This is a genomic window from Vibrio sp. 070316B (genome assembly GCF_013114115.1).
GTDB classification, from domain to species: Bacteria; Pseudomonadota; Gammaproteobacteria; order Enterobacterales; family Vibrionaceae; genus Vibrio; species Vibrio chagasii_B.
On sequence record NZ_VTYC01000009.1, the window covers coordinates 115343 to 230685 of the forward strand.

A 115343-nucleotide genomic window follows, 5' to 3' on the forward strand; every position below is an offset into this window, starting at 1 on the left:
TGTTGCTGAATATGTGTTGGCAGTGCGAACTTGTCTATCTCAGACTCAACAACCAGCTTAGGCGTATCTGCGACTAACGACCGCTGCATCCTTACTGAGCTTAATGTTTGGGCTTCATTCGAAGGTTGGGTTGTTAGCCATGAGTCAATGTAGCCTGGCGCAAAGTGAAAGGTCGCCATCGCAAGTGCGACACTCAAGGTAGCAGCACTCGCATATTGAACTAACTTTGGTAGCGTGCTCGCTGCACGAGGTTTTTCGACATGGTAAACCTCAGCTTGAAACGCCATGATCTGCTGGCACGCTCTGTTGACCGTGTCATTGCTCGGTGTTTGCTCTCCATCATGAAAAGCTAGCTGAAGCGCCTTATCACACACCAAGTTAATCAACCGTGGAATACCATGTGTATATTGGGCGATCAGCTTAACGGAACGATTCGAAAACAGCATCTGCTCGCCACCCGCTGTCTCTAGACGAAACGCGATGTACTTGCCGGTCTCTTGAATATTGAGAGGCAACAAATGGTAACGCCCTGTAATACGCTGAGCTAATTGACGCAGTTGCGTGGTCTGCAAATGCTGTTGTAATTCAGGTTGGCCAACCAGTAATACTTTTAATAACTTGCGACTGTCGGTTTCCAAATTCGTCAAGAGGCGTAGCTGTTCCAACACATCGGCAGCTAAGTGTTGAGCTTCATCTATCACCAATAAGGTTTGAATACCTTCCGCATGGCTATCCAGTAAGAAATAGTGAATCGCCTGACTCAGCTGCTTGAGTGATGCCTGCTGTGGATAGTCGATCTCGAACTCATCACAGATAGCTTCAAGCAAATCAGTGTTGGAAAACGTAGGGTTGAGTATAAGGCCAGCTTGAGTGTGGCTATCAAGAGAGGACAACATCGCCTTAGCGACCGTTGTTTTACCGGTTCCCACCTCACCAGTAAGCATTGCAAAGCCCCCACCCTCACCTAAACCGGCTTGTAGGTTCTGCATCGCCTCTTGGTGGCGCTGACTCAAAAACAAGTAGCGAGAATTTGGTACAATCGAAAATGGCATCTCAACGAAGCCAAAATATTCCTTATACATGTGCTGCCCTATAATTACGATTAATGGAAAGTACCATTGCTTGCCGTAAAGTCCAGCAGTGATAAAACATTTCGAGGTGATAAGTTGCAAATATACGATAGCCTACCAAAAGAGAATGGGCTACAGCGCTATCTAGTCGGTGGAGCGGTGCGCGATAAACTACTCAATATTGATAGTTATGATAAAGATTGGGTGGTGGTCGGCAGTACCCCTCAAGAGATGGAAAGCCTTGGCTTCACTGCAGTGGGTAAAGACTTCCCAGTATTCTTGCACCCAAAAACCAAGGAAGAACACGCACTGGCTCGCACTGAGAGAAAATCAGGCTCTGGTTACACAGGCTTCGAATGTTACTTCGCGCCAGATGTTAGCCTGGAAGAAGACCTCATGCGCCGCGATCTAACGATCAACGCCATCGCTCAAGATGATGCAGGCAACCTTCACGATCCTTACCACGGCCAGCAAGATCTCTCCGATCGTATTCTTCGACACGTATCCGATGCCTTTGTCGAAGATCCACTTCGAGTGCTGCGAGTGGCGCGCTTCGCTGCCAAACTTCACCATCTCGGTTTTAGCGTCGCCCCTGAAACTATGTTGATGATGAGTGAGATCGTTGAATCTGGTGAACTCGCCCATCTTACTGCAGAACGAGTATGGCAAGAGTGGCACAAATCACTCAGCACACCACACCCAGAAGTCTTTCTTTCCGTATTGAGAGAGTGCGGAGCACTAGCGGTTGTTTTGCCAGAGATTGACGCTCTGTTTGGTGTCCCTCAACCCGAGAAATGGCACCCTGAAATCGACACAGGTATCCATACTATGATGGTGGCTCAGCAAGCAGCGCTATTAAGCCCATCGCTGCCCGTACGCTTTGCCGCTCAAGTGCATGACTTAGGTAAAGGCGTGACACCACAAGCTGAATGGCCAAGCCATAAAATGCACTGCCACACAGGTGTTAAGATCATCAAGAAACTGTGTGAGCGAGTGAGAGTGCCTAATGAATTCAGAGACCTTGCACTATTAGTGTGTGAGCAACACTCAAACATTCATCGTGCAGGCGAGCTCAAGCCGACAACTTTCCTTAAAGTTCTCAACAAGTTCGATGTTTGGCGCAAACCAGATCGCCTTAACGACATCTTGCTATGCTGCCAAGCTGACCACGCTGGTCGCAAAGGGTTAGAAGATCAGCCTTACCCTCAAAAGGCTCGTTTTGAAGCAGCCTATCAGGCAGCACTTCAAGTTGAAGTAAAAGTGATCATTGCTGATGGCTTTAAAGGTAAAGATATTCGAGAAGAGCAAGAGAAGCGCAGAGCGGTGGCTATTGAAAGCGCGTTATCAGAACTCACTGATAGTTAATCTTCAACCTGTTAGTAAGCACGCATTAAAAAGCCCGCAGTTAAGCGGGCTTTTTCAATTTTACGACGAGGCTGTTATCAGCGTCTGTTATTGCATCATTAAGAAAGCAAACAGACCACAACCTAGAATTAGGCGGTAGATAACAAACGGCGTCATGCCCATACGAGAGATAAGCTTCAAGAAGAAGTGAATACAGATGTAAGCACTGATGAAAGACACCGCAACGCCGGTTAGCAGTGTACCAACGTGGATTGGATCGCCACTGGTCACAAGCTTAAGGCCTAAGTAACCACCAGCTAAAGTGATGATTGGGATAGACATTAGGAAAGAGAATCGAGCTGCCGCTTCACGAGTAAAGCCAAGGTAAAGTGCTGCTGTAATCGTAGCACCTGAGCGAGAAGTACCAGGAATAATTGCCATAGCTTGAGCAAGACCAATAAACAACGCTTTTTTCCAGCCCGCTTGGTACTCATCATCACGTAGGCTTGAGTTCTTATCCACCCACCACAACAACAAACCAAAGACGATGGTCGTTGTCGCAATTACCCATGCACTGCGCAGGTAAAGTTCAACAATGTCCTTCATCAGCAGGCCAAAGATACATGCCGGAATCGTCGCAAGGATAATCATCCACGCCAATTTCGCTTCTTTGCTGCGGTCGCCCTTAAACACTGAGCCGAAGAATGCGCTCAACAACGAAATCACTTCTTTACGGAAATAGATCACGACTGCGGCCAAAGTACCGACATGGACCGCGACATCAAAAGCCAAACCCTGATCTTCCCAGCCTAAAACCGCTGATGGAAGGATCAAGTGTGCCGAACTGGAAATAGGTAAAAACTCAGTAAAGCCTTGCACCAACGCCAATATAAACGCTTCAAAATAACTCATTACTTACCTTTAAAATTATAGTTTTATATCTACGACAGAGAGCGAGTCTAGTTGCTGCATCTTCTGCCATATTTCACTGACGGTTCTTCCGTCTTGCGGGATCACTCTCGCAGGACAAAGATCATAAAGTGGTTGTGTTACAAAAGGATATTTATAGATATCACTGCGTGGTAACTCTGGAGCAGACTCAGATATCTCATCGCCAAACAGCACAATATCAAGATCCAAATTTCGATCCTGAAGCTTGTGTGCATCTTGCGCACGCCCCCATTTGTACTCAATTTTACGAAGTTCTTGTGAAAATTCAGTCAATGAAAGTGGCGTGTCGAGCTCTATCACAAAGTTATAAAATGGATGGCTATCAAAACCGACAGGCTCACAGTGATAGATTTTAGAGCATTTAAGGTTAGTCCCTAACGATTGAAGCTCTGTCCATGCCACCCTTGCATGCTTGTCGCGGTCTATGTTCGTGCCAACACCAACATAGGCGATGGTCATGCTTGACCTCGTTCGATGATCACACCCACCGCTTTTGCTTGAGGAACCGCACCAGGCTTCGCTAGGTGAATTTTAACCCAAGGAACAGAGAACTGAGTCATAATTAGCTCTGCGACTTCTTCAGCAACACGTTCTACGAGTAGAAAACGGCCATTCGTAATGTGATCGAGTACTGCAGTGCTTACTTTCGAATAATCCAAAGCATCAACCACATCATCACTCTTGCCTGCTGGGCGGTTGTCATGAGCCATTTCAATATCAAGAACCAGTTTCTGTTTGATCTCTTGTTCCCAATCGTAAACACCGATCGTTGTAATTACTTCTAGCTGCTCAATGAAAACTTTATCCAGTGCCATGACTTGTCCTTTTAGAGGTCGGATACCCAAATTTGGGAAAAAAACGTATTATTTGCGTAATTCGAGATATGATATCAATTACTCTTGGATTGAGCATTATTTTCCCATCGTTAAGCGTATAACCGTTAAAGGACAGACATGACCCCATTGGCACTTATCATGATCATTGCTGCCTATTTGCTAGGTTCAATCTCTAGTGCGGTCTTGATATGCCGAGTCTTAAGGCTTCCAGATCCTAGAACGGTGGGCTCAAACAACCCAGGCGCAACCAATGTGTTACGTGTCGGTGGCAAAGGTGCCGCAGCAGCAGTATTACTCTGTGATATGTTAAAAGGCACCATTCCAGTCTGGCTTGGCTACTTTCTCGGTATCGACTCAATTATTTTAGGTATCGTTGCGATTGCAGCTTGTCTTGGTCATATGTATCCGATCTTCTTCCACTTTAAGGGTGGTAAAGGCGTCGCAACGGCACTGGGTGCCATCGCCCCAATTGGATTCGACCTAACCGGTATGATCATGGCAACTTGGCTCGTGGTCGCGCTTTTATTTCGTTACTCCTCTTTGGCAGCATTGGTGACAATGCTACTTGCCCCTTTCTACGCTTGGTTAGTCAAACCGCAATACACCCTGCCCGTGGCTATGCTGTGTTGCTTGATCGTGCTGCGTCACCATCAAAACATCCGCCGCCTACTGGACGGCAGTGAGCCAAAACTCGGACAAAAAAAATCGGCTTAACCTTATATTCAAGATTAAACCGATCATTTCAAACGATAGAAAGTCTACAGCAGGTGCTTACCTAAAAACTCTTTCAGCATAGTGTTTACAAATTCTGGCTGCTCTAGCGAGCTAATATGTCCTGCGCCAGGAATTACCACTAATTCACTACCAGAAATGCAATCATGCATCAGGTAAGATTCAAGTACCGGGCGTGGTTTATCTTCTTGGCCGACAGCTACCAACACAGGTAGAGCAAAGTTCTCTATCGTTTCAATCATGTCACGACGTCCAAACACCATACGACCAATTCGAGCTACTTGCTCTGCTTGCTCGCCCTGTAGTGCCGACAACTGCTGAGTAAAACCTTCTACCAAAGCTGGCGTGTTAGTTTGTGCGTCATTAGCAAAGAACAACGGCACAACCGCTTCTACAATCGGTTGAGGAACCATCTTCGTTTGAGAGATGGTGTCTAGCATGCTGAAGTATTTCGCGTGTGCAACTTCTGGCTCTAGACCGACAAAAGTGTCCATCAGTACCAAAGATTTGATACGTGCTGGTGCCAGCTCTGCAAGCTCAGTACCCCACATACCACCAACCGATAAGCCCACCACAGAAAACTCTTCAATGTTTAAATGGTCAAGCAGTGCCAGAACATGTTGAGCGTAGTCTTTTAGGTTGCCCATTCTATTCGGTGCCGCTTGAGACTCACCATGAGACCAAAGCTCAGGCACAATACAACGGTACTGAGATTTTAACGCTTCAACCTGTGGCTTCCACATCGCACTATCCCAAAGGTAGCTGTGTCCAAGTACAACAACCGGGCCTTCGCCTTCGTCTAGGTACGCCATCGATTGATTATCTACAGTGAACTTATTCATCTTCTTCCCTAATCTCTATCAGCAATTTTTTATCGACATATCGTCGGTAAGCTAAGATATAAAAACGGCCGCACTAGGCGACCGTTTATCGAAACATTTTGATGTATTACGCAATTGGCTCTAATTGGTCGATCGGCCAACGCGGTGTGGCTTGAACTGAAAGATCAGCAGTCTCACCATTTTTCAGGCGCTGCATACCGGCATAAGCGATCATCGCACCATTATCAGTACAGAACTCAGTACGCGGGTAGTAAACCTCGCCACCAATTTTCTTAGCAAGTGCTTCAAGCTCAACACGTAGTTGTTTGTTTGCACTTACACCACCAGCAATCACTATACGTTTCATGCCCGTCTGTTCCAAGGCACGCTTACACTTGATTACCAAGGTACCACAAACCGCCTCTTGGAATGCATATGCGATATCGGCACGGGTTTGCTCACTATCGTCATTGTCACGAATCGTGTTCGCTGCAAAGGTTTTTAGGCCAGAGAAGCTCATATCCAAGCCCGGACGATCCGTCATTGGACGTGGGAACTTAAAACGACCCGGTGTGCCTTTTTCTGCTAGTCGAGATAGTAATGGACCACCAGGGTAATCTAAGCCCATTAACTTAGCCGTTTTATCGAAGGCTTCACCTGCCGCATCATCAATCGATTCACCAAGGATCTTGTATTCACCAATGCCTTTCACTTCGACCATCATGGTGTGACCCCCCGAAACCAGCAGAGCAACAAATGGGAACGGAGGTGGGTTATCTTCTAACATAGGCGCAAGAAGGTGACCTTCCATATGGTGAACAGGCACAGCTGGTACACCCCAAGCGTAAGCAATACTGCGACCAATGGTTGCACCAACAAGCAGCGCACCAACAAGGCCAGGGCCAGCAGTGTAAGCGACACCGTCGATGTCTTTAGAGGTCAGGTTTGCCTCTTTTAGAGCCGCTTTAATTAGCGGAATAGTTTTCTTCACGTGATCACGTGATGCGAGCTCAGGTACCACACCACCGTAATCGGCGTGCAGTTTTACTTGGCTGTATAATTGATGAGAAAGCAGGCCCTGCTGCTCATCATAAATTGCGATTCCTGTTTCATCACAAGAGGTTTCAATACCAATAATGCGCATAATTTTCTCGGCACGCTTTCGTCTAAAATGGGAAATTAGCGCAATATTACCCTGCCTAAGCTCTTCAAACAAATATTGTACAGACTATAATCGACAAAGTGCTTTACAAAGCCACTCTGATCGGATTAAAATTCCGCACCATTTTTGATCAAGCTGGTTAGAGACCACACTTAATCGAAAGTTGTCTACGGATAATTTTTCTGATTTGGTCATCAGTAGCCAGCGATAATGAATAACCCCTGAGGTGAAAGGCATATGCCAATAGTTAAAGTACGTGAAAACGAACCGTTCGACGTTGCACTACGTCGTTTCAAGCGCTCTTGTGAAAAAGCAGGTATTCTTTCTGAAGTTCGCCGTCGCGAGCACTACGAAAAGCCAACTACAGTTCGCAAACGCGCTAAAGCAGCAGCTCAAAAGCGTCACGCTAAGAAGCTAGCTCGCGAAAACGCACGTCGCGTTCGCCTGTACTAATAACTTAATCCATAAGGACTGAGTTATGGCTCTTATTGAACAACTCAAAGAAGAGCAAAAATTAGCGATGAAAGCCAAGGACAAACCGCGCCTTGGCACTATCCGTTTAGCTCTTGCTGCTGTAAAGCAACGTGAAGTCGACGAACAGATTACTCTGAGCGATGACGACATTCTTGCTGTGCTAGTAAAAATGGTTAAACAACGTCGCGATTCTGTTGCTCAATATGAATCAGCTGGTCGTCAAGATCTTGCTGACGTGGAACAAGCAGAAATTGCTGTACTTGAAGGCTTTATGCCTCAACCGCTTACTGAAGAAGAAGTAATCGCACTACTTGATAGCGCAATTGCAGAAGCTCAACCTGCGGGCATGCAAGACATGGGTAAAGTAATGGCTATCTTGAAACCACAAATTCAAGGGCGTGCAGATATGGGTAAAGTTAGTGGTTTAGTTCGCTCTAAACTCGCTTAATCCCAAATCAAATTGCAACAAGCCGTGCAATCCTTCGGAACGCACGGCTTGTTTGTATCTGTAACCTATTCAAACTATTATTATCCACACTCTCAGTTAGTGCATTTTTCTAAGGTTTTATGGCAGGACACATCCCGCGTAGTTTCATCGATGATCTCCTAGCGCGTCTCGACATTGTCGACATTGTAGACGCACGCGTGAAACTTAAGAAAAAAGGCAAAAACTACGGTGCTTGTTGCCCATTCCACAACGAAAAGACGCCCTCTTTTAGCGTAAGCCAAGAGAAACAGTTTTATCACTGCTTTGGTTGTGGCGTGCATGGCAATGCCATCGACTTCATTATGGAGTTCGAGCGCCTCGAATTCGTTGAAGCCATTGAAGAGCTCGCCTCCTTCTTAGGGCTCGATGTTCCAAGAGAACAACGTAGCGGTGAGATCTCTACCGCACCAAGAGCCAACACTGAACAAAAACGTAACCTCTATGATTTGATGGGCGGCATCAGCCAGTTCTATCGCTCACAGCTAAAAATAGCAGCCAATAAGCCCGCGATTGAGTACCTAAAAAATCGTGGTTTATCGGGCGAGATTGTTCAGAAGTTTGGCATTGGTTATGTGGCCGATGAGTGGGACTTAGTTCGTAAGAACTTTGGCCAACAAAAAGAAGCTCAAGACATGCTGGTAACAGGCGGCATGTTGATCGAAAACGATAAGGGTAATCGATACGACCGATTCCGTGGTCGTGTTATGTTCCCGATTCGCGATCGTCGTGGTCGTGTGATTGGTTTTGGTGGACGTGTCTTAGAAGATGGCACACCAAAATACCTAAACTCACCAGAGACACCTATCTTCCATAAAGGCAAAGAGCTATATGGCCTTTATGAAGTATTACAGGCATACCGTGAACCGCCTCAAGTACTTGTGGTTGAAGGCTACATGGATGTCGTGGCTCTTGCGCAGTATGGTGTAGATTACTCGGTGGCATCACTAGGCACCTCAACAACGGGTGACCACATTCAAATGCTGTTTAGACAAACCAGCACTGTGGTTTGTTGTTATGATGGTGACCGAGCGGGTAAAGAGGCAGCATGGCGCGCTCTAGAAAATGCACTTGAGTACCTGAAAACAGGTAATACACTCAAGTTTCTGTTCTTGCCCGATGGTGAAGACCCAGATAGCTATATAAGAGAACACGGTAAGGCCGCTTTTGAGCAACTCGTCCAAAATGCGACCCCGCTGTCGACCTATTTGTTCGACAACCTGATAGAAATACACAAACTGAACTTGGGAACAACCGAAGGAAAATCGGCACTGCGTGCGCACGCAAGCGCCTTGATTAATAAAATTCCTGACAGCTATTTCCAAGAACTGCTCGAAAAATTACTGGATGAGCGAACTGGATTTGATAACCAACTGAGACGTGCTCGTGTTCATACACAAAACCCGACACCTCAGCCGCACAAAGAGCTCAAGCGAACTCCAATGCGTGAAGTTATCGCTTTGCTTATCCAAAATCCGAGCTATGCTGATATGGTACCGGATTTATCAAGTGTCAAAGGCTTACCGTTGCCTGGGCTAAGTTTATTCGTTGAAGTACTTGATAAATGCCATGCGCATCCCCATATCAACACCGGCCAGTTATTAGAGCACTGGCGAGATAATAAACATGAGGCTCTTCTGTCTCGTCTCGCGAGCTGGGAAATCCCACTCGACGAAGACAATCAAGAAGACATATTTTTAGACTCATTGGACAAAATACTTGCCCAGTGCGTTGAAAAACAAATTGAAAACCTGCAGGCCAAAGCAAGAAGTGTCGGTTTATCAGCCGAAGAAAAAAGGGAGCTACTAGCTTTAATGCTAGATCTAAAAGCGTAACCCTGTTTGATTAGTCAGCATTTAATAAATTTGTTAACATCATTGGTTTGCATTTGAGAATGCAACGTCCTTCACCAGACCTGAAGTTGGATATCATCTATGGATCAAAATCCGCAGTCACAGCTTAAATTACTTGTTATTAAAGGCAAGGAACAAGGCTATCTGACCTACGCCGAAGTAAACGACCACCTACCTGCAGAAATCGTGGATTCTGAACAGGTAGAAGACATCATTCAAATGATTAACGACATGGGCATCAAAGTAGTTGAAACTGCACCTGATGCTGATGATCTAGCGCTTAATGATGACGATGCCAATATAGATGAAGACGCAGCCGAAGCTGCAGCTGCTGCGCTTTCAAGCGTAGAAAGCGAGATTGGCCGTACTACTGACCCAGTTCGCATGTACATGCGTGAAATGGGTACGGTTGAGCTACTGACTCGTGAAGGCGAAATCGACATTGCTAAACGTATTGAAGATGGTATCAATACAGTTCAGCTATCTGTTGCTGAGTACCCAGGTACTATTCCATACATCTTGGAACAGTTTGACCGCGTACAAGCAGAAGAGATTCGCTTAACAGACCTAATTAATGGCTTTGTTGACCCAGATGACGATGGCACAGCTGCACCAACAGCGACTCACATCGGTTCAGAACTTGCTGAAACAGATCTGGATGACGAAGACGCAGAAGACGTTGATGACGATGAAGAAGAGGAAGAAGAAGATACAGGTATCGATCCTGAGCTTGCTCTTGAGAAATTCACAGCGCTTCGTACTAGCTACCAAAACCGTCAGCTAGCGATCAACGAGTACGGCCATGAAAGCCCGAAAGCAATGCTTGCAACGACAATGATGCAAGACGTATTCAAAGAGTTCCGTCTAACACCAAAACAGTTTGATTACCTAGTAAACGAACTGCGTAACTCTATGGATCGTGTACGTACTCAAGAACGCCTGATCATGCGTCAAACGGTTGAGTACGGCAAAATGCCGAAGAAATCTTTCATTGCTCTATTTACTGGCAACGAATCTAGCGAAGCATGGTTAGATGAAGTACTTGCTTCAGACAAACCATACGCAGAAAAGATCAAACGTCACGAGAACGATATCCGTCGCTCAATCCAAAAACTGGATATGATCGAGAAAGAGACCTCTCTGACTGTTCAAAGCATTAAAGACATCAGCCGTCGTATGTCTATCGGTGAAGCAAAAGCTCGTCGTGCGAAGAAAGAGATGGTTGAAGCGAACTTACGTCTAGTAATCTCGATTGCTAAGAAGTACACAAACCGTGGTCTACAATTCTTGGATCTAATCCAAGAAGGTAACATCGGTCTGATGAAAGCGGTTGATAAGTTTGAATACCGTCGTGGTTACAAGTTCTCTACTTACGCTACATGGTGGATCCGTCAAGCAATCACTCGTTCGATTGCCGACCAAGCTCGTACTATCCGTATTCCGGTTCACATGATCGAAACGATCAACAAACTAAACCGTATCTCTCGTCAAATGCTACAAGAGATGGGTCGTGAACCACTTCCGGAAGAGCTGGCTGAGCGCATGCAAATGCCTGAAGACAAGATCCGTAAAGTACTGAAAATCGCTAAAGAGCCTATCTCAATGGAGACACCAATCGGTGACGACGAAGATTCGCATCTAGGTGATTTCATCGAGGATACAACGCTAGAACTACCTCTAGACTCTGCAACGGCAACCAGCCTACGCGGTGCAACTAAAGACGTTCTTGCTGGCCTAACACCTCGTGAAGCGAAAGTACTGCGCATGCGTTTCGGTATCGACATGAACACTGACCACACTCTAGAAGAGGTTGGTAAGCAGTTCGACGTAACTCGTGAGCGTATCCGTCAGATCGAAGCAAAAGCACTACGTAAACTTCGTCACCCAAGCCGTTCAGAAACTCTGCGCAGCTTCCTAGACGAGTAATCACACACATTGATGTGATTAGCTTTTAAGCATAATTAACAAAAGGTGAGCTATGGCTCACCTTTTTTGTAGCTGTGTGATTTAAGTGGCTAAGATGTAAGCGGAATTGCCCCTTATAGTGTCTAGACACCACTGAATGCTTCCCCTATAATCTATGCCCTACGGCCCCTTAGCTCAGTGGTTAGAGCGCACGACTCATAATCGTTCGGTCCCCAGTTCAAATCTGGGAGGGGCCACCAAATTTAGAAAGGCGTAGAAGGTTAGTACCTACTACGCCTTTTTTACATCTATAGATTATAGGTGTAGTTATGGGTGCAGTTAGCGTATAGCTTAAGGCTTCCACTTAGCGCACACTAACTATCTAATTCAATTATGAAATACTGTGTTCGCATCACAAGCATAAGAATTTCATCCTAACGTCCCAAATAGACGGCTGTAACCTCTTCTCTCCCATGACCTAATTCTTCGCTAATTCGTGTCCTTATTTCTTTTACTCGTTCATACAACTTACTAGGTAACTCTCCTCTCTTTGGACCACCTTTCGCAGGACATGGAAAACCGACCAGCTCAAGATAGCGTTTTTGCGCATACGCATGCCTCAAGCCATGAGCCCTATCTATCCCCATTTTTATACAAGCTTGTTGGTAGCGTCCAAGCTGCGTGCTGTAGAGCGACTCCGGAGGGATTAATGAACCAGCACCGACCCATGCTTTCAACTCATCAAGCAACGCCCTCTGCTGTTGAGTCGTAATGGGTATATCTCTAGGGCGAGCCCCTTTGGTTTGAACTAGCCTTAGGAATTGCCCTTTATCCGCTTCTTTCAAACGAATTTTCATAGACTCCTCCCTTCTTAAACCGAAAGCAGCTTGTAATCGAAATGAAGCCTGTAAGTAAGGGTTACTAATCAAGTTCAATTGCTCTTCTTTTAGTTCTATAGATTTATCTTGGTTTGTCACATGTACACGCTTAGGAATACCCAAGCTTGTATTACTAGAAGGAAGAACTCCTGGCTTATCTATTTTCTCCAGTAACCAACGAAGGTGAGCAACTCGATTTTTAATGGTTCCAGTACTTAGGCCATTGCTCATCCACATACCAATCACCGCGTTCAAATGTTTTGAACCTAAGTTATGTAGTTGAAGCTTGTTATAGCCGAGCTCTTTCAAGTTTCGATCTACAAGCTTTAGAACCTTCTTGCGTTCAGCTTGTGTTGCGTATGAGCCATTAGGGTTTCTCTTTAATACTAGAGTGACTTTGAACATGAAGTTAGTAGCCATGGTTCTGCTTCCTTATAAAACGTTAAGGCCAAAAAAAAGCCGACACTAAGTCGGCTTTATACAGCTATATCAATTGTTCTAATTTCAGAGTGCAGTAACAAAGTTCATTGCGATTTTTGGTTAGTGTTATTGCTCCCACTTTATTCGTTAAAAGTGCCACATCAAATAGATATGATAATAGAGCGGTGCTACTGCGTGAGAAGTTCCCGAACAACTGAACTGGCCGTAAGCCATTATCAATTGGTACTTTGTATAGCCCGAGTGGGCCAGAAATTAGAATGCGCTAAAAGTATTGGGTTTTATTGCAATCATCCGGACAGCGATTGCTGTATTGAAGTGATTCAACCTGATTATTGTATGTAAGGTTGTAACAAGCAAGAAAGGAGGCGCTGAGAGCGTCTATAGCTCCGTGGTCATTCGATTAGCATTCGTAGATAAAGCTTATCAGCTTAGTATTGGCGGGCGTTGTAAGCCCTGTCACTCTTGAAGAGTGACAGGGTCAATAGATGCTATTAGACCTTTCGTTTACGCTGCAGGAGGTTCTTTTAGACATTTTTTAGCTATAGGACAGTCTCTAAGTAAAATATCTCGAGTTGTCTGAAAACTAAGAACCTGCTCACTGCCAGACCATTTTTGAAGCATAAACTTAAACTTATTGACGTCATTAGACTTTCTGAATGCCGCTTTAAGCTTTTCATAGCTATGATGGACATCCCTTCTTGCCAACTTAAGCCGTTCGCAGTTTAAATTAAACAACACCAAAGTTTCTTGTAAAAGCTCAGCGCTAGTTGCATATATATTGTCGTGAAATTGAACAGAATTAGCGTAAACGTCATTAACACTCAGCTCTCCAGATGCCAAGCAATAATGAAACATATCGCTACACAACCCAGCTTCTAATGGAGATACCACCTTGCCTTTCCAATTTTTCCCATATCCACAATTAGTTTCAAGATGCTCTTTATATGAATCGCAGGATTTATTCTCTGGCATAACAAAACGCTCACGGTTATCTCTATCGGTTCCACCAATACAGACACCTATAACGTTATACCAATCTAAATGCCAATTAGGTTGGGCTTGACCCACTTTCCATCCTGATTTTGAATTAAAATGCTCTACCCTACGATGATGTTCAAAGGTATGTTCTTTAGACAAATCAATTTCACAGTAGGCACAAATATCACCTTGCTCTTCAAAAATTTTAGCTTTTATCTCTTGGTAAGCTTTACTATTATTTCTCTGAAAAAAATCCCAATAATCATCAGGATGATTTGCTGCGTAGACTGTTAGAGCATTGGAAGTATGAGATTTATCAATCCTCCTCATACTCTTTCTCCCACCTTCTATTTTCTATGTATAAATCTAACTTAACTAACTCTTGGTACCCTGAACCAAAATGTCTAGATAGCTGTTTACGAAGATCCAGAGCTTCTTTTTCATCATATCTATCTTCATACACTAACTCCGTATATGCAGATAATTTTTTCGTAAACTCGTCTTCAGGAGGCCTTTCGTCAACTTCAAACAAGTTTTTCAATACCCATGATGAGACAGCCCCTCTTATGCCTTTGGGAGCTGCTTGTTTCTTCCCATTTTTGAGTAACCAAATCGCTGAACTATCAACGGTATGACAAACTTGAGGGCTGTGGGTCGTAACGATAAATTGCAGATTACCAAACGTTGACTCAAGCTTTTGAATGATTTGTTGCTGCCAAGATGGATGTAAGTGTAAATCGACCTCATCAATAAGGACAACACCAGAACCATCCAAAGGGGTTGAAGACTGTGGGTTAAGTAAAGTAAGCCTACGAGCAATATCAGCAACTAGAGCAAGCATGGTTTTCTCACCTTGCGATAGTTGAAGTACGCTCAACTGCACACCATTTTTTTCTAAAGTTAGGTCTAAAGGTTTTCTTTGAAATCTGAGGTTACTGAAGCCAGGTAAAAACTTATATATTGCTTCTTTGACAGTGTCCAAAGACTTTTCATCGACAGAATAGAGAGAGTTAAGTTGATCTCGATATAGCTCTAACTCTTGTCGGTGAGATTCAATGAGGTGATTAAGCTCAGGGTGTTTATCTATCAAGTCTTTTAGGATCGGACTATTGATTTCAGCTTCTTTTGCTTGAATTTTCACTCTCAACTCATCTACGAGGCTAGATGAATCATTATCGCTCTCAACAAGCTCTTTAAACCAACGAAAGAACAGCTTAAAGTCAGCTTTTCCTGATAAGCTTTTACTATAAGCCTTTGATTTATCCCAGATATGATCTTCTTTTATTTCGTCAGATTCTTCAATATCTTTCGTTGTCACATCATTGGCTCTCTCAACGGTATAAGAAGCAAATAATGGCAGAGATAACTGAGGATCTGCTTCATTAGCCTTGCGAAGTATCAAACAAATATCATTGATTTCAGTATAACTACCTTTCACTCTTTTTGAGCTCATTGCAGAACTTTGTTTTAGATCCATGCTAAATGATTGATTTTGAACTTCAAAAGCAGTGGTTATTGTAGCCGTATCCTTACCCTTCTTAATCTCAATCTCCTCAATGAGATCACCGTTTTGAGACTTTGTTGCCAAGCGAGAGTTAAGGTGAGTTAAGCTCTTTTGTATAGCTTCTAGTACTGAAGATTTACCACTACCGTTATTTCCAACCAAAACTGTTGTGCGGTTTTTATTCAAGAAGTCCAAATCAACAAGGTCAAACCCCTTGTAATCAGAAAGCTTAATTGACTTTACTCTAAAAGAATTGTCCTTTAATTGGTTAGCACAAGCCGACAAATACTGTTGAACCTTTTCTTTATCTTTTTCTACACTGAAACCTTCAGAATAAGATTGCGCCAACTGAAATGAAGCTGAAAAGTCCCCCTTATCAGAACGAGAGATTAACCTTCTAATAGTTTTACTAATTTGTTCAGACATTTTCAGTTATCACCATTATTATACTTGAATAGATCATCAAAAAGCTTGGCCCCATAGCGGCCCTTCATTTTATCAACAAAAGTAGGCTCTATATTTAACGCAAAACTAATGAGCCCTTTCAAAGCTTGTACATCATAGTCACAGAGCTCCTCACACGAAAACTTATGCAACATCGCCCTTATATATCTTTTTCTCTCTCGGCCTAATGATAACTTGTTGTTATTAGTGAGAGTAACTCCCGTCACATGGCGATTATGAGCTTTAGAAGAAAACGTAGTCTTCGAATAATTCAACTTTAGCTTACCTTGAAAAAGTTGAAAAAGGATACTTTCTATAAATTTTGGAACTTCAAATAGAATATCTTTAATCGATGTCGAGAATGTAAGATCATCGGCATAACGAGAATATGACAAGCCAGATTCAGAACAGAACTTAGAAACAGCTTCATCAAACTCATACATAATCACATTAGATAGAAAAGGAGAACTAGGTGCACCAACACTAAGTACAAGGTTTGGGCTCTTCTTCTTAGTTCTATTCCAAAATAATAATTCGTTTAAAGCTGCAACTTCACTTTCTAGAAGTGAGAGACCTTGGTACTTAAGGGCTCGCGCTAACATCGCAGGAGTTAAGCTGTTAAAAAAGTTTTCCAAATCTAATTTCAAGAGGTAATTAGAGTTGACGTGTACGATAGCATTATCTTTGATACTACAATCTTTAACGTAAGCTTTCGCCGCAGAGTGAACGTGCATGTACCCTTTAATTTCTCCAACAATTTTTCTTTGTATATTTTTCAACTGTGGAGTTGGTTGAGCTATAACCCGAAAACCAAAGCTCCGCTTTGGTATCTTATAAACCTTATAATGGGTTGATGGGCTTTCAGCCAGGTATTGGTTTAAACTGGAGTTAAAATCTTCTTGTGAGATACGACTGAGAATCGATAACTGCATGATAAGATTGCTTACTATAAGAAATGGAAGTGATACAGGTAAACCTGTATCACTATGACTCTTTACTTTAAGACGCGGAACGACATTATCGATCCGTGATCGTTGCGAAGAATGAGTAACTATCACGGATCGATAATGTCGTTCCGCAACTGTAAAATTACTCAATAAGTTAGAGTTTGGCGCAACGCCAAACTAGATTAAATCAATAAATCTAATCCAAATTACGCTAAAGAGCATTGTTAGCTTAGCTCAGCTAATTTTTCAAATCAATCATTGGTATTCATAAACTCTTCTACCAAAGCTCCCACTTAAATTGCAATATGGATTAAATCGAACAGAAATCTCATAAGCCGAAAAATTCTATCATTCCCGAACTAAACTAGCCCAAAAACACAAGAAAAAGTGGGGAAAGATCTCCCTCACTTCCTTCACTTTATCTTTCGGTTTGACTTAAACCCCAAGAAAGTGAAGGAAGTGAAGTAAATATCCAGAACAAATTTTTCTATTGCTGAGCAGACAAATGAACAAAGGGAAAAAGGTACTTGGTATAGCCATTCTGATGACGGGATTGAAGTACTCCTTCCCTTGCCAATAGTTTTAAAGCTCTTCCAACATGAGCAACATTATTACTAGGGATAGCTATCAAATCGCAGACCTGTTTAGGTGCCAACCACTCTAAATTATGAGCAGGACGATTGGCATAAAGATGGATATGCTCAGCAAGAAGTTGATACCAGTTCCCTTTATCCACGTACATTTTTGAGATGGTATCTACTTGAACTTGCTCTTCTCTAGACAATGCCCATGCCTCTCCAGCCTCATATAGGTATTTAACTTCAAGCCAAAACTGACAAAGTTTTTCTGGATACACGAGTTCAAGACGGCCTGATTTGGAATATTCCCAACCTAGGATTGTGTTCACATCATCAATCAAAATTGGGGCGGTAAGCTCAATCACCGCATAACGAGAGTTCCCCGTTTGGTCTTTCAAGAAGTCAGTCCCGTTAACCGTAGCAATAAAATGACTTTGCCTCGGCTTTTTAACGTCAATTCGGCTATAAGGAGGCCTTACCGTATCAACCTCTTTTGATATAAAAGCCTTCAAAGCTCCTTGGCTATTTTTGGTAGAACGCTCCAACTCACCAAGCTCAATGATCCATGACCGAATGCATGACAACACACTATCTTTGTTGTCAGGGTTGAGTTCAGCCCCTTCCAGAAATGAATAAGGTACAATCTTTGCCATTCTTTCTATAAAAGCAGTTTTAACGAAAGACTGCTCTCCCTGAAGCACAGGAACAAGCTTACTTTTAAAATTATCTTCATATATAGAGGCAATACAGCCGACGAGCCAACGCTTCAATATGATACTCGTAAGTTGAGAGTGCTTAGAGCGAACACAACCAACGACTGAATTTAACCTACAAGTACCGTCCCACTTTTTACTGTCCAAATACCTTTCTATCGGGTGATAAACATTTTCTTTAGCCAACACATGAAAGTGATCATCTATTCCTGCTCTTGGGTAGTCATATCTAGATGAAGCGCTTATCAGTTCGCTTCTCACGACTTCATTAGATAGCACTTTGCCACTAGCGATGACTTCAGTTTCTAAAGTCATCCTATTTAAAAATGGTTCAAAACCTAAAAAGCTCAGTAACACTTTCAAGTTATCAGATGTGTTCAGGACTTTCGTCTGAGCTCCTAGTTGCTTGCAATCAACAAATATAGGCTCTAGTCCTTTCTCAGTTTTGCTCATACTGGACCACCTTGTTGGTTTAGCCACTCAACAAAGTCAGACTCTCTCCACCCAAGACAACGGCCATTGATTTGAATTGGCTTAGGGAATGACTTGTCTTTAGCCCACCAACGCCAAATTGTTCTTGGGTTACGACCAACTGACTCAGAAACCTCTTTCAAGGACATAATTCGATTGTGTGTCATAAACTCTCCTTTGTTCTCTTTAGATGACACAACTAGTCTGAAGAAAAAAAATCCAACGAGGCTATTTGCGCAAGCACTTTAGTATTACTTTGAGTATCTGTAAAAGAGGAAAAGAGGCTTTAACCTTACATATCAATACCTTAAAAAGGCTAAGTAAAAATTAGATATAAACTAACTGAAAAATCTTTGTAAGTAAGGCGGTTTTTGCCTTACTTATCTAAGATTTGACCAAGCGAAGCGCGGTAGAAATTCGGATTCCGAATTCTGAGAAGAGTCAGATGCAGCAACTTCAAATGAGTAATTCGGATTCCGAATTCTGGGAAGAGTCAGATTCAGCACCGTTCAATGAGTGGATTCCGAATTCTGGGAAGAGTCAGATTCAGCACCGTTCAATGAGTAATTCGGATTCCGAATTCTGGGAAGAGTCAGATCCAGCACCGTTCAATGAGTAATTCGGATTCCGAATTCTGGGGAGAGTCAGGTTCAGCACCGTTCAATGAGTAATTCGGATTCCGAATTCTGGTAGTGGCGATTAGGAACTTATAGTTTTTCTTTCCCCTTACGCCATCGGTCAAACTCCTGGTGTGTCATACGTATTGTTTCTGGGTACTTTTTCCCATAGCGAGCTTTGAGTGCAAGCTTGTAACCCTGTGCTCGATTTAAGCCAATAGACTGGCATAACTCTGTAAACTTCTCTCGGTCGGCCATTCTGGCTCTATCTTTATCAAGCTGAAGACCCAACTCATATTCTCGTTGCTTAAAGAGCTTCTTTGCCTCTTCATACAACTTGTAAACTTCACTCATCATCACTTCCTAATAAAAACACACGTCTACCTTTACTATCGACGTCATAGTCAGTGTAAATAAAAACGAGCTCTATTTAATAAAACTAGGTTCTGATTTTTGTAACAGTAAATGAATTGGCCCCTAAGAAATCTGTCCTTCCAATCGTATAGTTAACGAATATTTACAATATTCAAATTCTCCACATCAACTTGATTCAGTTTACGCTCCCACAGCTCAATCACTTGACGTTTTTCGGTCAAATAATCATATCGATCATAGTGCTTAGAACTGACATCATTTAAAGCATGGTTTTGTAGCCTATCTCTTAAAGCCTTGCTAATTCCCATCTCTCCCATCAAAGTCTTGCATGTCCGACGAAAATCTCTAGGAATAAAATGCTCTATTTCAGGGTGGTCTTCTCGATAGCGTGTGATGGCCGTTCGTAATGAGTCTAGCCTCATATGGGCATCTTTCTTTTTAAAGTGTGGAAATATAAAAGAGCTATCACCTGCCACTATCTGCTGTCTCTTTAAAATCTCTAAAGTAGATGTAGTTAAAGGAATGAGATGGCTACGCTTATTTTTCGAAATTTCAGGCGGCACATGCCAAGTCCGCTCTTCCCAGTTAATAGCTTCCCATTGGCAAGCAGCTATTTCGTAAGGCCGTTGGCCACCAGTATGAAAACAAATCAGTATTAGATTCCTCATTGCCTCAGAAGCTCGAACCCCTACTAAATCGAACTCAATATCATCAATGAACTTATATAGCTCGCTAAAAGTTAAGTAACGTTCACCTACCTTCTCAGCATGCTTCTGTTTAGGTATCAATGATACAGGGTTAAAGCCCAAGCCAAACTTGTCACTTCGTAGGAAATGAGCAGGGTCATTGTCATGTGAAAGCCCATAATTGAATGCTGCGTGCAAATAACTTCTTACTCGGTTACTTTGTGTTGGTGCTCCACGTTCAATCATATGAGCGATAATTTCAACTAACTGGCCAGTGGTTACATCACACGCTTTTGTTCGCTTGTCGATAAAAGGATAAACTTCCTTCTCAAGAGCTTGCAGTACATTTGAAGCCGTACGTTTTTCATCTTTGACCATCTGACTAACATAGCTCTCAAACAGAAATTGCACAGAGCCTTTGCTCTCATCTTCTTTCCTTTTTTCCTCTCGGTTCTGCGCTTCTTTAGCCAGTTCATATTTAGGATCTAAACCTTGCTTTAACATCAACCCTAATTCCTGAACTCTTGCTCTAGCATCAACCAGACTTAAAGTTGGAAAACGCCCAAGCTGAATAAATAGTCTGCGTCCTTCCTTAAAGTACCTAAATACAAAATTCTTGTGACCACTAGCAAGTACTTTAACTCCTAACCTACCAGTACCTCTTGTTCTGTCATTATCCCAAACATAATAAGCACTACTCTTGGATTTAAGCCCTACGATTTCCTTTTGTGTTATAGCCATTCCTTTTCCTTACATAGTGCACCCACGAAAATGTGGTGTAGTTATGGGTGTAGTTAGAACGTAACTTAAAGTCAGTTTGGAAGATGAAATGAGATAAGGCAAAATTAATAACTCTTATATATCAATAAGAATAGGATTTTGAGACACATATTGAGATTTAATGAAACAAGAAAACTTACGACTCATAATCGTTCGGTCCCCAGTTCAAATCTGGGAGGGGCCACCAAATTAGAAAAGCCAGAACAGTTTATGCTGCTCTGGCTTTTTGCTTTTTTAAGCTCGCTATTTCTTTACGCCCTACTCGTATCAATACATCCCTGAATGAGTGAACTCCACAGTACACAATGCTAATAGCCTCTCTGTGACTGAACTTACTTTTCTTTTATAAAAAAATCGGCAATATGAGTGTACATAAATCGCTCAATAGTTCAGGGAAGAAACATGAAAGACGAAACACTCTCGATTCACTTCGGATACGAAACCGATCCAACCACTAAATCCGTTGCTACTCCTATCTACCAAACCGTTGCCTATGAATTTGACGATGCTCAGCATGGTGCTGATCTGTTCAACCTAGAAGTTCCAGGCAATATCTACACTCGCATAATGAACCCAACCAATGATGTGCTAGAAAAGCGCATGGCCGCCTTAGAAGGAGGTATTGCAGGCTTAGTGGTAAGTGCAGGCAGCGCGGCAATCAACTACGCGATTCAGACATTGGCACAAATCGGTGACAACATTGTCTCAACACCTCAGCTTTACGGTGGTACTTACACCTTGTTTGCTCACATGCTGCCAAACCAAGGGATTGAAGTTCGTTTTGCTAAAGACGATAAACCGGAGAGCCTAGCAGAGCTTATCGATGAAAAAACCAAAGCGGTTTACTGTGAGAGTATCGGTAACCCTGCGGGTAATATCATCGACCTAGAGCGTGTCGCCGAACTTGCCCACGCGCAAGGTGTCCCTGTGATTGTCGATAATACCGTCGCGACTCCAGTGCTGTGTAAACCCATTGAGTTTGGTGCTGACATTGTAGTCCATTCACTAACAAAGTACGTGGGTGGTCACGGTACAACCTTGGGTGGTGTGATTGTCGATTCAGGTAAATTCCCATGGGCAGAACACAAAGAGCGCTTCCCGGTATTTAATCAACCTGAGCCCTCTTATCACGGTGTGGTTTATACCGAAGCCTTTGGTGAGGCTGCATTTATTGGTCGCGCTAGAACGGTTCCACTACGCAATACAGGCGCAGCTTTGTCGCCAATGAATGCCTTCATGCTGATGCAAGGTTTAGAGACGCTGTCGTTACGTATGGAGCGCCATACAGAGAACGCGTTGAAAGTAGCTGAATACCTCAGCCAACATGAGAAAGTCAGCTGGGTAAGCTACGCAGGTCTACCAAGTTCAGAATTTTACCCGCTTGCTGAAAAGTACATGCAAGGTAAGCCATCGGCGATTTTATCTTTTGGCTTAAAGGATGGTTACGAAGCGGGTGTTCGCTTTTATGACGCGCTACAAATCTTTAAGCGCTTGGTAAATATTGGCGATGCAAAATCTCTTGCTTGTCACCCAGCGTCGACAACGCACCGTCAACTAAGCGAAGCTGAACAGAAACAAGCCGGTGTATCACCAGAGATGATTCGCCTATCAGTCGGTATTGAACACATCGAAGATATCCTTGCAGACCTAGAGCAAGCTCTTAACGCTTAACGCTTAACGACTATAAGCTGAATATAGATTTACTAAATAGCATGCACAAAAAAGCCCATCATGATGATGGGCTTTCGTCTATTTAAGGGTTTAAGTTAACTTACTCTACCGTTACCGCTTTCGCTAGGTTACGAGGTTGGTCAACGTCAGTACCTTTGATTAGTGCTACGTGGTAAGACAGTAGCTGCATTGGAACTGTGTAGTAGATAGGTGCAGTGACTTCACTCACGTGAGGCATCTTGATGATCTTCATGTTCTCATCGCTCTCAAAGCCTGCATCTTGGTCTGCGAATACATAAAGTAGACCACCACGTGCACGTACTTCTTCAACGTTTGATTTCAGTTTCTCTAGTAGGTCGTTGCTTGGTGCAATAACCACTACAGGCATATCGGCATCAATCAGAGCTAGAGGGCCGTGCTTAAGCTCACCCGCAGCGTATGCTTCAGCGTGAATGTAAGAGATCTCTTTCAGTTTTAGGGACGCTTCCATTGCGATTGGGTAGTATTCGCCACGACCTAAGAAAAGCGTGTGATGCTTGTCTGCGAAGTCTGTCGCTAGTGCTTCGATCTCTTTATCCAACGCCAGTGCTTTCTCAATGTCAGTCGGCAGTTGGTGAAGCGCTTGCACGATTTCTGCTTCTTTTTCTTCATTGATACGGCCTTGTAGACGACCAATTGAAGTCACCATCATCAGCATTGCTGCAAGTTGAGTTGTGAAAGCCTTAGTTGAAGCTACACCGATCTCGGTGCCTGCGCGAGTCATGAATGCGAAGTCAGATTCACGAACCAGTGAAGAACCCGCAACGTTACAGATTGTCATCGCTGACATGTAGCCTTTCTCTTTCGCAAGGCGAAGTGCTGCTAGTGTATCTGCCGTCTCACCAGATTGAGACAGAGTAACAAGCAGGCTGTTTGGACGAACAACGAAGTCACGGTAACGGAACTCAGAAGCGATCTCTACGTCACAGCTTACGCCAGCTAGAGACTCAAACCAGTAACGAGCAGCCATACCAGAGTTGTAAGACGTACCACATGCGATGATCTGCACGTGTTCAACCTTACTTAGGATCTCTTCGGCTTTAACACCAATCGCGTTAGTGATAACAGAAGTATCTGAGATGCGGCCTTCCATTGTGTTGATCAGCGCCGTTGGCTGTTCGAAGATCTCTTTCTGCATGAAATGACGGTACTTACCTTTGTCACCTGCATCATGCTCTGCATTTGATTCAACGATTTCACGCTCAACACGCTCACCTGCAACGTCAAATACCGTCACATCACGACGAGTTACTTCAGCAACATCACCTTCTTCTAGGTACATGAAGCGGCGAGTTACGCTTAGTAGTGCAAGTTGGTCTGATGCTAGGAAGTTTTCACCCACACCAAAACCGATAACGATAGGGCTACCAGAGCGAGCCACAACAATACGGCTAGGATCTTTACGATCAACCACAACGGTACCGTAGGCGCCGTCCAACTGTTTTGCTGTTTTCTGCAGTGCTTCAACCAAAGAAGCTGAAGTGCGAAGTTCCCACTCCACTAGATGAGCGATAACTTCAGTATCCGTTTGAGAAGAAAATACGTAGCCACGCTCTTGCAGCATTGCACGCAGTGCTTCATGGTTTTCGATAATGCCATTATGCACTACCGCAATGTCACCAGACATGTGTGGGTGCGCGTTTGCTTCAGACGGCTCGCCGTGTGTTGCCCAACGAGTGTGAGCGATACCTGTACCACCAATCACTTGTTGCTCTTCTACCGCGTCTGCTAGCTCTTGTACTTTACCTAGGCGACGTACGCGAGTTAGATTTGATTCGGTATCAACCACAGCGACACCCGCTGAGTCGTAGCCACGGTATTCTAGGCGGCGAAGGCCTTCTACTAAAATCTCGGCTACATCACGCTGTGCTACTGCACCAACAATTCCACACATAGTTTGACTCCATCAATTTCGTTTATTCCTATTGGCAGCAAGCAAAGGCCATGTCTTTATTAAGATCAATTATAGGAAGTTAAATGCATAATAGTTAAAATAAGTTGTTAAGCTGGATCCGTTAAGATCACTCGAACATCATGTGATTCAATACTTGCCTGAGATTCTTTGCTCAAGTCTGTATCTGTAATTAAGATGTCGATGTGATCCCACGCCAACTCTAGATTAGGGATCTTTCGTCCCACTTTTTCTGACTCAACCATCACGATCACTTCTCGTGACACTTCAGCCATCACTTTACTTAAGCCAACCAGTTCGTTGAACGTGGTTGTGCCTCTGTCGAGGTCGATACCATCAGCCCCGATAAATAGTTGGTCAAAATCGTACGCACGCAACACTGACTCTGCGACTTGGCCTTGAAAAGAATCCGAATGGGTATCCCAAGTGCCGCCGGTCATGAGTAGCGTTGGTTCACTTTCCAGCTCATTGAGCGCGTTAGCCACATGCAACGAGTTGGTCATGACAACCAAACCACGCTTACTGTTTAGTTGCTGAATTAGGGCACCTGTTGTGCTGCCGCTATCGATCACGATTCGATTATGGTCGCGAATTAAATCTGCAGCTGCTTTCGCTAACGAAACCTTTCGAGTCGAAACTTTTTGACCCAATTCCTCGTTCACAACCTCTTTCGGTAGCGAAATCGCACCACCATAACGGCGTAAAAGCTGACCGTTTTTCTCTAAAGACGCTAAGTCCTTTCTAATAGTGACCTCTGAGGTTTCGAACTTAGCGGACAATTCATCAACACTAACCTCCCCTTTTTCGTTCACTAGGTTAGAAATTGCATGTCTTCTGAGCTGAGTGTTTCGTTTCGACATTTAAAAAAGACCAGTAAGTTTCGATATGAAACATATTATAGTTACAACGAAACTATTTAGTCCATTTATTTTGATCCAAAAAATTAATAAATAGCGATAAAACCTTGTCCTAAGACAATTGTTAAGCAGTGATATTGAATTGATTAGGTGGTAGAATCCGCACCCGAAAAGAAAAAAAATTACAAAACTGACCGTTATTTTTTTGCAACTTTCACCTGATATATTGGTGTAAGTCACAGAAACCCGATGTTGAATCAAAATCTTTTGGTCATAAAATGACTAAAATTGATGAAAGACTTACAACTCTGAAGGACATATTGGAAGTCCCGCGATTTTACTCAACAGGCACAAAATGTTGATGTAGCGGACCAATCTTCAGAACTTAAATAAATTTCAAATTGTAACAATACTTACCGGAGAGTACCTTCCATGAAAAAGACCAAAATCGTATGTACGATTGGCCCTAAAACTGAATCTGTAGAGAAGCTAACTGAACTAGTAGATGCTGGCATGAACGTTATGCGTCTTAACTTCTCTCACGGTGATTTCGCAGAGCACGGCACTCGTATTGCGAACTTCCGCGAAGTAATGGACAAAGTAGGTAAGCAACTTGCTATCCTTCTTGATACTAAAGGCCCAGAGATCCGTACTATCAAGCTAGAAGGCGGTAACGACGTAGATCTAGTAGCTGGTCAAGAATTCACTTTCACAACTGATACTTCAGTTGTAGGTAACAAAGAGACTGTAGCGGTAACTTACGCTGGTTTCGCAGCTGACCTAAACGCTGGTAACACAATCCTAGTAGATGACGGCCTAATCGAAATGGAAGTTATCTCTACTACTGAAACTGAAGTTAAGTGTAAAGTTCTTAACAACGGCGCACTAGGCGAAAACAAAGGTGTTAACCTTCCTGGCGTTTCTGTTCAACTTCCAGCTCTTTCTGAGAAAGACAAAGCTGACCTTAAGTTTGGTTGTGAGCAAGGCGTTGATTTCGTAGCTGCATCTTTCATCCGTAAAGCATCTGATGTTAAAGAGATCCGTGAGATCCTAGACGCAAACGGCGGCAACGATATCCACATCATCTCTAAGATTGAGAACCAAGAAGGTGTAGATAACTTCGACGAAATCCTTGAGCTTTCTGACGGTATCATGGTTGCTCGTGGTGACCTAGGTGTTGAAATCCCAGCTGAAGAAGTAATCTTCGCTCAGAAAATGATGATCGAGAAGTGTAACCGTGCACGTAAGATGGTTATCACAGCAACTCAAATGCTTGATTCTATGATCAACAACCCACGTCCAACTCGTGCAGAAGCGGGTGACGTTGCGAACGCAATCATGGATGGTACTGACGCTGTAATGCTTTCTGGCGAAACGGCTAAAGGTAAATACCCAGTTGAAGCTGTTACTATCATGGCTCAAATCGCGAACCGTACTGATTCAGCTCTTAAAGCTGAGCTAGGTTCTCGTCTAGACAGCCCACGTCTACGCATCACTGAAGCAGTATGTAAAGGCGCAGTAGACACAGCTGAGAAGCTAGCTGCTCCTCTAATCATCGTTGCTACTGAAGGCGGCAAGTCTGCACGTTCAGTACGTAAGTACTTCCCAACTGCAAACATCATTGCACTGACAACTAACCAAAAGACAGCTGCTCAGCTTGTTCTTACTAAAGGTGTTCGTCCAGTTCTTGTTGAGTCTATCGACAGCACAGATGCTTTCTACAAAATGGGTAAAGAATACGCACTTGAAGCTGAGTTCGGCAGCAAAGGCGACATCGTTGTAATGGTTTCTGGTGCTCTAGTAGCTTCAGGCACTACAAACACGGCATCTGTTCACGTTCTATAAGAATGAACCGATTCGCATAAAATATAAAAGAGGGCTTCGGCCCTCTTTTTTTATGAAACAAAATCTTGCCTAACTTTTCAGTACGCTGTATTATCAATCACAATAGAACTACGTACTGTTAACTTCCAATGGACTCTTTCTAAGAGACGGATTAGCAGACTAGAAATCAAATATACATGAGGTTTGTAATGTCTAGTCCTACTCTCACTGACAAAGTATCAAAGATGATTCGCCAAGATATTCTTAATGGTGAGTTAGCCCCAGGCCAAAAGCTCGTTGTTGCTGATCTAAAGAACAGATACAACGTTGGCGCATCTCCGATTCGTGAAGCCCTAGTACAGTTATCTTGGAGCAAATACGTGAAACTCGAGCCGCAAAAAGGCTGTTGGGTATCGCCAGTGTCAAAGAAAGAGCTGAATGATCTTTATGAAAGCTTGCGTGTCGTGTCTTCAGTTCTACTGAAAAAAGCCATTTCTGCGGGGGATGAAACTTGGGAACTGGATGTACTGACTTCTTACCATAAGCTTTCTCGAGTACAGCACGTATCTGAAGAGTTTGATTGTGTGGAATGGGAAGAACGTCACCAACAATTCCACGTTGCGCTACTTGAAGGTGCGGACTCAGAGAACATGTTTAGCTTCTTTGAAGATTTGATCAATCAAGTAAAGCGGTACCGCTTCCTAGCGATGTCAGCAGAAAGTGCATCAGATGATCTGTTCAATATTGATGAGCACGAAATGATCATGAAACTCGTGCTGTCAAAAAACGTAGAACAAGCGACAGAGCTGCTTGATCAGCACCTACTTGGTTCAATGAAGCGAATTGAAGAAGTTATCGAAGCGGCTTAATGCAGCGATAAATTTTGAACAAATAAAAACGGAGCCTAGCAGCTCCGTTTTTTGTTTTTCAGCATCAAGCTGGCTACCACCCAAAAAACTCTTTGTGATGAGTATTGAGCAGTAAAACCATAGGTAAGAAATACAAAGCACTCAGCTTAAAACCAAGAATGACCAATGTACCTATGGTTAATCTCACTAAAAAATCGACAAACATACCACGCCTCTTTCAACCAGACTGTATGATCCCCAAACTCTTGCTCCAGCTAACCTAATTCTACTGCTGCTTTTCAACTCATTGAAAAAGCTAGCTAACCAGCTGAATTAAGTTAACGGTGTCATCCCTTTAATATCTGGTAAACACTCTATTTATCACACCGCTTAACACGATGTAATCTGAAGCAAGGTAGTTTACTCATTGTTCATTTTAGCTCAAATTTTCGCCAACATTAGACTTTAGTCTAACCGTATAGAATTTGTGACATAGATCGCTCAAAAATGAGATTCCTCATATATACACAGAAGAAACGGCTTCATCACTTACTGAGTTGCAAGCTATATAAAGAGTACTCGATGGGAAAGCGGGAGGATATTTAGGAGTAAATAGAGCCTGTAGCTAAGCAACATCCGCATAGCTAGGGCAGATCGAGACGGTATTTCGTCCAGAGGATTTCGATTCGTAAAGGCCGACGTCTGCGCATTTGTATGAACGGGTACTGTTACTCGTCAAATCAGTGAAACCGACGCTGACGGTTACCTTGGTGCCCGCAGATAACTCAATCTCGATTCGCAGCCGGTCCAATACACGCTTCGCTTCTGATAAAGAGGTGTGCGGCATCAACAGTGCAAACTCTTCCCCACCAACACGCGCCACAAAATCGGTACTACGGAGGCTGTCTTGTAGAAGCTTAGCTACTCTTGCAATCACACGATCGCCCTCATCATGACCAAGCTCGTCATTAATTCGCTTAAAGTTATCGATATCGACTAAAGCTAAACAAGTAGTCGCCTCATTTGGGTAACGCTCAACCAAACGAGAATAATAAGCTAACTGCTCTTCAAACTTTCGACGGTTCCAAAGGTTACTCAAAGCGTCTCGCTCACTCAGAAAACGCAGACGAACTTCGAGCTCTTTCCTTACTGATATATCCACCAGCGAAGTAATGTAGTAGCTTACTTTCCCTGAACTGTTCTTGACCGCATGGACACGCATAATAGCGGTAAAAGGGATGCGCAGTTTGTTTTTACACAGCACTTCCCCTTCCCACACTTCTTCGTTGTCTAGGTGTCGCCAGATGGATTCGCTGGTGATCTGCTGCTCTGTATTTTCCAACAGAAGTTGCAGCGCATTATGACCGATAACTTGTGCTTCGCTGTAACCGGTCATATTTTCAAACTCGTTGTTGATCATCATAGTACGATGCTGCTTATCAGTGATCATCACGGCAGACATGCCATTCAACGCTGCGCGTGCTAACTTACTCTCTAAGCTACGACGTCGATAATGCGTCACCAGATAAGCAAATGGGAACGCGAACAGCAACACAGTGAAAAGCACTATGATCTCTTCATGGGCAAGATCATTTAGATCACGTTCAGCTCTAGCGAGCAGTTGTTTTTGATTCAATTGAATCACAAGGTGCATCTTTTGATTATTAGCTAACTGAACCGTGTTAAACGCGAACAAGTTACCATCTTCAAACACAGTGCCCATTTGTTGTCGAGAGAGGGCTTCCCATGTTTGAGGTGCGATATTTTTTAGGTTGAAGCCTTTCCTTTCAGGAACAGAATCGCCAAACAATTTACTGTTGTTTGGACTCGCAATGTAATAACCCTCACCATTGACGACTTCAGCTCTAAAATCATAATCAGGTGCGAAATTAAGACGTGAAGACAACCCCCAGACATCCAGATTGATCACCAAATAACCGACTCGCTTCTCCGGAGTTTCAACAGGCGTGAAGACTCTAAACACCGGTTTATAAGGATATGCCAATTCACCATGTTCGGTTTCAAGCTCAATTCCCCAACCACCAATATCTTCATGCTCTAAGCTCTTAGCAAAATGATAGTAGCTAGAGTCAGACCTATCTTGTAATTGCTGAGGTATTGTCACAGCGCCCGTGGCAGAGGAATAATTAACTCGGACCAGCTCTTTACCCTCAACATCGATAAGATGAATTTGTGTATACCATTTTTGGTTCACTAACACAGACTGCCATACCTCTTCGAGGAGGCTTTTGGTTTGTTCAGAGGGGGAGGAAGCGAAATTAACAAGGCTTTGACTATGACTCAGTAGTTTCATCACCGAAACCAACTGAGATTTTAAGAGCTTGTAATCTCGTTCTGCGTAAACCAACTGATGAAGGGCTTGTTTCGCAGAGTAATCAAAACTTTGTTGTTTTACTTCTTGGTAACGTTGTAAATAGTAAAGACCCACTGCAGCAGACAGTGTTATCGAAATAATCAGCAATGTAATTATCGATTTACTATTTCTCATTGATAACTCGAGTAAAAGAAGGCGTGAAGCGCAGGATTATAGCACTCTATAAAATTAACAAAATAAAAGCCGCTTAAAAAAGCGGCTATAAAACTATTTTTTAAGTGCTTGTTGTTTAAGCTTTCAGCGCGCGTTCGCCACGGGCGATGCCCACAACGCCACTGCGTGCCACTTCAAGTACTTCAGTCACTTCAGACAACGCTTGAATGAAAGCATCCAGCTTTTCGCTCGTACCCGCCATTTGCACTGTATATTGAGAAGCCGTCACATCAACGATCTGACCACGGAAGATATCCGCTGTGCGTTTCACTTCTGCACGAGCAAAACCGCTCGCACGTACTTTAACCATCAAGAGCTCACGCTCGATGTGTTCAAGCTCAGACACCTCTTGCACTTTTAGTACATCGATCAGCTTGTGCAGTTGCTTTTGAATCTGTTCAAGCTGCATTTCGCTCGAGTTGGTCGTCACGTTCAAACGAGAAAGCGTTGGATCATCGGTTGGCGATACGTTCAACGACTCAATGTTGTAGCCACGTTGAGAAAACAAACCAACCACACGAGAAAGCGCACCCGGTTGGTTTTCCATTAGTAGTGAAATAATGTGTCTCATATTATGTTCTCTCCGTTTTGCTTAGCCACATGTTATCCATACCCTCGCCCTTAATCTGCATTGGGTATACGTGCTCGGTGTCATCCACACTGATATCGACAAATACCAAACGGTCTTTCATCGCCAGTGCTTTTTCCAAACCTGATTCAAGTTCATCCGGAGATGAAATGCGCATACCTACGTGACCGTAAGCCTCCGCGATTGCAGCAAAATCAGGAACAGAGTCCATATATGAGTTAGAGTGGCGACCTTGATAAACAATGTCTTGCCACTGTTTAACCATTCCTAAGAAACGGTTGTTTAGGTTAATAATCTTAACTGGGATATTGTATTGCAGCGCCGTAGACAACTCTTGGATATTCATTTGAATACTGCCGTCACCGGTTACCACTACAACTTCTTCATCTGGTTTAGCAAACTTAACGCCCATTCCAGCAGGCAGACCAAAGCCCATAGTGCCTAGACCACCAGAGTTAATCCAACGGCGCGGTTTATTAAATGGGTAATATAACGCTGCAAACATTTGGTGTTGGCCAACATCAGAAGCAACGTAAGCATCACCATTGGTTACTTTGTGCAGAGCTTCAATAACTTGCTGCGGCTTAATGCACTCAGAAGACTTTTCATACGCTAAGCAGTTGCGATCTTGCCACTGCTTGATTTCACTCCACCAGCTTTCCAGAGCTTCAGCATCATTGCTGCCGCCTTGCTCAACCAGTAGGTTAACCATGCTCTCTAGTACTTTTTCCGCAGAACCTACGATTGGCAGATCCACTTTCACGTTCTTAGAGATCGACGACGGGTCGATATCAATATGCATGATCTTTGCGTTCGGGCAGTACTTATCTAGGTTGTTGGTTGTACGATCATCAAAACGTACACCGACACCAAAAATAAGATCGGCGTTGTGCATCGCCATATTGGCTTCGTACAAACCGTGCATGCCAAGCATGCCTAGAGAGTTCTTGTGCGTGCCCGGGAAGGCACCAAGCCCCATTAAAGTGCTTACTACAGGTAAATTCAGTGCTTCAGCCAATTTGATCAGCTGTTGATCGGCCTCAGAGATAACCGCACCGCCACCGACATAAAGTACTGGCTTTTTCGCTTCAAGAAGTGCTTTTAGTGCCTTCTTAATCTGACCTTTATGACCCGTAACCGTTGGGTTGTACGAACGCATTTTGATCGTTTCTGGGTATTGATAAGGAAGCTTAATTTGCGGATTTAATACATCTTTTGGCAAGTCGATAACGACAGGACCAGGACGTCCTGTCGTTGAAATATAGAATGCTTTTTTTAGAACTTCAGGGATATCTTCCGCTTTCTTAACAAGAAAGCTGTGTTTAACGATCGGGCGAGATACACCGACGATATCACACTCTTGGAAGGCATCATTACCAATGAGATTGTTTGGTACGTTACCAGAGATAACGATCATTGGAATCGAATCCATGTACGCCGTTGCGATACCCGTTACGGTATTGGTTGCGCCAGGACCCGAACATACCAGTACTACGCCCGGTTTACCGGTAGAACGAGTGTAGCCATCTGCCATATGAGTAGCGGCTTGTTCGTGTCGTACTAATACGTGTTTGATTTCGTCTGTTTTCGCATGCAGCGCATCATAGATATCAAGTACAGAACCACCTGGGTAACCAAAGATTTGTTCTACACCCTCTTCAATAAGAGACTGCACCACCATCTCAGCGCCGGATAACATTGCTGTTTCAGGTTTTGTTGTCATATTGCTCTCCTCACCAGTTTCCAAGCACATTTGGTGAACATGTTGGGCTGGTTTTTCATAGTCTAGGGCTTATTCGTAGCCTAATTCGAAATACTTCCACTTTTTCGGCTATGGCTGTCTGTCGTGATAACAACAAACAGTAATACGAAACAACTTTAACGCTTTATTATCATCTGGTCTAACACCCGTGACCCGGCGATCATGTAAAAAAACCAACCATAAGCTTAAAACATCAAATAAACACTAGCCCAAACCAAGTAACCAGTCATAAAAACCACATTTGAACTAAAAAAAAGCACTTAATATTTATATAAATGACTAATTATCGATAAATGAAGCGCTTTTCTGTGTGCGCATTCGCACATTCTGCCAAGTCTTGAGCCATAAAAAATCCCCCTAAAAATGCAATCACATTCGTAGGGGGATTTTTAAACAACTGAAAATTTATCTCAGTAGAAAACTACTTATCTTTCGACTTTTCAGTGTACATTTCTTCGATTTCGTCTTGATACTTGTCGTTGATAACTTTACGACGCAGTTTCTGAGTTGGCGTTAATTCACCATCATCCATTGAAAACGCTTTTGGCAACAACTTGAATTTCTTCACTTGCTCAAACTTAGCAAGCTCTTGCTGCAAGTCATTCACACGCTTCTCAAGCATCTCGACGATTTGATGGTGCTTAATCAGTTCTACGCGATCGTGGTACTTGATATTCAACTCTTTTGCGTACTCTTCTAACGAGTCGTAACACGGAACAATCAGTGCAGAAACGAATTTACGCGTATCAGCAATAACGGCAATCTGTTCAATGAAGTGGTCTTTACCGATCGCGCCCTCTACTACTTGCGGTGCAATGTACTTGCCACCTGAGGTTTTCATCAGCTCTTTGATACGGTCGGTAATAAACAGGTTACCACTTTCATCAAAATGACCCGCATCTCCGGTTTTCAAGAAACCATGCTCGTCGAACGTTTTCGCTGTCTCTTCTGGCATTTTGTAGTAACCACGCATTACCATTGGGCCGCGAACAAGAATCTCATTCTGCGCACCAATTTTTACTTCAGCGCCCGGCATCGCCATACCAATCGAGTCAGGATTAAAACAGCGGTCATCCCAGCACGAAACCGTTGCGGTGGTTTCTGTCATACCGTAGCCAAGTTTCACGTTAATGCCGATAGCATGGAAGAAACGACCAATGGTTTCATCCAGCTTCGCGCCACCACATGGCATAAAGTTGATGTTACCGCCTAACAGTGCTCGCAGCTTAGATAACACAAGCTTATCGGCTAACGCATGACTCTTCTTCAGCATCAGTGATGGTGTGCGACCTTCTTGGTGACAAACCGACAGCTTCGCGCCCATATTTACTGCCCAAGTAAATAGCACTTTACGGATAAACGGCGCTTTCGAAACCTTCTCGTGAATCGCTGAGAAGATTTTCTCGTAGAAACGTGGAACCGCACACATCACGGTCGGCTTCACGTCGCTCAGCGCGTCACGCACCTGCATAGTATCTTGCAGGTAACAGTTGGTTGCGCCTTTGTAGAGCACGTAGAAAGTCCACGCACGCTCAAATACGTGAGATAGAGGTAGGAAACACAACGAGACATCGTCTTTCGTTAAGCTCAAGCGCTCATCGTGCCCTTCTAGCTGATAGCCAACATTGGTGTAATCAAGCATTACGCCCTTAGGTTGACCTGTAGTACCAGAGGTATAGATAAGGGTCAGCAAGTCATCCATGCTTGCATCTGCAAGACGAGTATCAAGTTCAGCTTGCTGAGCCTCAACACCGCGCGCCATGAAATCAGTCCAAGATACCGCAAAGCTATGGCCTTGAAGATCGATATCATCAGACATCGCGACAACCACTTCTAGCTGTTCGCACTCTTCAAATAGGCTCACGGCCGCGTCAAATTGGACTTGCTCACCAACGAATAAGATCTTCACATCCGCATTTTGGATGATGTAAGACGACTGCGCTGCTGTGTTGGTTGGATAAATCGGCACAGTCACAAGACGAGCTTGTAAAGATGCAAAATCTGCCACGGTCCATTGAGGCATATTGTTTGAATAGATACCGATCTTATCTTGAACTCTCAGTCCCTGAGCCAATAGTGCTAATGAAAGCGTATCGATTTGTTGTCCAAACTGCTGCCAGCTAATACCTTGCCATACATTATCTACTTTGTGCTTCAAAGCTGTACGGTTGCCGCCTTGGGCAATTTGGTCACGAAGTCTTTTTACGATATGAAAATCTAAATTGGCCATCTCTTTACCTTTGGCTTACACCTGTAAGCTTTTTTGAGCGCACAAGTGTACCTCTGATCATGGAAAAGGCAACTGATGAAGCTCAAAGTTATAAGTAATAGTACGTATCACGCTAAGTTTTCTATCAACAAAAATAGCAGGTACAAAAAAGCCCCAAGCCAGACTCCCAGCTTAGGGCTTATAAATCATAGAGTTTAGTGCTTAGTTAAGCGCTACTACTTCGCCACAGATCATCATCAGCTGATCTCGTAACCAAATGTGTCCCTTATCTTTTTCACTTGATTCGTGCCAGCTTAGGTAGCCAGAGATTGCCGCATTATCGAATGGGAAATCTAGAATCTGTAGGTTCTCTTTGTTTGCTGCGTGCTCTACCATCCAGCGAGGTGCAATCGTCACTAACTCTGATTGACCAACAACGTAAAGTACGTTGCTTAGGCTCGTACCTTCGTAGAAAGGCATGCAATCTAGGTCACGGTATGCTTGCTCAGAGAAGCTGCGTTGGCCGTGAATGCGAGACAGTTTAGCGTGCTTCTCGTTCAATAGCTCTTCAGCTGTCACTTCACCGTTAATGCGTGGGTGAGAAGACGAAGCAACCACAACCAATTCGTCTTGGAAGATCTCAGTACTTGAGAAACCTTGCTCATCAAAGCGAGCGTAATCGATCACGAAGTCGATTTCTTGGTAGCGCATACGCTCAGAAAGTTGACGATCAAATTCAGCATCCATGTGCAGTTTAACGCTAGGTGCTTGCTCGTTGATAGTCGACATAATCTTAGGTGCAAAACGCATGTCACAAGGGCTGCAAATCGCAAGCTTGAACAGGCGAGAAGACGACTCTGGAGAGAATACAGAGCTTGGTAATTCGTTGCGTACTAATTGTAACGCTTGGCGGATAGGACCGAACAACTGACGTGCACGTTGAGTCGGTTGAATACCACGACCCTGGCGCATAAATAGTTCATCGTTAAACATCACTTTCAAGCGAGCCACAGCGTTACTTACTGCCGGCTGAGACATACCTAAATTGTGAGCTGCACGTGTAATGTTTTGCTCTTGCATTACTGCATCAAATACAGTCAAAAGGTTTAAGTCTACTCCACGAAGTGTGCTTTCCATTCTGTAGCTAGCAATAGCACTCATTGCGTCTTTTTTATCTAACATTCAAGTTGCCTCTTGTCGGTACGACAGCGTTAAATTTGTAATGGTATGGGAATAGATAACCACTAGTTCTTATATTTATCAGACCGATGTGTTTCGGATTACCACTACTATTAACCAATACATCCCTAGCTACCAACAAGATTGATAAAGAATAATTTTATTTTACCTTAATGATTAATTAAAACTTAAAAATCATAAACTTACATAGTTATAAAAAAACATAAAATGCGCTAATTATGAGTTTCATTTCGACTTATTTAGCTGTTCTATCGTTTGGTTACATTTGTTACAAATTATTGAATCGATGAATTAATTGACCGCTCGATTCAAAAACACCACTTATGGATTAGGTGAGTGATGCATAGCTTGGAAAATCCACCTTGTCCCAAAGTTGTTTTCTTAGGTCATCTTGGTTGGACCAATTTCCGGCTAAAACCCACTCAACAAGTGCACTAGCGACGTCTGGATAAGAGACAACCTCAGCCTGTTTTTCGTTGAGCCAACCACGCAAGATTGCTGGGTCAAGGAAGCTCATCGTTTGGGCTAATCCAAGCGCCTCAAGTGTTGCCACATTACTCTGCTGCTCAAACTGCCCATCAAGTGGTTTAAGCAGTAGTTTCTTACCCAAAGTTAGAGCTTCCGATGGCAGTTCAAACCCACCATTCGCTACCACACCAGAGCACTGATTTAGGTCGAATTGAAAACCAGCATGGCTGAGTGGTTTGAAGGTAATATTTTCGACTTGGCTACGCTCAATCACATTCGGGTGATAACAGACAAAATTGTGTGAAACAAACTTCATTAATAGCTCTGAAATCGCTTCAAGGTCTTCAAACGGCAAATAGACTAATGTGAAGTCCTGGGGCGCTTTAGTCTGCTCGTGGTGAGCTAAGGTGTGAACGATAGGAGGCAATATTGGTTGCTCGAAATGATACCAATGCAAACCAATCGAGTGCTCTGTCGGCGCAAAATGTTGAATCACAGAGTGCTCAATCCAGTTCCCCCCTTCTTTAGGAACATCATAGCGAAACGCATTCTGGTGACTGATTCCGATACAAGGGACTCCCTGCCTTTTGGCTGCCCAAGCTGTTACAGGTTCAAAGTCATTGAGCACCAAGTCATAGGGTGTAAGGTCCATCTGTTTAACCTCATTAAGAAAGCGCCAGATATTATTCTTAATGAATGTCTTTCCATATTTGACCTGCCCTTGTTCACTATAAAAGGTTAAGCCGTTACGAACTTGGTAGTTGCCAAACTCTTCCATCGAAAAGTACTTGCTTGCTTCTCGGCCTGAAAAGAGAAAATCAACATCGATGTTTTGTTGACGAAACGCGACAGCCATTGCCCTTGCACGTGCAATATGACCATTTCCAGTGCCTTGTACGCCGTATAAAATTTTCATGAGACTTCCTTTCGATTCGCAGGTTTAGCGCTTGGTTATGTGGTCATTCGATAATTAAAGAATGAAGCTAATAGCAAGGCTGGTACAAGCTATGCCCAAAGCAGCACCAATGAGTACGTCCGTTAAAAAGTGCACGCCGAGTAATATTCGAGATCCAGCAATCGCTGCAGCCCAAATCAAACTAAAGAGATATAAGCTCGGATAGAAATGCCCGATTAATGTCGCCATAACAAAAGCAGCGGCGGCATGCCCAGATGGCAGGCTGTACTTATCTGATGGGACAATATGAGAGTGAAGCAAAGAGGAAAATTCAGCTGGTCTGCGGCGCTTTAGAGTATTTTTAGCAAGCCAATAGATTGGCAGCTCAATCGCGAAGGCAGTTAAGCCCACCAACAGAAAATCGCTGCCTGTTTTGCTATCGGTGAGCAATGCAATCAAAGCAATCAATATATAGAGGTGACCATCCCCCGTATGAGAGACCGCCTTGCTAACCGTAGCGTGTTGGCCACTAAAACGGTTCTTTAAACAGAAAACAGAAAATGCCACATCCCAGCGGACAATAGGTTCGATAGTACGCATACGTTCTCCTTAACAATCCTTATTCAGTTAAGGGTCAAGTTATGCCCAACAAATGACAGTTAAGTGACGTTTTGAATGAACTAAAATGAAATTTTCTACGGTTGAGAAGCCGATGATTCAACCGTATCAGAGGCTTATTCACCTCATATAAAAATAAAGCGACCCTAGGCCGCTTTATTATTCATTTCTAATTTCTGACTTAAAACTCTACAGCGAAAGGGACTCGTGCTTTTTCACTAAACCGAAGTCAGCCAAGATTGCGTAAGCCGCAGGGATCATAAACAGCACCAGCAGGGTTGAAGCAAAGATGCCAAATACGATCGAGATAACCAAAGGCTGAATAACCTGAGCCTGTAAACTGGTTTCGGTGAGCAAAGGCAATAAACCAGCTGCCGTCGTCATCGAGGTTAAGAACACGGCACGGAAACGCTCACGACTCGCTTTCACCACCGAGTCATGCACGCTATCTCCTTCATCAACGTGATGACGAATGTATTGAACGAGTAAGATAGAGTCGTTAACTACAATCCCTGCAAGCGACACAAAGCCCATCATACTTGGCATACTTAAGGAATGACCAAGCACCCAGTGACCAACTACAACTCCGATAAAGGCTAATGGAATCGCGAGCATCACAACTACAGGCTCTAAATAGCTTCTGAATTGATAACTCAGAATCGCAAACACACCAAACAGACCGAGCAAGAAGCCTTTGCCCATCGAGGCGCCCGTCTTGGCTGCATCCTTCGCTTCCCCTTCGAAATCAAAACGTAAGCCTGGGTACTTCTGAATGAGTTTAGGCGCTTCATATTTTTGGAACTGAGCCAAAATCGCGGATGAACTCGCTTTCTTATTATCAATATCACCAAAGATACTGATGGTTCTCAGCCCATCAATACGCTGAATTCGCACGTAGTTACGTTGGAAATCTAATGTCGCCAACGTTGCTAGCGGGATCTGACTGCCATCTGCGGTAATGATTGGGAAGTTAGCCAGCTGCTGTATGTCGCCCGCTTGCTCTTTATCAAGACGCACCTCAATCGAGATATTCTCAACGCCGATTTGAATCTCATCCGCCGTTTGCCCAAAGAAAGCCGCGCGCAGTTGAGAGGCAATCATCTGCCCGTTCACATTGTAGGTTTCAGCACCTGGGCGCAGCTTAACCAAGATCTCTTCTTTACCCATGCGCATGTCATCAAGCACACCGTGTACGCCATCAAACTGATTGAGGTATTCCTGAATATCCAAAGAGGCCGATTTCAATGCACTCAGGTCATCATGCTTGGCACGGATCTCAATCGCTCGTCCACCCGGCCCCATAGTTGGTTGCTTGAAAACCAATGAGATTGGGTCTGCGAGTTCACCAATATCCTCTCGCCACGCATCGATGAAATCATCAATCACCGTATTGCGGCTCTCAGCACCACGAAGGTCTAAGCGCACGGTAGCCAAGTGCGGGCCAGATTCGTTGGCATCGGCATTGGCGTTAAACTGGCTGGTGATATGTTCGACTAGCGTGTTGCCCTCTTCCACTTCTTCGCTCCACTGCTCATTCAAACGCTCAGCAGAAGCCACAATCTTATCGACCACTCTCTCAGTTTGAGACAGTGATGCCCCCGGAGGAAGAATGATACGAGCCTCTGCAATATCACCATCAAGCTCTGGGAATGGCTGGAATTTGACAACACCACCAGCAATCAAGGAGATCGATAGGAGCAGCAAGGTCAACACTCCGCCCAGAAAGGCATAGCGGAAGGTCACCACTTTCTCGACCATATTCATCAAGGTGGTATTACGAAAGTTCTCAAACTTCTCTAGCAACACAGTTTTGAAGCGCAGCGCTGGCTTATCGTTTTTCTCTTTGTGTAACGAATGCGACAAGTGATTCGGCAGAATTAAGAAAGCTTCGATCAAGCTCAACGACAGCACCAAAATCAGCACCTGAGGAACGGCCTTGAGTACCGCGCCCATTTCCCCATCGAGAAATAACAAGCTACCGAAGATACACACTGTGGTTAAGAAGGAAGACAACACGCCGGGAAGCACTTTCTTAACACCGTTGTACACCGCGTCATCGACATTTTGTCCCCGATCGAGGTGGGAGGCTATCGATTCAGCGATCACAATGGCGTCATCCATCATAATACCGATCGCCATCAACAAACCGACCAGTGACATTATGTTGATCGACAGCCCTAAATTGGCCATTAAGAACAATCCGCCAAGAAAGGCTACCGGTAGGCCTGCTGCAACCCAAAAGGAATAACGTAAGCTGAAGAATAGCCACATGGTTGCGAATACCAGCACAATACCTTGCCAGCCATTACGCACCATCATGGTCAGACGATCCCACAATACAGAAGAGAGATCATTGGTCATTTGCAGAGTCACGCCATCAGGTGCAATTGCACGCTGGTCCTCGACAAACTGAGTGACACGCTCTTTGATTCTCAGTGCGTCATCTTCTTTGTTCTTGCTGATCTTGAGCAGCGCAGAAGGTTTACCATCAAACAACACCTTCTGTTCATCCAGCTCAAAGCGGTCGGTGATCTTAGCAATATCTCGTAAACGGATCACAGAGCCATTTGGCGCCGAACCCACTACAATACTTTCCAGTTCTACGGGTGTGATACGCCTTTCATCGAAGCGAATCAGGAAGTTTTTGTCTGGCGTTTCAACGTTACCACTCGGCAGTTTCACATTCTGGCGACCAATTTGATCGGCAATATCACCGACACTCAAACCGAGTTGTCGAATCGCTTGGGTATCAAGTTCAACACGATATTGGTGATCAGAGAATCCGCTGACATCAACCAGTGAAACATCGTAATCGAGCTTCATTGTGCGTTTCAGCTCTTCAGCGTATGCCTTCAGCTCAGGCCATGAGGTGTCCGCCGTAATCGCAATATCAACGACTGGCTCATTCCAATCTAGCTCTTGTACGACAGGTGATTCAATCTCTGTAGGAAAATCGTTGATCGAGTTGATCTGAGTTTGTACATCCACCAGCATTCGACCGATATCCGCTTTCTCATTGAGCTTGAGAATTAGACGCGCGCTGCCTTCTATCGCCTCACATTGGGTTTCTTCAATGTTAGCTAAACCATCGACCGCATCCTCCATTCGCACACACAGGCTCTCTTCGACCTCCTGTGGTGAAGCCCCCGGATAAACAATCGCAGCCATAATGTAAGGCGGGTCATAAGCGGGAAAGGTTTCACGTTTGATGGTTGATAGTGAGCTTATACCCAAGATCAACAGCCCAAGCATCAGCAAGTTTGCTGCTGTTGGGTGCCGAGAGAAAAACTTGATCATGACGCACTCTCCTGAGTATCTGATTCAAGCTCAGCCTCTTCAGAGTTCGATTCTTTCAGTAACATGCCTTCAATTGCTGGCAGGACATCATTGAGAACCAGTTTATCTCCAGTTTGTAGCTCGCCACTCACAACCACTTGATTGTCTCTACGGTAAAGCACTTCAACATCGACCACTTGCAAACGCTGATTGTCATCCATCAGGTAAACCTTATCACCATGCAGTGCTCGCTCTGGAACCACCCAACTTAGATTGGCGATACCCTCAATCTCGGCTTTGACAAACATACCGTTAACCAAAGGCGTTGCGCTGTCTGGTTGCAATTGTGAGTAGTCTTGAGCGATCTCGAGAATAATCCCCGCTGTCGCTTGGTTTTCATCAACTGTTTCGCTGATTCTTGCCACCTTCGCTGGCCAACTAAGGTTCAGGTTGCCGCTGTTAAGTTGAATGCTTGCTTTGATTGGCGCTTCATAAGGGTTAGGGATTCCTGCAGCATCACGAGGGAACTGGTTAAAGCTGGAGGCTAAAGTTTGCATATCGTGAATAGAAAGTTGCGCCTCCACTTCCATGACATTAATCCCGTGAGCAATAAACATCTCCTGCTGAATGTTAACCACTTGGTTCTGTTCGATATAAACCTGAGCAATTCGCATCGCTCTTGGCAAAGTGATGGTGGTCTTATCGAGAGAGCGTTGCGCCTCTTTCACTTTAGATACGTTGACCTTAATGACTGCTTCCGCTACACGCTTTTCGTCTGGCATTAAAGCGATTTGGTTCGCGATATCCAAAACCAATTTCTGCTGAGACAATGTACTTTGTTGTTGTAGGTCGACATCAGACTGAGAAGTGAGACCTTTCTTACGCAGATCTTGTTTACGCTGTAGCTCTTTATTGCTGATCACCAAACGATTCTTTTCGATCTTAAGAGTCTGATTCAGGTTGTCTTCTTCTTGATTCAATTTCGCTAATGAGGTTTGACTTGATTTTAGATCCGCCTCTGCCTGTATTAGCTTCAATTCATAATCCAATGGATCAACCTTGAGCACGACTGTTCCCGCAGGGATCACCTGCCCTTTCTCAAGAGCCGGGTGTCGATACACGATTTGCCCTGTTACCTCGGCAATCGCTTTCCATTCGACTTTTGGCACTACTTTGCCAAAGCCAACCGCTAACGGTGCGATCAACTGCTGTTCTAGGCTCACAGTGTCAACTAAGCGAGCTCTATCACCGGCAGGTTTGGTTGGAAGATCCGGCTTCAAGTTAATCGCTGCGACAAGGCCAATAACCCCAACCGCAAGTGCTGGAAAGAAGAGTAGTTTTTTATTTATTTTCATTATCTTTGGTCCTGAACGGAAGAAGGGCTAGGTGCGTTGATAAAGCCTTCAGTCATCAGTTGAATGTTGTGTTCGATTAAACGATTAAGAAATTCTTCATTAATTTCAATACCATGGATTGCCAATAAAGGCGGCGGAGCGATGAAAGGAAACACCATCAAGCTTATATACGACACGCGACAGAGTTTGGGATCCATATCTTTTCTTAAGACACCTTGTGCTACCAACTTTTCAAAAATGACATCTTGGGCTGGCTTAGCCACATCGAAGAAAACCTTTTCGAGCAACTCTCTTTGCACTTCAGAGGGAGGCATATTCATCACTTGGGCAATCAAGCGAGGAAACTTAGGAACCTTGACCATCTCTTTGTAGTAAGTCCGCATTAAATCAAGAAAGTTCTCGTGACTACTCTCTTCAACCAATCTCTGCATCTGCAATTGCATAGGTCGTAACGTTTCACGCAACATAGCTTCAAACAACCCGGCCTTACTGCCAAAGTAATAGCGGATCATCGCAATGTTCACACCCGCACGCTCAGCAATCAGGCGCGTCGAGACCTTGTCGTATGGCTGAACGACAAACAGATCACGAGCATGCTCAATCAATAACTGTCGAACATCTAAGTTCTTTTGAGGTCGCCCCGCTTTTCGTGCCGTCATGGCAAAAATCCATCTCTATAATTAATCATCTGATTAATTATAGAGATAAACAGGCGTAACAGTAGAAGATTAATTACTCACTATTTAATCAAGTGATTAATTAATTTGGTCACGCTTGTGATTTTTTTGGTGAATCGTTCCATCAAAAAGATTTACTACAAAGTTTTAACCTACACATAAGCCAAACGATAAACTAACCGCCCAACCTAAAAACCCCAAGCAGATGATAAAACCAATAAATACAACCCTAGCAGCACAAACCAAACCAAAACGCCGCTAATGTATGCTGATATTGGATTTTCTTGTTTGACGCTCAGAATAAATTACGGTACATATGGTGTTAACAGTTTATTTACGGATATTTGTGTAATGATTTTTTCTTCTTCTCGACTGCTGAAACTTCTCCTTATCGTGAACCAATCGCGCGGGTAAGTTGTGGGTCAAGAACTACACAAATATTAAAACCCGCGCTGAGCGGGTTTTTTTGTAACTGGCACTTTTAAAAGAACATCATTCTCAATAATAATTTGGATAGCAATCGATACAATATCGATATAAGGAAGCACCCATGAACGATCAAGTGATAATTTTTGATACGACTTTACGTGACGGCGAGCAGGCTCTAGCTGCAAGCCTGACAGTAAAAGAGAAGTTACAAATTGCTTATGCACTTGAAAGACTGGGTGTGGACGTAATCGAAGCTGGCTTCCCAGTATCATCTCCGGGTGATTTTGAATCAGTACAAACTATCGCAAAGAACATTAAAGATAGCCGTATCTGTGCGCTTTCTCGTGCGGTAGCGAAAGATATCGATGCAGCAGCAGAAGCGTTAAAAGTGGCTGAGCAGTTCCGTATTCACACCTTTATTTCTACATCGACGGTTCACGTTCAAGATAAATTGCGTCGCAGCTACGATGACGTGGTAGAGATGGCAGTCAAAGCCGTTAAACACGCACGTAACTACACAGACGATGTTGAATTTTCTTGTGAAGATGCAGGTCGTACACCTATCGATAATCTATGCCGTATGGTTGAAGCTGCCATCAACGCAGGTGCAAAAACCATCAACATTCCAGACACAGTGGGCTACACGGTACCTAACGAGTTTGGCGGTATTATCAAAACGCTATTTGACCGCGTACCAAACATCGACCAAGCAATCATCTCAGTTCACTGTCACGATGACTTAGGCATGTCGGTTGCTAACTCAATCGCAGCGGTACAAGCTGGTGCTCGCCAAGTAGAAGGTACCATTAACGGCATTGGTGAACGCGCGGGTAACTGTTCTTTAGAAGAGATCGCAATGATCATCAAAACTCGTCAAGAGTTATTAGGTGTTCATACTGGCCTTGATCACCAAGAGATCCACCGCACCAGTAAATTGGTGAGCCAACTTTGCCACATGCCGATTCAAGACAACAAAGCGATCGTTGGTGCTAACGCATTCAGCCACTCTTCAGGTATCCACCAAGATGGCATGCTAAAGAACAAAAACACTTACGAGATCATGACTCCTGAGTCTATTGGCTTGAAAAACAAGGCGTTGAACTTAACCAGCCGTAGTGGTCGAGCTGCTGTTAAGAGCCATATGGACGCGATGGGTTACAAAGACAACGAGTACAGCCTAGATTCATTGTACGAAGACTTCTTGAAGCTTGCTGACCGTAAAGGCCAAGTCTTCGATTACGACTTAGAAGCATTAATGCACTTCGCGAATCTACGTGACGAAGATGACTTCTACAAACTTAACTACCTAAGCGTACAATCTGGTAGTGTAATGTCTACAACCAGCATCAAGCTGCAATGTGGTGACGAAGAGAAGTGCGAAGCCGCTGTCGGTAACGGTCCTGTTGACGCGCTATACCAGTGTATCTACCGCTTAACTGGCTACGAAATCGTACTAGATAAGTTCGACCTAACCGCGAAAGGTGAAGGTGAAGATGGTTTAGGCCAAGCTGACATCATTGCTAACTATAAAGGTCGTAAGTACCACGGCACAGGCGTTTCAACGGATATCGTTGAAGCTTCTGGTCAGGCGCTATTACACGTTATCAACAGCATTCAACGCGCTGACACCATTGCTGAAATGAAACAGCAAAAAATCGCGACAGTTTAAGAACCCAATAACAGAGCCCTAGAGCCGATGTTATTGGCTTTAGGGACAAAATTTAAAACGAGCTCATGCTCAGTAACAAGAATTAAAGGATTAACATGACTGATAAATCATACAAAATTGCCGTACTACCTGGTGATGGCATTGGCCCAGAAGTAATGCAGCAAGCACATAAGGTGCTAGACGCGATCGAAAAGAAGCACGCTATTAGCTTCTCTCGCGAAGAGTATGATGTTGGTGGTATTGCAATTGATAACCACGGTTGCCCACTACCAGAGTCTACAGTGAAAGGTTGTGAAGAGTCTGATGCAGTACTTTTCGGCTCAGTTGGTGGTCCTAAGTGGGAACACCTTCCACCAAATGACCAACCTGAGCGTGGTGCCCTACTTCCTCTACGTAAACACTTCCAACTGTTCTGTAACCTACGCCCTGCGCAAATCCATAAGGGTTTAGAGTCTTTCTCTCCACTTCGTGCTGATATCTCTGAGCGCGGTTTTGACATCGTGGTAGTACGCGAACTAACTGGCGGTATCTACTTCGGTCAACCTAAAGGTCGTGAAGGCGAAGGGGCAACTGAAAAAGCTTTTGATACTGAGGTTTACCACCGCTACGAAATCGAACGTATCGCAAAGATTGCTTTTGAATCTGCACGCCTACGTAACAAAAACATGTACTCAATCGATAAAGCGAACGTTCTACAGAGCTCTATCTTGTGGCGCGAAGTGGTCGAAGAGATCGCCAAAGATTACCCAGATGTAACGCTAAACCACATGTACATCGACAACGCGACCATGCAGCTAATCAAAGATCCTTCTCAGTTTGACGTCATGCTATGTTCAAACATCTTCGGCGACATCATTTCTGATGAGTGCGCAATGATCACAGGCTCTATGGGTATGCTTCCTTCTGCAAGCTTGAACGAAAGCAACTTTGGTCTATACGAACCTGCAGGCGGCAGTGCTCCAGATATCGCAGGCAAGAACATCGCAAACCCAGTCGCACAAATTCTTTCTGCAGCGCTAATGCTTCGTTACAGCCTAGGCGAAGAAGCGGCAGCACAAGATATTGAAACAGCGGTATCTAAAGCGCTTTCAGCAGGCGAGCTAACAGCAGATCTAGCAGGCGACAAACAAGCGCTAACCACCTCTGAAATGGGTGACAAGATTGCAGAATACATCTTAGCTTCATAAGCGTAACGCTCTAAGCAAGTACATAAGAATAATATCAAGCCAAGTCATCCAAAGTGCTGACTTGGCTAGAAACAAACACTGGGACTGATGCTCCCAAGGAAGAAAAGCTATGTCGACAAACCAGCAAGCCAAAACCTTATACGAAAAAGTTTACGACGCGCACGTTGCAGTAGCAGCGGAAGGCGAAAACCCGATTCTTTATATCGACCGTCACCTAGTCCACGAAGTAACGTCACCTCAAGCATTTGATGGTTTACGTGAAAAAGGCCGTAAAGTTCGCCAAGTCGGCAAAACTTTCGCGACCATGGATCACAACGTATCAACCCAAACCAAAGACATTAATGCTTCTGGCGAGATGGCGCGTATCCAGATGGAAACGCTATCAAAAAACTGTGAAGAGTTTGGTGTAACACTTTACGACCTAAACCACAAATACCAAGGTATTGTGCACGTAATGGGCCCTGAACTAGGTATTACTCTGCCGGGTATGACTATCGTTTGTGGTGACTCGCACACTGCAACACACGGTGCATTTGGTTCATTAGCATTCGGTATCGGCACTTCAGAAGTTGAGCACGTTCTAGCAACCCAAACGCTAAAACAGGCTCGTGCTAAAACCATGAAGATCGAAGTAAAAGGCAAGGTTGCTCCGGGCATTACAGCCAAAGACATCGTGCTAGCGATCATTGGTAAAACAACAGCGGCTGGCGGTACTGGCTACGTTGTGGAATTCTGTGGTGAGGCGATTACCGACCTTACAATGGAAGGCCGCATGACGGTATGTAACATGGCTATCGAGTTGGGCGCTAAAGCAGGCTTGATTGCACCGGATGAAACCACCTACGAATACATCAAGGGTCGTAAATTCTCTCCAGAAGGTGAAGAGTTTGACGCTGCCGTTGAATACTGGAACACACTAAAAACCGATGCTGACGCAAAGTTTGATGCTGTAGTAACTCTAGAAGCCGCAGACATCAAACCACAAGTGACTTGGGGCACTAACCCTGGTCAGGTAATTTCTGTTGATGCACCTATCCCAGCACCAGAAAGCTTCGCAGACCCTGTTGAAAAAGCATCGGCTGAAAAAGCACTGGCATACATGGGCTTAGAAGCGGGTAAATCTCTATCAGATTACAACGTAGATAAAGTGTTTGTTGGCTCTTGTACTAACTCTCGCATCGAAGACATGCGCGCAGCCGCTGCAGTAGCGAAAGGTCGCCAAGTAGCAAAACATGTGCAAGCGCTTATCGTTCCGGGCTCTGAGCAAGTAAAAGCTCAAGCTGAAGCTGAAGGCTTAGATGTTATCTTCAAAGAAGCCGGTTTTGAGTGGCGCCTACCAGGTTGTTCTATGTGTCTTGCAATGAACAACGACCGCCTTGGTCCACAAGAGCGCTGCGCTTCTACATCAAACCGTAACTTTGAAGGTCGCCAAGGCCGTGATGGTCGTACGCACCTAGTTAGCCCTGCAATGGCAGCCGCAGCCGCTATCGCAGGTCACTTCGTCGATATTCGTGAACTTTAATTAGAGGATTTAACATGTCAGGTTTTCAACAACACACCGGATTAGTCGTTCCTCTAGATACGGCCAACATTGATACTGATGCGATCATTCCAAAGCAGTTCCTACAGAAAGTGAACCGCATTGGTTTTGGTAAGCACTTATTCCATGACTGGCGCTTCCTAGACGATGCTGGCGAACAGCCAAACCCAGAATTCGTGATGAATGCTCCGCGTTACCAAGGCGCTTCAATCCTGCTTGCTCGTGAAAACTTTGGTTGTGGTTCATCTCGTGAACACGCACCTTGGGCACTTGCTGATTACGGCATCCAAGTGATGATTGCACCAAGCTTTGCAGATATCTTCTACGGTAACTCAATCAACAACCAAATGGTTCCTGTTCGATTGACTGAGCAAGAAGTAGATGAGATTTTCCAGTTCGTAGAAGCAAACGAAGGCGCAGAAGTTACCGTTGATCTAGAAGCAATGAAAGTAAGCGCAAATGGTAAAGAGTACTCGTTTGAAATTGATGAGTTCCGTCGTCATTGTCTACTGAACGGTTTAGACAACATCGGCCTAACGCTGCAGCACGCTGATAAGATTTCTGCGTATGAAGAGAAGATTCCAAGCTTCCTAAAATAAAGAAGTCTTGCAATAGAAAAGCAGTTTCAAAGTTCGAAAAGGTTGGCTTAGCGCCAACCTTTTTTATTTGGTTCAGCTTTAGCTTAAAGTACCTATCAAACTCAGATCTATTATTTAGATGAAAAGCCATGAAAGAAAACCGTAAAGCATAAGGTCTTAGTAGTTAGCTATCAGGAGAATGCCATGAAACAACTACTCATTATTATCAGCCTACTTTTTTCAACCTTAGCTTGGTCGGCACCTAAGTCTGAACTGTGGCCGTACTGGAATCAAAGTAATGAGACCAACTCAGAACAAGTTTCTCATCGAAGCTGGCAGCAATTCCTCGATAGCTACTTGGTTGAACAGGGGCAAAATACTTTAGTTCGTTATCAAGCAGTGACCGCTACAGATAAATCAAAGTTAAAGCAATACATCAAGCAATTAGAACAATTAAACCCACTCGAGCACTCAAAAGCAGAGCAATACGCGTACTGGGTCAACCTATACAATGCCGCGACTGTTGATTTGATTCTCGATGCCTACCCAGTTAAATCTATCACTAAGCTCGGCGGTCTGTTTAGTTTTGGCCCATGGGGAGATGATGTCGTATCAGTAAATGGAAAGTCACTGACACTCAACGACATTGAGCACCGAATCCTAAGACCGATATGGCAAGACCCACGTACACACTACGCTGTAAATTGTGCCAGCCTAGGGTGCCCAAACCTCCAGTCTCAAGCCTTTACGTCTGACAACACCGAAACTCTACTGGAACAAGCGGCCTCTGAGTTTGTTAATAGTGATAAAGGTGTTCTGATTAAAGGTAATAAGACCCAACTATCATCGATTTATGAGTGGTTCGCAGTGGACTTTGGTAGCCAACAGCAGCTCATTCAACACCTAAACCAATATCGAGTTGAGCCTGTAAAGAATACCGACAAAATCAGCTATGACTACGACTGGTCACTAAACCAAACAAAATAGCTTACTGCCAGTCGCTCACAGCTAAAACAAAAAAGAGGCTAGTGGTATATCACCCACTAGCCTCTTTTCATCTATTTCACTTTGTTCTAGAGCTAGAAACTTGAACCAGGCTGCTGCAAGAATTCAACCTCTTCTGGTGTTGATGCTCTTCCTAACACATCATTGCGATGTGGATAGCGACCAAAACGCTCAATGATAACCTTGTGCTTAAACTCAAAATCAAGATTATTTTCTAAGCCAGTTTGAGAAAACAACTCAACCGCCTGCTCATGAATTAACAGTGACTCACTGTGCATGTAAGGCATATACAGAAAGCTTTTCTGTTGTTGGCTAAGTTGATGGTCAAAACCACCGGCTACCGCTTCCTGCGCCAATGCTAGCGCCATGGGGTCAGCTGAAAATGCAGCAGGGCTATTTCTGCCGATGTTTCTTGAAAACTGGTCCAGTACAATAATCTCAGCTAAGCGCCCTTGTGCCGTTTGGCGCCATTCAAACAGCTCCCCCTGAGTTGCAGCTTGATGTAAATCGGAGAATCGCTCTTTAATCAAAGCATCAATGTGTTCACCGCCAGTAAACCAATCTTTTGGTGTTAACTCATCAAACCAAAAGTCCAGAACGTCTAGATAACTGATAGTCATATTTATTCCTTTAAATAAAAAAGCCGAGTAACGTCTTATCATTACTCGGCTTTATGTTCGATTACTTAAACCCTTTGACCTTCTTAATTAGGTCGTAAGCATTTTGAATTTCTTGCGATTTCTCTTTTGCAACGTTCATCATTTCTGGCGGGAGACCTTTCGCCATCAGTTTATCTGGGTGGTGCTCATTCATCAGCTTACGGTAGGCCTTTTTCACTTCCTTGCCATCCGCACTTTCACTTACACCTAGCACCTTAAATGCATCGCCAAGTTGGTTTTGTTGTGATGCTTGTTGCCAACCAGACGACTGCCCTTGGTGATGACCGCCGCCGAAGCTTCCGCCCTGCTGTTGAAAACGGAATGCCGCCTCTTGCATCTGTAAACGGCGCTCAAGTTGCTCTGCAGAAAAGCCAAGACCTTGAGCAATCTTATGAAGAACCTGACGTTCACTTGGGTGCAGGCTTCCATCAGCGAATGCTGCTGATACTTGAAGCTCTAAAAAAAACTGAAGGAGGTCAAAACGTCCACCCGATGAGATTTTTACACGCTCAAGGACGTCACTAAGCGGAAAGTCGCTCTCTTTTCCTTCGCGGAATGCATCTTGTGCCGCTCTGCGCTGTTCACCATGAAGATTCATACGCTCCATCATAGTAGAAGCCAGTTGAATCTCTTCGCGAGTCACTTGGCCTTTCGCTTTAGCAACATGCCCCATAACCGCAAATGCAGATTTGAAAAACTCGTTTTGTCTTTCAGCTTGGTTTGGGCCACGCCCAAAACCAGAGGTGTTGAACCCAGATTGGTTCAATCGGCGAGCTTTATCGAATTGGTGTCCCAAAAATAGACCAAAAACTAAACCAAGTGGCCCTCCAAATAGAAAGCCAAAGAAAGCGCCCAAAATTTTGCCAAATATTTGCATTATGTGTTCTCTATCTATGAATTTTATCTGAGTAATGCTGTCTGATGATGCTGAATGCTAATATTTCCTTTATCATAAGGAAAATGCTTTATTAATTGGATTGATACTAGATCAACCCTTCATCTAGTGACACAGGATAGTTCAACTTCATGCAATCTTTTTCCCGCACCTTGTTAGCCGCGTCTATAAGTACGGCGTTATACGTGTCGACAACTCAAGCTGAAACAATAACCGATAGTAGTGTGCAGGAAATGCCCTCTATAGATCAATGCTTGATCGAGCCCGCTGCAGAAAACGAGACTCAACTACCCGCTCATGTTGAGTCAGATCGCTTAGAGGCTATCAATGGTGACAAGGCAATATATTCAGGTGACGTAAGAGTTACGCAAGGAAACAAGACCATCCTTGCTGATAATGTAACCCTTCACCAACAAGAAAACATCGTTGTAGCTGAAGGCAACGTAAACTTTAGTGATGGTCAAATTAAATCAATATCAGACAGAGCAACTAATAATCTGACGACTGATGAAATGACACTAGAAAACACCGACTACGAATTTCTTTGTGAACCAGGCCGTGGCGATGCCGTTTATATCGCAAAAACAGGTAAAGCGGTTTATGAGATCGAAGATGGCTCGATTACCTCTTGTCCTATCGGTGATAACGCTTGGCGCCTGAGAGCATCAAGCATCGATGTCGATCAAGATGAAGAACAAGCCACTTTTTATAACCCACGCTTTGAAATTCAAAGTGTCCCTGTCTTTTACCTACCATACCTGACTGTTCCTATTGGTGACACACGTAAGACAGGTTTCCTATACCCAACCGTATCATACGGTTCAAGTGACGGTTTTGAAGCTGAGATCCCGGTGTATTGGAACTTGGCACCAAACTACGACTTGGAAACAACGTTTAAGTACATGCAAGAGCGTGGAACGCAACTGAACAGTAAATTCCGTTACTTGAGCGATTTCGGCTCCGGTAGCATTAAGTCTGAATACCTACCAGATGATAAAAAATTCAAAGACAAAGGTGACCGCTGGGGCGCTCAGCTAGAGCATACCGGGATTTTCCAAGAGTCATGGTTGTTTGAAGTTGATTACTCCAAAGTCAGTGACATTGATTACTTTACTGACGTTAGCTCAAGTAGTATCGGTAACCGTGAAGATGGCCAATTACTTCAAGAAGGTAAAGCAACCTACCGTTCTCACAACTGGGATGCATCTGTACTTGTCCGAGACTTTCAAGTCTTAACAACCAGTAATAACCTCCCTTATCGCCTAATGCCGCAGCTAGAATACAACTACTACGCGCCTGAGGTTATGGAATATCTAGATTTCGACATGATCAGTCATGTTTCGATATTTGATACCGACGCAAAAGGCAAACCATCAGCGAACCGTATCCACGTGGAACCAGGTATCACTATACCTGTTGGCAATACTTGGGGTACATGGACGACAGAAGCGAGATTACTTGGCACTTATTACCAACAAGACCTTGATGGTGTTGATACTGGTGCAGGTTCTGACTATGAAGGCTTAGAAGAGTCGGTAAGTCGAGTCATCCCTGAGTTTCGAAGCCATGCCGGTATCGTTCTTGAACGTGATACCACTATCGTTGGCAACTACACGCAAACACTCGAGCCACAGGTTCAGTATTTGTATGTACCAGAGCAAGACCAAAGTGATATTGGCCTTTACGACACTACGCTGTTACAAACTGATTATTACGGTTTATTTAGAAGTCGTAAATACAGTGGTGTAGACCGCATTGCTTCGGCAAACCAAATTAGCTACGGCGCCTCGTCTCGTTTCTTTGATGATGAGTACCGAGAACGCCTCAATATCTCTTTCGGTCAAATTTTTTATATCGACAAAGATACAAAACAGACTTTAGACAACGACGACTCAGACAAAAAAACTAATTATTCGTCTTGGGCTATTGAAATGGATTTCAACTATGATGACTACCTGTTCTACCATGGTGGCGTACAGTACGACATTGATAGCACAGCGATGCAACTTGCAAACAGCACATTAGAATATCGCTTCGCAGGCGGTTACATACAAACCAACTACCGCTATGTAACAGAAGAGTACATAAATGAAACTGTAGATTTTGACGTATCATCCATAACAAGAGACGGTATTTCACAAGCAGGTTTACTTGGTGCCTACCAAATTTCACCGAAATGGAGCACCAGTGCTCAATATTTCTATGACTTAACTACACAAGAAGATCTAGAGTGGTTAGCTCGTTTAAACTATAAATCGGACTGTTGGTACATCGGCTTTACCTATAGTAACCGTTTGACAAACAACATTAGCAACCCAAATACCACACCTGAATACGAAAACAACTTCAGTGTGAACTTCGGTATTATTGGCTTTGGTACCAATATCGGCTCTGATTCTGGCGCTGTTGGGGATAGCAGTTCAGATAACTCTTTGAGCTACGGTCGCCCATTCTTCTTAAATAACTAATTTTCTTTATTGATAACACATCAGTAAATTTAAAGGATTACACATGACATTGTGGAAACGCACATTAATCGCTATCACAGCAGCTTGCACTGTATCAACAAGCTTTGCTGCGCCAGTTGAACTCGATAGCGTAAGAGTGATCGTCAACGAGGGCGTGATCTTGCAGAGCGACATCGATACGTCGATGAAAACTCTACGAGCGAACGCGAAGAAAAGCGGTCAGACATTACCCTCTCAAGACGTGCTTGATGAACAAGTACTTGAAAAGCTAATTATCGATACCATCCAAACTCAAGAAGCAGAACGAATCGGTGTTCGTATTGATGATGCTCGACTTGATCAAGCGATTGAGGGCATCGCCAAAGACAACAACCAAACCGTAGAGCAACTCACCGCATCGGTTGCAGAAGAAGGCCTAAGCTACAACGCGTTTCGCGAGCAGGTAAGAAAAGAGATCGCGGCAAGTGAAGCTCGTAATGCGCTTGTTCGTCGCCGTATCAACATTCTTCCAGCAGAAGTAGACAACCTAGCGGATATTCTTGCTCAAGAGACGAATGCGACAGTTCAATACAAGATTGGGCACATTCAACTTCGCTTTAACGATGACCAAACCAAAGAAGAGCTAGAGGCTCAAGCCAAAGAACTTGTTGAAGAGCTTAACTCAGGCAAAGACTTCAGCACTATGGCTTATACTTACTCTAAAGGCCCTAAAGCATTACAAGGTGGCGATTGGGGTTGGATGCGCAAAGAAGAGATGCCAACCATCTTTGCAGACCAAATCAAAATGCAAAATAAAGGCAGCATCATTGGTCCTTTCCGCAGCGGAGTCGGCTTCCACATTCTAAAAATTGAAGATGTGAAAGGCTTAGAGACAGTAGCAGTTACTGAAGTGAATGCTCGCCATATCCTGATTAAACCAACCGTAATCTTAAGCGATGACGGTGCTAAAGAGCAGCTTGAAGAGATCACTCGTCGTGTAAATGCAGGCGAAGCAAGCTTTGGAGATATGGCTCAGCAATACAGCCAAGACCCGGGCTCGGCAGTACAGGATGGTGAGCTGGGCTACCAAACACCTGACTTATACGTACCAGAGTTCAAACACCAAGTAGAAACCCTGCCTGAAGGTAAAATCAGTGCGCCATTTAAAACCGTTCATGGCTGGCACATTGTCGAAGTACTGGACCGCCGTGAAGTCGACCGTACTGATTCCGCTTTAAAAAACAAAGCTTACCAAATTTTATTTAACCGTAAGTTCAACGAAGAAGCTGGGGCTTGGCTGCAAGAAGTACGAGCAAGTGCCTTTGTGGAAATGGTTGAGGACGACCAAGATGACAACTAAACGTATTGTCATTACCGCGGGTGAACCCGCAGGGATAGGACCAGACTTAACTCTGGCGCTATCTCAAGAAAGCTGGCCTCACCAACTTGTGGTTTGTGCAGATAAAAACCTACTCGCGGAACGTGCTGAACTGCTGGGTATTGAAGTAGAACTACTGGATTACGACGCTGCTGCACCTAAGCAGCCGCAACGCTCTGGCACGCTGGTTGTGAAACACATTCCACTTGCTGAAAGCGCTGTTGCAGGCCAACTTAACGAAGCCAATGGTCATTACGTATTAAATACTTTAGAAACCGCAGCAATTGGCTGTATGAATGATGAATTTGATGCTATTGTCACCGGCCCCGTTCACAAGGGTGTAATTAACCGAGCTGGCGTTGCTTTTAGCGGCCATACCGAGTTTTTTGCAGAGAAGTCCAACACGCCACTTGTGGTGATGATGTTGGCAACAGAAGGGCTGCGTGTTGCATTAGTGACAACACATATCCCACTAGCTGATGTATCTCAAGCAGTGACTGAAGACAGATTAGAGCAAATCATTGCGATTCTGAATAAAGATTTGGTCGAAAAGTTTGCGATTGAGAAACCAACTATCTACGTATGTGGTTTGAACCCACATGCCGGTGAAGATGGTTGTTTAGGGCGTGAAGAAATTGAAACCATCACTCCTACGCTAGAAAAAATTCGTCAAAAAGATGGGATTAATTTGGTTGGCCCATTGCCAGCAGACACCATCTTTAATGAAAAATATTTGCAAGATGCAGATGCTGTTTTAGGTATGTATCACGACCAAGTACTCCCGGTATTGAAATACAAAGGGTTTGGTCGCTCAGTGAACATCACGCTTGGCTTACCGTTTATTCGCACATCAGTCGACCACGGTACCGCCTTAGACTTGGCCGGGAAAGGCCAAGCCGATACAGGGAGCTTTAGAACAGCGCTCACGCACGCCATTGAATTAGTAGAGAAAAAGCAATGAGAAATGATGTCCACTTAGGACACAAAGCGCGTAAACGTTTTGGTCAAAACTTCCTTAACGATCCATACATTATTGATGGCATCGTATCGAGCATTAACCCACTACCAGGTCAAAACCTAGTAGAGATCGGCCCAGGCCTTGGCGCAATTACTGAGCCGGTAGGTAAGCTTGTCGATAAATTTACTGTTATCGAATTGGATAGAGACCTTGCAGAACGTCTTCGTAACCACCCGGACCTAGCAGATAAGCTGACGATCCACGAAGGTGATGCGATGAAGTTCGACTTCGAGCAACTTGTCAAACCAAACAATAAGCTTCGTATCTTTGGTAACTTGCCATACAACATCTCGACACCGCTGATGTTCCACCTTTTTGAATTCCATAAAGACATCCAAGACATGCACTTTATGCTACAAAAAGAAGTAGTGAATCGCTTAGCTGCAGGCCCGGGTAGCAAAGCATACGGTCGCCTGACGGTAATGGCTCAATACTACTGTAAAGTCACACCAGTACTGGAAGTTCCACCAACGGCTTTCGTTCCGCCACCGAAGGTAGATTCTGCAGTTGTGCGTCTTCAGCCATATGAAGTGCTACCTTACCCGGCTAAAGACCTAAAATGGCTAGATCGTGTATGTCGTGAAGGCTTTAACCAACGTCGTAAGACAGTTCGTAATTGCTACAAGAGTTTGATTGATAAGGACGTACTAGAAGAGCTTGGCATCAACCCAAGCATGCGCCCTGAGAACCTAACGCTCGAACAGTTTGTCGATATGGCGAATTGGTTGCACGACAGCCACAACGCTGACAAATAAAATAAAAAAGGCTCCTACACTTCGGTTAGGAGCCTTTTTTATGTAATACTTTAATTACATTAAGTATATCAACAACAAAAGGTGCGAATATGGATATATCTACGCCTTGTATCAAATGCCAGGTTCACTCTAAGTACATAGAAGAGCAATCTGAGCCTACGAAGAATCGTTACGTCTTCGCCTACATCATTACTATCAAAAACCTAAGTAAAAGCACGGTTCAACTAATGTCACGTCGTTGGTTAATTACAGACTCTAACGGTAAGCAACTGACGATTGAAGGCGATGGCGTGGTTGGTCAGCAACCGATTATCGAGTCCAATGACGAATACACTTACACCAGTGGTACTGTTATCGAAACACCCGTGGGTGTCATGCAAGGTCACTATGTCATGACCGATCATAAGGGCATCGATTTTATTGCCGAAGTCGACCCATTCAGACTCGCCATTCCTAATATTCTTAACTAACTACCTTTGCAGCTACAGGAAAATACTGTGTCGAATTATATTGTCGGAGACATCCAAGGGTGCTTCGACGAACTTCAGTTATTGCTCGAAACCATCAACTTTAATCAACAACACGATACCTTGTGGGTCGCTGGTGACTTAGTTGCCCGAGGCCCTAAATCTCTAGAAACACTGCGTTTTATTCGCAGTTTAGGCGATTCGGCAAAGGTGGTATTGGGCAATCACGACCTACACCTGCTTGCGGTATCTCTAGGGTTGTTTCCAGCAAAGCCTAAAGATAAGACGCAAGCGATCCTAGATGCTGAAGATCGTGAGTCGCTACTCGAATGGTTGAGGCAGCAACCGTTAATTCAAGAGCATCCTGAGTTCATAATGTCTCACGCAGGTATTTCGCCACAATGGGACCTTGAACGAGCTCGCATAGAGAATCAAGAAGTCGTCGCCCTATTACAATCGGACAAGTGGCAGTGGCTCATCGAGAATATGTATAGTAATACACCCGATCTATGGGACGTTAATTTGCAAGATATTGAACGTTACCGTTATGCGATCAACAGCCTTACCCGAATGCGTTTCTGCTTTACCAATGCTCGGCTCGACATGGCATGCAAACTACCACCAAGTGAAATTACTAATGAACCATTAGTGCCATGGTTTGACCTACCACAGCGCATCAAATTAGATAAAACGGTTGTTTTTGGCCACTGGGCTGCACTTGAAGGCTATCAAGGTAAAGATGTAATAGGACTAGATACTGGATGTGTTTGGGGAGGAGATCTGACTGTACTTCGCTGGGAAGATAAACAGTTTTTTACGCAAAAAGCGTTATAAAAAAGAGATACGAGATACGAGATACGAGATACGAGATACGAGAAGCTTGCGCTACCTTCGATACAGTAACGCAAGCGCTTTTCTGAGACTAGCTATTGATAACCAGGGTTAACGTTCGAGGATCACAAACTCCATATTGTGTTTGTTTTTCTCATCTGCTTGATACGTATCGCTAAAGCTCTGCTTCCAACCTTCTCCCCAATCTGGGAATTGAGTATCACCATCAACGTCAAAATCAATATAAGTCAGGTACAGCTTATCTGCTTTAGGTAGGCAGCTTTCATAGATTGAGCCACCACCGATGATCATCACCTCTTCAACATCGCTGACTAGATCCAGAGCTTTTTCAATTGAGGTAACCGTTGTCACGCCTTCAATTTCCAAGTTCGCATCACGGCTAATCACAATGTTTAATCGACCAGGTAAAGGACGGCCTATCGAATCATAGGTTTTACGACCCATGACTACAGGCTTCCCCATAGTTGAGCGCTTGAACCATGCGAAGTCCGCAGGCAAGTGCCAAGGCATCTGATTATCTTTACCTATTACACGGTTATTGGCCATTGCTGCAATCATACTGATGATCATAAATCGAAAGTCCTGTCCTTAACTGAGAAAATGGATGCTAGACGATAGGTCTGCGTCGGTAGAATAACAGCCCTGGTACAGCTAAGCCAACCGCCAGCCCTGCGATAATGAACATCGATTTCAAAAAATTCTCCATCAACATCGCTAGCAGTTCGGGGCTATACCCTGCCCTATTAATCTCAACCATGGCAATCATTGCCTTGAAAGCAAATACACCCGGCACCATAGGAATCAGAGCCGCGACTGTAAATACCTTGGGATGCGCCAACAGCTTATGCGACCAATGCACACCTATAAGGCCAACCACTGTTGCGGCGAAGAAGGTTGCCCATTCAATTGGAATCCCAAAGTGCATCATTAAATAACGGCTGCCGTGACCGATAGAGCCGCCGAGTGCGCAATAAATCAAAGCGCGTTGCGGAACGTTAAACACCAATGCGAACCCGACAGCCGGAATCGCTGCGAAAAACATATCGTTGAGTAAGCCTAAAAACAGTTCGAAAATACTCATTAGCTCGCCCACCCCCAAACACCAGATAGGCTCATCGCAGCAACAATCCCTAAACTAGTCGCCAAAGTAAGTAAGCTTGCCATGGTAAAGCGAGCCAACCCCATATTGATGTGACCTTTTAGCATGTCTGCAACAGAATTAATCAGTGGGAATCCAGGCACGAGCATCAATACCGATGAAGCCATTACGATGGTTGGCTGACCACCAATATTGTAGAGGACGGCTTGAGCAGAGATAGTCGTGGTGACAAAAGCTGTGATTGCAAAGTTTAACAGTGGGTTAAAGTGGCGATGACCAATCTCTTGCCTGACGATCATGCCACAGGCAGAAGCAATAAAGGTCATCATGAACACCTGCCAATCACCGCCGGCAAGCCGACTAAAAGAAGCGCAAGATAGGCCAATCATTACGACCACTAACCAGCGGTTGTAGCGCTCAGGACTGATATTTTGGATCTTTTGATACGCCAGTCCATAGTCGAGGATCCCTTTCTCCATCATGATACACACTCGCTGAATATCGGTGATCACTTGCATGTTGATACCACGATCTGCGCAGCTTCGAGTGGTCGTAATACAATGATCATTCATTACTGTCGTCACAACAAGTGCATTGGCAGACAGCGCAACTTCGACCTCATCGACTCCACAAGCAATACCAATACGACGCATAATATCGCCAACTAAAGTGCTTTCCGCGCCGTGCGCTAATAACATTTGCCCTGACTGAGCGACGAGCCTTGAGATCGCTCTTTGTTTTGATGCCATGATTTCCTTCCCATTGGCGTTAATACTTAAGAGGTAAATTTTGCCTTAACAATAAAACTCTGTTCATGATTTAGATACAAAAAAACCGCAATATTAATTGCGGTTTTTATCTAATTGGCTCAATTAGTCACGAACGTAGATAACATGACCGTCATCTTCTTCGTCGTCCCAATCATCCCATTCGTCATCATCTTCAGTAACGACATTTTTGCCGCTCATCGCATCTTTATGGTAGTCATCCCACATAAAGTCGACTTTTTCTTCTTCGGCAACTTCTTCCACTTCACGTGGTAGGTTCTCCATGAACTCACCAAGTTTGAAGCAAAGCTCTTTAGTGCCTAGCTTATTGACTGCAGAGATCTTGAAGTACTCGTCTTCCCAACCTAAAGCATCGATGATTTCTTGAATCTTTTCGTCTGCTTCTTCTTCTGGCATTAGGTCAACTTTGTTGAATACTAACCAACGAGGTTTTTGTGCCACTTTTTCACTGTACTGCTCAAGTTCATCAATGATCGTTAGTGCATTCTGAATAGGATCAGAACCGTCGATCGGCATGATATCGATCATGTGTAGAAGAACACGACAACGCTCAAGGTGTTTCAGGAAGCGAATACCAAGACCAGCGCCGTCAGCAGCACCTTCGATCAGGCCTGGGATATCGGCAACTACAAAGCTCTTCTCAGGTACCACACTCACCACGCCCAAGCTTGGGATCAAGGTTGTGAACGGGTAGTCAGCTACTTTTGGTTTCGCTGCAGAAACAGAGCGGATAAAGGTCGATTTACCTGCATTTGGTAAGCCAAGCATACCAACGTCAGCTAATAGAAGAAGTTCTAAACGCAGTTCACGAACTTCACCTTTAGTACCCATTGTCTTTTGACGAGGAGCGCGGTTAACAGACGATTTGAAACGCGTGTTACCAAGACCGTGCCAGCCGCCTTTACCAACCATTACCTTCTTGCCGTGCTCAGCAACTTCGGCAACGATTTCATTAGTATGGATATCAACAGCGCGAGTACCTACAGGCACTTTCAACGTGATGTCTTTACCACGTTTACCAGTACAGTTACCGCCGCGACCGTTCTCACCACGCTCTGCGTTGTAAAAGCGTTGGAAACGGTAATCGATCAATGTATTTAGGTTTTCATCGGCTTGGATGTAAACATCACCGCCATCACCGCCATCACCACCGTCAGGGCCACCTTTAGCGACGAATTTCTCGCGCCAAAAGCTCACTGTACCATTACCGCCATCACCGGCTTCTATTTTTACTACCGCTTCATCAACGAATTTCATTTTTTAACTCCGCACTTACGTTGCGTTACCACTCATCAAGGAGTGATATAAATTCTAGCAGATCCGAGTTTAGATCGATCACCTAAGATCTAGGCCGACCTGCAACCAAGGAACAAATAAGGAGAGGTTCTTTGCTTGAAACTTGTTAAAGTTTAAACAAGAGCGTCTACTTTTTTATTCTCGTTATAAATAAAAAACCCTGCCGAATCGGCAGGGCTTTTGAATTCAGCTTGAAAGCTATAATAAAATCTAATTAAAGATTAAATTACTCAGCTTCAATGCTTACGAACTTACGGTTTTTAGGACCTTTAACAGCAAATTTCACTTTACCTTCAGTAAGAGCGAAAAGAGTGTGGTCTTTACCGATGCCAACGTTTGTGCCAGCGTGGAACTTAGTACCACGTTGACGTACGATGATGTTACCTGCAAGAACAGATTCGCCACCGAAACGCTTAACACCAAGACGTTTGCTTTCTGAATCGCGGCCGTTATTAGTAGAACCGCCAGCTTTTTTATGTGCCATTGTTAAACTCTCCTAATACTTAAGCGTTAATGCCAGTGATTTTCACTTCTGTGAACCACTGACGGTGACCAGCTTGCTTACGAGAGTGCTTACGACGACGGAACTTAACGATTTTTACTTTATCGCCACGACCGTGTTGTACTACTTCCGCAGTAACCTTACCACCTTCAACAAGAGGTGCACCAACAGCGATTTCTTCGCCGTTAGCAACAAGAAGAACTTTATCAAATTCTACAGTTGCACCAGTTTCAACGTCTAATTTCTCTAAACGAAGTGTTTGACCTTCGCTTACTCGGTGTTGTTTGCCACCAGATTGGAAAACAGCGTACATATTTTACTCCGCTTTTTCCGCACAGCCTATGGTTGTTATTTGTACAACTCGGGTGTGCGCTAAACTAATCAATAGGGCGCAGATTCTACGGGAATCATGGCGCTATGACAAGCCATATTTTTAAAAAATTGGCGAAAACCTGTTCGCCAAAGAAAAGTGCGGCAATCATGCCCTTAAGCGATGTATTAATCAACGTTTTTTAGTGTATTATTCAACAATTAATACAACGTATAAACCTTACAGGGTCTAACTTCAGCCGGATGAACAATGGATTTTAAAGCTATCCAAACGCTTACTGCCAATGATATGGCAAAAGTGAATGAAACAATTCAAGCCCAACTTAATTCTGACGTAAGTTTAATCAACCAGCTTGGTTTTTATATCGTTAGCGGCGGCGGCAAACGCCTACGCCCTTTGCTTGCTCTTTTATCTGCTCGTGCTCTTGGTTACCAAGGCGAAGCACATATTACCTCTGCAGCCTTTATTGAGTTTATTCATACCGCGACTCTGCTTCATGACGATGTTGTCGACGAATCAGACATGAGACGTGGTAAGGCAACCGCCAACGCAGCCTTTGGTAATGCTGCCAGTGTTTTGGTGGGTGACTTTATTTACACACGCTCATTCCAAATGATGACGACGCTAGGATCTTTAAAGATCCTCGAGCTAATGAGTGAAGCGGTAAACGTGATTGCTGAGGGTGAAGTTCAACAATTAATGAACTGCAACAACCCAGACACCACTGAAGAAAGCTACATGCAGGTTATCTATTCTAAGACTGCTCGCCTGTTTGAAGCTGCGACTCAAATTGGCGCGATTCTGACGGAATCATCACCAGAGATCGAAACGGCAATGCAAAACTATGGTAAATACCTAGGCACTGCATTCCAGCTTATTGATGATGTGATGGATTACACCGCAGATGGTAAAGAGATGGGTAAGAACGTTGGTGATGACCTAGCAGAAGGTAAACCAACCTTGCCTCTTCTATATGCAATGCACAATGGCTCTCCTGAGCAAGCAAGCATGATTCGTGAAGCGATTGAAAAAGCCAACGGTATGGAACGTCTCGACGACATTATGGCAGTGATGAAAGAGACAGGCTCTTTAGAGTACACAACAAATAAAGCCTACGAAGAGGCCGATAAAGCCATCGCTGAGCTTTCTGTACTTCCTGACTCTGAATATAAACAAGCGCTAACCACTCTCGCACACTTAGCTGTTAAACGCAGCAAGTAAGCAGGTTAATAGACAAGCTTCTATATAAATAACAAAAAAGAGCCTCTGGGCTCTTTTTTTAGTTTTGAACAAATATTTGTGAAGGAACTAAGTTCAATATCGACTAGCTTCCAATGATAGTGGCAGTTGAGCTTCAATTTCTTCAAGCTCTTCCATTGGCACTGCATATTGCTCATGCCCATTGTAAGTCTCTACTAAGGCATACTGCTCTTGCTCATCAATTACCAATACTTTTCCTAAGTGCCCCAAATATTCGACATTCATACCTTTCTGAACAGTAGCCATAACATTTCCCTTCAACTTATTGTTAAAAGCGAATACGAGTAGCTTGAACTCTAGGATCAAAAAAGCCGACCTATAAGGTCGGCTTTTATTAATTAGCTTTAGGCTGAATTAAATAGCGTCTCGCTTACTTAGCGAATTCAACACCAATCTCGATATCGCCATTTAGCGTTTCAAGCATACTGTCTAAAGCATTACGTTCGAACTCGCTCAATTCACCGTAGCTAAGGATAGCTTCTGCGCCCTCTTTACCTAGCTTAACTGGTTGAGCAAAGAATGGTGCGTGCTCGCCTTCACCTTCAACGTATGCACACTCGATGACGTTCTCTTCACCTTGTAGAGCTTTCACTAGAGCAAGACCGAAACGACAAGCTGCTTGGCCCATAGATAGTGTTGCACTACCGCCGCCCGCTTTAGCTTCTACAACTTCAGTACCTGCATTTTGGATACGAGTCGTTAATGCTGCGATTTCTTCGTCAGTGAACTCTACGCCTTCAACTTGAGAAAGAAGAGGAAGAATAGTCACACCAGAGTGACCACCGATAACAGGAACGCGAATGTCGCCTGGATCTTTGTCTTTTAGCTCAGCAACAAAAGTTTCAGAACGAATTACATCCAGAGTAGTAACACCGAATAGACGACGCTTGTCGTAAACGCCCGCTTTCTTAAGAACTTCAGCAGCGATTGGCACAGTCGTGTTTACAGGGTTAGTAATGATACCAACACAAGCTTTTGGGCATACAACCGCAATTTTCTCTGCAAGAGACTTAACAATGCCAGCGTTCACATTGAAAAGATCCGCACGATCCATACCAGGCTTACGAGCAACGCCCGCAGAGATAAGTACAACATCCGCACCTTCTAGTGCAGGTGTTGGATCTTCACCCGCGTAACCTTTGATCGAAACAGGTGTTGGGATGTGGCTAAGATCGGCAGCAACACCCGGAGTTACCGGTGCGATGTCGTAAAGTGCAAGATCTGAACCAGCAGGTAGGCGATTCTTAAGTAGTAGGGCTAGGGCTTGACCGATGCCACCAGCGGCACCAATAACAGCTACTTTCATTGTTATTCTCCTTGAGAGCTTTCTCTTATAAATTCTTGGTAGGGTAATTCTTGAGCTAAATTAAAGTTAAAAAACTATATTAATCACAAAGTGATTACAATCAATTAACGCCAGCTTTGCGACTTCGCGCAAGTCAGTAAAACCGTGCTACACAGCAAGCTGGCATTATGGCGATAATCGACTGAAATAACAAAATAAGTCGTCGCAAATAACACATTATTCTATTAAATATTTACAGTGATATGACTAACAAATTACCGGGTTGTTTTGGCTAAAATTGAATATGTATGCGAGAATATGCAAACATCTTTGTTAATGAATAAGAATGACATATGCGCAATACAGAAAAACAAGACAACTTGGTTCGTGCTTTTAAAGCGCTGCTAAAAGAAGAACGTTTTGGTTCACAAGGCGAAATTGTTGATGCCCTTAAGCATGAAGGCTTTGAAAGCATCAACCAGTCTAAAGTCTCGCGTATGTTAACCAAGTTTGGCGCGGTTCGAACTCGTAACGCTAAAATGGAGATGGTTTACTGTCTTCCTGCTGAACTGGGTGTTCCTACAGTTTCAAGTTCTTTGAGAGAACTTGTCTTAGATATTGACCACAACAATGCATTAGTTGTGATACACACAGGCCCTGGCGCTGCTCAACTGATTGCTCGCTTGCTAGACTCACTAGGTAAGTCAGAAGGCATACTGGGCGTAGTCGCAGGTGATGACACTATCTTTATCACCCCAACCCTTTCAGTGACGACTAAACAGCTATTTGACTCAGTCTGTGAACTGTTTGAATACGCTGGATAATTGCTCATAGTTTCATAATTATCAGCCATATAAATGGATCGCGAACATCTATTGACTTCGTGATCCAAATCACATCCTAGAATATCTCCCCTCCTCTCTACCCAGCAACACTAAACCGTTGATTTTAAAAAAGTCAGTAGCAAATTAAACACAAGATCTAGGCATCATTTGTTAGATTTTTTAGCTATATCTTTTAACATTCGAGTAATTTTCTGCCAATTTTTGATATTATTCAGACACTTTTTCATCACATGGATTGAAAAAGGTGCCGTTTCCAAATAGGAAACTCCAGAAACAACTACACTTGTTTTTGGGTTAATAATGAATAAAGGAAGGGAAATTCATGGCATTTACCAAACTTATCAAAGTTGGTGCTATTGCAGCTGCTGTAATGGGCGCTGGCGCTGTTAACGCTCAAGAGTTCATCACAATTGGTACTGGTTCAGTAACAGGTGTTTACTACCCAACTGGTGGTGCGATTTGTAAGCTAGTGAACAAGGGCCGCAAAGACCACAACATTCGTTGTTCTGTAGAGTCTACTGGTGGTTCAATCTACAACGTTAACACCATCCGTGCTGGTGAACTAGATTTCGGTGTTGTTCAGTCTGACTGGCAGTACCATGGCTACAACGGTACAAGTAAGTTCAAAGATCAGGGCGAGTACAAAAAACTACGCGCTATGTTCTCTCTACACACAGAACCGTTCAACATCATCGCTCGTACCGATGCTGGTATTAACAATGTTGCAGACCTAGCTGGTAAGCGTGTAAACATTGGTAACCCGGGCTCTGGTGACCGTGCAACTATGGGTGTTGTAATGGACGCGATGGGTTGGACTAACGACAGCTTCAAGCTTGCTTCTGAACTTAAAGGTTCTGAGCGTTCACAAGCGCTTTGTGACAACAAGATTGACGCATTCATCTACATGGTTGGTCACCCGAACGGATCAATCAAAGAAGCAACAACATCTTGTGACGCAAAACTGGTTTCAGCAACAGGTCCACAGATCGACAAGATCGTAGCTGAAAACCCATACTACGCATACAGCACAGTTCCTGCTGGTATGTACCGTGGTACAGACGCTGACGTAAACAGCTTCGGTGTTGCAGCAACTATGGTAACCACTTCAGACGTTTCTGATGAAGTTGCATACAACGTTGCTAAGGCAGTATTTGAAAACTTTGACACTTTCAAACGCCTACACCCAGCATTTGCTAACCTGAAAAAAGAAGACATGGTTAAAGCGGGTATCTCTATCCCTCTTCACCCAGGTGCAGAAAAATATTACAAAGAAGTGGGCCTTCTAAAGTAATTCTACTTTAAGCCTACTACACCAATAAGGAGGCTGGTCCTCCTTATTGGCTTTTTACGTTTTATAAAAATAACTTAAGTGAAAAGAGCAAACCTTTAAGTTTCTCCAATTTGGCGAACTTACCTTCGTATCAAGCCTAAGACAAAGACGAACAAAAAACGCATTTCCCTATCCATTCACTACACTAGATAGGAAAGAAATAACGTCTCGTTGTTCGTAATAAAGGCAGACCATCAATAATAAGGATAAAGTACATGACGCAGACAACATCACCGTCTCCAGATGTGCAAGAAATGGTGGCACAATCAGACACTGGTGCGCGTAGCCCTCGCGGTATCCAAGGCCGTATTTTATGGTTTGTGCCTCTATGTTGGTCACTGTTCCAACTTTGGTATGCATCTCCGCTGCCGTTCATTTTTAACTTCGGAATTTTAAACGATACTGAAGCTCGAGCAATTCACCTTACCTTTGCTATTTTCCTAGCATTTACCGCTTATCCAGCTATGAAGAACTCGCCGCGGGACCATATCCCGGCAGTCGACTGGGTATTAGCGCTTGTTGGTAGTTTTTCAGCTTCTTATATTTACATTTTCTACACCGAACTTGCTGGCCGTTCTGGTGCTCCAACAACATTCGATATTGTTGCAGCCGTCTTCGGTATGATTCTACTGCTTGAGGCAACACGACGCGCTTTAGGTCCACCTCTTATGGTTGTGGCAGCAGTATTCCTACTTTACACCTTTGGTGGACCACACATGCCAGACGTTATCGCCCACAAAGGTGCGAGCCTGAACAAGGCAATGTCTCACTTGTGGCTAACAACTGAGGGTGTATTCGGTGTAGCACTGGGCGTTTCAACGTCATTCGTATTCTTGTTTGTACTGTTTGGTGCAATGCTTGAACGTGCGGGCGCAGGTGCTTACTTCATCAAGGTCGCATTCTCACTGCTTGGTCACATGAAAGGCGGCCCTGCAAAAGCAGCCGTTGTGGCTTCTGGCTTATCTGGCCTGGTTTCTGGCTCTTCGATTGCTAACGTAGTAACCACTGGTACCTTCACCATTCCACTGATGAAGCGTGTTGGTTTCCCTGGTACAAAAGCAGGCGCGGTAGAAGTTGCGGCTTCAACCAATGGTCAGCTTACACCGCCTATCATGGGTGCTGCCGCATTCCTGATGGTGGAATATGTGGGTATTTCGTATGTGGAAGTTATCAAGGCGGCGCTACTGCCAGCTCTGATCTCTTACGTCGCTCTGATTTACATTGTTCACCTAGAAGCATGTAAAGCAGGCATGACTGGCCTACCTCGTCGTCACACACCAACTATTGTACAAAGCCTACTCTCTTTCACTGGGACCATTTTAGGTCTATGCGTTATCAGTGCCGCGGTTTACTACGGTGTCGGTTGGACGAAAGATGTATTTGGCGAAGCAGCAACACCAATCGTTACTGTGGCGCTATTAATCGCTTATGTTGCTCTGGTTCGCGTATCAGCAAAATACGCAGCTGAAGGCGGCATGGAGATCGATGCGGATCTAAAGGAAGTTCCAGATCCAGGCCCAACGATTAAATCAGGTTTACACTTCCTACTGCCTATCGTAGTGCTAGTTTGGTGTCTGACGGTTGAACGTTTCTCACCTGGTTTATCTGCCTTCTGGGCAACAGTGTTCATGATCTTCATCTTGATCACCCAGCGTCCTTTGATGACTCTGATGAACAAATCAGACGATCTTGCAGAGCAAACCAAAGCTGGTTTCGTTGACCTAGCAGAGAGCTTAGTTTCAGGCGCGCGTAACATGATCGGTATCGGTGTGGCGACAGCAGCTGCTGGTACTGTTGTAGGTGTGGTGACGCTAACGGGTATCGGTCTTGTAATGACTGACTTCGTTGAGTTTATCTCAGGCGGTAGCATCATCCTTATGCTGCTCTTCACTGCGGTAATCAGCTTGATCCTGGGCATGGGCTTGCCAACCACAGCAAACTACATCGTTGTATCAACGCTGATGGCTCCGGTAATCGTTACTCTGGGCGCAGCGCACGGTTTGATCATTCCACTGATTGCGGTGCACTTATTCGTGTTCTATTTCGGTATTCTTGCGGATGATACACCTCCAGTAGGTCTCGCGGCGTTTGCAGCAGCGGCAATTGCGAAATCAGATCCGATTCGTACTGGTATCCAAGGCTTCACCTACGATATCCGTACCGCAATTCTACCTTTCATGTTCATCTTCAATACTCAACTACTACTGATGGGCATTGATTCTTGGTGGCACTTAGCACTGACTATCTTCTCATCTGTGACTGCGGTACTTATCTTCGCAGCTGCAACACAAGGTTGGTGGTTCACTAAGAACAAGTGGTGGGAAACGGTGCTGCTTATTGCATTAACCTTCACTTTCTTCCGCCCTGGCTTCTGGTGGGACATGATTTACCCAGAGAAAGTTCTTTCGCCTGGAGTTGAGATTGCTCAAATCACAGAAAACCTAGATGTGGGACAATCACTTGAACTTAGAGTGGGTGGCGAAAACTTAGAAGGTGACTATTCTGAAAAGACAGTTCGCCTACCGTTTGAAGATTCTGCGACCTCAAGTGAAGATCGTATTGCCTCTATGGGTCTAATGCTGACTGAATCAGAAGGCAAGATGATTGTTGATATGGTTGAGTTCGGTAGCCCAGCAGAAGCGGCTGGTATTGATTTCGATTGGGAAATTAAATCCGTTATCCAAGATGCAGATCGACCAATGAAAGAGTGGGTATTCTTACCAGCTCTGATCATTTTGATTGGTTTAGCGATGAACCAAAGAAGACGTGCTCGTAAGGATGAGATTAGCGCGTAATGGATAAGGCTGAGTAGTGCTTAGCGCTATTTGGCTTTATTACATGGAAAGGATAATTACAGTGCTAAGTGAAAGCTTAGCGCTGATTAAAAAGAGACGAATACATGTATAAACAAATCCTTGTTCCTGTTGATCTTAATGACAAAGGCTTTTCTGATAAGGCAGTCGAACTGGCGGTATGGCACGCAAAACACAGCAATGCTGAAATCCACATTCTGAACGTACTACCAGGCATTCACATGTCGATGGTGGCGTCTTACTTCCCGAAAGATGCAGCGAACCAAATGAAGCTGGATGTTAAAAATCAGCTGAAAGAGTTTGCCGACAAACACATCGACGATGAAGTAGTTTACAAAGTTCATGTTGCTGAGGGTAAAACCTACGCGACGATTCTTGATTACGCAGAAAAGCTTGGCGCCGACCTTATCGTGATGCCTAGCCATAAGCGTTCGAAAATCGACAAAGTGGTACTTGGCTCGGTTGCAAGCAAAGTAGTACAGAACTCACCAATCAATGTATTGGTGGTTAAACCGCAAGGTTAAGTCATTTAATCGACACACAATCTAAAAAGGTTGGCCTACAGGTCAACCTTTTTTGTTTTAATTCATGCTACATAGCTTTAGAGTCAATTCACTATGTTTTGCGGGCGACCCGCAATAAAGCCATCAATATTATCCATTAAGATATCAGACAGTTTTTGAATCGAGCTGTCGCTGCCCCACGCCACATGTGGAGTGAGTAATAAGTTCGGTAAGTGGCTATTAGCCAATAGTGGATTTGAGTTGTCGGCAGGCTCTTGTGTAAACACATCCATACCTGCGCCTGCAATCTCATGTTTTTTCAAAGCCTCAACTAGGGCTTGTTCATCTACTAGACCTCCGCGCCCGGCATTAATTAATACCGCGCTCGATTTCATCATAGTCAGCTCTCGCTCTGAAATCAGATTTTGGGTCGCATCAGTCAATGGGCAATGTAGACTGATCGCATCCGCTTGCTGCAATACCGCATCAAAAGGTCGATACCCTTCTCGACAAGACTCTGCTCCTTTTCGCTCGGCAAACATCACCTTCATACCAATCGCTTTGGCTAACATTGCTGTGGCTTGACCTAAGCTGCCACTGCCCATTAAACCCAATGTACTGCCTGCCACATCTTGAATCGGATGAGTAAAGAAGCAGAACTGCTTGTCCTTTTGCCACTCCCCCGCCTCAATGTCTTTGTGATAACCAACAAGGTTTCGTTTAAGTGCAAACAGCATTGCGATGACATGTTCAGGAACCGATTGAGTCGCATAACCTTGTACGTTTGTCACTGCAATGTTTTTAGATTTGCAGTATTCCACATCGACATTGTTGACTCCGGTCGCCGAAACCGCGATCAACTTGAGTTTTTTAGTACCAGCTAGGTTCGACTCATTGAGCACCACCTTGTTAGTGATCACCACATCAGCTTCTTCAACTCGCTCAGACACTTGCTCAGGAGTGGTGAAGTCATACTCCACCCACTCATGTTCAAAGCTCAGAGGTTTTAAATGAATTTGAGATGGGATGGTTGCTCTGTCGAGAAACACAACTTTCAACGTTGGCATTCTTCTTCCTTGCTTAAACCTATGAATCCATCCATTCTAAGCTTTTAGCTTACTGTAGTCTGGAAGCTCAGGCGCAATTTCAAAGTGCCGTTCGATTTGGGGAAATGCTTGAGGATAAAAGTCACAGGGAACAAAGGCTTTGAACAACTGATTATTCGCTGGATGATAAAAGCTCAACTCACACGCATGCAAAGCCAACCTATCACTGTATTCAAACGCTTCTGGTGTCGCGTAAAACTCGTCGCCCACAATTGGATTACCTATTTCCATGCAATGCACACGCAACTGATGAGATCGTCCCGTGATAGGCAGTAGCTTCAACAAGGTGGTTTGAGTATCTGTTTGCTCTACCACATAACGTGTCTGTGAAGGTTTGCCAGCATCCAAACACACTTTCTGCCGAGGGCGGTTCGGCCAATCACAGATGAGTGGCAGATCGATCAATCCTGCTTTTTGTTCAACCGCTCCCCATACGCGTGCGTAATACAGTTTGTGTGTCAGGCGATATTGGAACTGCTTCTTCAAGTGACGTTCTGCCTGCTTGTGCTTAGCCAGCAACATCAAGCCTGAGGTCGACATATCCAAACGGTGCACCACTTGAATATCAGCAAACTCCTCCCCCAAGCGACTCCACATGCTGTCGTAATGCTCTGGCAATCTGCCCGGTACTGAAAGTAGGCCCGCAGGCTTATTCACCACCAGAATGTCGTCATCTTGATAAACAATATCAATCCAAGGTTCGCGTGGTGGTGTGTACTGTTCTAGCGCCATTGAAGCCTCTTATTTACTAGTGAACAAATAATTCACAGTTAATTTGTTTATTAATAAATACAATTTTTGATGTTTTCGTACATAAAAGTTGACGCATTTACAAAACATGGTATTGATAGAGTAACGGAAAATAACAAGCCAACATCAAAGGAACAATGATGGACAGTACGGTTAAAGCAACCACAACAAAAACCTCAGCTCCCCTATCCAGTTTAATTAAATCTCTTGGCCCGGGCATTATGATGGCTGCAGCTGCAGTCGGCGGTTCACACTTAGTTGCCTCAACCAAAGCCGGAGCTATCTATGGTTGGCAGCTCGCTGCATTGATCATCTTAGTAAACCTATTCAAGTACCCATTCTTTCGTGCCGGCATCCAATATACGCTTGGTACAGGACAAAGCTTGGTTGAGGGTTACTCAAACCTAGGTCGCCCTTACCTAGTGATCTTTTCGATACTAAGTGCTATTTCAGCCGTCGTAAACACAGCCGCACTACTGCTGTTTAGTGCGAGTTTGCTTAGCTACTTCATTCCTTTTGAGCTAGCAACCAGTACGCTTTGTATGATCGTACTTGCGACCTGCTTGATCATCTTATTTGCAGGACACTATCGTGCTCTGGACACCCTTTCCAAAGCGATCATGGCGATCCTTACGATCACCACTCTAGCCGCTGTCGCCATTGCTATCGGCTCACCTGTCGAACCGGATGCTGCTTTTGTTCCACCATCACCTTGGTCATTGGCAGCAATTGGCTTTATCGTGGTGACCATGGGGTGGATGCCTGCCCCTATTGAGATTTCAAGCATCACCTCTATGTGGCTAAAAAGCCAAAAAGAGAAACAAGAAGTCACTGCTCAATCTGCCTTATTCGACTTTAACGTCGGCTACATTGGTACGGCACTGCTTGCTTTAGTATTTGTCGCTTTAGGCGCGCTGGTACTTCACGGTTCAGGCGTGGAACTGTCTCGCTCTGGTGTAGGCTTTACTCACCAGTTAGTTGGTATTTACGCATCGACGATTGGCGAATGGTCTCGTCCACTGATCGCGATCGTCGCTTTCTTCTGTATCTTTGGCAGCACGATTACGGTTATCGATGGCTACTCACGTGTGCTTGCTGAATCACAGCGTCTGTTGCTCAACAACGAATCGAGCCCACGCATGCTGCAAGGTTGGATCATCATTGTCTCTATCGCAGCACTCGCGATTGTGATGTTCTTTAGCGCTGCATTGATGCCAATGCTTGATTTTGCAATGGTACTTGCCTTTGCAACAACGCCATTCTTCGCTCTGCTTAACTTCATTTTGGTGAACAAAGCTAAGCTTCCAGAAGCGCTAGCCATTGGCAGCAAACTAAAATGGCTGTCTGTCGCTGGCCTAATTTACTTATTTGGTTTCTTAGCCGTATTTGTTTGGTGGAAATGGTTAATGTAATCCACCAACCACTGGCGTTTACAAACTCGAGATAAAAATAAGGCCTTCATAATGAAGGCCTTATTTATTGTTCACTAACTAGCTGATATTAGTTATGAGAAACCACAATCAGGCGTAGCGAATCTAATTGAACCTGAGCTTTGCTGATGTAACCGGTTAGTTCATTGATTTGAGCTTCGATAACTTCTAACTCTTCATCACGAATGTTTGGGTTCACCGCTTTAAGTGCTTGTAGACGCTCTAGTTCACCATTGAGGTTTGTCTGCATATCTCTTTGCGCTTGCTGACGCACTTCTTCAACTTTAGGAAGAACTTGTGCCTCACCCGCTTCGATTAGCTTGTGAATTTCACCTTGTACCGAGTTAACTAACTTACTTGCTAGATGACGGCTCACCGGGCTCAACTGGCGGTTAAAGCTATCAAATTCAACCTGAGAAGATAGGTCGTTACCACGGCCATCCATCATCAAGCGAATCGGAGTCTTAGGTAAGAACTGGCTAATACCACTGCGTTTTGGAGCTTGTGCATCCACCAGGTAAACCAATTCAAGCAGGATAGTGCCTACCGGTAGCGCTTTGTTCTTAAGTAGTGATACAGCAGAAGTACCCACCCCTTCGCTAAGTAGTAAATCAATACCACCCTGAATCATTGGGTGTTCCCAGCTAATGAAGTTCATGTCTTCACGAGAAAGTGCGGTATCACGGTCAAATGTGATAGTTGCACCTTCATAAGGTAGGCCTGGGTAGCTTGGTACCATCATGTGCTCAGATGGCGTAACGACTAGCGCATTTTCACCTTTGTCGTCTTGGTTCAAACCAATGGTGTCGAACAAGCTCAACGCAAAAGTAACTAGGTTAGTGTCACCATCGGTCGATGCGATCTTCTCTGCTATTTCATGTGCTTTGTCGCCGCCGTTTGAGTGCATCTCTAGTAGGCGATCGCGACCTTTTTCTAGATCCGCTTTTAGGCTTTGGTTTAGCTTAGCTGACTCTTCGATCACTTCATCAAGCTGTTCTGTGTTGCCAGAAGCCAGCATTTCGATAAGTACATCTGAGTACTTGTCGTAAACCGTGCGACCAGTAGGGCAAGTTTCCGCAAATGCATTCAGACCTTCATCAAACCAACGCGCTAGGATCGCCTGTGATGTGCCTTTCAGATAAGGAACATGAATATCGATATCACGCTGTTGACCGATACGATCCAGACGACCGATACGCTGCTCGAGCAAGTCAGGGTTGAATGGAAGGTCAAACATCACTAGTTGGTTAGCAAACTGGAAGTTACGGCCTTCAGAGCCGATTTCACTACAGATAAGCACCTGAGCACCGCCCTCTTCTTGAGCAAAATAAGCCGCCGCTTTGTCACGCTCTAGAATCGACATGCCTTCGTGGAATACAGTTGCACGTACACCTTCACGCTCGCGCAGTGCCTGCTCTAGTTGCAGAGCCGTACTTGCACGCGATGCGATCACCAGGATCTTTTCGCTACGCTTGTCTTGGATCTTTTCAATCAGCCAGTTAACACGCGAGTCGAACTGCCACCAGCTTGAGTCTTCACCTTCAAACTCTTGGAAGATCTCTTCTGGATAAAGCATCTTCATCGCACGAGCTTCTGGTGCCATCTTGCCACCGATCATGCCTGATACACGCATCGACGTGGTGTACTGCGTTGGAATGTCCATCGGCAGTAGGTTTACGTTACGCTTAGGGAAGCCTTTGATAGCGGCACGTGTGTTTCTGAATAAAACACGACCTGTACCATGGCGATCCATAAGGTTGTCAATCAGTTCTTGGCGAGCTAATGCTTGCTCCTCTTCGCTGCTATCGCCTTCGATAACGCGGAATAGAGGCTCAACATCTTGCTCAGAAAGCAGCTCAGTAATCTGATTCTTAGCGCTGTCTTCAAGCTTCACGCCTGAGAATAGTGCGGTGACAGTATCAGCAACCGGCGCGTATTGATCTTCCTCTTCAACGAAGGCTTCGTAATCGTAGAAGCGGTCAGGGTCCAATAGGCGTAGACGTGCAAAGTGGCTCTCACGACCCAGTTGCTCTGGAGTCGCTGTCAGCAAAAGTACACCAGGAGTATTTTCAGCTAAGCCTTCTACCACTTGGTATTCACGGCTTGGCTTGTCTTGGCTCCACTCAAGGTGGTGCGCTTCATCGACAACCAAAAGATCCCACTCGCCTTCAAGTGCTTGCTCGTAGCGCTTGCGGCTCTTACGTAGGAAATCTAACGAACAAAGAACGTATTGCTGCGTATCAAATGGGTTGTCTGACTCTGCAAAGGCTTCAATACAACGCTCTTCATCAAAGATAGAAAAATGAAGATTGAAACGGCGCATCATCTCTACTAACCATTGGTGTTGTAGAGTTTCAGGAACCACAATCAGGATACGCTCCGCACGACCAGACAACACTTGTTGGTGGATAATCATACCCGCTTCGATGGTTTTACCTAGGCCAACTTCATCAGCGAGTAAAACACGTGGCGCATGACGGCGACCCACTTCATGAGCAATGTATAACTGGTGAGGAATTAGGCCAGCACGCATACCACACAAACCACGCATTGGGCTCTTGTGTTGTTGATATTGGTTACTTAGCGTGCGGTAACGCAGCACAAAGTTATCCATACGATCGATTTGACCTGCGTACAGTTTGTCTTGTGGCTTGTTAAATCGGATCTGATTGCTTAAGAAGATTTCACGCAGAGCCACTTCTGATTCTTGGGTATCTTCGCGTGTACCTAGATAGGTTAGTAGCCCTTTATCTTCGATAACTTCTTCAACAGATAGAGACCAGCCTTCTTGGCATTCGATGACATCGCCTACATTAAACGTTACTCGGGTTACGGGAGCATCCGTACGTGCATACACACGGTTTTCTTCTGATGCTGCAAACATTAGTGTCACTGTGCGAGCATCCATTGCTACAACGGTACCTAAACCTAAATCGCTCTCCGTATCGCTTATCCAGCGTTGCCCCAAAGCAAATGTCATGAATCGACTACCTCAATCTTATAGTTGGAATTTGGTCTTTTTAGCTGATATTTCAAACAAGAACATTCCTGCTCTTGAACTAAAAATATAGCCAAAACTGCCTAGTTTGCAGCCACTTTTTAAGTGCGCTCTAGATAATAAATATCTCGAGAAAATGGTGCAGAAAAAGGTCGCTAATCTTACTCGATGCTGTGATTTAGGTCACGTCTAAAGGAGATGATTTCATGCTTTTTTTCTGTTTTCGCCAATGCAATCAAACTGTCAAAAAGTCATGGCTAATCTATTGGTAGCAGATTGCTGCTGTTAATGAATGCGCCATATTCACTCATCACAATATGACGATATTCCTCTCGATGAAGTTTAGGTGAGTAGTTGACTATCACCAGAATGAGATACTAATCTTTAAGTGAGCTTTATCTACGTTCAATGAATGCAAGGCAAGCCGTACGCGGCAAGGAGATGCTATGGGCGAGACCAACCGGAAGCTATTTGTTTTAGACACCAATATCCTACTTCACGAACCCTTCGCTATATTTTCTTTCCAAGAGCACGATGTCGTTATCCCCATGACAGTGCTAGAAGAACTAGACAGAATCAAAGACAGTAAGAGAGACGTTGCCCGAGATGCGAGAATTGCGATACGAACTCTCGAAGATCTATTCAGGGAAGCTACACCAGACCAAATATCGGAAGGTATCCCTTTCACCAAAGACATTAAAGCCTCAGGCAGTATTTCAATACTCGCCGATTACGAACTTCAAGAAAGCATCAAAGCCTTTGCCGACGATAAGGCAGGCGATAACCGAATCCTCAACGCTGTACTCTACCTTCAAAACAAACGCGCGCCACGCGAAGTGGTTCTCATCACCAAAGACATCAACATGCGCTTACGCGCAAAAGGCGCGGGCGTACGTTTCGTTGAAGATTATCAAACCGACCAACTCATCGATGATATCCAATACCTCACTAAAGGTTTCCAACAACTTGAGGGCGCATTTTGGGACGGTATCGACAACGTCGAAAGCAAAAACCTCGGCGGAAAAACCTTACACACGTTAGCAAGAGAGCCTTTCGAGCCGACCTTCCTCAACCAATATGTGATTGATGAAGAGAGCGACTTTGCAGCAAGAGTTGAAGAGATTGATACTGAAACCATCACACTCAGGGACTTAAGCCGTGAACGCTTAATGAACCGAAGAGCTTGGGATATCACGCCAAAAAACATTTATCAGGGAATGGCGATTGATGCGCTACTCGACCCAGATATTGACCTGGTGATCCTAACTGGTGCGGCAGGTAGTGGTAAAACGCTGCTCGCCATGGCTGCTGCACTTGAACAAACCATAGAGCGCAAACAGTTCGATAAGATCATCGTAACCCGAAACACGCCCGATATTGGAGAGTCGATTGGTTTCCTTCCTGGTTCCGAAGAAGAGAAGATGCTGCCTTGGTTGGCTGCTGTGACTGATACACTGGAAGCGCTGCACAAAAACGACCACTGTACCGAAGGGTCCATGAAATACATCTGTGACAAAGCCAATATCCAGTTCAAGTCGATCAACTTTATGCGTGGCCGTTCCATCCAAAATGCGTTTGTGCTTCTCGATGAGTGTCAGAACCTCACTGCATCGCAAATCAAAACCATCATCACCCGCTGTGGTGAAGGGACCAAGATTGTCTGCTCAGGTAACCTAGCGCAGATAGATTCTTCTTACTTAACCCCTGTTACTTCAGGTTTAACCTACATGGTTGAGCGTTTTAAAAACTTCGAAGGCAGTGCCAATATCCACCTCAATGGCGTGGTACGTAGCCGACTGGCAGAGTTTGCCGAAGAGAACATGTAATCGCTTTCTACTACTAACCCTTCCTCAAAGACAAAAAGCGCCTCACGATGGAGGCGCTTTTCACTTTAACTTTGCAGTCATTTTGCTGAGACTAGACTGATTTACTCAGTACCACCAACGGTCAGAGAGTCTAGTTTCAATGTTGGCTGACCAACACCCACCGGCACGCTTTGGCCAGCCTTACCACAAACACCAACACCACGGTCGATACTTAGATCGTTACCCACCATAGACACCTGCTGCATCGCTTCGATACCAGAGCCGATCAGTGTTGCGCCCTTAACGGGATGAGTGATCTTACCGTTTTCAATCATATAAGCTTCAGAAGCTGAGAACACAAACTTACCAGACGTAATATCTACCTGACCGCCGCCGAAGTTTGGTGCGTAGATACCTTTATCGACTGTCGCAATAATCTCTTCTGGTGTGTGCTCACCCGGTAGCATGTAGGTGTTCGTCATACGCGGCATTGGAAGATGCGCGTAAGACTCACGACGACCGTTACCGGTTGGCGCTACACCCATTAGACGAGCATTAAGCTTGTCTTGCATGTAACCTTTTAAGATACCATTTTCGATCAACGTGTTGTACTGACCGTTAACACCTTCATCATCCACGTTCAGTGAACCACGAAGGTCAGTCAATGTACCGTCATCGACAATCGTACATAGGCTTGAAGTAACTTGTTCGCCAACTTTTCCAGAGAATACTGAAGACTCTTTACGGTTGAAGTCGCCCTCTAAACCGTGACCTACGGCTTCGTGCAGCAGAACGCCCGGCCAACCAGAACCGAGAACGACAGGCATTGCCCCAGCAGGAGCAGCAACTGCTTCAAGGTTAACAAGCGCTTGGCGAATCGCTTCATCAGCAAACTGATAAGCTACTTGAGTGCCTTTATCATCGCTTAGGAAGAAGTCGTAACCAAAACGGCCACCACCACCAGCACTACCACGCTCACGGCGATCGCCTTTCTGAGCAAGAACACTAATAGATAAACGAACCAGCGGGCGAATATCGCCAGCGTACGTACCATCAGTCGCGGCAACCAGCATCTGCTCATGCACACCGCTTAGGCTTACCGATACTTCCGTCACCATTGGCTCTTTAGTACGAATGTAAGCGTCCAATGACTTAAGAAGTTCTGTTTTTTGCTGCTTTTCCCAGCTTGCTAACGGGTTGACTGCATCATAATACGCTTGGTTAGAGTTGCGCTTGAAGGCTTGTACCTTGCCGTTTTGACCTTGCTTCGCAATACCACGAGCTGCAATTGCGCTCTGCTTAAGACCATCCAGTTGGATTTGGTCAGAGTAAGCAAAACCGGTCTTTTCACCAGATACTGCACGAACGCCCACACCGCAATCGATATTGAAAGAGCCGTCTTTAATAATGCTATCTTCTAGCACCAAAGATTCGTGCCAGCTTGACTGAAAGTAGATATCAGCATAATCAATTTGGCGGGTAGCAATGCTCGCCAATGTATCTGCGATATTTTGCTCCGTAAGCCCTGTTGGGTTCAGTAGCGCTTCTTCAATTTGATTAATGCTCATAGATGGCTCTTGTTTGTAATTAAAATTGATTGGTAAATCGAGTGTGTTGTGTGATGGGCATATTTTGCCTAATGGATTCACAACTGGATGTGTCTATCTCGACCACCATACTTTTAGGGTCTTGATCTAACTGTGCGACCACTCTCCCCCAGGGATCAACCACCATAGAGTGTCCCCATGTTTCTCTTTGGCAAGGGTGCTTACCACCTTGCCCTACCGCAACAATCCACGATTGTGTTTCGATTGCCCGGCATCTTAACAATGCTTCCCAGTGCGCCTGACCGGTTACCGCAGTAAACGCAGCTGGTACCACGATGATCTGCGCGCCTTGCTGGCGTAACTCTGAATACAAGTGAGGAAAGCGCACATCATAGCAAATACTTAACCCTAAGTGACCAAAAGGCGTTTCCGTTGTCACAACTCGGTCACCCGGTGTGAAAATATCGGACTCTCGATAGCACTTGTGGGCATCGGCGACATCCACATCGAACATATGTAGCTTGTCATAGTGAGCCACTAAGCTGCCAAAGTCATCAATCACTAGAGTCGTTGTGGTGACACCCTTCACTGTACTTATCGGCATACTGCCCACAATGATCCAAATACGATGAAGCCTAGCTAACTCAGCCAGTTTTTTCTGTAATGGACCACCATTCAATGGCTCGGCATGCTGGTGATAATCCGCTTTGCTACCGAATACCAATGCATTCTCTGGGCAAACGACCCATTTAGCCCCTAACGCCTTACACTTGGCTACCTCTTTGGCGAGATAACCAAGGTTACTATCAGGGTCAGGGCCCGAAGTCATTTGAATCAAACCAACACAATCCATGTGTACTGCTTCTCCATTCATTATGATTCAGAAATCACTATTTATCTGTATATTAGGACTTACTTTTACTCTGCCAACTTTCTTAGATTTTCTGGAAGTTGGAACTCACCGGAGCTACGAGAAAGCTCACTTACCGTTGGTGAATCCAGCGGGCCTTTCACCGAGTAATTAACCTGAGTAAAGACCTCAACAACCGGTGAAATCACCGTGGTTACCGCCAATACATACAACGCTGTTTGAGGCGTTACCGCAAACGCTGTTAGCACTGGAATACCCGACGTGATATCTGGCGTAAAGTTTACTTCTGCATCTACCTGACGAGTATTTAGGTTAGCGATGCCTTTTATCTTCATCTCACCCGCCACAGCATCCATGTTCAGGTCATTGGTCAGGAAGATACCATTTTGAATCTCGCCAGTGCCTGTGATGCTGTTAAATGCCATACCTTTATCAAACACATCAGAGAAATCGAGCTGCATCTTACGGATGATCGAATCTAAGCTAAACAAACCAAGTAAGCGAGCCGCCCCGCTCACATCTGAGATAATACCTTTACCGAACTTGGTTTTTACGTTGCCATCAAGCGTATCCATCTTGATACCCCAAGGTGAACCGTCCCAGTCAAGTTGAGCTTCTAGCTCAAACGGTGCTTTTTGAATCCCCGAGGTGATACCAAAGCGCTCCATCAACTCACTGTTATTTTCACCTTCAACGTCAACTTTCAGCGATGAATGACTCTGGTCACCATTCAATTCCCACCAGCCACTAACATCCGCTTTGTTGCCGCCGCTGCGTACCTGAATTTTTTTCCACGCAATGCGATTGTCTTCTCTAGCCAATTCTACATCGACCTTGCCAACTTTATAGCCTTGCAGCCAGAAGTCGTTAAGAGTTAGCTTGAGATTTGGCATCACATCATGGATCTTTCTATCCAACTCAGAGATCAGCGGTGCTTCTTGCTCTTTGCGTTGCAGCAATGGTTCCTGGTTTGATTTGTCGCTCCATTCAGGAACAAACAGATGCAAGCGATCCAACGACACGGTTAAATCATAAGGAGGTAGATAATTAATATCCCCTTCTAGCTCTTGGCTCGATACTTCCATTTGCCAAGCTTGTTTATTCTTGCGTGCACTAAAATCCACATCATTCCAAGCAATACCACCCAGAATCAGCTCTTTACTTTCAAAAGTCACACGACTTGGAGCTGGAATCGTTGGTGTGTTCATTTGGCTTAGAACAGCTGTTGATGGCTGTACCGGCTCCATGATCACCGAAAGCCAATCATCAGCATTAAACTTATCCGTGCGAATCAACGCATGGTGACCAACTACCGGGCTAATCTTGTAGCCACCTCGACCTAATACTAGGTTGGTCGCGGTTAACTCAGGCACATCACCCGTGATATCAATTTCAGCTTGGTACTTGGTATTCGGTAACTGCAAACGCGCAGTAATCGCTTCTTGGTTACCCGATGCTTGTAGCCTTGCTGAACCACTCTCTAATGACTTTTTCGCCAATGGGTATGGGTAATCGCTCGCGAGATATTTTAGGTCAGACTGTAAATCTAATTGGTAAGTAAAACCGATATCATTGAGTTGAATATCAATCTGACTTTGCCATTGTGCATGACCAGATAGACGACTCAACCATTGCTCTCCAATATAAGGCTCTAAAGGTTTCACATCCCAATCGCCCAGAACGTCAATATCAACTGCATAGCCAGGGCCATCATTCTGCCCTTTAAAATCAATAGAGATGCCTTGTTTAAGCAAGTCTGCCGCTAAACCATTCGCTGTCACAACATCATTATCAAACTCGATACGACCCGTGGTGTTTTCTAACACCATTGGTGGCGCTTCAATTTCAACATGGTTGCCGCTTAGGTCAGCGTAACCCCACGCTCTGGCTTCTTTATCAGAGTCGAATGGGATATTAAGCTGGAATTCGGAAGAGACATCACCGCTAACTTGCAGTGCGGTTAACGCAGCACCCACGGAGTCAACCAGTGGCGAAGCCGTCATGTAATCACGTACCGCATTACCTGACGCGGTGGCCTTTGCTTCTATCTCGATATGGCCGCCTTCACCCAAATAAGGAATACGACCTGTGATTCGATCGGCAGTCACATCCATTAATTGTGCAGAGCGAGAATCGAGATGCATCGCATCATTCTCAAACAATAGATCAAGTTGCAGGTCTGTAATCAGCGGCCACGCAGTATCAAAACTAAACTTGGCGTCTTCTAATCCAACCCAGATTTGGAAAATACCATCGTGATTCGCGTATGGGTATTGAGCCAATTCACCATGCCACAACAGTTTTACAGTATCTGCCTTACCCGCTTGAATCGCAGTAGATAGGTAATCAGTCAGGTCTTGCCCAAGCGCTAAGGTCGGTAGGTAACGCCATGTTTCGCCAACGTTGTAAGCGTCTGCTTCACCATAAAATGATAAGTAAGGGCTCGCATCTTTAGGGAAATCTAATCGAAACGCACCTAACACTTGTAAATCTGGCGTGGCTGCCGTGACTTTATCAGACCAAAGCTTCCAGCCGCTCTCGTCTTGCTGCCATACAATATCAACTTGACCTTGCTTGATGTTTAAAGGCGCTTGGAAAACATCGCCATACGGGAATACATCGTCAATAACATGTAGGCTGGCTTTTGCTTCAGTCATAGAGCCGAACACGCTACCAGAAACTTGGCTAAAGCCCGGCACTAAATCCCATTGCTCAATCGCAAGATCAGAAAAACTGGCGGAGTAACGTAGGCTCTCGATACCAGATTCCATAGATAGACGAATATCAGAGACCGTACCGCCCGGAGACAGCACATTTATCATCTTGGTTGACTCTTCTGAGTCTGGCAGCAGCTTGATAAGCGGCGTAATCGTCGAGATATCGAGCTCAGACACATTAAGCTGCCAAGGGCCTTGTTGCCACTTAAATGCGACATCGAGTTCGGGCCACGGCGTATCATCGGTTCTCAAGTTAAGTGAGTGACCATTTACTTGCCAACCCTCATCGATTGGAGACAACTTAAACACGCCCGATTCAAGCATCAAGTCATGCTTGCCATCTTCGTTCCAGGTCAATTCTGAAGGCAGCACTTCGACGTAGGCACTTACTGGCTTGCTATTACGTAGCGTGAGCCAGCTATTTAGGCTCACGGTCCCCGTTTCAATGCCAGACTCAGCCTGCATGTAACGGGTTAACCAAGGTTTAATCGAGATGTTATCTGCGCTGACATAAAACTCACCAGTCACATCTGTCAGTGAACCGCCATCAATAAAGTTAGCGCTTACTGACAAAGAGTTAAGGTTAGCGTCTTTGATGCTCACCACACCTTCTGCGAGGTGGTGTTTGCCAGAGTTTTGCCATTTTAAAGTTTCGATATCAAGCTGACGCTCTTCATCAGAAACAGCACGATACAAAATGGTGGAATCTTTCGCGGTGACATCGACCAAGGTTTTCAGCAGCAGATTATCGAGCTCCTGCATCACACGCTTAGAAGACCCGGAATCTTTGGGTTTGTCAGTCTCGTTTTGCCCAGCAAACAGGTCAATAGAGCGGATATCAAGATACATCTGATTCATGACCAAATCCGCCACAACCGGACGCATCTGAACAAGCGATTGAATCAAGTCAAACTCGACTTCAACACGCTCTACAGAGAAGGCCACGTCTTCTGCATTACGAAGGCTCGCTTTAACACCTTGCAGTGCTATGGAAGGGTGAGTGTTACGCCAAAAACCACCCACGTCTTGAATCGAAAACTCAAAACCGGAATGTTGATTTACCCAAAGCTCAATTTCAGATTGATACTTGTTTAAATTGGGTAAGGCTACACGCAGTGTAGTAACAGCAATGGCTAGAGTTACTAAGAGAGTAACCACTAACCATAAGCATGCACGTAGAATCAGAGTAACGCTTGAGCTCACAAAATTTCCATTACATCATAACAACATCAAACTGCTCTTGTATGTACAGAGGCTCAGCCTGGATTTTAACTTGTTTACCAATAAACACTTCAAGCTCAGCAAGCGCATGAGACTCATCGCCCTCTAACGCTTCAGCAACCGCTGCAGCAGCATAAACCACAAACTTGTCAGCGTCGTAGGCACGGTTGACACGAGTGATCTCTCGAAGTATCTCATAACAAACGGTTTCAACTGTCTTCACGCTGCCACGACCTTCACAAGCAGGACAACTCGAACACAGAATATGCTCAATGCTTTCACGAGTGCGCTTACGCGTCATCTCGACCAAGCCAAGCTGTGTAAAGCCATTAATATTGGTCTTTACACGATCTTTATCTAACGCACTCTCTAAAGAAGTGAGCACTCGCTTACGGTGGTCTTCCGACAGCATATCGATAAAGTCGATAATGATGATGCCGCCTAAGTTACGTAAACGTAGCTGACGAGCAATCGCTTGTGTCGCCTCTACATTGGTATTGAAAATCGTCTCTTCTAAATTGCGACGACCGACAAAGGCACCGGTGTTGATATCAACCGTGGTCATGGCTTCCGTTTGGTCGATAATCAGATAGCCACCAGACTTGAGCTCAACTTTACGATCCAGAGAGCGCTGAATTTCGTTCTCAGTATCGTACATATCAAAGATAGGCTTATCACCTTCATACAGCTCAAGCTTATCAGTCAGCTCTGGCACATATTCAGAAGTAAACTCTTTAAGGTTTTCATATTCAAGGCGGGAATCGACCTGAATCTTGCTCAATTCCGTTCCTACGAAATCACGTAAGATACGCTGACTTAAACACAACTCACCGTACAAACGAGTGCGCGCTTTATGCTTGCCACGGCGTTCCAATACTTTGAGCCATAGACGCTTCAAGAATGCCGCGTCTTGTGCAAGTTCGTTTGAATCAGCGCCTTCTGCAGCAGTACGGATAATAAAGCCACCATGCTCATCACAATAATGAGAGACGACCTTCTTAAGACGATTGCGCTCAGATTCGCTATCGATACGTTGAGAAACACCAACGTGACTCGCCCCCGGCATAAAGACGAGGTAACGAGATGGCAGAGTAATATCCGTGGTTAGGCGAGCACCTTTGGTACCCAGCGGGTCTTTAACGACTTGAACCACAATGTCTTGCCCTTGACGAACAAGCTCTGAAATATCGCGAACCTGAAATTGCTTCTTTTCATTTTCAGCGACACATTCAGTGTGTGGGACAATATCAGAGGCGTGTAGAAAAGCTGCTTTCTCAAGACCGATATCCACAAACGCAGCCTGCATTCCCGGAAGAACACGACTAACGCGACCTTTATAGATATTTCCTACGATTCCGCGTCGAGCGTCTCGTTCGATATGGATCTCTTGAAGAGTTCCCCCTTCAATCATGGCCACGCGAGTTTCACTCGGGGTCACGTTCAGCAACAATTCAGCACTCATGGTGCACCTCAGATTAGTAATTATAAGAATTCTTGCAGTAGCTGGTCCGTTTCAAATAAAGGTAAGCCGACAACGGCGTAATAACTACCTTCGATTCGGGTGACAAAGCGCCCCCCCAAACCTTGGATCCCATAGCTACCGGCTTTATCGCATGGCTCCCCTGTTTGCCAGTATTGTTCTATTTCTTTTTCACTGAGGGGTTTAAACCATACGTCGGTAATAACGATTTCTGTTTTTTGTTTTTCTTTTGAAACCACTGACACAGCCGTCATCACTTGGTGACGTCCATTCGCTAACTGAAGCAGCATACGCATAGAGTCAGAAAAATCCGCGGGTTTCTCGAGCACTTGCCCTTGGCTAACTACTACAGTGTCAGAGCCAAGAACAACCGTATCAGAACCAAGCACTACAGTATCAAAACCAGAAGCTACATGCTGCTTTTCAGAAGGATTCGTTGTTAATAAAGACAGCGCAGCTAAGGCTTTATCTAAAGATAGTCGCTTAACGTACTCTTCGGCGGTTTCTTGAGTGTGTTTACACTCTTCAACATCGGTGACTAAGACAGAAAACTCATAGCCGAGTTGAGATAATAATTCTTTGCGGCGCGGCGAACCGGATGCCAAAACTAAATGTTTCTTTTGCATTGTCATGTTACCTCACATGCCAATGGCGACGCACACGTCTCATTAACAAGAACATCCAAGGCCAAAGTATACAGTTTATCAATGCACTCCATAACGATAATGGATTGAAAACGACATCTTGGATCAAATATTCACCGAAGAATATCAGCACCTCAAACAATACCGTTAACGCCGCAATGATCATGGCTTGTTGCCACAGCGCCATATTACGAATTACGAGGAAGTTTAACGCAACAATGTACATCACGATTGCCATCATCATGCCTCGAATTCCTAATGTCGAACCAATCAAAAGGTCCCACAATAGGCCAAGAATCAAAGCGCTGCCCACGTTAACACGGTGCGGCAAAGCCAGAACCCAGTAACAAGTAACCAGCAATAACCAAGACGGTCTGAACAAGTCTAAACTGCCTGGCCATGGAATGGTTTGCAGAATAAGCGCGATCAATAATGAACAGCCAATTACTATCTTGCTTCTTAAAACGCTATTGGCCATTTTCATCCTCTAACATTGCTTGCTCTATGTTGGATTGATCGGTTTGTTTCTGTTTGTTTTCGTCAGGCCACACAAGCAGCAGATATCTAAGCTTATCAAACTCAACCACAGGTTCCGCTTTGATTACCGCAAACTCACGTTTCGGATCGTAATCAACCTTAGAGACATAAGCGACTGGGTAACCTTCTGGATAAACACCACCAAGCCCTGACGTTACCAAGAGGTCTTCTTCCTGAATGTCAGTACTGGTTGGAATGTGCTCTAGCTGGATTTCATCAATCATGCCATTGCCAGAAGCAATCACACGGATATCGTTACGGATAACCTGGACGGGAATCGCATTGTTTGCATCCGTCAGTAGCAAGACTCGACTATTGTGAGCCGCAACAAAGGTCACTTGACCAACAATGCCTTTCTCGTTGATCACCGGCTGACCTTCATACACCCCATCAATCTGACCTTTATCGATCACGACTTGATGACGGTATGGAGAGGTATCAACGGCCATAACTTCAGTAACGACTTTCTTTTCATCACGGATAAACGGAGAGCCTAATAGCTTACGAAGGCGCTTATTCTCTTCTTGATATTGCTCAAGCAAAATAAGCTCGCTCTTCAGTCGCAAGACTTCTCGTTTCATATTATGGTTTGATTCGATCAGTCCTTTACGAGTGCTAAAACGGTCGTATACACCGTCGAACATCGTACGAGGTAGGTTAGCTGCATATTGAATTGGGGCAACCATGCTGTTCAATAGATAGCGGACATTTGAGAAAGCATCTAAACGACTATCAGCCAGCATAAGGCTGGCTGATAAAATTACAGCAAAAAACAGGCGCAATTGTAGAGAGGGACCTCTACCAAAAATTGGCTTCATTCTATATTTGATCCTAGAGCTACATTTGATCCTATAGACAAGGTCCTAGGCTCTTTACATAAAACTAGATAATAAAAGAGCCTAACACTAGATATTATTCTTCGCTGAACAGATCGCCGCCGTGCATGTCGATCATCTCTAGGGCTTTACCGCCACCTAGAGCAACACACGTTAGTGGCTCTTCTGCAACAACAACAGGGATACCTGTCTCTTCTGTTAGCAGACGATCAAGGTCTTTAAGCAGTGCACCACCACCTGTTAGTACCATACCGTTTTCTGAGATGTCAGAAGCAAGCTCTGGTGGACACTGTTCAAGTGCAACCATCACTGCCGATACGATTCCAGATAGAGGTTCTTGAAGTGCTTCAAGGATCTCATTTGAATTTAGGCTAAAGCTACGAGGCACACCTTCAGCAAGGTTACGGCCACGTACTTCGATCTCTTCTACTTCATCACCAGGGTAAGCTGAACCGATTTCGTGTTTAATCTTCTCTGCCGTCGCTTCACCGATCAAGCTGCCGTAGTTACGACGAACGTAGTTGATGATAGCTTCATCAAAACGGTCACCACCGATACGAACAGAAGATGAGTAAACCACACCGTTTAGAGAGATAACCGCAACTTCAGTAGTACCACCACCGATATCAACAACCATAGAACCCGTTGGTTCTGATACGCGTAGGCCAGCACCAATCGCTGCAGCCATTGGCTCATCGATTAAGTAAACTTCACGAGCACCAGCACCTAGCGCAGATTCACGGATAGCACGACGCTCAACTTGCGTTGAACCACAAGGTACACAAACCAAAACGCGAGGGCTTGGTTTAAGCACACTGTTGTCATGCACTTGTTTAATGAAGTGCTGAAGCATTTTTTCCGTTACGTAGAAATCAGCAATTACGCCATCTTTCATTGGACGGATCGCTGAAATGTTACCAGGCGTACGACCAAGCATTTGCTTAGCAGCGTGGCCCACAGCAGCGACACTTTTTGCAGAACCCACACGATCTTGGCGAATAGCTACAACTGAAGGCTCATCAAGAACAATGCCTTGGCCTTTTACATATATAAGGGTATTGGCAGTACCTAAGTCAATCGATAGGTCGTTTGAAAACATGCCACGAAGTTTTTTAAACATATTCTTCGCTCATCCTGCAAGAATTAGAAGACAAAAATTGCACTAAATGTACCAATGCCTTGCTGTCACGGCAAGGCATTGAAGTATAAACATGGACTGAAATCCGCAATTTCTTACAGATTCCTAACTTAACCATCAAAAATTATATTATTACTGACCTGTTAAGCCGCTTTCACCTCGGTAAATAACGCGATCGTTACCACGGTAGATGCCAAATGTGACGACGGTGGAGGGATCTTCATCGCCTAGTTGGCGCCAATTGTATTGCAACCAAGGTTGATCTTCGTAATCTGTCGAACATGATATGTCATTTTCGCCCGTCTTCTTGCTTGGTTTCGAATCACCCATTCTTAACCATAGACGGACTTGCTCACGCGGCGTATCTGTACCTGCAGGCGTATTTTGATTCGCGGTGACCTCTTCCTCACCATCATCTACGCTGCCACTGCCGTTAAGCGAAGCTAACGTGGTTATCGCCCCGTCACTGTGCCAAATCAATTGTTTACAAGCTTTTGAACCATCAAAGGCGCTGCGACTATCATCATCGTTGACGACAAATTCGCTGCCATCCCAGAACTCAGCTCGCAATGGAATAGTTAGAGTAGTACCGGAATTACCACCAATATCATCCAGTGCCATTCGACCATATCGAGCAGGAGGTTGAACCAGAAACTCTGCAGAGTCTGTCAAAGTATCAGAATCAGTAAATGACACAGGATCAACGCCGTCTATCGTTAAGCCGAAATGGGTAACTGTAGAATTAGCATCCGATGTATTAAAAGGATTATCCTTGCGGCTAACACTATCAGAATCCGTAACTCGCTCAAGAACAGCGGCACTATCGTTCAACAACCAGTGCTTGCGATCAGTAGACCAAGACCCAGCATCAGTATCTAGTAAGAACCGATTATCGACGGCTGTATCCTCTAGAACACCAAAATTAGCTTGTAGGCTCGAGGCGAAGAATTGATAGTTATTAAGGGCGTTGCCGACACCGCTTTCACCTGATGCCATTGGGTACACTTGATGAACAGTTGAGTCGTAAGGTTGACTCAAATAAGCAATGTCGTTTTGATTCGCGACATTCCATTCAGGATTCTCTTGCAGGAAATATTTCGGATAAAAGCGGCCAATTGATTTACTTCCAGAGAAGCCACCGAGAATCTTGCCATAAAAGCTATTCGAGTCTTCAGTAACCTCAAAATTAAAACTACCCACTTCTGAATATTCTAAGTTCTTAAACTTATAGCCATTATCAGAAAGTACTATATCGGAGCTAGATTGAGTTAGTTGACTAGTCGGCTCTAAGCTACCTAATACGGCACCACTGTTACTAGGTGTATCTAATGTATGAGTTGCACCCACCGCACCTGCAGAAAGCAAATAATTTTTTGTTACCAAGCTATTATTACATTGCAGACTTGCATCACTCGTGAACCGAATAGGTTTAGCATACACGTCAAACTCTTCCCCTGCAGCAGCAAACGCACTCCCACTACTACTGTTTCCATCAGAATTGTTGTTCGTGCAGATTGCAAATTTCCAAGGTCGAGAGTTCACCAAGAAGCTACCTGAGAGCTTATCAACGCCACTTTCAGGGCAACCTGATATTTCACTACAATCGAAGCTGTTATCAGTCAACGTGACTTTAAATTGACCTGACTCTTGAATAGAAAGTGTATCGGTTGTTTCACCTTGATCACTTAACTCAAAATCTGGAGCGTAATCTAATAAGCTTATCGCACCATTTCCGTTCGCAGGCTGGACGATACCTAAATTCACAGTGGGCGTGCCCACATAATCTTGTGACAACGAAGAGTCTTGCGTATTACACGACGATACCTTTGCCGTCACGTCGTACCCCTCGCCAGCCACGACAAACTGCTCATTAACATAAAACTTATAGGGTACGAAGTTAATTTTTGATGCTGCTGTTTCTAATTCACCATTCCAGGTACCACTGACATCATAACTCTCTAATTTAGAAGAAGATAAGTACAGCGTTCTTTGCCCATTCACAAAGTGACTTTGATAGTCCCCTGAAGCTGTAGAGCAACTATTTCCATTTTTATCTTCACACCACTTCCCAGTAAAATTTGGGGCATGAGATGCAGTAAAATTATCTTGAACGGTACTAATTACATTGCCGTCATCATCTACGACTTTGAATTCAACCTCAGCTACTTCACAGGTTAGAACGTGTGAATGCTTGGGGGTAACAACAAGAGAACCTTTAGGAATAGGAGGAAGCGGACAGCTATAGTCAGGCTTATTGATAGTGACATTAGAATTAAACTGAGTCGTTCTTGCTGTTACTGCACCTTCAACTGAGGACTGATTTAACTCAATGTAATCAGCAAGAATAAAACCTTTAAATATCGAATTACTTCCTTCAAAGATCACTTTAGCATCTGGAGCATAGATTATTGGATAAGCATCTTCCGAAGATATTTCAACCCGATTTGAAAAACGAATCTCATCAATAACATTGAGCTGGCTTCCTGATTCAAAAATAAACTGAGTCGATCCTGAGCTGTATTTGAACGAGCCAAATGTTACTGAAGCGAGCTTAGGAATAACTAACTCAACATCATTACCGTTTGATATATCTAAGTTCGAAATATAAATGCCATCCTTAAGTTTTACTCGAACGACATTGTAGTCATCCCCCCATTTATTAAGCGTCAAACTAGCGAGATTTTTCTCAATAGTAACTTCAACATTTCGTCCACTTTCTTGATATGAGCATAACGATGAACCAGCCCCACATGAAAGGGCAATGTTGTCATTGCCAGCGTTTAAAATAAGGGAGTCGCTAGGTTTTTGTGTTGGAACAGAAACCACATTCGCACCATCGACTTTACGCAAGCTATTTAATGAATCATTGTTTCCAAGATCGCAACCGTATTGCCCCTCACAAATCGGGTTATTATATACTTTATCTAATGTGTCGTAGTTGGCATGATCGAAACCTAACATTAAGTATTGCTGCATTGCATGACGCAAACTCGGGGAATCATCATAGAATGGGTAGTCGTCCGATTTTGTATTTAGATATCGAGATATATAGTCGTCAGACCAACCTAAAAAACGAACCGAATTGTTAGTGACAGTAAGTTCGCTATTTACTCCAGTCCAGCTTTGAATTGGCTCAGGGAACAAGTTACATACGTTGACTGGAATTTCGACTTCAGGAATTTCAAAAGCAAAGTAACCTACTGATTCATAAGCACCATGCTTACGAGTACTCAGGGATGGTGCATCTTCATCAAATGCGAACGTAAATTGGGATGATCCAGCGCTCACGTATTGCTTACAATAACGCAGCCAGCCACCATCCCCCCCATTTCGGGTTTGCTTATTCGCAATCACACCAAATTTATTAAAGTTTTGATGCAGCGATATTTCATTGTTAAGGCATGACCAACCAATAGATTTATCTGGTTCTATTTCGATTTTCTGGTTGTAAGTACCCGGAGCTTGAAAAAACTCAATTTTTGATGATTTAGATTCATCTTGACCGGAGAAGGTAGGAACCGCTAAGTACGCAATTTTCTTAGCTGAAGAGGTTGGCCCCTGTCGCCCACGTTCTAAAGCGAGTTTGAATTTCTGGTTAGTTAAACCAGAGATTGCAGTCGTAGCCCAATCTCGATCCTTACCTTGAACTTGAGCCATGATCACGGGGTTTGCAATATCACCTCCCTGATATGAGACCGTTTCCCAATCAGAACTGCCACAGGCATTACCTTTACATTGAGCTTTAGAAGTTATGATATTGCCAGCTTCACCATAAACCTTAGAACCATTATGATCGTAAAAAGTTAGCCTTCCAGGCTCAGTAACAAAGTAGTAAATCGGCGACATCCGATCCGTGGAGCTATAACTCTCAGCCGACTCACTTTCAATGGTTGCGCCTTTCTTCGAACCCCAAATAGTCGCAACACTAGTCTTGGTAGGTACACTATTCACAATATTATCGGGGTCAATAGTCGACATTAAGAATACAATTGGATTCTCATATTGCTTTTGAAACAACAAGTTGCAACCATGAGTGCAATCCATCCCTTCAATAGAACCAAACTCATAAGGTACATCTTTCAGACTAGGCTGTTCTGGCAAACAATCGTTGGGAACGGCTCCATTCAACACAGCGTTATCATGTAGGTCGATTTTCTGGGATGTAACACCACCATTGAGGGTCACATTCTTATGAAGTTTAACTTCGGTATTCGCTAAAATTAGAGCATTGAATTGATAAGTATTATCAGAGTGAAAGTGGGCTTCATCTCCATGCACGATAATCCAAAAATCCTCCGCACTACCTTGATGCTCTATTTTCCCGTTATGCTCTACTTCAATATTCTTTACATGCAACTTTGTATGAGAACCAACCTTTAAAATAGCCGAGCCTGAGCGATGATCTTTTCCTATTTTTAGGGTTTCAATCACATACTCTCCTTGAAGCTCTAAAGTACCACTTTCAATAACTACCTCATGATAGTAGTTACTATTTAAAGTTGTACCATCTAAGGCACTGCCGCTAGTCACTGCAACATTTTCATATCCATCATTATCTATATCGATAAAATTTGGAACGATCGTTGCCGCAAGTGATTCATCAACGGCACAACGTAATCCATCACACCCCCCATTAGAGGTATCATCTTTGAAGTCTTTGTTAGATTCATCCCCATTGAAGAAACCGATCTTTCCATCAACAGTTGTATTAGTTATCTGTGTTCCATTTTTTAAATGGAGCTTTATTTTGTCATTACTTGCCCAACGTTGGGCAGGTCCCTTAAAAACATCACACGTTTGAGGAACTGTTGGAAAAGGAGGGCGGGGCTTAATAGAACGACACTCTAAGTCATCCCCATGATGCAGCCAGAACTGTACCCAGCTATTATCCGTTTCATACAGTGAGCTCGACGCAGTAATAACATGACTATTGTTGCGAGTAGCGGTAAATCTTTTAAGGGCTTTGGAGTAAACAATTTTAATATCGTCTCCATTGCTAGCGGCCGCATCCCTGATGATTGGATGACCTCCCGAACGCTTATTGCTCCAGATTGTTGTTCCAAACTCGGAAAGATTGGTATTTGAGTTATGATCTACTTCATAGTTAATTTCAAAACCATCGGTGTTATTCAAGTTTACATAACAAGAATCCCAAGGATTGGCTAAAGCAAAATTCATAACAAAAAACTGGGATAAGATAAAAACATATTTCAACATAACTACTCCCTCACCCAAACTTCTTGATTCCGTTCCACTTTGCTCACACCAGAACCACAAATTACCGAAGACTCTAAAACATAGAAAACAAAGCCATCAAGCTCTCCCCGACTGGAGCACTGTACTCGCTCAAGAGAACAATTTACCGAAGCAGTATCAACCATAGAGCTCGCTACCGTAAAGACCTCACCGCCAGGCTGGAGATCATGACTGAGGCAAACACTAGCAACTGCAGAGGAAGCCGCAGGGTCAGGATCTGGGTAGAACTGAGTCATCACATACTCATTAACAGAATGGCTTAGCAGCCAAGCTTGCGTGCCAAGTACAACTCGAGTGTTTGAATCATTGTCAGACCAACTCGTTCGACTCAAACTTGTCGCTAAGAAACCAAGCACCACGATAACAAAGATTACCATGATTAGCGCGCTACCTTTCTGGAGTGATTTACGGAACATTGATCACCTGTATATCTTGCTCAAATACTGTGGATTCATTATTTTCTGAAAACTCAAGGGTCAATTCAACGATACCATTGCTCTGAACATTCGCGGGTTGATAACTCAGAGTGCTATTCTCACTCATAACTCGATCGCTTATTGTGACACCATTACGAGTTAATAAATTACCGCTCGCAAGGCAATATTCCACAAGGTTATTTGAGTCAAAAATGTAATGCCTTTTTCCTACAGATTCACTGACAAGAGTGTTAGCTCCATTTGGAATAGAAAAGTATGCAGCGGACGCACTTGGAGGAACTACACTATCGAGGGGGTATATATTATTTAGGTTGCCGATATCAGTATGTGGTCGAGTCGGGTTTATAACCAATGACATGGATTGCAATGAGCTGCTTGTCGCACCAGAATCACTCACTAGAAAATTAATATCCGCACCGGAGATCACGTAGAAGCCCGAGTCAACAATAGGATAAAATGAGACACATCCGCTACTAACAGAAGCTGGAAACAGGTTAGGCACAGCATGCCTTACTTCACGAGACAGTTTTTCTAATACAAACCTAGCTTCCGTTTGTAGTCGAAAGCGTTCTACAGAGCCAAAATAGCCTCTCATACCAAGTTCAGTAAAATTCGCGACACCAAGCAAGACGATACTTGAGATAACAATAGCTAAAATCATCTCTATGAGCGTAAACCCTTTCCCTTTCATTAATACTCCCCTTTATAAGCGACTAAAGTGATAGGAGGATTATTGCTTGCGGTAATTGTGAGCGTAAACTTCTGCATCGAAGCTGTTGGTGTATCGTTGGTAACAACTAAATCCACATCAAAATTAGCATAAGTGTTGCCGAGTTCAATTGGAGTGCCAGAGCTCACCGAACCGTAATCTCGAGATAAAAGATCGGTCATAATACTTTGACCTAATGCCGAAGCTCGGTTGGAATAATTTACTTGTCCTGAAAGTGCGGATTGTGGTGCAAGAAAAGTAGAAAATGCGAGCATAGCAAAACCAAGTAATACAATAACAATGATCGACTCGATTAGCGTAAAGCCACTATTTTCGTACTTCATGGGCATACCTGATTACTCGGATAAACAAAACCTTGAGAGTTAATACAAACCCAGACTCTGTCTGAACTATTTTTTGATGAGATGGTAATTTGAACACCAGCTGAAGCAGCACTCTCAGGGTTACCCAACAAGTTGAATTCTATTGGGGAAGAGGTCGTAGAGAGAGGTTGAGATGAAAACGTGTAATCATCACTGGAAATAACATCACTTCTGGTTTCAGCTAGATTGTCACAGGCCGATTGAGAGCCAAGGCAACCATTTACTGCCACCAAACGTAAGCTGTCAGCCCCAGACACAGACATATCCATATTCGATTGCATTCTATTGAGCTGAACCTGTCGTACAACAGAAGAAACCTGCTCTTGCAGAGCATATAATTCATAAATTTGGCGACCACCAAATCGGCTGATAGCTGTCACAGAGATAATCGCAAGTAAAAGAATCACCACAATTAATTCTACTAGAGTGAAACCTTTATTTGGCTTTGTATTCATATAAGCCTTAATTGGTTAATTTGACTATCTAGATTATAAATTACTATATGGAAGGATAAAGTAGCAGTTTAAACATATTAAATACAAAAAAAGACCAGCCGAAGCTGGTCTAGAACAAAAATCTAGTTACCACCACAGCCATCAGCTGCAGAACCTAAATTTACAGTAGTAGTTGCAGCACTTGCCGCTGTTGTACCAGTAGCTTGCGTATAAGTAACGATACATGCCGCTGCGTTAGCATTCGCACCTACAAATGAGTATGTAATACTGGTATTTGCAACACTAGCAGTTACAGCCCAATCTGTAGACAAGCCAACAACTGCTGCACCAATACCATCAGCATCCGCTGTTGGGTAACCAAAAGACGTTGTAATGCCTTCCACTTCTGGAGCTGGGTTTGCTGTGTACTCTTGAGACTCAACGCCCTCTACAGCAGCTTTGCCATAAACAATACCAGCAGCACTATCAATTGCACCTTTTAGACCTTGAAGTGAAGACTCACGAGCATCATCTTGCAGGTTTAGGAAACGTGGTGCCGCAGTTACAGCAAGAATACCTAGAATAACAATTACAACCACTAGTTCGATTAGGGTGAAACCGCCTTGTCTTTTCATAGTTAAGCTCTCTCTATGTTTAATTTTACGCAGACTTACTGCAAAGTTACGGTCACACGACCAGTTTTAATTTCGTAAACAAATTCATGCTCGGTACTACCCTCTAATTGAACGTAGGTACAGGTTGCATCACCAGAATTTGCTTGCGCTGAATACTTGTAGTTTGAGTCGTTCGCTACATCTGAAATAGGGCCCACTTTCGGTGGGTTTTGCAGCAAGTTTTCCATCAACTCAGAACATGTTTGGTCTGAAATATCTTGTGGCGCAGTGCCAGAATTGTTGTTCAGGGTCCATGGATAACCATCTCGAAAATCAGTATCCACATTGCTACTGTTCTTTGATCTTGTTAACCAAAAATCAACACCATCATAATTTACAGTATTGTATGTTTCAACACCTATCTTCTCTGACGGCCTTGCTTCTGCTTCCCACTGTGCTCTTGCCGACAAAACAGCCGTTGCAAAGCCACCAGCGACACCTTCAATACTGGATTTCTTGGCTTCATCCGTAACATCAAGAAAACGAGGCAACGCAGCGACCGCCAATAAACCAACAACTACGATCACTATCACTAATTCGACAAGGGAGAAACCCTTTTGATTCTTAAGCATTTTCTACCTACTCATCTAATTATTAACGCGCATTATACATTCGCGCACGTATAAAACCATACTAAAACTGTCAATATTTTCACAAAGCCAAAATATTGGCTTTCACGCTAAACCTTTCGCTCTTAAGTAATATATCTATCTGATATTTATCACTATAATGATAACTACAATGAAACTGTTTGTTATCACTTTGGTCTTCGACTCTTGGGGAGTTTAGCCCTAGAATGCTCTTCGGTGGATACAATTCATCCAGCCAATAATTACAGTCAACCTCCGAGTCTTGAATGGGCATTATCCACCCAGTTCTGCTGTAGCTTTTTGGGTATTCAGAGTTGCTTTTTTGTTCTGCACCTTTAAGCAAATATTGCTGTTTGAACAGGTTTGCTTGTTCAAGGATACGCTTACTTGCCACGATTAATGCCGTATTGGTCGCATCCTCTTCTACTGACTCCCATGCAGAAAGTAGGCCTATAGTTAGAAAAAGAATAACCACAGTCCAAATAACAAAACGTGAGCGTTGTAGGTTATTTAGCATTCCTTAACCTTTGATTGCATCCAGCATTCCCCACATCGGTAAGAAAATACCGAGAGCAAGAATCAACACCATGCCTGCCACTATGGTTAGCAAAATCGGTTCAATTCTGGCGGTTAAGGTTTTCAGATCATAATCGACTTCTCGATCATAATAGTCAGCCACTTCAAGCAATAGCTCATCGATACGACCCGTCTCTTCACCTACCGAGATCATTTGTATCACCAGCGGCGTGAAAATTTCGCTGTTAATCGCCGTAGAAGAAACCGTACTGCCCGCTTCGATAGCCGACTTCATGGCTTGTACCCGCAGCTCTAAAAAGCGGTTATCCAAGGCTTCAGCAGATAGCGCTAACGATTGGTTGAGCGGCACACCCGCTTTCAGCATCAAAGCAAAGGTACGCGAAAAACGTGACAACAATGCTCGATTCACGACCCCACCGATGACAGGTATCTTTAAGCGAATTCTATCCCACTTCTCTAGGCCTTTATCCGTCTTAACCCAGGCTTTAAACGCAAAGATAAGACCAAAAATCACGCCGAGCATAATTCCCCAGTAATTAACAAAGAACTCAGACATGCCTATTAAGATACGGGTCGGCAGTGGCAAATCGACGCCAAACCGAGCGAACATGCTGGAGAACTGTGGAATAACCTTGATGTTAAGTATGAACATCGCGATCAAAATAAAGCTGATCACGAAGGTTGGATAGCGCATCGCGGTCTTGATTCGCTTTCGAGTCTCGACTTCTTGTTCGTAGTAACCCGCTAATTGCAACAAAGCCTGATCAAGACGACCTGTATTTTCACCAACACCGATCATAGAAACAAACAGTGGGCTAAATACTTTAGGGTGCATCTGCATCGAAGCCGCCAGTCCACGACCATTGGTTAACTCTGCGACCACCTCTTCAAGAGCAGCCTTCAACTGCTTATTTTCGCAGTTTTGGGTCAGGCCTTTCATCGACCTTAATAGCGGAACCCCCGCTTTAGTTAAGCTGTATAACTGGCGGCAGAACAACACCAGGACTTCAAGTGGCACACTCGGTGAGAATAGAGCAGAGACGTCCATATCTAATACGGAACCACCACTTTTCCCGAGCTTAATCGAGGTTGGGATAATACCCTTACTCATCAAGCTTTCAGCGGCAAGATCTTCGTTATTCGCGTCTAATTGGCCACTGACTTGGCTGCCATCAGAGCTGCGACCTACATAACGATACGTTGGCATATCACTCTACCCCTACAGATAAATTGGGTCAGTTGAGCCTGATGCGTCACCTTCGCCGAGGTTCATTATCTCGTCAAGGCTCACTACACCTTGCAAAGCCAACTCCATCGCAGAGGCTAATAGTGGTTTGTAGTTTTCAGACTGTCTTGCGGTTTGAGCAAAACCAACGGCATCGTTAGCTCTTAAAGCATCCATCATGTTGTGCTCAAGCTCCAACATCTCGAATACACCGATACGCCCGCGGTACCCGGTTAAATTACAGTTCTGACAACCACGACCTTTCATGAAAGGGACGCCGACTTGATTTGGGAAACGAACGCTCAGCCATTGTTTGCGCGCTTCATCCAGTTCGTCATCAACCTTACAGTCGGTACAAACTTTACGAACCAATCGCTGTGCCACTACTGCTCGAACCGCACTCGCGACTAAGTAACCTGGCGCTCCCATATCCATCATACGCAATGCACTGTCTACCGCATCGTTGGTGTGAAGGGTACTTAGCACTAAGTGACCGGTAAGTGCAGCTCTCAAACCAATCTCGACCGTCTCATGGTCACGCATCTCACCAATAAGAATGATATCGGGATCCTGACGTAAGAAGGTTCTTAAGATCGTAGAGAAATCGAGATTGATTTTAGGATTAACCTGAACTTGGTTAATTCTTGGCAAGCGATATTCTACCGGGTCTTCCGCAGTAATAATTTTTTTACCCGGCTCATTCAGTTCACTTAGCGCACCATAAAGCGTGGTTGTTTTACCTGAGCCCGTAGGACCAGTAACTAGAATCATCCCGTGCGGGCGGCGTAACTGTTTACGAAGACGAACCAGCAGGTCACTCGGGATGCCCGACGCTTCCAATTTACGTAAACCAGCAGACTGGTTAAGCAGACGCATAACCACAGATTCACCGTGCTGCACTGGCATCGTCGACATACGAATATCGACAGACTGACCTTTCGCTCGAATATTGAAACGACCATCTTGAGGAAGGCGCTTCTCTGAGATATCAAGGTTTGCCATCAGCTTTAAACGTAATACCAACGCAGAAGCGATATTCACTTCGTTAAGGAGAGTTTCATGTAACACGCCATCGATACGCTGGCGAAGACGTAGCACATTAGAATCAGGTTCAATATGGATATCAGAAGCACCCACTTGAATAGCATCTTCAAACAGCGAGTTGATCAGTTTAACCACTGTCACTTCATCACTGTCTTCTTCTGCGATATCAAAATCGAAAGCTTCATTAACTTGGTGCTCTGCATGAAGCTGCTCAGCGAATGAGGCGATCTCTTTGGTTCTACGGTAGTAGCGATCAAACCCATCGACCAGTTGCCTTTCTGGCGCCACAACAAATTCAAGTGCGTAATCACCCAATTGACCAAGCAGTGATTCCTGAGCAAACAGATCCGCAGGATCACTCATCGCCACGCGCAGCGTGTCACCTTGACGACCAATAACCAATGCACGAAGACGGCGGGCATGCACTTCAGGTAAAAGCTGAACCGCTTCAACATCAACGTTCGCTCGACTGAGATCGATCAGAGGAATAGCAAGCTGTTGTGACAAAAAGCTTAGCATTTGCTGCTCAGACAAGAAGCCAAGTTCGATCAGAGCATCACCAAGCTTACGACCAGTACTCTTTTGAGAGGCAAGCGCTTGTTCAACTTGAGCCTCAGTGATGATGCCTTCTTCAACAAGCAAATCACCAAGCCTTTTTCTTAATCTAATTTGCATTGCTGCTCTCCTCTAAAGCACTGATTATTTTCAATCGGTCACGCACAAAGCTTTGTGATTGAGATGAGATACCGACTCGGGTTAACGCACCTTGGTATGATTGCTTTGCAGCAGCAAAGTCTAATTGTCGCTCCTGCTGTATCGCTAAACCTAGCCACCAGCGAGCATTCTCAGAATCAATCTCGACCAGCTTTTGGTAACTCTCCAGTGCAATCTCTTCTTGCTGTGACTTTTGGCTCAGCGCAGCACGCATTGCTAGATATTCTTGAGTTGGATGCGGAGGCATATGTACCAAAGGGCTTAACGCTGCTTCTGCTTGGTCCGCTTTTACCAACAGTTTTGATAAACCCAAACGTAGCTTTTCACTATTGATGTTGAGCTTAATACCCGACTGAAAAAGCTCGTAAGCTTTACGAGTATCACCCTTGCCGAAATAGAGAATAGCGAGCTTTTGACGAACATCCTCATTTCTTGGCGTATAACGAAGTGCTTCGTTGTACCCCTTCAATGCACCAGTAAGATCATTTCCATCTAGCGCCTTCTGAGCTCGCCCTTGAGCATTTACAGAAAGTTGCTCTGGGGTCAGTTCTACTTGTTCAATCAGTATTCCACTATTTTCTGAGTCTTTTGGCTCATTAGAAATAGAAGCTGGGCTGCTCTTCGCAACACTCGCAATCAAGGTCGGCTCAGGAACTTGTGTCGTATTTACTTTTGTTGTTGCTGTCGGTTTCGCTTGTACCTGAGGTTTTGTTATTTGTGGCGTTTTAACCGCTGAATCCACAACTAGCGCCTGATTTCGAGAGCTTTTTTCTGGGGTTACTTGAGTTAGATAGGAAGCATCGACCGTCACTAACTTCTTAGTTGGCGATGACGGAGCTTGAGTAACAATTGCAGGTACTTCTGCCGAGCTATCTACAACAGAAACCTGAACCTGCCTATCTTGAGTCGATATTGAGTTATCTACCGTTGGGCCCTGTGATATCGCCCAACCGCCCATGGCCAAGCTCAGAGTAAAACCTGCAGCTACCCACACAAATGGTGAGCGCGTTTTTACCTTAGGCACGACCGCAGCTTCTATTGCTGTCGCTGATTTTTTCTTTGCCAATTCAGACAAGGCGTTATTAATGACGCTCATAATTAATTCCAACCCCACAGTATTGGCGTTTTAAATTTGGGCTTACACACATCGTAAGTTTCATGCATCGCAGAAAACAGATGTTGGTTATCGATACTTTTTTTGCTTTCACTGAACGACAACAGTAAAGCCTTGTGGCATAGCTGATTTATCAGCCTTGGGATACCTAGTGAAGAACGACAGATCGCCTTTTTTTGATTCAAACTGAACAGTTCTGGGTTGCCACCAGATTTAGCAATTCGGTTATCAATATAAGCCACCGTCTCATCAAGAGTTAGCGCCCTTAATGTCGAACTAAAAGTGATTCTTTGACGAAATTGTCTTAGATGATAAGCCTCTAAGCGAGCGTCTAGTTCTGGCTGTCCAAGTAACACTATCTGAAGTAATTTCTTGTCTTCAGTTTCCAGATTGCCGAACAGTCTCAATGTCTCTAGCGCTTCGTCAGAGAGAGTTTGTGCCTCATCAATAATCGCAACCACTCTTAAGCCTGAATTATGCAGTTCAATCAACTTATGTTGAATGTTATCCACCAGAGAGGCTTCGTTCTCAACCGTTAAATCAAGCTCTTTGGCGACAGCATGGCGTAAGTCAGTTCCGGACAACACTGGGTTTGGCAAGTAAATTAATGCGGTACAGTCTTTTAGATGATTGACCAACATCCGACAAACCATGGTTTTTCCCGTGCCGACTTCTCCAGTCACCTTGATGACGCCCTCTCCCATCTCTAACGCTGATATGACCGTTTGAATCGCCTCAAAATGCGGGGCTAATCCGTAAAAAAAATCGGTATTCGGCGTTAAGGTAAATGGCAGCTGTTCAAAACCAAAATGAGCTTGATACATAGATTCACCCGACTTAGTGAAGTACTGCCAATTCAGAAAGCAAGCATTTACTCTTCATCAGGGAACCATTGCTGAAGTAGATCACGAGAACGCTCTAACTCAGATTGCCACGTGTTCACACCCACAACCGTCGGTTTAAGCAAAATCACGAGCTCGGTCTTTTGCGTCAATTGATTGGTGTTGCGGAACAAGTGGCCCAAAGCCGGAATATCGCCTAAGAATGGAACTTTAGAAGTCACATCACTGGTGTTTGACTTCATCAAGCCACCAATAACAACCACATCACCATCTCGTGCTCGAATCACCGAATCAGACTCACGAATAGAGCTTTTCGCTAAAGGTAGCTGTACAACACCCGTTGTTGAACCAAGGTTGAGTTCTTTAACTTCTTCTTCTACCTCGATAACCGCAGGGTGGACATGCAAAAATACACTGCCTTTATCATCAATTTGAGGGGTCACATCTAATGAGATACCAGAGAAAAACGGCGTTAATTCCACTTCAGGTGCTACGTTGGCATTATCACCACTGCCAACCGCACTTGATAAATCTGTGACGTAATACTCGTCTGTGCCGACTTTGATCACCGCTTTTTGGTTATTTGCAGCTGTGACTCTTGGGCTAGAAAGCACATTGAGGTCGCCTTGAGTATCCATAAAGCTCAATACCGCCTCGAAGCTACTCCCCGACACAACAATATTGGATTGACCACCAAGTGCTGCACCTATAGGGTCCATCCCAGGTAATGTGCCCGGAATAATAGCTCCTGTCGCATCTTTGACTATAGAACCCATGCCAACAGTGTAATTAGTTCCGTTTGACGAGAACATTTTCGTCCAGTTAATGCCCTGCTGGTAACCATCACTCAGAGTCACTTCCATTATTTTGGCTTCAAGGATAACTTGACGTTGCAAGCGCTGTTGGGAAACACCTAGAAACTCACGAACCTCACGAATTTCATCAGGAAAAGCACGCACGGTAATCACACTCGCTTGTGGCGTCACGACAACACTTTGCCCATCACCTGAACCAATTAAGTGCGCAACCGCAGCTTCAAGTTGTGGCCAGAAATCACTTTCAGATGTGGTCTCAATCTCAGTACCACCGTTCGAGGTAGAGTTTGAGTTATTTGAAGAGTTAGATGAATTCGACGAATTTGAGTCAGAGCTTGAAGAACTCGATGAATTGTTGTCTGAGTTAGAGATCGTACCCGTCGTTATCGTCGTCAATGAGCGACCCGCACGCTTAACTTGTAAGTAATCGACTGGAATCGTCACTGTGCGAAGGCCTGCTGGGTAGACTTGAATCACCTTGCCACGCTTTTCAATATCGTAGCCATACATATCCTGAGCTACGGCCAGCACTTCATCTAGCGTTACATCCGTTAAGTTCAGCGTAAGCTTTCCAGACACGCTTGGATGAATCGCAGCGCTGTATTCTGTGCCTTTCACTAAACTAGCAAAGAAAGTTCTCGCTTCTACGCCTTTTGCTTGAATACGAAAACGCTTCACGGTCTCCATTCCCGGAGACATAGCATCGGAATTAAGCTGAGACATAAGATCATCTTGTACAGACGAAGGCAGTTCATGAAGCGCCTTGCTGTTCGCTTCATTAATAGATTCGTTCAAAGACTCTTTTATCTCAACAGGATCACGATGCCCCATCGAACAGCCGACCAAAGATGACACTAGGATTGCTACTACAAGTTTACGCATGTCTTCACTCAAACCTTAATTATTCTTAATATCTAAAGAGAACATCTCTAATTTCCACTGCTTAGAGCTTCTCTGCAGAGTGACGTATTCTGAATCTATTTTCTTAACTCGATAGCCTCTTATCGCCTCCCCTTGAGCAACAATTTCACCATTGAGAATGGCGTAGCAAGGCGTATCCGCTTTACACACGATGCTTTCTAAAGACGGTAAACGATAATGAGTTGGCGCTTTCTTCGCCGGCGATGTTTTTTGTTGAGGCGTCATCCATCCCAGAGGGGCAGTTGGATCTTGCTCAGCCGACACCAATGAACTGGTAAACAGTAATGACAACAATAGAGTTCTAACCACCGATAAACTCCTGTCTGGTACCTAGTGTATAAACCTCGAATACAAGTCGAGCTTTCGGATATTCTTCTACCGTGTATTCAAATGTACGCCAGTAGTAGCTCACAGGAAGAGATTCAAGAGCCTGAAGGTAAGCTGCAATGTCAAAGTAACTGCCAGTCAATTCCATCCTCACCGGGTGAAGAAAGTAACCTGAATATTCACTGGTCTCTTTATTGTTCGAGATCGCTTCTGGCTTAAGTGACTCCAACGACTCCAACTTCAAACCATTACCTGCATTAAGTACACTTTCGAGCAATTGCGACATTTGGGATGGAGAGATCAGCCCATCAACCATTTCGGCTAATTCAAGTGACAGTTCTTGGCTCTCTCGCATCAATTTTTTGTATTCGAGATTGATCTCTTTGTCTGGGTCTTTGTTCAATTTGGCTTGCAGAACAAGTAGCTCACCTTGCTGCCTCTGATTTGATTGAGTCAGGCTGGTCATCTTGGCATTTTTTGCTTGCAGATCGAGGTACACCGGCTCCACCAGTAAGGTAAAAAGCAGCATAGAGATACCAACGAAACCGCACACGAAAAGCAGCCACTTTTCTCTTGGGCTTAATGCAAGAAACTTATCGCTAAGTTGATTCCATTGCTGCATTACTTGCTCTCCCTACGAGTACTTAACTCAAAGGTCACCACATCTTGATCATTACGACCTATTTTCAGTTTTTCAAAAGAGCGGCCAACAAGATTAAGCTCATTTTTGAATTGACCAATCCAGTTAGGGACAACATTGGCATTGCGAGCTAACCCACTCATATCTAACGTGTCATGGGTCATATAGATGTGCGAAAGAGAGATGTCATTTCGGCCTAATTGAGCTAAGGAATTCATGACGCCAGAATACCCGACTTGCTGAGACTCGTCGTATTGTCCAACCGCCTTTAGCGCCTCTTTTTTTGCTTGAGTCTCACGTTTGAGACGCTCAACTGCCGCCACTTTCTCAGGGGAGGGTTTATGTTGAGTTAACTGACTATTCAGTTGCTTAACTTGTTTGTTAAGCTGGTTGGAGCCTTGTTGTAACACTGTTAATTCAGTGTCTAAATTGGAAGCTTGATAGTTCATGACAAAGTAGCTGCCAAGCAACAACGCACTAACCACTCCCCAACTCGCAGCCACATTCGCTAACGTAAAATACTCTTTTTTAGGCTTTAAATGCTCAGGGTAAAGGTTGACCGTAAACGTCTCTTTTTCAGCGGCTAATTGCACTAACAAACTTTCAGAGTTTTCGCGCTCACCTTCAACAAGCAAAGAGACCGTTGAGCTCAGTGTATTATTTAATGCACTTTGTAATTCAGCTTCATCCTCTTCATCACAACAGATCTTTAGTTGATGAAGTTGAGTGCCTTTAATTTGAGAAGACAGATAATCAATAGAGCGTTGAAGCTCCAAGGCAAGGCCATCTAATTGCAGAGCACTGGATGCTACTCCAGTTAAAGGGGGTACCACACTACGAATCGTTCTTTGGAAACAAACAGTGTGCTCAACAAACGCACTCAGTTTAAAGTGCGAGTTAGGGCTGCGTTGTAAAAGAATAAAGTTCGACAGTTCACCAGCACTGTAACCCCAAATTTCATCTTCCGGCACCACACCTTTGAGCTCAACTTGCGCCGCGCTTGTAATGCTAACCAGCTTATCTAACAGCTTTTTCGGTAATACATACACTTGCAGCTTATTCGAGGTAGGTAAGGCCACCGCACTCGCAGTAATCTCCGTAACTCTCTCGGCAACAAGGTCTTTGAGTAGAAATGGTAAGGCAACCGACCACTCGCTTTCTGGAATGTCGGGCTTATCAAGTTGGTAGGTCTGGTAATAGTTGGCACAAACAATCAGTTGAAGGCTATTACTGGTAAACGCCTCACTATTCAGCGACTTTTTCAGCGCGCTTTCCCAATCTCCATTAACGAAAGGAATACTGGTTACTTGGGATGCTTGCTCTGACGATGAAATATAGACTGCATCATTACCCAACATGACAACTTGAGTGTTGCCATTGCTTTTGCTTGGCTTTAATTTGTCTACAATCGCTTTAAAATTCATACTTAGCTACTACTCTTACGCCATCGATTTCTTCGACCAACTTTTACTACAGACTCAGCTTTCACTGGCTTTGAGCCTTTGTTAGGCAAAGGGATAATTTGTTGTTCTTCGTCGAAATACCTTCCCTGATAACCGTTAATACCTAACTCTATCAAGGTGTTCTTTTCTTGTTTTGTTTCGACTCCCACCGCAATCACTTGAGTTGGAGAGTCACCACACGCCCCAATTAAACTGCGGACGAACAGCTGGTTCTCATGCCTTTGATCGATTTTCTTAATCAAACTTCGGTGAAGCTTTATATAGTTGACCTTCAAGTCCTTGATGTAGTGGGTGCTGACAATGGTTCGCCCAGCTTGACCAACAATCACTTTACACCCAAGTCCTCGCAACATCTTTGCCACCGGTCTCATATAATCAAGATGAGCAATAAGGTGCCCCTCTGGAAACTCAAAAGCGAGTTGTGACCGATGCTGTGCAGAAAGCTGCAACAACTCACTCCTAAACCACTTAAAGTGCTGCTTACTCGCAAAAGGCGTGACGTTAAGGTTCACCGAATAGTGAATAGGTTGAGTCGATTCTTTCAGTGACTTCAACAACACCCTCAACACCGATTGATCCATTTGAGCTTGGTAACCCACTTGCTCCACCGCAGGCATGAAGCGAGAAGACTTCAATAAACCCTTCTCAGGATCCTGAATTCTAGTGAATATTTCTCTATGTAATTCATTAGCTTGACCTAATTCAGACATAAGATAACACCGCTGAGCAAAGATTACTAAATTATCAGGGAGCAGTGCTGTATCAAGTAGTGTTCTCCAGCGAACACTTCCTCTATCGAGCTCATTTTTATTTTGTTTAGGGAAACGACTCCAGTTATTAATACGCTCCAATTGCGCACTTTTTAATGCGGTTTCCGTTTCATCCATGATCTGACTATGACGTTCACCTTCGGTGTACATGGTCACGCCGATATGGCACCAATTATCCGACTCTAAAGGCTCTGGTGGTGTTAACTTATCAAGTTGTCTTAAACACTGAGCCGCCAGCGTCGCAATATCCTTGGCACCTTGGTGCGGGATAAATACAGCAAAGTCGGCTTCATAATAACGAGAGAAAATAACATCTGGGTAGCGCTGTACGATATTCGATAATACTTCGCCGACCTCAATAATAAAGTTATCTGTAACTTGCTTATCATTATCATCGCATACCTGTTCCCACTCATCGATACGTATTAACAGCACACCACCACGCGCACCACTTTCATGCAGTGCCGATTCAAGCTTGTTATCGAATAGTACTCTGTTGGCGGTGCCTGTGAGTTTATCTAAGAAGGTATGAGTTCGAATAAAGGTATCGAAGCGACTACGCTCTTGCCGAGCGTCTTTTAACTCTTCAATAAGAACATCAAGAGCTTCACTCGCGGTAAAAGGCCATTCTCGCTCATCACCTTTTGCATGAGCTTCAACCTGACCAGCTAGAATCATTCTTCCACGCTCTTCCAGCATTTCAGAGCCCATTAACTGTTCTTTTAGCCATCGAACGCCACGAGCTAAACAGAAAATGATCAAAGCGACCGCTAAAGTAATCGACCACATTGCTTCCAATGAGTAGCTGTATCCAATGTAAGGAGGCAGAGCCTTAAACTCGATTCGATAACCGGTATTTCGCTCTAATACAAAGCTCTTTTCATAAAGGCGGCTAGGATCAATCTGTGGGGAAGTATCTTTGAAGCGATAAACAATGCCGGTCTTATTCGAGAGTTTCATCTCAACAATGTTGCTTGCTTGCAACATCTTAGGCATCCAACGCTGCATTGAATATGCAGCGTCAGGATCTTCCATTTCTTTATCTACAACGTCGACAATACCCACCAAATAATGGTCTAAATACTCTTGCCCGATACGCTTAAATGAGAGGGTGCCACCGATAAAAAGAATGAACATCGCACTGATAACTATCACGGTGACAAATGCGACCAATCGGGTGCTCAATTTTAGTGTGGGGGTATATCTCATGAATAACGAAATCCTTTTCAACTCACATTATACCGTATTGCTACTTATACTATAAATTGACGTTGTAAATAAAGCGTTAAGAATTCTAGGTAACAAAAAGCCGCGATAATCGCGGCTCTTTCCAAATTAATACTGTCTTTATAATATATTAAAAACAGGGCTTAAAATGGGATGTCATCATCAAAATCCATCGGTGGCTCATTATATTGAGGTTGAGCCTGCTGAGGAGCTTGTTGTTGAGGCGCTTTTTGCGGTTGTGCTGGAGCGCTGTATTGTTGCTGTTGCGGCTGCTGAGGTTGACCCCAACCACCTTGCTGCTGTTGGCCACCCATGCCACCTTGAGCTGGTGCGCCACCTTGAGCACGACCGCCAAGCATTTGCATAACGCCGTTGAAGCCTTGAACCACAACTTCCGTTGTGTAGCGATCTTGACCGCTTTGATCTTGCCATTTACGAGTTTGAAGTTGACCTTCAATGTAAACTTGAGAACCTTTACGTAGGTACTCACCAGCAACTTCAGCTAGCTTGCCAAACAGAGCAACACGGTGCCATTCTGTTTTTTCACGCTGTTCGCCAGTTGCTTTATCACGCCATGACTCTGACGTTGCAATGGTAATGTTCGCTACTGCGCCGCCATTTGGCATGTAACGAATTTCTGGGTCATTACCTAGGTTACCCACTAATATAACTTTGTTAACTCCACGGCTAGCCATGATTTGCTCCGTCTAAATTCATAGTCTCAGAAAATTTTTAGCGCACAAGAATAGCATGCTTTTCTGCTGTGATAAATCGCATTCCTATTCTCTCCTCACGACAAAGAATAAAAACGTAACAAATCATGATATTCAGAGCGATGTTGCTTTTTTCTCCACTTACAAACCACTCATTTACTTTGAGAATTGATATTCAACGCAAGTCACAACGATGATGCTAGAGAAGCCAAAGTCTGCATGACACCGTGAAATCTCATACTTCATAAATAAGGAACTTCAATGAGAAAATCTCGCTATGCTCGCACTTTACACTTTATGTGCATCGACCCAAGCGACACCTACTTACACGTAAAAGAAATAGAGAAACACCTATCAATTATGTTGTACAAGATGACGCCAGACGACTTAATGTTAGTTGATAGAAAGCAGAGCAATCGAATTCTTCTTGTCGACTATAAAGAAGTGCCAAAGCTATTGGCTATCTGCCCTAATTTGACCGTAATGTGGAAAAACCATGAGATCATTTTGTTTAATGTCCCCCAGCAACTGCCAACCTCAGAGCTTTTGACTTATGGTGTATTAAAAGGGTTATTTTATAACACCGATAAAAAAAACAAGATTGCTCATGGTTTACAAGAGGTAATCGATGGCGATAACTGGCTGCCAAGAAAGGTCACCAATCAACTGCTTTTTTACTACCGTAATATGGTCAATACCAACACAACGCCTACCAATGTTGATCTCACCATTCGCGAGATCCAGGTTATTCGTTGCCTCCAATCCGGCTCATCGAACACACAAATAGCCGATGATCTCTTTATCAGCGAGTTCACGGTGAAGTCCCATCTTTATCAGATATTTCGCAAGCTGGCAGTAAAAAATAGAGTCCAAGCGATAGCATGGGCCAACCAGAACCTGCTTGCATAATTGATCTGCTTCTTAAAGTGACGATAATTTTGAGGGAAGCTCTGGTTAGCCATACGGATTGTTGCTGAATTTTCGACAAAATTTGTGCTAGAGTTGCCCTCAGAAATATCAACCACTCAGGTTGAATCAATAATTATTATAGATAAAGGGTCTTACGATGATCAAAAAGTGCCTTTTCCCGGCAGCAGGCTACGGTACACGCTTCTTACCAGCAACCAAATCAATGCCGAAAGAAATGATGCCAGTAGTAAACAAACCACTGATTGAATACGGCGTTGAAGAAGCAATCGAAGCCGGTATGGACGGAATGTGTATCGTAACGGGTCGTGGTAAACACTCAATCATGGATCACTTCGACAAGAACTATGAGCTTGAACATCAAATCAGTGGCACAAATAAAGAAGACCTGCTGGTTAATATCCGTGAAACGATTGAAGCTGCAAACTTTACCTATATTCGTCAACGCGAAATGAAAGGCTTAGGTCACGCAATCCTGACTGGTCGTGAGCTTGTGGGTGACGAACCATTCGCAGTGGTACTTGCCGATGACCTATGTGTAAATGAACAACAAGGCGTGTTGGCCCAGATGGTTGCGCTATACAAACAGTTCCGCTGTTCTATCGTAGCTGTTCAAGAAGTTCCTGAAGAAGAAACACATAAGTACGGTGTTATCTCAGGTGAAATGATCAAAGACGACCTGTTCCGTGTTGATGACATGGTGGAAAAGCCAGAGCAAGGCACAGCACCAAGCAACCTAGCGATCATTGGCCGTTATATTCTGACTCCGGATATCTTCGAACTGATCGAGCAAACGGAACCAGGTAAAGGTGGTGAGATCCAAATCACCGATGCACTGCTTAAACAAGCAAAAGCAGGTTGTGTATTGGCATACAAATTTAAAGGCCAGCGTTTTGACTGCGGTAGCGTAGAAGGCTACATCGAAGCAACAAACTACTGCTTTGAAAACCTATACAAGAAAGACCAGCAGCAAGTTGAGTTAGGCAAACACTCAACACAGAAAGAAGCATAACTGCTGACTGGTAAGTAACAATTCACACAATGTAATGGGCGGCTCTTGGAGTCGCCCTTTTTAATTACTGTTTTTTTATCCAGTAAAACTTTGCACAAATCTCACTCTATGTAATACTTTAGCCACTAAAAATTACATGGTCTGTTGAGATGGATAAAATAGAAATTAGAGGCGCTCGTACGCATAACCTCAAAGACGTAAACCTTACTATCCCTCGTGATAAGCTGATTGTTATCACAGGTCTTTCTGGTTCAGGTAAGTCATCACTTGCGTTTGATACCCTCTACGCAGAAGGGCAACGCCGTTATGTTGAGTCTTTATCTGCCTATGCTCGTCAATTTCTATCCCTTATGGAAAAACCTGATGTCGACCACATCGAAGGCTTATCTCCCGCCATCTCGATAGAACAGAAATCTACGTCTCATAACCCTCGTTCAACGGTTGGTACCATTACAGAAGTCTATGATTACCTGAGGCTTCTTTACGCACGAGTCGGCGAACCTCGCTGTCCAGAACACAACACACCGCTTGCCGCGCAAACCATCAGCCAAATGGTGGACAAGGTGCTTGAGCTACCTGTTGGTTCAAAAATGATGCTATTAGCACCAATCGTTAAAGAGCGTAAAGGTGAGCACGTAAAAACGCTGGAAAACTTAGCGGCTCAGGGCTTTATTCGAGCACGTATTGATGGTGAAACCTGCGACCTATCAGATCCACCAGCACTAGAACTTCATAAGAAGCACACCATTGAAGTAGTGGTTGATAGATTCAAAGTTCGTCCTGATCTTCAACAACGCTTAGCCGAATCTTTCGAGACCACATTAGAGCTTTCTGGTGGTATTGCTGTTGTCGGTTGGATGGATGAAACAGACCAAGAAGAGATCGTATTCTCTGCTAACTTCGCTTGCCCTAAGTGTGGTTACAGCATGCAAGAGCTTGAACCTCGCCTGTTTTCATTCAACAACCCAGCAGGTGCATGTGGTACGTGTGATGGCCTTGGAGTTCAACAGTACTTTGACCCAAGCAGAGTGATCTTGGATGAAAATTTAAGCATCGCAGACGGAGCCATTAAGGGCTGGGATCAAAAGAACTACTACTATTTCCAGATGCTAACATCGCTCTCGGAACACTATGGTTTCGATCTATTTGCACCCTTTAATTCTCTACCGAAGAAGACTCAAGAGATTATTCTTAAAGGTTCAGGTCGTACTGAAGTTGAATTCAAATACATCAATGATCGTGGTGATATTCGAGTCAAACGTCACCCATTTGAAGGTATTTTGAATACGCTAGAGCGCCGTTATCGTGATACAGAATCAAGCGCAGTCCGTGAAGACCTAGCTAAATACATCTCAACGAAATCCTGCTCTAGCTGTGACGGTACTCGTTTAAGATTAGAAGCTCGTAATGTCTTCATTGGTGATACAACACTGCCTGAAATCGTTGAACTCAGCATTGCTGACGCACTACAATTTTTCCAAGAGTTGAAGCTAGACGGTCAGCGTGGACAGATCGCCGACAAAGTGATGAAAGAGATCAATGATCGTCTTCATTTCTTGGTTAATGTCGGTTTGAATTACCTCAATCTATCACGCAGTGCTGAAACTCTATCTGGTGGTGAAGCACAACGAATTCGTCTCGCAAGCCAGATCGGTGCTGGCTTAGTGGGGGTTATGTATGTATTGGATGAACCATCGATTGGCCTCCACCAGCGCGATAATGAACGTCTATTGCAAACCTTGATTCATCTGAGAGACTTAGGCAACACAGTGCTTGTCGTTGAGCATGATGAAGACGCTATTCGATGTGCAGATCATGTTATCGATATCGGCCCTGGTGCTGGTGTGCACGGCGGCCACGTCGTCGCAGAAGGTACTATGCAAGATATCATCGACAATCCAAATTCGTTGACTGGTCAGTATCTGAGTGGCGTAAAGGAGATTGAAGTACCAAAACAACGAACACCAATCGACAAGAAAAAAGTCGTCGAGATCATTGGGGCTACCGGTAATAACCTGAAAAATGTCACAGCGACTATCCCTGTTGGCCTATTCAGTTGTATTACAGGTGTATCAGGGTCAGGTAAGTCAACGCTGATTAATGACACCTTCTTTAAAATTGCTCACACCCAACTCAACGGTGCAACGACAGCAATACCTGCACCACATAAGAAAATTAAAGGCTTAGAGCATTTCGATAAGGTCATCGATATTGACCAAAGCCCTATCGGTCGAACGCCAAGATCAAACCCTGCAACCTACACTGGGATCTTTACACCTATTCGTGAATTATTTGCGGGTACACAGGAGTCACGTTCGCGCGGTTACAAACCGGGACGCTTCAGCTTTAACGTGCGTGGCGGACGTTGTGAAGCGTGTCAGGGCGACGGTGTTATCAAAGTAGAAATGCACTTCTTACCGGACGTTTATGTACCTTGTGATGTGTGTAAAGGTAAACGCTACAACCGTGAGACATTAGAAGTTCGCTATAAGGGTAAAACCATTGATGAAGTACTGGAAATGACCGTAGAGGACGCGCGTGAGTTCTTTAACCCGGTTCCAGTAATCGCACGTAAACTGCAAACTCTCATGGATGTTGGTCTTTCTTATATCCGCCTAGGGCAAGCCGCGACGACCCTATCTGGTGGTGAAGCCCAGCGCGTTAAATTAGCACGAGAGTTGTCTAAACGAGATACAGGAAAGACGTTATACATTCTGGATGAGCCAACAACAGGCCTTCACTTCCACGATATCCAACAGCTATTAA

At 44.3% G+C, this 115343-nt stretch carries 96 protein-coding genes and 1 tRNA gene (2 of these 97 running past the window's edge); 32 read left to right on the top strand and 65 right to left on the bottom strand.

Features of this window, described 5'->3' with window-relative positions:
* Positions 1–1082, bottom strand: partial view of an ExeA family protein gene (locus F0251_RS09505; RefSeq protein WP_171730862.1) — the 5' portion only. It extends 589 nt beyond the left edge of the window; only the first 1082 of its 1671 coding nucleotides appear in the window; the start codon lies at positions 1080–1082; the stop codon falls past the left edge of the window.
* A gap of 36 nt (positions 1083–1118) precedes the next feature.
* Between F0251_RS09505 and F0251_RS09510 the strand changes: the two genes are divergently transcribed.
* The gene (locus F0251_RS09510; RefSeq protein ID WP_061033570.1) at positions 1119–2435 is read left to right on the top strand and encodes a multifunctional CCA addition/repair protein; all 1317 of its coding nucleotides are present in this window, start codon (positions 1119–1121) and stop codon (positions 2433–2435) included.
* A gap of 87 nt (positions 2436–2522) precedes the next feature.
* Here F0251_RS09510 and F0251_RS09515 read toward each other — a convergent pair whose 3' ends face one another.
* The 3 genes from F0251_RS09515 to folB are packed head-to-tail and all read right to left on the bottom strand — an operon-like array spanning position 2523 to position 4180.
* Positions 2523–3326, bottom strand: a complete 804-nt coding sequence (locus tag F0251_RS09515; RefSeq protein ID WP_061033569.1) for an undecaprenyl-diphosphate phosphatase — start codon at positions 3324–3326, stop codon at positions 2523–2525.
* Positions 3327–3341: 15 nt separating this feature from the next.
* Positions 3342–3824: a 2-amino-4-hydroxy-6-hydroxymethyldihydropteridine diphosphokinase gene (folK, locus tag F0251_RS09520; RefSeq protein ID WP_061033568.1), complete on the bottom strand. Its 483-nt coding sequence runs from the start codon at positions 3822–3824 to the stop codon at positions 3342–3344.
* Positions 3821–4180: a dihydroneopterin aldolase gene (folB, locus tag F0251_RS09525; protein WP_061033567.1), complete on the bottom strand. Its 360-nt coding sequence runs from the start codon at positions 4178–4180 to the stop codon at positions 3821–3823. The genes folK and folB overlap by 4 nt, the downstream gene beginning before the upstream one ends.
* 138 nt (positions 4181–4318) lie before the next feature.
* Here folB and plsY point away from each other — a divergent pair, with 138 nt between their 5' ends.
* Positions 4319–4915, top strand: coding sequence for a glycerol-3-phosphate 1-O-acyltransferase PlsY (plsY, locus tag F0251_RS09530; RefSeq protein WP_171730863.1), 597 nt, complete (start codon positions 4319–4321; stop codon positions 4913–4915).
* A 44-nt stretch (positions 4916–4959) separates the two neighbouring features.
* Here the strand turns inward: plsY and F0251_RS09535 are convergent, their stop codons facing one another.
* The gene (locus F0251_RS09535) at positions 4960–5775 is read right to left on the bottom strand and encodes an alpha/beta fold hydrolase (protein ID WP_061033565.1); all 816 of its coding nucleotides are present in this window, start codon (positions 5773–5775) and stop codon (positions 4960–4962) included.
* A gap of 106 nt (positions 5776–5881) precedes the next feature.
* Positions 5882–6898, bottom strand: coding sequence for a tRNA (adenosine(37)-N6)-threonylcarbamoyltransferase complex transferase subunit TsaD (gene tsaD, locus F0251_RS09540; protein WP_171730864.1), 1017 nt, complete (start codon positions 6896–6898; stop codon positions 5882–5884).
* Between the two features lie 255 nt (positions 6899–7153).
* Here tsaD and rpsU point away from each other — a divergent pair, with 255 nt between their 5' ends.
* The 5 genes from rpsU (at position 7154) to F0251_RS09565 (ending at position 11892) form a co-directional block, all read left to right on the top strand.
* Entirely contained in the window at positions 7154–7369 is a 216-nt protein-coding gene (rpsU, locus tag F0251_RS09545; RefSeq protein WP_004396009.1) for a 30S ribosomal protein S21, read from the top strand.
* A gap of 25 nt (positions 7370–7394) precedes the next feature.
* A complete protein-coding gene (locus F0251_RS09550) occupies positions 7395–7838 on the top strand; it encodes a GatB/YqeY domain-containing protein (RefSeq protein WP_008222517.1) in 444 nt (147 codons plus the stop codon).
* A gap of 119 nt (positions 7839–7957) precedes the next feature.
* The gene (gene dnaG, locus F0251_RS09555; protein WP_061033564.1) at positions 7958–9709 is read left to right on the top strand and encodes a DNA primase; all 1752 of its coding nucleotides are present in this window, start codon (positions 7958–7960) and stop codon (positions 9707–9709) included.
* A 99-nt stretch (positions 9710–9808) separates the two neighbouring features.
* A complete protein-coding gene (rpoD, locus tag F0251_RS09560) occupies positions 9809–11653 on the top strand; it encodes an RNA polymerase sigma factor RpoD (protein WP_008222514.1) in 1845 nt (614 codons plus the stop codon).
* Positions 11654–11816: 163 nt separating this feature from the next.
* A tRNA-Ile gene (locus tag F0251_RS09565) sits at positions 11817–11892 on the top strand.
* Positions 11893–12066: 174 nt separating this feature from the next.
* Here F0251_RS09565 and F0251_RS09570 read toward each other — a convergent pair.
* The 6 genes from F0251_RS09570 to F0251_RS09595 all read right to left on the bottom strand — a co-directional run bounded on the left by F0251_RS09570 (position 12067) and on the right by F0251_RS09595 (position 18753).
* Positions 12067–12930 carry a phage integrase N-terminal domain-containing protein gene (locus F0251_RS09570; protein ID WP_171730865.1) on the bottom strand — a complete coding sequence of 288 codons (864 nt, stop codon included), beginning with the start codon at positions 12928–12930 and terminating at the stop codon, positions 12067–12069.
* Between the two features lie 525 nt (positions 12931–13455).
* Entirely contained in the window at positions 13456–14259 is an 804-nt protein-coding gene (gene ptuB, locus F0251_RS09575) for a retron Ec78 anti-phage system effector HNH endonuclease PtuB (protein ID WP_171730866.1), read from the bottom strand.
* A complete protein-coding gene (ptuA, locus tag F0251_RS09580) occupies positions 14246–15859 on the bottom strand; it encodes a retron Ec78 anti-phage system effector ATPase PtuA (protein WP_171730867.1) in 1614 nt (537 codons plus the stop codon). Before ptuA ends, ptuB begins: the two co-directional genes overlap by 14 nt.
* A gap of 2 nt (positions 15860–15861) precedes the next feature.
* Positions 15862–16809 carry a retron St85 family RNA-directed DNA polymerase gene (locus tag F0251_RS09585; RefSeq protein ID WP_171730868.1) on the bottom strand — a complete coding sequence of 316 codons (948 nt, stop codon included), beginning with the start codon at positions 16807–16809 and terminating at the stop codon, positions 15862–15864.
* Positions 16810–17311: 502 nt separating this feature from the next.
* On the bottom strand, positions 17312–18568 hold the full coding sequence (locus F0251_RS09590) for a VapE domain-containing protein (RefSeq protein WP_171730869.1): 1257 nt from the start codon (positions 18566–18568) through the stop codon (positions 17312–17314).
* On the bottom strand, positions 18565–18753 hold the full coding sequence (locus F0251_RS09595) for an AlpA family transcriptional regulator (protein ID WP_061033557.1): 189 nt from the start codon (positions 18751–18753) through the stop codon (positions 18565–18567). Before F0251_RS09595 ends, F0251_RS09590 begins: the two co-directional genes overlap by 4 nt.
* Before the next feature lie 278 nt (positions 18754–19031).
* Here F0251_RS09595 and F0251_RS09600 point away from each other — a divergent pair, with 278 nt between their 5' ends.
* The gene (locus tag F0251_RS09600) at positions 19032–19205 is read left to right on the top strand and encodes a hypothetical protein (RefSeq protein ID WP_171730870.1); all 174 of its coding nucleotides are present in this window, start codon (positions 19032–19034) and stop codon (positions 19203–19205) included.
* Positions 19206–19293: 88 nt separating this feature from the next.
* Here the strand turns inward: F0251_RS09600 and F0251_RS09605 are convergent, their stop codons facing one another.
* Positions 19294–19557 carry a hypothetical protein gene (locus F0251_RS09605; protein WP_171730871.1) on the bottom strand — a complete coding sequence of 88 codons (264 nt, stop codon included), beginning with the start codon at positions 19555–19557 and terminating at the stop codon, positions 19294–19296.
* Positions 19558–19709: 152 nt separating this feature from the next.
* Complete coding sequence (locus tag F0251_RS09610) at positions 19710–21005, bottom strand: site-specific integrase (RefSeq protein WP_171730872.1); 1296 nt, start codon at positions 21003–21005, stop codon at positions 19710–19712.
* Between the two features lie 441 nt (positions 21006–21446).
* Here F0251_RS09610 and F0251_RS09615 point away from each other — a divergent pair, with 441 nt between their 5' ends.
* Entirely contained in the window at positions 21447–22715 is a 1269-nt protein-coding gene (locus F0251_RS09615; RefSeq protein ID WP_105059011.1) for an O-acetylhomoserine aminocarboxypropyltransferase/cysteine synthase family protein, read from the top strand.
* Positions 22716–22815: 100 nt separating this feature from the next.
* Here F0251_RS09615 and glmS read toward each other — a convergent pair whose 3' ends face one another.
* Positions 22816–24648, bottom strand: coding sequence for a glutamine--fructose-6-phosphate transaminase (isomerizing) (gene glmS / locus F0251_RS09620; RefSeq protein WP_171730873.1), 1833 nt, complete (start codon positions 24646–24648; stop codon positions 22816–22818).
* A 107-nt stretch (positions 24649–24755) separates the two neighbouring features.
* Entirely contained in the window at positions 24756–25526 is a 771-nt protein-coding gene (locus tag F0251_RS09625) for a DeoR/GlpR family DNA-binding transcription regulator (protein ID WP_171730874.1), read from the bottom strand.
* 429 nt (positions 25527–25955) lie between these two features.
* On the opposite strand from F0251_RS09625, the gene pykF reads away from it, so the two are divergent.
* On the top strand, positions 25956–27368 hold the full coding sequence (gene pykF, locus F0251_RS09630; RefSeq protein WP_008219975.1) for a pyruvate kinase PykF: 1413 nt from the start codon (positions 25956–25958) through the stop codon (positions 27366–27368).
* Positions 27369–27544: 176 nt separating this feature from the next.
* Positions 27545–28216 carry a GntR family transcriptional regulator gene (locus F0251_RS09635; protein ID WP_081090364.1) on the top strand — a complete coding sequence of 224 codons (672 nt, stop codon included), beginning with the start codon at positions 27545–27547 and terminating at the stop codon, positions 28214–28216.
* Between the two features lie 604 nt (positions 28217–28820).
* Here F0251_RS09635 and F0251_RS09640 read toward each other — a convergent pair.
* The 10 genes from F0251_RS09640 to F0251_RS09685 form a co-directional block, all read right to left on the bottom strand.
* Positions 28821–30704, bottom strand: coding sequence for a diguanylate cyclase (locus F0251_RS09640; protein ID WP_105059013.1), 1884 nt, complete (start codon positions 30702–30704; stop codon positions 28821–28823).
* A 115-nt stretch (positions 30705–30819) separates the two neighbouring features.
* Positions 30820–31314, bottom strand: coding sequence for an acetolactate synthase small subunit (gene ilvN / locus F0251_RS09645; RefSeq protein WP_008219984.1), 495 nt, complete (start codon positions 31312–31314; stop codon positions 30820–30822).
* 1 nt (position 31315) lies between these two features.
* Positions 31316–33055, bottom strand: coding sequence for an acetolactate synthase 3 large subunit (locus F0251_RS09650; protein WP_008219987.1), 1740 nt, complete (start codon positions 33053–33055; stop codon positions 31316–31318).
* A gap of 460 nt (positions 33056–33515) precedes the next feature.
* On the bottom strand, positions 33516–35324 hold the full coding sequence (locus F0251_RS09655) for a long-chain fatty acid--CoA ligase (protein ID WP_171730875.1): 1809 nt from the start codon (positions 35322–35324) through the stop codon (positions 33516–33518).
* A 201-nt stretch (positions 35325–35525) separates the two neighbouring features.
* Entirely contained in the window at positions 35526–36485 is a 960-nt protein-coding gene (gene leuO, locus F0251_RS09660; RefSeq protein WP_061033548.1) for a transcriptional regulator LeuO, read from the bottom strand.
* Between the two features lie 346 nt (positions 36486–36831).
* Positions 36832–37887 (bottom strand): MJ1255/VC2487 family glycosyltransferase, encoded by a 1056-nt coding sequence (locus tag F0251_RS09665; protein ID WP_116869956.1) that lies wholly within the window; start codon positions 37885–37887, stop codon positions 36832–36834.
* A gap of 54 nt (positions 37888–37941) precedes the next feature.
* Positions 37942–38466, bottom strand: coding sequence for a phosphatase PAP2 family protein (locus F0251_RS09670; RefSeq protein WP_171730876.1), 525 nt, complete (start codon positions 38464–38466; stop codon positions 37942–37944).
* Between the two features lie 207 nt (positions 38467–38673).
* Positions 38674–41781 (bottom strand): efflux RND transporter permease subunit, encoded by a 3108-nt coding sequence (locus F0251_RS09675; RefSeq protein WP_171730877.1) that lies wholly within the window; start codon positions 41779–41781, stop codon positions 38674–38676.
* Entirely contained in the window at positions 41778–43115 is a 1338-nt protein-coding gene (locus F0251_RS09680) for an efflux RND transporter periplasmic adaptor subunit (protein WP_171730878.1), read from the bottom strand. The genes F0251_RS09675 and F0251_RS09680 overlap by 4 nt, the downstream gene beginning before the upstream one ends.
* On the bottom strand, positions 43115–43774 hold the full coding sequence (locus tag F0251_RS09685) for a TetR/AcrR family transcriptional regulator (protein WP_171730879.1): 660 nt from the start codon (positions 43772–43774) through the stop codon (positions 43115–43117). The genes F0251_RS09680 and F0251_RS09685 overlap by 1 nt, the downstream gene beginning before the upstream one ends.
* 568 nt (positions 43775–44342) lie before the next feature.
* On the opposite strand from F0251_RS09685, the gene leuA reads away from it, so the two are divergent.
* The 5 genes from leuA to F0251_RS09710 all read left to right on the top strand — a co-directional run bounded on the left by leuA (position 44343) and on the right by F0251_RS09710 (position 50182).
* The gene (gene leuA, locus F0251_RS09690; protein WP_008219998.1) at positions 44343–45890 is read left to right on the top strand and encodes a 2-isopropylmalate synthase; all 1548 of its coding nucleotides are present in this window, start codon (positions 44343–44345) and stop codon (positions 45888–45890) included.
* 95 nt (positions 45891–45985) lie between these two features.
* Positions 45986–47077 (top strand): 3-isopropylmalate dehydrogenase, encoded by a 1092-nt coding sequence (gene leuB, locus F0251_RS09695; RefSeq protein ID WP_171730880.1) that lies wholly within the window; start codon positions 45986–45988, stop codon positions 47075–47077.
* A gap of 109 nt (positions 47078–47186) precedes the next feature.
* A complete protein-coding gene (gene leuC / locus F0251_RS09700; protein ID WP_171730881.1) occupies positions 47187–48599 on the top strand; it encodes a 3-isopropylmalate dehydratase large subunit in 1413 nt (470 codons plus the stop codon).
* Between the two features lie 14 nt (positions 48600–48613).
* On the top strand, positions 48614–49216 hold the full coding sequence (gene leuD, locus F0251_RS09705) for a 3-isopropylmalate dehydratase small subunit (protein WP_105059020.1): 603 nt from the start codon (positions 48614–48616) through the stop codon (positions 49214–49216).
* A 183-nt stretch (positions 49217–49399) separates the two neighbouring features.
* Positions 49400–50182 carry a DUF547 domain-containing protein gene (locus F0251_RS09710; protein ID WP_105059021.1) on the top strand — a complete coding sequence of 261 codons (783 nt, stop codon included), beginning with the start codon at positions 49400–49402 and terminating at the stop codon, positions 50180–50182.
* A gap of 92 nt (positions 50183–50274) precedes the next feature.
* Here the strand turns inward: F0251_RS09710 and F0251_RS09715 are convergent, their stop codons facing one another.
* On the bottom strand, positions 50275–50820 hold the full coding sequence (locus F0251_RS09715; RefSeq protein WP_061033541.1) for a DUF924 family protein: 546 nt from the start codon (positions 50818–50820) through the stop codon (positions 50275–50277).
* A 61-nt stretch (positions 50821–50881) separates the two neighbouring features.
* A complete protein-coding gene (djlA, locus tag F0251_RS09720) occupies positions 50882–51736 on the bottom strand; it encodes a co-chaperone DjlA (protein WP_061033540.1) in 855 nt (284 codons plus the stop codon).
* Positions 51737–51885: 149 nt separating this feature from the next.
* On the opposite strand from djlA, the gene lptD reads away from it, so the two are divergent.
* The 6 genes from lptD to apaH all read left to right on the top strand — a co-directional run bounded on the left by lptD (position 51886) and on the right by apaH (position 58653).
* Positions 51886–54222: an LPS assembly protein LptD gene (gene lptD / locus F0251_RS09725; protein WP_081090363.1), complete on the top strand. Its 2337-nt coding sequence runs from the start codon at positions 51886–51888 to the stop codon at positions 54220–54222.
* 43 nt (positions 54223–54265) lie between these two features.
* Positions 54266–55561, top strand: a complete 1296-nt coding sequence (gene surA, locus F0251_RS09730; protein WP_171730882.1) for a peptidylprolyl isomerase SurA — start codon at positions 54266–54268, stop codon at positions 55559–55561.
* Positions 55551–56540: a 4-hydroxythreonine-4-phosphate dehydrogenase PdxA gene (pdxA, locus tag F0251_RS09735; protein ID WP_171730883.1), complete on the top strand. Its 990-nt coding sequence runs from the start codon at positions 55551–55553 to the stop codon at positions 56538–56540. Before surA ends, pdxA begins: the two co-directional genes overlap by 11 nt.
* Positions 56537–57352: a 16S rRNA (adenine(1518)-N(6)/adenine(1519)-N(6))-dimethyltransferase RsmA gene (gene rsmA, locus F0251_RS09740; RefSeq protein WP_061033536.1), complete on the top strand. Its 816-nt coding sequence runs from the start codon at positions 56537–56539 to the stop codon at positions 57350–57352. Before pdxA ends, rsmA begins: the two co-directional genes overlap by 4 nt.
* Positions 57353–57441: 89 nt before the next feature.
* Positions 57442–57822, top strand: a complete 381-nt coding sequence (gene apaG, locus F0251_RS09745) for a Co2+/Mg2+ efflux protein ApaG (protein WP_004740817.1) — start codon at positions 57442–57444, stop codon at positions 57820–57822.
* 27 nt (positions 57823–57849) lie between these two features.
* Positions 57850–58653 (top strand): bis(5'-nucleosyl)-tetraphosphatase (symmetrical) ApaH, encoded by an 804-nt coding sequence (gene apaH, locus F0251_RS09750; protein WP_171730884.1) that lies wholly within the window; start codon positions 57850–57852, stop codon positions 58651–58653.
* A gap of 108 nt (positions 58654–58761) precedes the next feature.
* On the opposite strand, the gene folA is transcribed toward apaH, so the two are convergent.
* From folA to rplU, 6 genes are all read right to left on the bottom strand, one after another.
* A complete protein-coding gene (folA, locus tag F0251_RS09755) occupies positions 58762–59241 on the bottom strand; it encodes a type 3 dihydrofolate reductase (protein WP_105024294.1) in 480 nt (159 codons plus the stop codon).
* Positions 59242–59278: 37 nt separating this feature from the next.
* Positions 59279–59752, bottom strand: coding sequence for a threonine/serine exporter family protein (locus tag F0251_RS09760; protein WP_171730885.1), 474 nt, complete (start codon positions 59750–59752; stop codon positions 59279–59281).
* Complete coding sequence (locus F0251_RS09765; RefSeq protein ID WP_171730886.1) at positions 59752–60519, bottom strand: threonine/serine exporter ThrE family protein; 768 nt, start codon at positions 60517–60519, stop codon at positions 59752–59754. The genes F0251_RS09760 and F0251_RS09765 overlap by 1 nt, the downstream gene beginning before the upstream one ends.
* Positions 60520–60642: 123 nt before the next feature.
* Positions 60643–61815, bottom strand: a complete 1173-nt coding sequence (cgtA, locus tag F0251_RS09770) for an Obg family GTPase CgtA (protein WP_171730887.1) — start codon at positions 61813–61815, stop codon at positions 60643–60645.
* Between the two features lie 265 nt (positions 61816–62080).
* Positions 62081–62338, bottom strand: coding sequence for a 50S ribosomal protein L27 (gene rpmA / locus F0251_RS09775; protein WP_004735905.1), 258 nt, complete (start codon positions 62336–62338; stop codon positions 62081–62083).
* A 19-nt stretch (positions 62339–62357) separates the two neighbouring features.
* Positions 62358–62669: a 50S ribosomal protein L21 gene (gene rplU, locus F0251_RS09780; protein WP_004740823.1), complete on the bottom strand. Its 312-nt coding sequence runs from the start codon at positions 62667–62669 to the stop codon at positions 62358–62360.
* Between the two features lie 267 nt (positions 62670–62936).
* Between rplU and ispB the strand changes: the two genes are divergently transcribed.
* Complete coding sequence (ispB, locus tag F0251_RS09785) at positions 62937–63908, top strand: octaprenyl diphosphate synthase (RefSeq protein WP_017061376.1); 972 nt, start codon at positions 62937–62939, stop codon at positions 63906–63908.
* A 93-nt stretch (positions 63909–64001) separates the two neighbouring features.
* Here ispB and F0251_RS09790 read toward each other — a convergent pair whose 3' ends face one another.
* Together F0251_RS09790 and mdh are read right to left on the bottom strand one after the other, a co-directional pair.
* Positions 64002–64193 (bottom strand): hypothetical protein, encoded by a 192-nt coding sequence (locus tag F0251_RS09790; protein ID WP_017061375.1) that lies wholly within the window; start codon positions 64191–64193, stop codon positions 64002–64004.
* A gap of 124 nt (positions 64194–64317) precedes the next feature.
* Positions 64318–65253 (bottom strand): malate dehydrogenase, encoded by a 936-nt coding sequence (mdh, locus tag F0251_RS09795; RefSeq protein WP_171730888.1) that lies wholly within the window; start codon positions 65251–65253, stop codon positions 64318–64320.
* A 332-nt stretch (positions 65254–65585) separates the two neighbouring features.
* On the opposite strand from mdh, the gene argR reads away from it, so the two are divergent.
* The 4 genes from argR to F0251_RS09815 all read left to right on the top strand — a co-directional run bounded on the left by argR (position 65586) and on the right by F0251_RS09815 (position 70744).
* Positions 65586–66056, top strand: coding sequence for a transcriptional regulator ArgR (argR, locus tag F0251_RS09800; RefSeq protein WP_004740827.1), 471 nt, complete (start codon positions 65586–65588; stop codon positions 66054–66056).
* 343 nt (positions 66057–66399) lie between these two features.
* Positions 66400–67368, top strand: a complete 969-nt coding sequence (locus tag F0251_RS09805) for a TAXI family TRAP transporter solute-binding subunit (RefSeq protein WP_008220541.1) — start codon at positions 66400–66402, stop codon at positions 67366–67368.
* Positions 67369–67622: 254 nt separating this feature from the next.
* Positions 67623–70202 (top strand): TRAP transporter permease, encoded by a 2580-nt coding sequence (locus F0251_RS09810; RefSeq protein WP_019826930.1) that lies wholly within the window; start codon positions 67623–67625, stop codon positions 70200–70202.
* A gap of 104 nt (positions 70203–70306) precedes the next feature.
* The gene (locus tag F0251_RS09815) at positions 70307–70744 is read left to right on the top strand and encodes a universal stress protein (RefSeq protein ID WP_004740830.1); all 438 of its coding nucleotides are present in this window, start codon (positions 70307–70309) and stop codon (positions 70742–70744) included.
* Between the two features lie 83 nt (positions 70745–70827).
* Here the strand turns inward: F0251_RS09815 and F0251_RS09820 are convergent, their stop codons facing one another.
* Complete coding sequence (locus tag F0251_RS09820; protein WP_019826932.1) at positions 70828–71790, bottom strand: D-2-hydroxyacid dehydrogenase; 963 nt, start codon at positions 71788–71790, stop codon at positions 70828–70830.
* Positions 71791–71826: 36 nt separating this feature from the next.
* Positions 71827–72561 (bottom strand): pseudouridine synthase, encoded by a 735-nt coding sequence (locus F0251_RS09825; protein ID WP_019826934.1) that lies wholly within the window; start codon positions 72559–72561, stop codon positions 71827–71829.
* A gap of 158 nt (positions 72562–72719) precedes the next feature.
* Between F0251_RS09825 and F0251_RS09830 the strand changes: the two genes are divergently transcribed.
* Positions 72720–73991: an NRAMP family divalent metal transporter gene (locus F0251_RS09830; RefSeq protein ID WP_019826937.1), complete on the top strand. Its 1272-nt coding sequence runs from the start codon at positions 72720–72722 to the stop codon at positions 73989–73991.
* Positions 73992–74079: 88 nt separating this feature from the next.
* Here F0251_RS09830 and rapA read toward each other — a convergent pair whose 3' ends face one another.
* A complete protein-coding gene (rapA, locus tag F0251_RS09835) occupies positions 74080–76989 on the bottom strand; it encodes an RNA polymerase-associated protein RapA (protein WP_171730889.1) in 2910 nt (969 codons plus the stop codon).
* A gap of 464 nt (positions 76990–77453) precedes the next feature.
* On the opposite strand from rapA, the gene F0251_RS09840 reads away from it, so the two are divergent.
* On the top strand, positions 77454–78833 hold the full coding sequence (locus F0251_RS09840; protein WP_019826941.1) for a PhoH family protein: 1380 nt from the start codon (positions 77454–77456) through the stop codon (positions 78831–78833).
* A 101-nt stretch (positions 78834–78934) separates the two neighbouring features.
* Here F0251_RS09840 and tldD read toward each other — a convergent pair whose 3' ends face one another.
* The 26 genes from tldD to F0251_RS09970 form a co-directional block, all read right to left on the bottom strand.
* Positions 78935–80380 carry a metalloprotease TldD gene (gene tldD / locus F0251_RS09845; RefSeq protein WP_019826943.1) on the bottom strand — a complete coding sequence of 482 codons (1446 nt, stop codon included), beginning with the start codon at positions 80378–80380 and terminating at the stop codon, positions 78935–78937.
* A 19-nt stretch (positions 80381–80399) separates the two neighbouring features.
* A complete protein-coding gene (locus F0251_RS09850; protein WP_171730905.1) occupies positions 80400–81212 on the bottom strand; it encodes a carbon-nitrogen hydrolase family protein in 813 nt (270 codons plus the stop codon).
* A 65-nt stretch (positions 81213–81277) separates the two neighbouring features.
* Positions 81278–85150 carry a YhdP family protein gene (locus F0251_RS09855; RefSeq protein WP_171730890.1) on the bottom strand — a complete coding sequence of 1291 codons (3873 nt, stop codon included), beginning with the start codon at positions 85148–85150 and terminating at the stop codon, positions 81278–81280.
* A 10-nt stretch (positions 85151–85160) separates the two neighbouring features.
* Positions 85161–86630, bottom strand: a complete 1470-nt coding sequence (gene rng, locus F0251_RS09860) for a ribonuclease G (protein WP_004740839.1) — start codon at positions 86628–86630, stop codon at positions 85161–85163.
* A 20-nt stretch (positions 86631–86650) separates the two neighbouring features.
* A complete protein-coding gene (locus F0251_RS09865) occupies positions 86651–87274 on the bottom strand; it encodes a nucleoside triphosphate pyrophosphatase (protein ID WP_171730891.1) in 624 nt (207 codons plus the stop codon).
* A gap of 7 nt (positions 87275–87281) precedes the next feature.
* Positions 87282–87770: a rod shape-determining protein MreD gene (gene mreD / locus F0251_RS09870; RefSeq protein ID WP_019826951.1), complete on the bottom strand. Its 489-nt coding sequence runs from the start codon at positions 87768–87770 to the stop codon at positions 87282–87284.
* The gene (gene mreC / locus F0251_RS09875) at positions 87760–88647 is read right to left on the bottom strand and encodes a rod shape-determining protein MreC (RefSeq protein ID WP_008220573.1); all 888 of its coding nucleotides are present in this window, start codon (positions 88645–88647) and stop codon (positions 87760–87762) included. Before mreC ends, mreD begins: the two co-directional genes overlap by 11 nt.
* A 94-nt stretch (positions 88648–88741) precedes the next feature.
* On the bottom strand, positions 88742–89785 hold the full coding sequence (locus F0251_RS09880) for a rod shape-determining protein (RefSeq protein WP_004740843.1): 1044 nt from the start codon (positions 89783–89785) through the stop codon (positions 88742–88744).
* 150 nt (positions 89786–89935) lie between these two features.
* Complete coding sequence (locus F0251_RS09885; RefSeq protein ID WP_253821623.1) at positions 89936–95020, bottom strand: DUF6701 domain-containing protein; 5085 nt, start codon at positions 95018–95020, stop codon at positions 89936–89938.
* A gap of 2 nt (positions 95021–95022) precedes the next feature.
* Positions 95023–95475: an MSHA biogenesis protein MshP gene (locus tag F0251_RS09890; protein WP_171730892.1), complete on the bottom strand. Its 453-nt coding sequence runs from the start codon at positions 95473–95475 to the stop codon at positions 95023–95025.
* Positions 95465–96187: a PilW family protein gene (locus F0251_RS09895; protein ID WP_019826957.1), complete on the bottom strand. Its 723-nt coding sequence runs from the start codon at positions 96185–96187 to the stop codon at positions 95465–95467. Before F0251_RS09895 ends, F0251_RS09890 begins: the two co-directional genes overlap by 11 nt.
* Entirely contained in the window at positions 96187–96549 is a 363-nt protein-coding gene (locus F0251_RS09900; RefSeq protein WP_019826959.1) for a prepilin-type N-terminal cleavage/methylation domain-containing protein, read from the bottom strand. The genes F0251_RS09895 and F0251_RS09900 overlap by 1 nt, the downstream gene beginning before the upstream one ends.
* Positions 96546–97043, bottom strand: a complete 498-nt coding sequence (locus tag F0251_RS09905) for a type II secretion system protein (RefSeq protein ID WP_019826961.1) — start codon at positions 97041–97043, stop codon at positions 96546–96548. The genes F0251_RS09900 and F0251_RS09905 overlap by 4 nt, the downstream gene beginning before the upstream one ends.
* Before the next feature lie 122 nt (positions 97044–97165).
* The gene (locus tag F0251_RS09910) at positions 97166–97657 is read right to left on the bottom strand and encodes a type II secretion system protein (protein ID WP_019826962.1); all 492 of its coding nucleotides are present in this window, start codon (positions 97655–97657) and stop codon (positions 97166–97168) included.
* Between the two features lie 35 nt (positions 97658–97692).
* Positions 97693–98268: a prepilin-type N-terminal cleavage/methylation domain-containing protein gene (locus F0251_RS09915; RefSeq protein WP_102424464.1), complete on the bottom strand. Its 576-nt coding sequence runs from the start codon at positions 98266–98268 to the stop codon at positions 97693–97695.
* A gap of 79 nt (positions 98269–98347) precedes the next feature.
* Positions 98348–98803 carry an MSHA biogenesis protein MshF gene (locus F0251_RS09920; RefSeq protein ID WP_171730893.1) on the bottom strand — a complete coding sequence of 152 codons (456 nt, stop codon included), beginning with the start codon at positions 98801–98803 and terminating at the stop codon, positions 98348–98350.
* A 3-nt stretch (positions 98804–98806) separates the two neighbouring features.
* On the bottom strand, positions 98807–100030 hold the full coding sequence (locus F0251_RS09925; protein WP_061033517.1) for a type II secretion system F family protein: 1224 nt from the start codon (positions 100028–100030) through the stop codon (positions 98807–98809).
* A 12-nt stretch (positions 100031–100042) separates the two neighbouring features.
* Complete coding sequence (locus F0251_RS09930; RefSeq protein ID WP_116869937.1) at positions 100043–101767, bottom strand: GspE/PulE family protein; 1725 nt, start codon at positions 101765–101767, stop codon at positions 100043–100045.
* Positions 101757–102902, bottom strand: coding sequence for a lipopolysaccharide assembly protein LapB (locus F0251_RS09935; RefSeq protein ID WP_171730894.1), 1146 nt, complete (start codon positions 102900–102902; stop codon positions 101757–101759). Before F0251_RS09935 ends, F0251_RS09930 begins: the two co-directional genes overlap by 11 nt.
* 2 nt (positions 102903–102904) lie before the next feature.
* Entirely contained in the window at positions 102905–103744 is an 840-nt protein-coding gene (locus F0251_RS09940) for an ExeA family protein (protein WP_171730895.1), read from the bottom strand.
* A 47-nt stretch (positions 103745–103791) separates the two neighbouring features.
* Positions 103792–105459: a pilus (MSHA type) biogenesis protein MshL gene (gene mshL / locus F0251_RS09945; RefSeq protein WP_171730896.1), complete on the bottom strand. Its 1668-nt coding sequence runs from the start codon at positions 105457–105459 to the stop codon at positions 103792–103794.
* A gap of 15 nt (positions 105460–105474) precedes the next feature.
* Complete coding sequence (locus F0251_RS09950; protein ID WP_116869933.1) at positions 105475–105807, bottom strand: MSHA biogenesis protein MshK; 333 nt, start codon at positions 105805–105807, stop codon at positions 105475–105477.
* Positions 105800–106447 (bottom strand): type 4a pilus biogenesis protein PilO, encoded by a 648-nt coding sequence (pilO, locus tag F0251_RS09955; RefSeq protein ID WP_171730897.1) that lies wholly within the window; start codon positions 106445–106447, stop codon positions 105800–105802. The genes F0251_RS09950 and pilO overlap by 8 nt, the downstream gene beginning before the upstream one ends.
* A complete protein-coding gene (locus tag F0251_RS09960; RefSeq protein ID WP_171730898.1) occupies positions 106447–107889 on the bottom strand; it encodes an MSHA biogenesis protein MshI in 1443 nt (480 codons plus the stop codon). The genes pilO and F0251_RS09960 overlap by 1 nt, the downstream gene beginning before the upstream one ends.
* A 2-nt stretch (positions 107890–107891) precedes the next feature.
* Complete coding sequence (gene csrD / locus F0251_RS09965; RefSeq protein WP_061033510.1) at positions 107892–109907, bottom strand: RNase E specificity factor CsrD; 2016 nt, start codon at positions 109905–109907, stop codon at positions 107892–107894.
* Positions 109908–110068: 161 nt separating this feature from the next.
* Positions 110069–110620, bottom strand: coding sequence for a single-stranded DNA-binding protein (locus tag F0251_RS09970; RefSeq protein WP_128162173.1), 552 nt, complete (start codon positions 110618–110620; stop codon positions 110069–110071).
* A 279-nt stretch (positions 110621–110899) separates the two neighbouring features.
* Here F0251_RS09970 and F0251_RS09975 point away from each other — a divergent pair, with 279 nt between their 5' ends.
* The 3 genes from F0251_RS09975 to uvrA all read left to right on the top strand — a co-directional run.
* Positions 110900–111547 carry a LuxR C-terminal-related transcriptional regulator gene (locus tag F0251_RS09975; RefSeq protein WP_171730899.1) on the top strand — a complete coding sequence of 216 codons (648 nt, stop codon included), beginning with the start codon at positions 110900–110902 and terminating at the stop codon, positions 111545–111547.
* Positions 111548–111704: 157 nt separating this feature from the next.
* Positions 111705–112577 carry a UTP--glucose-1-phosphate uridylyltransferase GalU gene (gene galU / locus F0251_RS09980; RefSeq protein WP_019826989.1) on the top strand — a complete coding sequence of 291 codons (873 nt, stop codon included), beginning with the start codon at positions 111705–111707 and terminating at the stop codon, positions 112575–112577.
* A gap of 149 nt (positions 112578–112726) precedes the next feature.
* A protein-coding gene (gene uvrA / locus F0251_RS09985) for an excinuclease ABC subunit UvrA (RefSeq protein ID WP_171730900.1) crosses the window boundary here: on the top strand, positions 112727–115343 show its 5' portion. 215 nt of this gene lie beyond the right edge of the window; 2617 of the gene's 2832 nt are visible here — the first part of the coding sequence; the start codon lies at positions 112727–112729; the stop codon falls past the right edge of the window.

What these genes read in the sequence shown, in the direction of transcription:
- F0251_RS09515 (WP_061033569.1), bottom strand. Translation starts at nt 3,326, where the DNA reads ATGAGTTATTTTGAAGCGTTTATATTGGCGTTGGTGCAAGGCTTTACT.
- folK (WP_061033568.1), bottom strand. Translation starts at nt 3,824, where the DNA reads ATGACCATCGCCTATGTTGGTGTTGGCACGAACATAGACCGCGACAAG.
- folB (WP_061033567.1), bottom strand. Translation starts at nt 4,180, where the DNA reads ATGGCACTGGATAAAGTTTTCATTGAGCAGCTAGAAGTAATTACAACG.
- plsY (WP_171730863.1), top strand. Translation starts at nt 4,319, where the DNA reads ATGACCCCATTGGCACTTATCATGATCATTGCTGCCTATTTGCTAGGT.
- F0251_RS09535 (WP_061033565.1), bottom strand. Translation starts at nt 5,775, where the DNA reads ATGAATAAGTTCACTGTAGATAATCAATCGATGGCGTACCTAGACGAA.
- tsaD (WP_171730864.1), bottom strand. Translation starts at nt 6,898, where the DNA reads ATGCGCATTATTGGTATTGAAACCTCTTGTGATGAAACAGGAATCGCA.
- rpsU (WP_004396009.1), top strand. Translation starts at nt 7,154, where the DNA reads ATGCCAATAGTTAAAGTACGTGAAAACGAACCGTTCGACGTTGCACTA.
- F0251_RS09550 (WP_008222517.1), top strand. Translation starts at nt 7,395, where the DNA reads ATGGCTCTTATTGAACAACTCAAAGAAGAGCAAAAATTAGCGATGAAA.
- dnaG (WP_061033564.1), top strand. Translation starts at nt 7,958, where the DNA reads ATGGCAGGACACATCCCGCGTAGTTTCATCGATGATCTCCTAGCGCGT.
- rpoD (WP_008222514.1), top strand. Translation starts at nt 9,809, where the DNA reads ATGGATCAAAATCCGCAGTCACAGCTTAAATTACTTGTTATTAAAGGC.
- F0251_RS09570 (WP_171730865.1), bottom strand. Translation starts at nt 12,930, where the DNA reads ATGGCTACTAACTTCATGTTCAAAGTCACTCTAGTATTAAAGAGAAAC.
- ptuB (WP_171730866.1), bottom strand. Translation starts at nt 14,259, where the DNA reads ATGAGGAGGATTGATAAATCTCATACTTCCAATGCTCTAACAGTCTAC.
- ptuA (WP_171730867.1), bottom strand. Translation starts at nt 15,859, where the DNA reads ATGTCTGAACAAATTAGTAAAACTATTAGAAGGTTAATCTCTCGTTCT.
- F0251_RS09585 (WP_171730868.1), bottom strand. Translation starts at nt 16,809, where the DNA reads ATGCAGTTATCGATTCTCAGTCGTATCTCACAAGAAGATTTTAACTCC.
- F0251_RS09590 (WP_171730869.1), bottom strand. Translation starts at nt 18,568, where the DNA reads ATGAGCAAAACTGAGAAAGGACTAGAGCCTATATTTGTTGATTGCAAG.
- F0251_RS09595 (WP_061033557.1), bottom strand. Translation starts at nt 18,753, where the DNA reads ATGACACACAATCGAATTATGTCCTTGAAAGAGGTTTCTGAGTCAGTT.
- F0251_RS09600 (WP_171730870.1), top strand. Translation starts at nt 19,032, where the DNA reads ATGCAGCAACTTCAAATGAGTAATTCGGATTCCGAATTCTGGGAAGAG.
- F0251_RS09605 (WP_171730871.1), bottom strand. Translation starts at nt 19,557, where the DNA reads ATGAGTGAAGTTTACAAGTTGTATGAAGAGGCAAAGAAGCTCTTTAAG.
- F0251_RS09610 (WP_171730872.1), bottom strand. Translation starts at nt 21,005, where the DNA reads ATGGCTATAACACAAAAGGAAATCGTAGGGCTTAAATCCAAGAGTAGT.
- F0251_RS09615 (WP_105059011.1), top strand. Translation starts at nt 21,447, where the DNA reads ATGAAAGACGAAACACTCTCGATTCACTTCGGATACGAAACCGATCCA.
- glmS (WP_171730873.1), bottom strand. Translation starts at nt 24,648, where the DNA reads ATGTGTGGAATTGTTGGTGCAGTAGCACAGCGTGATGTAGCCGAGATT.
- F0251_RS09625 (WP_171730874.1), bottom strand. Translation starts at nt 25,526, where the DNA reads ATGTCGAAACGAAACACTCAGCTCAGAAGACATGCAATTTCTAACCTA.
- pykF (WP_008219975.1), top strand. Translation starts at nt 25,956, where the DNA reads ATGAAAAAGACCAAAATCGTATGTACGATTGGCCCTAAAACTGAATCT.
- F0251_RS09635 (WP_081090364.1), top strand. Translation starts at nt 27,545, where the DNA reads ATGAGGTTTGTAATGTCTAGTCCTACTCTCACTGACAAAGTATCAAAG.
- F0251_RS09640 (WP_105059013.1), bottom strand. Translation starts at nt 30,704, where the DNA reads ATGAGAAATAGTAAATCGATAATTACATTGCTGATTATTTCGATAACA.
- ilvN (WP_008219984.1), bottom strand. Translation starts at nt 31,314, where the DNA reads ATGAGACACATTATTTCACTACTAATGGAAAACCAACCGGGTGCGCTT.
- F0251_RS09650 (WP_008219987.1), bottom strand. Translation starts at nt 33,055, where the DNA reads ATGACAACAAAACCTGAAACAGCAATGTTATCCGGCGCTGAGATGGTG.
- F0251_RS09655 (WP_171730875.1), bottom strand. Translation starts at nt 35,324, where the DNA reads ATGGCCAATTTAGATTTTCATATCGTAAAAAGACTTCGTGACCAAATT.
- leuO (WP_061033548.1), bottom strand. Translation starts at nt 36,485, where the DNA reads ATGTTAGATAAAAAAGACGCAATGAGTGCTATTGCTAGCTACAGAATG.
- F0251_RS09665 (WP_116869956.1), bottom strand. Translation starts at nt 37,887, where the DNA reads ATGAAAATTTTATACGGCGTACAAGGCACTGGAAATGGTCATATTGCA.
- F0251_RS09670 (WP_171730876.1), bottom strand. Translation starts at nt 38,466, where the DNA reads ATGCGTACTATCGAACCTATTGTCCGCTGGGATGTGGCATTTTCTGTT.
- F0251_RS09675 (WP_171730877.1), bottom strand. Translation starts at nt 41,781, where the DNA reads ATGATCAAGTTTTTCTCTCGGCACCCAACAGCAGCAAACTTGCTGATG.
- F0251_RS09680 (WP_171730878.1), bottom strand. Translation starts at nt 43,115, where the DNA reads ATGAAAATAAATAAAAAACTACTCTTCTTTCCAGCACTTGCGGTTGGG.
- F0251_RS09685 (WP_171730879.1), bottom strand. Translation starts at nt 43,774, where the DNA reads ATGACGGCACGAAAAGCGGGGCGACCTCAAAAGAACTTAGATGTTCGA.
- leuA (WP_008219998.1), top strand. Translation starts at nt 44,343, where the DNA reads ATGAACGATCAAGTGATAATTTTTGATACGACTTTACGTGACGGCGAG.
- leuB (WP_171730880.1), top strand. Translation starts at nt 45,986, where the DNA reads ATGACTGATAAATCATACAAAATTGCCGTACTACCTGGTGATGGCATT.
- leuC (WP_171730881.1), top strand. Translation starts at nt 47,187, where the DNA reads ATGTCGACAAACCAGCAAGCCAAAACCTTATACGAAAAAGTTTACGAC.
- leuD (WP_105059020.1), top strand. Translation starts at nt 48,614, where the DNA reads ATGTCAGGTTTTCAACAACACACCGGATTAGTCGTTCCTCTAGATACG.
- F0251_RS09710 (WP_105059021.1), top strand. Translation starts at nt 49,400, where the DNA reads ATGAAACAACTACTCATTATTATCAGCCTACTTTTTTCAACCTTAGCT.
- F0251_RS09715 (WP_061033541.1), bottom strand. Translation starts at nt 50,820, where the DNA reads ATGACTATCAGTTATCTAGACGTTCTGGACTTTTGGTTTGATGAGTTA.
- djlA (WP_061033540.1), bottom strand. Translation starts at nt 51,736, where the DNA reads ATGCAAATATTTGGCAAAATTTTGGGCGCTTTCTTTGGCTTTCTATTT.
- lptD (WP_081090363.1), top strand. Translation starts at nt 51,886, where the DNA reads ATGCAATCTTTTTCCCGCACCTTGTTAGCCGCGTCTATAAGTACGGCG.
- surA (WP_171730882.1), top strand. Translation starts at nt 54,266, where the DNA reads ATGACATTGTGGAAACGCACATTAATCGCTATCACAGCAGCTTGCACT.
- pdxA (WP_171730883.1), top strand. Translation starts at nt 55,551, where the DNA reads ATGACAACTAAACGTATTGTCATTACCGCGGGTGAACCCGCAGGGATA.
- rsmA (WP_061033536.1), top strand. Translation starts at nt 56,537, where the DNA reads ATGAGAAATGATGTCCACTTAGGACACAAAGCGCGTAAACGTTTTGGT.
- apaG (WP_004740817.1), top strand. Translation starts at nt 57,442, where the DNA reads ATGGATATATCTACGCCTTGTATCAAATGCCAGGTTCACTCTAAGTAC.
- folA (WP_105024294.1), bottom strand. Translation starts at nt 59,241, where the DNA reads ATGATCATCAGTATGATTGCAGCAATGGCCAATAACCGTGTAATAGGT.
- F0251_RS09760 (WP_171730885.1), bottom strand. Translation starts at nt 59,752, where the DNA reads ATGAGTATTTTCGAACTGTTTTTAGGCTTACTCAACGATATGTTTTTC.
- F0251_RS09765 (WP_171730886.1), bottom strand. Translation starts at nt 60,519, where the DNA reads ATGGCATCAAAACAAAGAGCGATCTCAAGGCTCGTCGCTCAGTCAGGG.
- cgtA (WP_171730887.1), bottom strand. Translation starts at nt 61,815, where the DNA reads ATGAAATTCGTTGATGAAGCGGTAGTAAAAATAGAAGCCGGTGATGGC.
- rpmA (WP_004735905.1), bottom strand. Translation starts at nt 62,338, where the DNA reads ATGGCACATAAAAAAGCTGGCGGTTCTACTAATAACGGCCGCGATTCA.
- rplU (WP_004740823.1), bottom strand. Translation starts at nt 62,669, where the DNA reads ATGTACGCTGTTTTCCAATCTGGTGGCAAACAACACCGAGTAAGCGAA.
- ispB (WP_017061376.1), top strand. Translation starts at nt 62,937, where the DNA reads ATGGATTTTAAAGCTATCCAAACGCTTACTGCCAATGATATGGCAAAA.
- F0251_RS09790 (WP_017061375.1), bottom strand. Translation starts at nt 64,193, where the DNA reads ATGGCTACTGTTCAGAAAGGTATGAATGTCGAATATTTGGGGCACTTA.
- mdh (WP_171730888.1), bottom strand. Translation starts at nt 65,253, where the DNA reads ATGAAAGTAGCTGTTATTGGTGCCGCTGGTGGCATCGGTCAAGCCCTA.
- argR (WP_004740827.1), top strand. Translation starts at nt 65,586, where the DNA reads ATGCGCAATACAGAAAAACAAGACAACTTGGTTCGTGCTTTTAAAGCG.
- F0251_RS09805 (WP_008220541.1), top strand. Translation starts at nt 66,400, where the DNA reads ATGGCATTTACCAAACTTATCAAAGTTGGTGCTATTGCAGCTGCTGTA.
- F0251_RS09810 (WP_019826930.1), top strand. Translation starts at nt 67,623, where the DNA reads ATGACGCAGACAACATCACCGTCTCCAGATGTGCAAGAAATGGTGGCA.
- F0251_RS09815 (WP_004740830.1), top strand. Translation starts at nt 70,307, where the DNA reads ATGTATAAACAAATCCTTGTTCCTGTTGATCTTAATGACAAAGGCTTT.
- F0251_RS09820 (WP_019826932.1), bottom strand. Translation starts at nt 71,790, where the DNA reads ATGCCAACGTTGAAAGTTGTGTTTCTCGACAGAGCAACCATCCCATCT.
- F0251_RS09825 (WP_019826934.1), bottom strand. Translation starts at nt 72,561, where the DNA reads ATGGCGCTAGAACAGTACACACCACCACGCGAACCTTGGATTGATATT.
- F0251_RS09830 (WP_019826937.1), top strand. Translation starts at nt 72,720, where the DNA reads ATGGACAGTACGGTTAAAGCAACCACAACAAAAACCTCAGCTCCCCTA.
- rapA (WP_171730889.1), bottom strand. Translation starts at nt 76,989, where the DNA reads ATGACATTTGCTTTGGGGCAACGCTGGATAAGCGATACGGAGAGCGAT.
- F0251_RS09840 (WP_019826941.1), top strand. Translation starts at nt 77,454, where the DNA reads ATGGGCGAGACCAACCGGAAGCTATTTGTTTTAGACACCAATATCCTA.
- tldD (WP_019826943.1), bottom strand. Translation starts at nt 80,380, where the DNA reads ATGAGCATTAATCAAATTGAAGAAGCGCTACTGAACCCAACAGGGCTT.
- F0251_RS09850 (WP_171730905.1), bottom strand. Translation starts at nt 81,212, where the DNA reads ATGGATTGTGTTGGTTTGATTCAAATGACTTCGGGCCCTGACCCTGAT.
- rng (WP_004740839.1), bottom strand. Translation starts at nt 86,630, where the DNA reads ATGAGTGCTGAATTGTTGCTGAACGTGACCCCGAGTGAAACTCGCGTG.
- F0251_RS09865 (WP_171730891.1), bottom strand. Translation starts at nt 87,274, where the DNA reads ATGCAAAAGAAACATTTAGTTTTGGCATCCGGTTCGCCGCGCCGCAAA.
- mreD (WP_019826951.1), bottom strand. Translation starts at nt 87,770, where the DNA reads ATGGCCAATAGCGTTTTAAGAAGCAAGATAGTAATTGGCTGTTCATTA.
- mreC (WP_008220573.1), bottom strand. Translation starts at nt 88,647, where the DNA reads ATGAAGCCAATTTTTGGTAGAGGTCCCTCTCTACAATTGCGCCTGTTT.
- F0251_RS09880 (WP_004740843.1), bottom strand. Translation starts at nt 89,785, where the DNA reads ATGTTTAAAAAACTTCGTGGCATGTTTTCAAACGACCTATCGATTGAC.
- F0251_RS09885 (WP_253821623.1), bottom strand. Translation starts at nt 95,020, where the DNA reads ATGTTGAAATATGTTTTTATCTTATCCCAGTTTTTTGTTATGAATTTT.
- F0251_RS09890 (WP_171730892.1), bottom strand. Translation starts at nt 95,475, where the DNA reads ATGTTCCGTAAATCACTCCAGAAAGGTAGCGCGCTAATCATGGTAATC.
- F0251_RS09895 (WP_019826957.1), bottom strand. Translation starts at nt 96,187, where the DNA reads ATGAAAGGGAAAGGGTTTACGCTCATAGAGATGATTTTAGCTATTGTT.
- F0251_RS09900 (WP_019826959.1), bottom strand. Translation starts at nt 96,549, where the DNA reads ATGAAGTACGAAAATAGTGGCTTTACGCTAATCGAGTCGATCATTGTT.
- F0251_RS09905 (WP_019826961.1), bottom strand. Translation starts at nt 97,043, where the DNA reads ATGAATACAAAGCCAAATAAAGGTTTCACTCTAGTAGAATTAATTGTG.
- F0251_RS09910 (WP_019826962.1), bottom strand. Translation starts at nt 97,657, where the DNA reads ATGAAAAGACAAGGCGGTTTCACCCTAATCGAACTAGTGGTTGTAATT.
- F0251_RS09915 (WP_102424464.1), bottom strand. Translation starts at nt 98,268, where the DNA reads ATGCTTAAGAATCAAAAGGGTTTCTCCCTTGTCGAATTAGTGATAGTG.
- F0251_RS09920 (WP_171730893.1), bottom strand. Translation starts at nt 98,803, where the DNA reads ATGCTAAATAACCTACAACGCTCACGTTTTGTTATTTGGACTGTGGTT.
- F0251_RS09925 (WP_061033517.1), bottom strand. Translation starts at nt 100,030, where the DNA reads ATGCCAACGTATCGTTATGTAGGTCGCAGCTCTGATGGCAGCCAAGTC.
- F0251_RS09930 (WP_116869937.1), bottom strand. Translation starts at nt 101,767, where the DNA reads ATGCAAATTAGATTAAGAAAAAGGCTTGGTGATTTGCTTGTTGAAGAA.
- F0251_RS09935 (WP_171730894.1), bottom strand. Translation starts at nt 102,902, where the DNA reads ATGAGCGTCATTAATAACGCCTTGTCTGAATTGGCAAAGAAAAAATCA.
- F0251_RS09940 (WP_171730895.1), bottom strand. Translation starts at nt 103,744, where the DNA reads ATGTATCAAGCTCATTTTGGTTTTGAACAGCTGCCATTTACCTTAACG.
- mshL (WP_171730896.1), bottom strand. Translation starts at nt 105,459, where the DNA reads ATGCGTAAACTTGTAGTAGCAATCCTAGTGTCATCTTTGGTCGGCTGT.
- pilO (WP_171730897.1), bottom strand. Translation starts at nt 106,447, where the DNA reads ATGCAGCAATGGAATCAACTTAGCGATAAGTTTCTTGCATTAAGCCCA.
- F0251_RS09960 (WP_171730898.1), bottom strand. Translation starts at nt 107,889, where the DNA reads ATGAATTTTAAAGCGATTGTAGACAAATTAAAGCCAAGCAAAAGCAAT.
- csrD (WP_061033510.1), bottom strand. Translation starts at nt 109,907, where the DNA reads ATGAGATATACCCCCACACTAAAATTGAGCACCCGATTGGTCGCATTT.
- F0251_RS09970 (WP_128162173.1), bottom strand. Translation starts at nt 110,620, where the DNA reads ATGGCTAGCCGTGGAGTTAACAAAGTTATATTAGTGGGTAACCTAGGT.
- F0251_RS09975 (WP_171730899.1), top strand. Translation starts at nt 110,900, where the DNA reads ATGAGAAAATCTCGCTATGCTCGCACTTTACACTTTATGTGCATCGAC.
- galU (WP_019826989.1), top strand. Translation starts at nt 111,705, where the DNA reads ATGATCAAAAAGTGCCTTTTCCCGGCAGCAGGCTACGGTACACGCTTC.